The sequence below is a fragment of the Mesorhizobium sp. YR577 genome (assembly GCF_900116595.1).
Lineage (GTDB): Bacteria > Pseudomonadota > Alphaproteobacteria > Rhizobiales > Rhizobiaceae > Mesorhizobium_M.
Genome location: NZ_FPBI01000007.1, coordinates 164,059 through 279,401 on the forward strand (window position 1 = coordinate 164,059; position 115,343 = coordinate 279,401).

Sequence of the window (115,343 nt, forward strand, 5' to 3'; positions counted from 1 at the left end):
TCGATGGGCGGCGATATCCGGCCGTTCGTGCCTAAAGTGGTCGCCACCGCGCTGACTGCAAAATTCGCAAAGTAAAGGGAGTGGAGATGTCCATGCAGCTGAGAAAGCTTGCTTCGTCGTTCGTCGTCATCGCCGGTCTTGTCGGCTCTTCCATCTCCGCCTTCGCGGCCGAGCCGGAAAACACCATGGTCATCAGCCTTAAGGGTGGAGATGTGACCATTGCGCTTCGGCCCGACCTCGCGCCCAAGCATGTTGAGCAGATCAAGGCGCTGGTGCGTGAAGGCGCCTATGACAATGTCGCCTTCCACCGCGTCATCGATGGCTTCATGGCCCAGACCGGCGACGTCGAGTTCGGCAACATGAAATCTGGTTACGATCCGCAGCGCGCCGGCACCGGCGGCTCGAAAAAGCCCGACCTTCCGGCCGAATTCTCCTCGAGCGAACATTTCGTGCGCGGCACGGTCGGCATGGCCCGGGCCCAGAACCCGAACTCGGCGAATTCGCAGTTCTTCATCATGTACGCACCCAATCCCGGCCTCGACGGCGACTACACCATCGTCGGCAATGTCGAGAGCGGCATGGAATTCGTCGATGGCATAAAAAAGGGTGATGCGGCTGCCAACGGGGTTGTCAGCAGTCCCGACCGCATGATCAAGGTGCGCATCGCCGCCGATGGCAAGTAAACTGAAATTACGAAAAAGGAAATTTGTTATGGCCGAAATCAAGGATCGCGAAAACGCGCTCATCATGGAAACCACGAAGGGCAAGGTCGTCATCGAACTTCTGCCCGACCTGGCGCCCGGCCATGTCGGCCGCATCAAGGAACTGGCGCGTGAAGGCGCTTATGACGGTGTGGTCTTCCACCGCGTCATCGACGGCTTCATGGCGCAGACCGGCGACGTGAAGTTCGGCAAGTCCGATGGCCCGAACTTCAATCCGGCGCGCGCCGGCATGGGCGGTTCCGACAAGCCGGACCTGAAGGCCGAATTCTCCAACATGAACCACGCGCGCGGCACCTGCTCGATGGCTCGCGCCCAGAACCCGAATTCGGCGAATTCGCAGTTCTTCATCTGCTTCGAAGACGCCGGCTTCCTCAACCGCCAGTACACGGTTTGGGGCCAGGTCATCGAGGGCATGGACAATGTCGACAAGATCAAGCGCGGCGAGCCGGTTCAGGATCCCGACAAGATCGTGTCGCTGAAGGTCGCGGCAGACGTCGCGGAATAACAGGCAAGGCAGGCCGTTATGGCGGGGGTTCTCTGGTCACTGATCGGCATACTGGCTGGCGCGTTCATCGCCATCCAGGCGCCGATCAATTCCGAGCTCAGCAAAGGGCTCGGACTTCCCGTCGCTGCGGCCGCCTTTTCCTTCCTGTCGGGCGCGATCGTGCTCGGCATCGTTTCCTTCGCCATCACGCGCGCGCAAGGGATTTCGCTTGATTGGCGCGCGCCGGCACCCTGGCTGTTCGTCGCCGGGGGCATGCTTGGCGGTGCCTATGTCACCAGCGCCACCATTCTGACGCCCAAGCTGGGTGCAGCGGCATTGATGGCGTTTCTCGTCACCGGCCAGTTGCTTGCCGGCATGCTCATCGACCGCGTCGGCTTCCTCGGTGTTGCCGTCCGCGAAATCTCGGTGGGGCGCATCGCCGGAGCGCTGCTGCTGCTCGCCGGGGCGCTGATGATCCGCATCTACTGATGCGCGTCGATCTTTTCGATTTTGAACTCCCGGAAGAGCGCATCGCTTTGCGCCCCGCTGAGCCGCGCGATTCCGCACAGATGCTGGTCGTGAGACCCGGGGAAGCTCTGGAAGACAGGCATGTCGGTGACCTGCCGCAGCTGCTCCAGGCAGGCGATCTACTTGTTTTCAACGACACCAAGGTCATTCCGGCGCAGCTGAAAGGCATAAGGCGGCGCGGCGAGGCTGCCGCGCATGTCGATGCCACGCTGCACATGCGCACCGGCCCGGATCGCTGGCTGGCTTTTGTCCGTCCGGGCAAGCGCGTGGCCGCAGGCGACCGCATCCATTTCGGCCATGACGGCAATTCATGCTTTCTCGGCGCGCTCGACGCAACCGTGCTCGAGAAAGGCGAGGGCGGCGAGGTGCTGCTCGGCTTCGATCTCTCCGGCCCGGTACTAGATGAAGCGTTGCATACGGTCGGTCACATCCCCCTGCCGCCTTACATCGCCTCGAAACGTCCCGACGACGCCCGCGATCTGGCCGACTACCAGACCGTCTATGCGCGTGAGGAGGGTGCGGTTGCCGCGCCGACCGCCGGGCTGCATTTCACGCCGGCGCTTTTCGATGCGCTCGACAAGCGCGGCATCGAGCGGCATTTCGTGACGCTGCATGTCGGTGCCGGCACGTTCCTGCCGGTGAAGGTCGATGACACCGCCGATCACAAGATGCATGCCGAAATCGGCCAGGTCTCGGAAGAAACGGCGGATGCGATCAACAAGGCGCGCGCCGAGGGCCGCCGCATTGTCGCGGTGGGCACCACTTCGTTGCGCCTGCTGGAAAGTGCCGCCAGCGAAGACGGGCGCCTGGCGGCATGGTCCGGCCCGACCGACATCTTCATCACGCCGGGCTATCGCTTCCGCGCCGTCGATGTGCTCATGACCAATTTTCACCTCCCGCGTTCGACACTGTTCATGCTTGTCTCGGCCTTCGCAGGAACGGATACGATGCGCGCGGCCTATGCGCATGCCATCGAAAACCGCTACAGATTCTACTCCTACGGGGATTCCAGTCTCCTGTTCAGGATGGAGGAGAGCGATGGACGATGATCTCGATGTAATGGACCGGCCCGCTTTAGTAGCGGAAGTCAGGAAATTGCGGGCAGGCATTCGCCAGCATCGTGATTCCACGGGCCACGACCTCTGCTGGCATCACCCTGGCCTCTGGGCGTTGTTGCCGGAGAAGACCGAACCGGCGATTGCCGTGCCGCCCTGGCCGAAATTCATGCGCGGCTGCATTCGCTATCGCCAGTCGCTTGACGAACAGGCCGCCGGCGCCCCAATTCACGACAGGGAATTTGATGTCTGACACCTTCGGTTTCCGCGTTCTGGCCACCGACGGCAAGGCCCGGCGCGGCGAGATCACCATGCCGCGCGGCACCATCCGCACGCCCGCCTTCATGCCGGTCGGCACCGGCGGCACGGTCAAGACCATGTATATGGACCAGGTGCGCGATCTTGGCGCGGACATCATCCTCGGCAACACCTATCACCTGATGCTGCGGCCGGGTGCGGAGCGCGTCGCGCGCCTTGGCGGCCTGCATGAGTTCGCCCGCTGGCCTTATCCGATCCTGACCGATTCCGGCGGCTTCCAGGTCATGTCGCTGTCGAAGCTGCGCAAGCTGAGCGAAAAGGGCGTGACCTTCCGCTCGCATATCGATGGCGCGGCTTATGAAATGTCGCCCGAGCGCTCGATCGAAATCCAGGGTCTGCTCGATTCCGACATCCAGATGCAGCTGGACGAGTGCGTAGCCCTGCCTGCCAAGGACAAGGATATCGAGAAAGCGATGGAGCTTTCGCTGCGCTGGGCCGAACGCTGCAAGGTGGCCTTTGGCGATCAGCCGGGCAAGGCGATGTTCGGCATCGTGCAGGGCGGCGACAAGCCGGCATTGCGCGTGCGCTCAGCGCAGGCACTGAGCGGGCTCGGGCTGAAAGGCTATGCTGTCGGTGGGCTGGCGGTCGGTGAGCCGCAGGAGGTCATGCTCGACATGCTTGACGTGACCTGCCCGGAACTGCCCACTGAAAAGCCGCGCTACCTGATGGGCGTCGGCACGCCTGACGATATCGTCAAATCCGTTGCGCGCGGCATCGATATGTTCGACTGCGTCATGCCGACCCGCGCCGGGCGTCACGGCCTTGCCTATACGCGGCGCGGCAAGGTCAACCTCCGCAACGCCCGCCATGCCGACGATCATCGCCCGCTCGACGAGGAAAGCGATTGCCCGGCAGCACGCGATTATTCCCGCGCCTACCTCCATCATCTCGTCAAATCGCAGGAAGCGCTGGGCGCCATGCTTTTGACCTGGAACAATCTTTCCTACTATCAGCGCCTGATGCAGGATGTTCGCGCCGCCATAGAGGCTGGAGCCTTTGTCGATCGCACAGCCGAAATTTCGGAAGGCTGGGCAAGGGGCGATATTCCGGCGCTGTGAATGATATTAAGTGCTGAATGAATTCGCCGCCCGCAGACTGACACCGGTGATGCGGAACACACCGTCCGGCTGCAGTTCCAGCGTATAGACCGCCTCATAGTCCTTGCCGTCCGCACCGACGATAATCACCTGCTGGATTATCGAGGTCGGGCTGAGTTCCTGGACCTTGCCGAAGGCATAGCTGCGCGGCTGATGGACGGGCTGATACGCACCCATCACCATGTTCATGAAGTTTTCCAGCGTCGGGAAGATGCGCTTCACATTGGGTGCGGCGAAACTGTAGGCGGCGGCGTTGTCCCCGGCGCGGAACGCCTTGAGTTGACTATCGATGGAGCTTTGGGCTGCTTTGATCTCCGCATCGCCGGCAAAAGCCATCGAGACGTAAAGCGCGGGAATGATCGCTAGAGCTAAGAGGCTTCGGCGCATGAATTCTCTCCCGTCGTATCGAGCGCAATGCCGCAGCTCGGCATCGATGCGCCGGGCTTCAGTCTAACATACGCAAGGCGCGGCCTCCCGGTTTCATCCGGCAACGAGATTCGCTTGCCAGTACCGCTGACGGCCATGCCGACTTTGCCCAAGCGATTTTCAAACCCCGTAGGCAGCATGCCTATATTCTGGGCAAAAGGCGGAAGATGTATCGCGTTGATCATGGAATGTGCGATTGCGCTTGCTTTTCTTCTTCGACCTCATTTCAAATGAGGTTCAGAGGGGAGTGCGCGATTGGCTGCATTCGACGAAATGCTTCCGGAAACTACCGGATTGCGAAAACCATACACGGGCTATGACGACTGGTTCAAAGACCAGGATGCGGCCCGATTGACCGAAAAAATGCGCGATGCCGAGCGCGTTTTCCGCAAGACCGGCATCACCTTTGCCGTCTATGGCGAAGAAGAGGCTGCCGAGCGGCTCATTCCATTCGATATCGTCCCACGCATCATCTCGGGCCAGGAATGGCGCCGGCTAACGCAGGGCATAGAGCAGCGCGTTCAGGCGCTGAACGCCTTTCTCGACGATATCTATCACCGCCAGGAAATCCTGCGGGCAGGGCGCATACCCCGCGAATTGATCGCCAGCAACGTGGCCTTCCTGCCGGAAATGATCGGCGTTCGCCCGCCCGGCGGCGTTTATACCCACATCATCGGCACTGACATCGTGCGCATCAATGAGAACGAATTCTACGTTCTGGAAGACAATGCGCGCACGCCCTCCGGCGTTTCCTACATGCTGGAAAACCGCGAAACGATGATGCAGCTCTTTCCCGAGCTGTTCCAGCGCATCAAGGTACGGCCGGTCGAGAATTATCCGCAGCTTCTGCGTCAGTCCCTGAGCGCTGTGCGCCCGGACGGGGTGAAGGACGCGCCGACGATTGCCGTGCTGACGCCGGGCAGCTTCAACTCGGCCTATTTCGAACATGCCTTCCTCGCCGACCAGATGGGCGTCCAGCTTGTCGAAGGGCAGGATCTGCGCGTCGTCGACGGCCATGTCGCCATGCGCACGACCGAGGGTTACAAGCAGATCGACGTGCTCTATCGCCGCGTCGACGATGCCTTCCTCGATCCGCTGACCTTCCGCCCCGATTCGGCGCTCGGCGTGCCGGGCATCATGGATGTCTACCGCGCCGGCAACATCACCATTGCCAACGCTCCGGGCACCGGCATTTGCGATGACAAGGCGATCTACTCCTACATGCCGGAAATCATCGAGTTCTATACCGGCCGCAAGGCGATGCTGGGCAACATCCCGACCTGGCGCTGCTCGGAGCCGGACAGCCTGAAATATGTGCTGGAACATCTCGATGAGCTCGTGGTGAAGGAAGTTCACGGTTCCGGCGGCTACGGCATGCTGGTCGGGCCGGCGGCGAGCAAGAAGGAATGCGAGGCGTTTTCGCAAAAGCTGAAAGCACGCCCGGCCAACTACATCGCCCAGCCGACGCTTTCGTTGTCGACCTGCCCGATCCTGACCGAAAAGGGCCTCGCCCCGCGCCACGTCGATCTCAGGCCTTTCGTGCTGGTTTCCGATCGCATCCAGATCGTGCCCGGCGGGCTGACGCGGGTGGCGCTAAAAGAAGGCTCGCTGGTGGTGAATTCCTCGCAGGGTGGCGGCACGAAGGATACGTGGGTTCTCGACGATTGAGTTAGTTTTAAAGGGTATCGATGCTTCTCGGACGCACCGCAAACGGCATTTACTGGATGAATCGCTATATCGAGCGGGCCGAGAATATGGCGCGCCTGATCGATGCCGGCATGCGCATGGCGCTGACCCGGACGTCAAGTTCGGCGGACGAATGGACCTCCGTCATTCTGAGCGCCGGGGTGGAAGCGACATTTCGCGAGCGCCATGATGATTTCAGCGCCGAAACGGTCACCGATTTCCTTCTGCGCGACACATCCAATCCGTCGAGCGTGATGTCGGCGATCGAAACGGCCCGCAACAATGGCCGCATGGTGCGCACAGCGCTGACGCGCGAGACCTGGGAAAGCATAAATGAGGCCTGGATGTCGCTGAAGCGCATGCTGGGCAGCCCGGTCGACCAGCGCGACGTGCCGGCGGTGCTGGACGCCATCAAGCGCGAGACCGCGCTGATCCGAGGCGCTTTCCACGGCACGATGCTGCGCAACGAGATCTTCGATTTCTCCCAGATCGGCACCTTCGTCGAGCGGGCCGACAACACGGCGCGCATCCTCGACGTCAAATATTACGTTCTGCTGCCGTCGATTTCCTGGGTCGGGTCGACGCTGGACAACTACCAGTGGGAATCGATCCTGCGCTCGGTGTCGGCGCATCGTTCCTATCGCTGGGTTTATGAAGCCGACTACAGACCGGCCAATATCGCCGACTATCTCATCCTGAATAACCGCATGCCGCGTTCGCTTGCCTATTGCTATCGCAACATCGCCGAGAGCCTGGCCTATCTGGCTGACGATTATGGCGAACTCCACGCCTGTCACAAGACGGCGGGTGAAACCATGGCCAAGCTGGAAGTCGGCAACGTCAAGACCATCTTCGATGCAGGCCTGCATGAATTCCTGTCGTGCTTCATCCGCGACAATTACCGCCTCGGCGACGAAGTAGCCCAGAATTACAGGTTTCATTGATGCGCCTCAAAATCACGCATCGCACCGAATACCACTACGACATGCCTGTTCATTACGGGCTGCAACGGCTGCGGCTGTTGCCGCGAGACGGCAAGACGCAGTCGGTGCTGTCGTGGAACGTTGCGGTCGGCGGTGCGCGCGAGGAGGTGCGGTTTTCCGACCAGTTCGGCAACGACACGCGGCTGGTCAGCATCGAAGGCGATCCGCGCGTGGTCAGCGTCGAGGCCACGGGCGAGGTCGAAACGCACGACACCGCCGGCGTCAGCGGGCCACACAGCGGTTTTGCGCCGCTCTGGCTGTTCAGTCATGCGACACCGCTGACGGAGGCTGGTGAAGGCATTCGTCAACTGGCGTCGTCGGTAGGGCCGGGCGCCGAGATCGATCGCCTGCATCAATTGTTGGGCATGGTGCGGGAGCGTGTCGACTATGTCGTTGGCGCGACCGACGCCGAAACCACGGCGGAAGAGGCGCTGAAACAGGGCCGCGGCGTCTGCCAGGATCATGCCCATGTGTTTTCGTCCGCCGCACGGCTGCTCGGCATGCCGGCGCGCTATGTCAGCGGCTATCTGATGATGGACGGCACCATCGAGCAGGTGGCGAGCCATGCCTGGGCGGAAGCCTTTGTTCCCTCGCTCGGCTGGGTCGCGTTTGACGCCGCCAACGGCATTTCCCCAGACGAACGCTATGTGCGACTTGCGACAGGCCGAGATTATCGCGATGCTATGCCGGTTTCCGGGATTCGCTTGGGACAGGCGTCGGAACAGCTTGCGGTTCACATCACGGTCGAGCAGTAATCCCGGTATTGTTTTAGAATACGGGATTCCATGACTTACTGTGTCGGCCTCAAGTTGGATCGTGGTCTGGTGTTCATGTCGGACACCCGCACGAATGCCGGAATGGACAGCATCTCCACCTTCCGCAAGATGCATGTCTGGGAAAAGCCGGGCGAGCGCGTCATCGTCTTGATGTCCGCCGGCAACCTTGCAACGACGCAGGCTGTGGTCAGCCTGCTCGAGGAGCGCTCCAAGGCGCCGGAGGAACGCTCTTCCGTCGTGCTTGAAACGCCGTCGATGTATCAGACGGCACGGCTGATCGGCGATGTCGTCAAGGAAGTCATCGCTCACGCATCGCCGACAGGTGAGAGCGCCGATTCCTATTTCAACGCCTCCTTCATCCTCGGCGGCCAGATCAAGGGCAGTCCGCCGCGCCTGTTCATGATCTATCCGGAAGGCAACTTCATCGAATCCACGGATGACACGCCGTTCTTCCAGGTCGGTGAAACCAAGTATGGCAAACCGATCATCGTGCGCGCTTACGACCGCACCATGAGCTTCGAGGAAACTGTCAAGCTTTTGATGGTGTCCTTTGATTCCACACTGAAATCCAATCTTTCGGTCGGCCTTCCGCTGGATCTTCTTCTTTATGAAAACGACACACTCGCGGTTAAGCTGAAAAAGCGCATCGCGCTCGACGATCCCTATTACCGGACGATCTCGGACGGCTGGTCGAATGCGCTGAAGCTGGCGTTCAAGAGCCTGCCTGATTTCCCCATCTGATATCGACCGGCGTTTTGCCGGTGGGAGGAAGCACTTGGACGCCAAGGAATTTCGCGATTGGTCGCTGAAGGCGGCCGAATGGGGCGCGGACTATCGCGAGACGTTGCGCGAACGGCCAGTGCGGGCGCAGACCCAGCCCGGCGAAATAGCAGCAGGCATCGCCCTTTCGCCGCCGGAAGCACCCGAAGCGATGGAGGCGATTTTCGCCGACTTCGAGGAGAAGATCCTGCCGGGCATGACGCACTGGCAGCATCCGCGTTTCTTCGCCTATTTCCCGGCCAATGCGGCGCCGGTTTCGGTGGTGGCGGAATATCTGGTCACCGTCATGGCGGCGCAATGCATGCTGTGGCAGACGTCGCCCGCCGCAACCGAACTCGAAACGCGCATCATCGACTGGCTGCGCCAGGCACTGGGCCTGCCGGAAGGGTTTTCCGGCGTGCTGCAGGATTCGGCATCATCCGCGACGCTCGCTGCCGTGCTGACCATGCGCGAGAGGGCGCTCGACTGGCAGGGCAACAAGCAAGGCCTGTCTGGCCAGCCGCGCATCCGCGTCTATTCCTCGGATCAGGTCCATACCTCGATCGACCGGGCGATCTGGGTTGCGGGCATCGGCGAGGAAAATCTTGTCCGCATCCCGACCGCCGGGCGCTGGCGGGCGATGGATGTGGCAGCCCTTGAAGCGGCGATCATTGCCGACAATGCAAGCGGCCTGCTTCCCGCTGGCATCGTCGCCTGTGTCGGCGGCACCAGCACCGGTGGCACCGACGACATCGTCGCGGTCGCGGCAGTGGCGCAGAAATATGGACTTTACCTTCATGTCGACGCTGCCTGGGCCGGCTCGGCGATGATCTGCGAAGAATTCCGGCATTTCTGGGCCGGTGTCGAGCATGCCGATTCGATCGTCTTCAATCCGCACAAATGGCTGGGAGCGCAGTTCGATTGCTCGGCGCAGTTCGTGCGCAATCCCGACGACCTCGTCCGCACGCTGGCGATCAAGCCCGAATATCTGAAGACGCACGGCAAGGATGGCGTCGTCAATTATTCTGAATGGTCGGTGCCGCTTGGCCGCCGTTTTCGTGCGCTGAAGCTGTGGTTCCTGCTGCGCGCCCATGGCCTTTCCGGCCTGCGCACCATGATCCGCAACCATGTCGCCTGGGCGGAAAAACTGGCCGCGCGGATTGCCGCCACGCCGGAGTTCGAACTCGTCACCGAGCCCATGCTGTCGCTATTCTCGTTCCGGCATATACCGGCAGGCGCGACCGACCTCGACGAGCACAATTTGCGCCTTATCAACGCGATCAATGATGACGGCCGCATCTACCTGACGCAGACGCGGGTCGACGGTCATTTTGCCATCCGTTTTCAGGTCGGCCAGTTCGAGGCTACCGAGCAGGATGTGGACACTGCCTATTCAGTGATCACTGAGATTGCGGCTTCGCTTCGGTGAGGGCACCTCCCAATTCGCCAGCTATGTTTTTGCGGCGTTTCGTTTTACCTTGATTATTGCCTCAAACGAAGATCGGAGAAGCAGCGTGTTCCTGTCGACGCGGCATTCGGAAATCATACAACTGGCCAAGGATTCCGGCCGCGTTCTCGTCGACGATCTGGCGGCGCATTTCGGCGTGACGCCGCAGACCATACGCAAGGATCTCAACGATCTCTGCGACCAGCGCCTGTTGAGCCGCATTCATGGCGGGGCGCTTTTTCCCTCGGGCATCGAGAACATGGAATATGAGGCCCGCCGCAAGATTGCGGCGGAGGAGAAAGACGCAATTGGCCGCGCAGCCGCCAAGCTTATCCCGGATAACGCTTCGCTCTTCATCAACATCGGCACGACGACCGAAGCCGTAAGCCAGGCGCTCCTGGATCATTCCGGCCTGATGGTTATTACCAATAACATCAATGTTGCCAACAGGATGCGCGTTTTTCCTGAGATAGAGGTCGTGATCGCCGGTGGCGTCGTGCGCGGCTCGGACGGCGGCGTCGTCGGCGAAGCGGCGGTGGATTTCATAAAGCAGTTCAAGGTTGACTACGCAGTCATCGGAGCGTCGGCAATCGACCACGACGGCGCGCTGCTAGACTTCGATTTCCGCGAGGTGAAGGTGGCGCAGGCAATCATTGCCAACGCACGTCATGTCATCCTCGTCGCCGACGCGACCAAGTTCGAGCGCACGGCGCCGGTGCGGATCGGGCATCTGTCGCAGGTCGATTCCTTCATCACGGATCGCTGCGATATCGAGTCCGTGCGTTCGATTTGCCTGGAGTCGGAAGTCCAACTGATCGAAACTACGCGCTGATGCCGTCGCTATGTCTCCATCCATTTTCGTTGACATTCGTTTATCTTTCGAATTGATAGAAAATAGTTTCGTGCTTTGGAAAAGCGCGGAATGAAGAAGCTTCGGGCCGTCGCTGTTCTCGGAGCCGAGACAAAGAGGGGGAGATGATGGCTGGATTGGTGCTGGCGATCGATCAGGGCACGACGTCGAGCCGTGCGATCGTTTTCGATGCGGCGATGAAGCCGATCGGCACCGGTCAACAGGAATTCACCCAGCATTTCCCGGCTTCGGGCTGGGTCGAGCATGATCCGGACGAGATCTGGCAAAGCGTGGTCAGCACCTGCAAGACGGCGCTCAGGAAGGCAAAATCCACTGCTGCCGATGTTTCGGCCATCGGCATCACCAATCAGCGCGAAACCGTCGTGATATGGGAAAAGGCCACCGGCAAGCCGATCCACAATGCCATCGTCTGGCAGGACCGCCGCACAGCGCCGCTCTGCCAGAAGCTGAAGAAGCAGGGGCTTGAGCCGCTTTTCTCGCGGAAGACGGGTTTGCTGCTCGACCCGTATTTCTCCGGCACCAAGATTGCCTGGATCCTCGACAACGTCAAAGGCGCGCGCCGGCGGGCCGAAAAGGGCGAATTGCTGGCGGGTACGATCGACAGTTTCCTGATCTGGCGGCTGACCGGCGGCAAGGTTCACGCGACGGACGCGACGAATGCCTCGCGCACGCTCGTCTACAACATCCGTTCCAATGAATGGGACGCCGAATTGCTGAAGATCCTGCGCATTCCGGCGGCACTTCTGCCGGAAGTGAAGGACTGCGCCGACGATTTCGGCGTCACCGACAAAAAGCTTTTCGGCGCGGAAATTCCGATTCTCGGCGTTGCCGGTGACCAGCAGGCGGCGACGATCGGCCAGGCCTGTTTCGAGCCCGGCATGATGAAGTCGACCTATGGCACCGGCTGCTTTGCGCTTCTGAACACCGGCGCCGACATGGTGCGTTCCAGGAACCGCCTGCTAACGACGATTGCCTATCGCCTCAATGGTGAGACGACCTATGCGCTTGAAGGCTCGATCTTTGTGGCAGGCGCTGCCGTCCAATGGCTGCGCGACGGCATCGGCGTCATCGGCAAGGCCGAGCATAGCGGCGTTCTGGCAGCCAAGGCCGACGATACGCAGAACGTCTATCTGGTGCCGGCCTTTGTCGGTCTCGGCGCGCCGCATTGGGACGCCGAGGCACGCGGTGCGATCTTTGGCCTGACGCGTAATTCCGGCCCGGCCGAATTCGCGCGCGCCGCACTCGAATCGGTGGCTTACCAGACACGCGATCTGCTCGATGCGATGCGTAAGGATTGGAAAGGCGGTTCGAAACAGACCGTTCTGCGGGTCGACGGCGGCATGGTCGCCTCGGACTGGACCATGCAGCGGTTGGCCGACATCCTGGATGCGCCGGTCGACCGGCCTACCATTCTGGAAACCACCGCGCTGGGCGCCGCATGGCTGGCCGGTTCGCGGGCAGGGGTGTGGCCCAAGGCCAAGGCCTTTGCCAAGTCGTGGGCGCTGGATCGTCGCTTCAAGCCGCAGATGGACGAGACCGTGCGAGCAGCCAAGCTGAAGGGCTGGCGCAATGCGGTGAAGCGGACGTTGTCTCAGGATTGAACGGAATCACATAAAAAGGCCCGCGCGGTTAGCGCGGGCCTGATTTTCGTGAAGGTCGATATTAATAGGGCGAATAGCACTGCTGACGCGGGCCGCCATAGGGCTGGAACGTGTTGTCATAAGCCCGATACGAACGGTAGCGGTTATAGCACCAACGCACATGGGCGTTGCCGCCACCGCGATATTCACGAACCGGCGGCGGTGCTGCTATCGCGCCACCGACGATTGCCCCGGTGATGAATGCGGCAGCCGGGAACCAGTAGCCGTTATATTCGCGGTAGCCGTGGCGATAGTTTCGATAGCCGCGATGCCCGCGATAGTAGCTGTAGTCGCCGCGGCGTTCGAAACGGCGTCCGTCACGGCGCCCATCGCGCCAGCCCCGACGGAAATCGCGCCTGTCGCCACGGAAGTGCCGTGCGGAAGGAATGGCCCGCCGGTAAGGGTCGTATTGTACCTGCTGCACGTCGGACTGCGTTGTCGCCGCCGGCGGCACATAGGCAGGTGCTGCGCTGGCTTCCGGGATGGCCGGCATAATCGCGAAGGACAATGCAAGCGCCGAAGCGCAAAGGCCTGAGAGAAATTTCTTCATGGTGATCTCCTCGCAAAGGGTGAATTTGTCCCTTGTGCCCCAAGCAACGTGCAAACGGCGCGATTGGTTCCAGCCGAATGCAAGTGATTGAAACGCAGTGATTTATGGCGCGCGATCGGGCCCGACGCAAGAATGCCGCAAGCACGAAGTCGCGAGCGCGAACAAAGGCTGCTGGACAATGCTTTTTCCGGTTGACCGGCAGGGGCACTCTCCCTATGTTCCGCCGCAATTTCGAGGCGACTTTTGTGCGCTGCGAAAACACTCGTTGCGGCTTTCTGCCGCCCGCTCTGAAATCGATGCATACGGATAACGTGGGCATTTCCGGCTTGCCGGGGTTCGGAGCATTCGTTCTGACAGGGACACGGGTGATTGGTGAAGGGCTGGTAGCTCAGATGGTAGAGCACGGAACTTTTAATTCTGGGGTCATGGGTTCGAGTCCCATCCAGCCCACCAACACCAATATCAGCTTTTGATTTCGCAGGCTGCGTATCTCAGGAAAGAGCGCATTCCCTCATGGCTTGGGTCGGTGCGCGAGCATCGCACGCGGTCACTGGGTGTCGAGCATTTCGGCCAAACCGTGACGATCGCCGACCTCTACAGGCATTACGGGATTGACGCCGCAGGCATCCTGAACGCTGCCGAGGTGCTCGTGCCCGGCAGGCCCATTCGGCATGCGTTCAATTAAGCTCAGCCCGACATACAAAAATCGAAATTGAAGTAGCTTAGCGTTCGCCTGCTATCCGTAATGCTGCTGCAATCTCCGCAGGTGCAAGGACGGTCAAAAAAGGCGCGACCGCGATGCGGATTTTATTGATCGAGGATGAAAAGGCATTGGCGGAAGCGCTTGCGGGAGCGCTGCGTAAACAGGGCATCGTCATAGATCACACCATGCTGCTCGCAGATGCGATCGAGCTGTCACGCCAATACGTCTATGACGCAATTCTTTTGGACCGCCGCCTGCCTGATGGCGACGGTCTCGGTTTCATCCCGAAGCTGAGACTGGCTGGCATCGATACGCCGATAATTGTTCTTACGGCACGAAACGAGCCCAAAGAGCGCGTTGAGGGTCTCGATGCCGGCGCGGACGACTATCTGGGCAAACCCTTTCTGATCGACGAGTTGATGGCTCGCCTGCGTGCGGTGCTGCGCAGGCCGGCAAGTCTGGCAGAACCAGAAATCACAGTCGGCCGGGTGACCGTCGATCCGCTGCATTTCAACGTGACCGTCAATTCCAGTCCGGTCGATATTCCGCGAAGAGAACTTATGGTCCTTGCCGCGCTGGCAAAGCGGAGCGGAAAAACCGTTCTTCGCTCCACCTTGGAAGCTGCCGTCTACAACTATGAAGACGAGATCCAGTCGAACGCGCTCGACACCCATATTTCGCGCCTGCGCAAGAGGTTGCTCGAGGCCGGCGCCGGAGTGGCCATCCATAGCATAAGAGGCGTCGGATATCTCCTGAAGGAAGAGTGATGTCGGAAGGAAATACGTCGCTCAGGTGGAAGCTAAGCTGGCAGCTCAGCGTTACGTTCGTCGCGATTGTCGCGCTGTTGATTGTCGGCCTGGCGTTCTATGGGGCAACAGTCCTTTCCCCCAATCTGGTCCTTGAGAAGAAAGTCTCTCTGGCCATGGAGGATGCGATCGTACTTGATTCCCAAGGGCGCCTCGAAATACGTGACACGCCGGGTCTTCGGTCCATCAAGAGTCAGACCGAAGGCTTGTGGTACGTCGTTGCGACTGCTCGTGGCGAAATGGTTTCTTATGGCCAGATACCTGCGTCCTATGCGGATCTCGGACCCTTTGTGTACCGGTTTCATGAGGCCGACATCAGGGGAGCTGCCGACACAAGCGAAATCGCCTCGATCGAAACCGTCTATTCGGCTGCCGGCGAGGTAAGAATCATGCTTGGAAAGACCTCCGGAACGGATTGGGTCGTGCCCGTTCTTCTTGTCGAGCTGAAACCCATATACTTGCCTCTGCTCGGTCTTACGCTGCCTGCGATATTCCTGGCCGTACCCCGCATTGTCCAACGTTCGCTCAGTGGTGTGAATGATGTCGCCCGCAGGGCGGCGGCGATCGAACCGCGCAGCCGTGGCGCAAGACTTCCGACCAAAACTGTTCCTCGAGAGGTTGCCCCGCTGATTGTGGCGTTCAACGGAGCACTTGAGCGTCTTGACGCCGAATTCCAGAAGAGACAGCGCTTTCTGGTGGATGCTGCTCATGAGTTGCGCACGCCAATAGCGATCATGCAGATCAGAATCGAAGGCATGGCAGAGGGGCAGGACCGTCAGCGCCTTTTGAAAGATGTCGCGCGGTTGGGGGGAACCGCCGAGCAGCTCCTCGATTTCGAGCGAAACGACCTGAACGAAGACCCCTTCGAAACGATTGACCTGGTCGACATCGCCAGGATGGCGGTTGCCGACCTCGCTCCCCTTGCAATCGCAGCCGGATACGAAATCTCGTTCCACAGCGACGCAGACAGGTTTGAGCGGCAGGGCAGTCCATCTGCAATGACGCGAGCTGTCAGCAATCTGGTTCGCAATGCCATTGATCACGCCGGCAATGCCGGCATGATCTCAATATCTGTCTCTGCGGATGGACACGTCGAAGTCGCGGATCAAGGACCGGGAATACCCTTTGACCAGCGGGAATTGGTGTTCGAGCCCTTTTATAGGGTTACCCCACGATCCACAGGCGCCGGGCTCGGACTGAGCCTTGTCCGGCAGATCGTCACCAACCACGGCGGCCAGGTTCTGCTTGATAGCGGGACTGCCGGAACGAAGCTGACAATCCGAATTTAGCTATTCAGGGAGTGACGGGGCGGTCCGCGCCGTGAGTGTTGTAACCGACTTCTTGCCGGATTTGTCGGTCCAGGTAGGTGGAGCGCCGAACTTGTCCGCCACCATTCCGGCTATCCCAGGGGATCGCCCGAAAGCCTCACAGGCGGCATATTTCGGTTTGCCGCCAAGCATAGATTTCATTTTCTGACCCGAAGGTATTGATATCTGAAATCCGGAGGCGTCCTTGCCCGTGACAAGCATCCTGGAAAAATCATTCCCGAATGTAGTGGCCAGGCTGTAGGCGTCGCCAACTTCAGAAACCCTGGGATTGTTCGTGATGGAATTCGCTCCACGCGACCAGACGATCGCGGCGCGCTGGATACCATTACGATCGAGCGCCTCGGCCTCGACTGCGAGACCTCCCAGGCCCATCGGCAGGCGAGGGATGCTGACCGGCAATACGGCGCCGCTGCCCAGCGTTACGGCTGTCGAAACGCCTGCCATCGTCTTATCAGTCGGCACCAGGTCGGCAACCACTGCTCGCACAGTCAAGTCGGCGGGCTGCCCCGTTGGCACGACCTGATACTTATCGCTCAGAGCAACACACATCGCCCGATCCAGAGCATTCGCCACCAGTGCCCGGTCTTCCCTCTGCTTTACCCGGGCAAAGGCGCCGGGCGAATATGAAGTCGGTGAAATACTGACGGTTTTCACGCCCGCCAAGGCCGGCCCATCCACGAAGGAGCGCGACTTGCCGAGCTTGCCTTTGACAGCACCAAGGCTACCATAGGATGTCAACGTTCCCGCTTCCTTGAGCGGAACTGTGCTGCAGCCCGCCATGACCAGCGTCACGGGCAATGCGATGCATGCAATTTTCAATTGGGACAAGCAGATAGGGCCGATCGCCAGCTTGCGTGGCTCGGATATTGCGGTGCTGCACATATGTATCAGGCTTCCTGTGAACGATGTCTCGGAAGACCCTGTGAGTGCAACATTGCCGCATCATTACGGGCGGATGACCAGCGCCAAACGCTTCTCCAATTGCTGGTGGAGGATAAACATCGACCTCCGGCAGCTTCTCAATAGCGAAGCAGTTTTTCACCAGATGCCGGGGACCAGTCTCCACCGCACTCGACGGGAATAATCGTCGTATCCGGGAAGCTCGACCCGCAACAGGCGGTCTTCCCATGATGTGCGCAAGACAAGGATTGCCGCCGCCAGTGCAGCGGGAATGAGCGCCCAGAACGAACCCAGCGCAAGCGCCATGCCGAAGAACAACAACAACGCGGCGATATAGCCGGGATGACGCATGAAACGGTAGGGACCGGTATCGATCACGCGCTGATGCCGTTCGGACTGGATCCGAACACCCGGTTCGAAGAATGGATTCACCGCCTGCGCCCATGCCGTAACCGCGATGCCCGCCAGCACAGCGACATAGCCCGATAGCACCACCCAGGCCGGGACTGCCGACCAGTGGAACCGCCCGGCATCGAGCGCCGCAACCGGCAGGACCGCCACCATTGCCGGCAGGATGACTGCAAGCAGCGCCTTGTCCCAGCTTTTCGTGCCCGCCTGAAACCGGCTGCGTGCTCGGTAGATTATGGGATTGACGCGGGCGAGTACGAGGGCAGAAGCGCCAAAGCCCAAAATCAGAACTGCAAGGAATATCCATCCAGGCCACCAGGCGAGCGTGCCGGCAGGCAGGAAGATCAGTCCAAGCAGTGCAAGAGGCAGGCCGATTGCATAGGCAACGGCCTTACTGCGCGACATCGCGCTAGGCTCCCGTGGAGTTTCGGTTTGTTCCATGTTGCTCACTCCTTCGCGAAAACTGTTTCCAGCGCAGCTTTGGTCGTCGCGGGAATGCGGATCGGTCGGACCTCAGGATCGCGGCTTCTGCGAGCGCCACTGCTTGAGCGCTGTCTCCATGGCCTGACGTATCGCTAGATAGAACTCGGCCATTTCGCCAAGGCGGTCCTGCGTAGGGCCTGATGCGACGGAAGCGGCGCCGCTCTTCAGGAGATCGGCGAGCGCATTGAGCAAACGGTTCTGCTCGGTCAGCATGCCCTCGTAATTGTCGGACACTGTGTACGAGACGCGTTTGCTTCCGCGCTCGCCATGCCGCCGGGCGAGCATATAAGTTTCCAGCAATCGCGCGGCGACGCTTGCACTGCTCTTGCTGATCTCGAGGTCGGTCGTCATGCGGTCGAGGCCGACCGGCTCGGCGCAAAGCAGCAGATAACCGTAGAGGCGTGCTGCCGTCTGGGGCACACCCCAGGGGATCAGCAGTCGCGCCGCATCCTCGATGAAGCGTTGTTCGGTGGTCGTCAGGCACTTGTTTGATATATTCGGCATATTCCGAATATATCGTATTGGGAGTGTATGTCCACTGAGCGGCGCTTCTGCGACTGAGCTAAGGGGTTTGGGTAACCGGGACCGAAGCCCCGTGGGGAGCGCGCGTAGGCGTTATGCGTACGCCAAAAACCAATTGCGAAATAAAATCAGTCGATCTAGCTTATAACCGATTGCATAACACAATCAGACCGTACGGATGTCCCGTGTAGAGGAGAGATAGTGGTATGGCCAAACTCGTTTTCGGAATGAACCAGTCCCTGGACGGCTACGTCGACCATATGGCGTTTGCGCCAGGCCCCACGCTTTTCCGCCACTTCATCGAGGAGGCTCAGGGGCAGGCGGGCAGTGTCTATGGTCGCCAAATGTATGAGGTCATGCGTTACTGGGACGACGATCATTCAGAATGGGGTCCAGACGAACAAGCCTTTGCGGCGGCGTGGCGGAAACAGCCGAAATGGGTCGTCTCGCGCTCGCTGAAGTCGGTCGGCCCAAATGCCTGGCTTGTCGGGGATGATCTCGAGGGCGCGATCCGCGAGCTGAAAGCCGAGCGCGATGGGGAGATCGAAGTTGCCGGCCCGGATTTGGCGCTCAGCCTTACCGAACTCGGCCTGATCGACGAGTATCGAATCTACCTGCATCCCGTCGTAGTTGGCCACGGCAAACGATATTTCGCCGGACCCCGACCGCCGCTCCGCCTGATGACACATGATCGAATTGGCGAGGATGTGATCAGGTTGACCTACGTTCCTGCCTGATCTCGCGACCCGCCGCATGGAAATGGCCGGTGAAGTCTGCTTTTGGTCGGGCACCCGTAACCACGTCAATCACGTTGCGCTGTTGATCTCCTCAAGCCCGAGGCTCTGGGCGCGTAGGCGGATTGCGTCGCGGGAGGGTGGGGCGCCGAACATGCGGGCATATTCGCGGCTGAACTGCGAGGCGCTCTCATAGCCGACGCTGTAGGCCGTGCGCGTGGTGTCGGCGTTGACCACCATGAGCCGCCGCGCCTCCTGAAGCCGGAGGACCTTCTGGTATTGCAGCGGGCTGATCGCGGTAGCCGCCTTGAAGTGCCGGTGGAAGGACGCGGGGCTCATGCCGGCAATTTCGGCCAGTGCTTCTACGCGTATGGGTTCGTCGAAATGCGCCCGAATCCATGTGATCGCCTGCCTGATCTGCGACAGCCGGCTGTTGTCCTGGGCAATCTGGCGAAGAACGCCGCCCTGCGGACCTTGCAGGAGCCGGTACAGAATCTCGCGCTCGAGCATCGGCGCCAGCACCGGGGCATCCTCGGGCGCCTCCAGCAGGGCCAGAAGCCGGGACCAGGGGGCGAGCAATTGCGGTGTGACCGGGCTGACCCCGAAGCCGGCAGTTCGAGTGAGGCAATGAAATATGAAGCCGGATCGTACCGCAGCAGGCGATCGCCGATCATCACCTGCTTTGCCCCTTGCAGGACAAGACACATCATCGGCTGATAAACGGTCGACGTCGGGCATGTGACCGACCTCGCGACGAAGAGCGAGAGGCGCGGAAGGATTTGCGCTCGCCCAGTGTCGCCGGCGTGACGCTCGGCCAGACTGCACATTTTCATCAGTTGCTGCTGCATGGAACCATAATTGGTCCTTCTTCCCGGCCCAAACAAGCCGGTGCCGCTTTCCTATCGGACGGTTTGATAGAAATAGGCAAGAGATCGATACGATCGGGCGCAGCGCGCACGCGTCGCATTCCCAAATAAGGGCAACCAGACGTGCTGGCCGGCGTTGCGTCGACCGCTTCACGCCAAGGCGCTGTGGGCAAAAAACGAAGACATGGTCGGCGAACGCTTCTGACCATCACCGATCATAATCCACGACAGGAGTTTTTGATGAAAACCACCGGATATGCGGCAACCGACGCCAGCCTGCCCCTCGCACGCTATGAGTTTGCGCGCCGGGACCTGCGCGCAAACGACGTTTCGATAGAAATCCTCTATTGCGGTGTCTGCCACTCCGATCTTCACCAGGCGCGCAACGACTGGGGCGCGACGACCTATCCGATTGTACCCGGACATGAGATCGTCGGCAGGGTGGTCGCGGTCGGCAAGGATGTCACCCGCTACAAGGCGGGCGATACCGTCGCCGTCGGCTGCATCGTCGACAGCTGCGGCAGATGCGACCAGTGCCTCAAGCATGAGGAACAGATGTGCCGCAACGTGGTGACGCAGACCTACAATGACCGCGACCGGATCACCGGAGAGCCCACCTATGGCGGCTATTCCAAGCATATCGTCGTGCGCGAGGAATTCGTGCTGGCGATACCGGAGGGACTGGATATTGCCCGGGCGGCACCGCTGCTCTGCGCCGGCATCACGACCTATTCGCCGCTGCGCACCTGGAATGTCGGGCCGGGCAGCCGGGTCGGCGTCATCGGGCTCGGCGGGCTTGGCCACATGGCGGTCAAGCTGGCCATCGGGCTCGGCGCGGACGTGACAGTCATCAGCCGCACCGAAGCCAAGACCGCGGACGCGCTGGCACTCGGCGCCCATCGCGTGCTCGTCTCAGGGGATGATGCGGCGATGGCGGCGGCTGCCAATGCATTTGACCTGATCATCGACACCATTCCGGTGCGCCACGACCTGTCGCCCTATCTTCCGCTGCTCGATGTCGACGCGACCCTGGTGATCGTCGGTCAGCTCGGGCTGATCGATGAGCACAGCACGCTGCCGCTCCTGATGGGACGCCGCCGCATCTCAGGCTCGCCGATCGGCGGAATCGCGGAAACACAGGAGATGCTCAACTTCTGCGGCAGGATGAACATCCTTCCCGATTGCGAGATGATCGCCATTCAGGACATCAATGCAGCTTTCGAACGGGTGGAGCGTGCTGACGTGCGCTATCGGTTCGTCATCGACATGGCGTCGCTCGAAGCGGCTTGAGGTACCGACCGCCGGTCGGGTCGTCAGCGGTTAGGCCATGTGACCAATGAGCGCGAACAGGGCGCTTGTTGGTCACAAACCCGGTCTTTCCCACTCCGGTCGAGGGATATCGCGGGCTCAGCCGACCTGCGCGACGCAGGCAATATGTTCTTCCGATTTGATCAAGCGTATGGGCACGCCATATGCCCTGGAAAGGGTCGACTCTGTCAGCATTTCCATGGTCTTTCCGATCGATGGCGGATGGTTTGGCGAGAGGATCAGGGTCTGGTCCGCCAGGCCGAATGCCTGGTCGGGCGCGTGGGTGGTGAAGATGACGGCGAGACCGTTTTTCGCCAGCCGCCGCGTCAGCGAGAGAAAGCGGGCCTGATTGGCGAAATCGAGATGCGCGGTCGGCTCGTCGAGAATCATCAGTTTCGGAGCCTGAACCAGTACGCGCGCGATCTGCACCAGTTGCCGCTCTCCACCACTGATTTCGGTGTAGGCAGCATTGGCGAGATGGGCGATGCCGAGCGTCTCCAGGGCGTCGTCCACAAGAGCGTCGACGTCCTTGCCCGGTGTGTCGAACCATCCCAGATGCGGGGCACGGCCCATTTCGACGATGGTGCGCACGGAGAAGGCGAAAACCGTCTCGTCGCTTTGCGGGACCAGTGCCAGCCGTTTGGCGATTTCGGTGCGGGGAAGTGTCGAGATCGGTTCCTCGCCAAGCTTCACCGTCCCGGATGTCGATGGTGTCAGTCCGGCGAGGCAGCGAAGCAATGTCGACTTGCCGACGCCGTTTGGCCCGAGCACGCAGATGATCTCGCCAGCAGAGATTTTCAGGCTGAGATCGCTGAATGTCGGCTTGCTTCTGCCCGGATAGGTGAAGGCGAGGTGTTCAGCGGTAAGGATCATGCCCATCCCAGCCGTCCGCGTCCCAGCAGAAGAATGAACACCGGCGCGCCGATCAATGCGGTGAGTATGCCGAGCGGGACTTCGGCAGCCGTCATGATACGGGCCAGATCGTCGATGATGAGCAGATAACAGGCGCCAAGCGACAAGGTGGCAGGAAGAAGCCGCCGGAAGTCTGGCCCGACGATAATCCGGGCAAGGTGCGGAATGACCAGCCCGACCCAGCCGATGATACCGCTGATGGAGACCGTCGAAGCGGCAATGAGGGTCGAAAAGAGAATGACGACGATCCTCAGGCGATTGGCTTCGACACCCAGGATGCGCGCCTGCTCATCGCCCATGGCAAGAATATTGATGCGCCAGCGCAAGAGCAGAAGCACGATCGCAGACGGCACAACGACCGCGAGGATGGGAACCATGTCCGCCGTCGAGACCGACGACAGCGAGCCCAAGAGCCAGAACTCGATGACCGGGAGTTTCGAATTGGGGTCCGCAACGTATTTGAGGAGGGAGAGGAGGGCGGTGAACAGCGAACCGACGATGATGCCGCCCAGCACCAGGACGATCGTTGAATTCATCCGGTAAAGCCGGCTCATGGCAAAGCAGAACGCAACCGCCAGCATCCCGAAGACGAAAGCTGAGAATTGCGTCGCGTAACGCTGCCCGAAAAGGAGAATGGCGAGGGCCGCGCCGAAACCGGCGCCTGCCGAAACGCCTAGCGTAAACGGCGAAACAAGCGGGTTGCGAAAGACGCCCTGATAGCACGCACCGGAAATTGCCAGCCCGCCGCCGACGACCATGGCGGCCACCACGCGCGGAAGCCTGACATCGAAAACGACGGATTCCACGACGGCCGGCCAGTCCGGCGTTATCGGCAATATCTGGGCCGCGATGACCTTGATCACCATCATTGGCGCAACGGGATAGCGCCCGATGAGAAACGAAAGCAGAAACAGCACCACCGGAAGCAGGATCAGGAAGATCGTCAACAACCGGTTGGCTGGCGCGTGCTCAGCAGGAGGCATCGCCGGAGCCTAGTTCGGGCCGGTATAGGCCTGACCGTAGAATTGCTGGTAATAGGCATCGACCTGCTTCTGCATGTCGATATCGGCGAACCGCTCGGGATAGAGCTTCTTGGCCATCCACAGTTCGCCCAGGGCAAAGGCCTCGGGCAGCGGATAGCCCCAGGGCTTCACATATTCCGGCGTAATGTAGATGCGGTCGTTCTTGACCGCGTCGAGGTGCTGCCAGGCGGCGTTCTTGCGGATTTCGTCAGCCACCGGCGCGTAGCGGTCCTGCACGAAGATCACCTGCGGATTCCAGGCGAGCACGTCTTCCATCGACACCTTGGTCGCGCCGCGCACGCCGGCAGCGACATTGATGCCGCCGGAGCGCTTCATGATGACACCGGTATATTTGCCGGAACCGTACGTGCTCATATCCGGGTTTGCCATATAGAGGCGCACGCGCTCCGTGTCGGGGATCGAAGCCACCCGTTCCTCCACCAGTTTGCGCTGCGCAAAGGCATAGTCGATCAGCCGGTCGGCCCGCTCGCTTTCGCCGACGATGTCGCCGATCAGTTTGATGCCGGTCTTCAGCCCTTCCGAATAGGCATAGTCGTCGTCATCAAAGGTCGGATTGAGCTTTGGCGCTTCGATGCCTTCGCCTTTCGACAGCGAAATGGCGACGACGGGCAGGCCGACCTTCGACAATTGCTCGATCATTTCTGGCGGCGCATAGTTCGTGACGAAGACCACGTCCGGTTTGAGCTGCAGGACCTCTTCGACATTCACCGTCGAAAGATCGCCGGGCATCGGCAGGTTGGCGAGCTGCGGGGCATATTTGTCGAGACCGGGAATGAGGCTCGGCCATTTGCGAAGAACCCCGACGATCTTGTCGGCGGCGCCTAGCTCGACAAGAAGATCGAGCGTCTGATGCTGCAGCACGACGATCCGTTCGACCTTATCCGGAATGGTCACCGTGCGGTTGAGCTGGTCGGTGATGGTGCGGGTTTCCGCCGCCGACGCTTCGCCCGTCGCGATTGGAAGCGACCACAAGGCAAAGGCGGTGACGAGCGCCACAAAATTTCTGCGGTGAAAAGACATTCCCATCCCCATGCTGTGAAATATCGACGAGGAGCCGAGGCGGCTCGATATATTTCTACGCATATAGCGTTGGGTCTTACGCAGCAATGCCGTTCCGCACCAAGGATGCGTCAGACCTGCAACTTTCTATTGCTCCAGGATCAGGCGCCCGCCGGCAAGGCGACCGGCTTGAAACCGAATTCCTGCAACAATTTCTGGCCGGGACCGGACATGATGAAAAGGGCGAAGGACAAGGCTGCCGGGCGGCAGTCATTGATGGCTGTAAGGGCATATTCGGGCACGACGTTAACCGCTGCCGGAATTTGGACAATCTCGACCTCGGGCACTTCTGCGGCGAGCCGCTGCATGCCGGTGAGATAACCGAGAAAGACGTCGGCTGTCCCAGCCGCCAATGCGTCAGCCACGGGGCCATAGGGGCCGGACGTTGCCACTGTTTCCGAGCCGCCGACCAGTTTCAGGGCCTTGGCATCGAGGATGCGGAACGAGCCGGTCGCATGCTCTTCGAACCTACGAAAGATAGCCCAGGCATAATCGCCTGACGGGTCCTTGAGCGGCGTCGACGTTCCGATCTTGAGGGCAGGGTCAAGCAGTCGCTCGATGAAGTTGGCTGTCGTCACGCCGGCATCCCGGCGAACCAAGGCCGACATCGTGTTGCGGGCAAAGACGACCGGCGGCCCGGACAATCCCAGTTGGGCAAGGTGCGATGGATGGCCGAAATCGGCGGACAGAAACAGATCCGGCCGATCGCCGTCCTCGATGCGCTGCCGGAGCAGACCCGCTGGCCCATGCCTGATCTCGACGGGAATACCAGTCATTTCGGAAAAAGCAGAAACGAGCGAAGGCAGGACATAACGGAGGCTGCCCGCCGCATAAACGCGAATGGACGATTGATCGGATGATGTTTGCACGGCAGTCGCTTTCAAACTTTAACGTCACTCTCCGCGCCGCAGAGCTGAGAGGATAGACTGGTGATCGTTACTCGATACCCCCGGTCACGGCAAAGGCGCCGGCCACGCGACCGTCCTGCAGGCGCATAATTGCGGTCACGATCGAGCCGTAGGAACCTCGCCAGACACTATGGACGGCCTTGTGTGTGTCGGATGAAACGAGCGCTCGTCCGCTGAAGCTCGCGCCGATTCGCTGCATTTCGATCGCCTCTCCGTTGACGTGAACCTTCACGCTGGCTTTGTCGGTTTCGATCGCTCCGTCCGAATGCGCGTCGAGCGTGATGATTATCTCATCCTGGTTGCCCACATGGCGTGTCTCAGCGCGAAGCGTGATGACCAGCGGCTGCGTTTCGATGGCATCGAACGTTGCCCGGCTGGGAAAAATGTCGTCGGGGAGTTCCGGCGTCCGCGGTGGACGGGTCCGTCGCGTGGTCGATCGCTCGAAGTCCCCTGCAATCCGAAGCAGCCTCGTGTCGTCATAGGCCTTGCCCGCGAATGTGAGGCCGACCGGCATGCCGATGTCGGCCATCGTGCCCATCGGAACGGTGACGGTGGGAATGCCGAGATGCCGCGGCACGAGGTTTCCGTTGGCGACCCAGGTTCCATTGCGCCAGGCGAGGACCGCGGAAGCCTCGTTCACATCCGCGTCGGCCGGTCCGACGTCGGCTGCGGCAGGAAAAACCACGGCGTCCAGCCCCTGTTCATCGAGCCAGTCCTCGAAATCGATGCGCCGCGTCGCCTCAAGGCCTTTCAGGCCGCGCTCCAGCCCAGGGATGTTCTCGAACGGCGTTACGCCGCGCTTTGCCCGTTCGACATAGTCGGCGAGATCGAAGTCGTCGCCATAGCGGTCCGGCAGCGTGCCGGGCGGCTGCGGAAATATCTTCGCGCCGTCGACAGAGGCCAGGTTCGGGATCGTTGGATCGGCATTTGCCCGCAAGAAATCGTCCCATGCCCAGACGCACAGGTCCCAGATTTCGCGCTCGGCGAATTCTTCGGGAACCAGGCCGCGATCCACCATGGATTTCGCGCCGGGCCGGTCGCGCTCGTAATTGGAGACGACGGGGAAGTCGACTTCCACCACAGTTGCGCCGAGCCGCCTCAAATCCGCTGCCGCCTGTTCCCACAGATCGAGGACGGAGGCGCGTGTTTCGATGGGAGCGTCAGCGTCGCTGTCGCGGCCGATATACATGCGTGGCACGCCGAGCCGCACGCCTTGCAATGATCCGTCCAGCTTGAGATCGCTATAGCGCGGTGGACGTATGGCCGAACTCGACGGCAAGTCGACCCAAGGCTGCGCGCGCCAGAAATCGCCGCTGGTCGTATGGTCGTCCTCGACAATCACGTCGAGCAGCTCAAGCATATCCGGCACGCTTCGCGTGTGCGGAACAACCACATCCATTGTCGGAACGAGCGGCCAGTTGCCGCGCACCGAAATGACGCCTCTCGACGGCGTATAAGCCACCAGCGCGTTGTTGGATGCCGGCGCGCGGCCCGAAGACCATGTTTCCTCGCCTAGCCCGAATGCCGCAAAGCTTGCAGCCGTCGCCGTGCCCGAACCGTTGGAAGACCCGGAAGCGAAGGCTGCCGTCAGGTAGTCGGCATTGTAGGGGCTTTCCGCCCGCCCATAGACGCCGCGCTGCATTCCGCCATTTGCCATCGGCGGCATGTTGGTGAGTCCGATGAGGACTGCTCCGCCCGCCCGCAATCGCTCGATGGTGAAAGCATCCTCGTTGGCGACCAGATGTTCGAATGCAGGCGACCCGGCCGCTACCGTCAGGCCTGCGACCTTGTAGCTGTCCTTCGCGGTGTATGGGATGCCGTCCAGCGGCCCAAGCGTGGTGCCGCCCTTGCGACGCAGATCGGATGCGGCAGCTTCTTCGAACACATCGGGATTGAGGACAGGAACGGCGTTGAGGGCGATGCCATGCCGGTCAAAATAGGCGATCCGCCGCAGATAGGCGCCGACCAGTTCCACACTGGTTACGGTCCCGGCATCGAGCGCCTGCCTGATTTGGTCGATGGTCGCTTCAACGATGTGGAGACCGTTATGCGTCATGGGACTTTTTCCGAAGTTCTGGGGGGAGCCGGTAATCGCCGGGGAAACTCGATCCGATAAATGATTTTGCTCAATCCTGCGGGCGGATATGACGATACTCTGAACATCGAGCGGCGTTTCGTATAGCCACGAACGGGAAAAGCAGTGGCCATTGGCACCGAGGCTTCTGCATTTCACCGTCAAAACGGCACGAGCGCCAAACCACTATCGAGAAAATTGGAGATCGCCATGTCAGCCGATATTCCTACGACCGCTTTGCCTTCCGGCGAGCTGGTTCCAGTGCTCGGGCAGGGCACATGGTTCATGGGCGAGGATCGCCGCAAATCCGGGCAGGAAGCCGATGCGCTGAGGCTTGGCATCGATCTTGGCATGACCTTGATCGACACCGCTGAAATGTACGCAAGCGGCGGCGCCGAAGAGGTTGTCGGCGAAGCTATCGAGGGGCGGCGCGATGAGGTGTTCCTGGTGAGCAAGGTGCTTCCCTCGAACGCTTCGCGGCGGGGAACGATTCTCGCCTGCGAACGCAGCCTCAAGCGGCTTCGCTCTGGGACGATCGATCTTTACCTGCTCCATTGGCGCGGCAGCTACGCTCTCGAAGAGACCATTGCTGCTTTCGACGATCTTATCCGGGCGGGGAAGATCCGAAGCTGGGGCGTCAGCAATTTCGACACCGACGACATGGAGGAAATCGTCGCGCTATCCGGGGGCGACAAGGTCGCCAGCAACCAGATCCTGTACAATCTCGCGCGGCGCGGACCGGAATTCGATCTGATGCCGTGGTGCCGGTCTCGAAACATTCCGCTCATGGCCTATTCGCCGATCGAGCAGGGGCGGTTGCTGCGAAACGCGACACTTGCCGAGGTCGCAAAGGAGTGCGGTGCGACGCCGGCCACCGTGGCGCTTGCCTGGGTGCTGAGCCATGACGGCGTCATCGCAATTCCGAAATCCAGCAATCCTGAACATTTGCGCGACAACAGAAAAGCGGCCGATCTCAAGCTGACGGCAGAACAACTGGCAAGGCTGGACCGGGCTTTCCCTGCGCCGGGACGCAAGACCGCGCTCGAGATGCTGTAGAGTTCGTCAGTCAATCACGGCTCGGCGTGATGGCAGCGGACGTAGGTGGCGTCCAGCAGCTGCGGTTCCGGGGCGGTCGTGCGGCAAAGCTCGGTCGCCAGCATGCAGCGCGGATGGTAGCTGCATCCTGTCGGCGGATCGATGGGGCTCGGCAGGTCGACCACTGCAGGAACGCGGTCGCGGTTCGGTCTTTCAAGGTCCGGCACGGTGTCGAGCAGGAAGCGCGTGTAAGGGTGCTTCGGCCGCTCGAACAGGTCGTCGGTCGCGGCCTCTTCGACAATGCGCCCAAGATACATCACCGCGACGCGGTCCGAGACGTGGCGAACCGCTGCCAGATTGTGACTTATGAACAGATAAGTCAGTCCAAGTTCCCGCTGCAAGTCCTTGAGCAGGTTGAGAATTTGCGCCTGGACGGACACGTCGAGCGCCGAGGTCGGCTCGTCGCAGATGAGAAACTCCGGTTCCGCCGAAAGCGCGCGGGCGATCGAGATGCGCTGGCGTTGTCCGCCGGAGAATTCGTGCGGATAACGTGCAGCGTCCCGCCAGGACAAGCCGACGATCTCCAGCAATTCGCGCACCCTCAGATCGGTCTCGCCACCGGCCCGGCGCAATCCGAGATGGCGGATCGGCTCGGCGATGATATCGCCGACTCGCCAGCGTGGGTTCAGGCTGGCATAGGGGTCCTGAAATATCATCTGCGTGCGCACGCTGCCGTCGCTGCCGCTCCCTGTCGCAAAGGAGAGGCTGCCGCGAGTCGGCTGGTAGAGCCCGACGACCAGACGCGCCAGCGTCGACTTCCCGCAGCCGGACTCGCCGACGATCGAAAAGGTCGTGCCGCGCGGGATGGCGAAGCTCAGGCCGTCGACCGCCTTCAAGGTTCGTTCCGGCTTGCGCATGACGGTTCGGTCAAACCATGACGGCGAGACGTCGAAATGGCAGGCTATGTCTTCCACACGCAGTGTCGGCTGTGCGAGCGCACCCATCACGCGGCCTCCACGGCTTCGGCCACAGCCAGCTTCCAGCAGGCGACCGAGCCTCGTCCATTCGGCAAGAGCCTGGGCAGATCGCTGCGGCAGCGCGCATCCGCGATTTCGCAGCGTGGATTGAACGCGCAACCGGCTGGCATGGAATTGAGGCGCGGCATGGCGCCATCGATCTGGGCCAGACGCTCGTGACGCGCAGCAAGGCTCGGAATCGAGCCGATCAGGCCGCGCGTGTAGGGATGCTGCGGCCGCTTGATTATGTCCTCGACCGGTCCGATTTCGACAATGCGTCCCGCATACATCACCGCCACACGATCGGTGGTTTCGGCGATCACGCCCATGTCATGGGTCACCAGCATGATGGCCGTGCCGCGTTCCCCGCAGATTCGCTTGAGCAGTGCCGTGATCTGCGCCTGGATGGAAACGTCGAGCGCCGTCGTCGGCTCGTCGGCGACGACAAGTTCCGGTTCGGCGGCGAGCGCGAGTGCGATCACCACACGCTGCCGCATCCCGCCCGAGAATTGATGCGGGTACTGGCCGACACGAAGCTCCGGCGAGGGGATGCCGACCTCGTTCAGGAGGTCGATGGCGCGCCTTGCAGCCTCATTCCGCGACAGCGGAAGGTGGCAGCGTATCGTTTCCACAAGCTGATCGCCCACGGTGAGGAGCGGGTTCAGCGATGTGAGCGGGTCTTGAAAGATCGCGCCGATGGTCTTGCCGCGCAGCGCCATCAATTGCCGCCTCGGCAGATTGTCGATGCGTTTGCCACTGACATGGATCTCGCCGCCCGCGATCCTGCCCGGCGGTTCGAGCAGGCCGATCACGGCAGCACCGGTCAGGGATTTTCCTGCTCCGGATTCACCGACGACACCCAGTATCTCGCCGCGCCTGATCGACAGGCTGACACCGCGAATTGCCGTCAACACGCCGCGCCGCGTCGGGAACTCGACGAGCAGATCGCGAATGCTGAGTACCGGCGGGTCGAGCGGGGGCTCATTTGGCGCAAACGCGGCGTTCATGGGGTCACTCCGTCTCGAACAAGGCGGCACCCTCGCGGGCGACGACTTTTCCGCGTTTCATCACCAGCGGACGAGGGCGGCGCGAGACGACCGCCTCGGCCAGTGTCTCGCCTTCGATCAACACAAGATCGGCGGCATCGCCGACAGCAAGGCCGTAATCCTGGCAGCCCATGACGGCAGCACCGCCGGTGGTCACCACCTCGACGGCGCGGCGAATTTCGTCGTCACGGTCGAGATCGTTGCGCATGCCGAGGAAGATCGCGCGCTCCAGCATGTCGGCATTGCCGTAGGGGCTCCAGCAGTCGCGAATCCCGTCCGAGCCGGAGCAGACCGTGATTCCGGCATCCAGGGTGCGGATCAGAGGCGGGCAGGGATAACCGGCCGGTCCCGTGGTCATGATCGCGATGCCTGCGTCAGCCAGTTCGTCGAGCAGATTGCCGATGGCAAGGTAGTCGTTGTGGCCGAGGCAGAAGGCATGGCTGACGGTCACCTTGCCGGCCATCGCGTGAGCGCGCGTACGGTCGATGATAAGGCGCATCGAGAACGCGCCAAGCTCGCCCAATTCATGCAGATGGATGTCGATCGGCTTTCCATGCTTTTCGGCGAGCGCGAAGACCACATCGAGATGGCCTTTCGGATCGAGGTCCATCGAGCAGGGATCGAGCCCGCCGACGACCTCGGCGCCGAGGCTCAACGCCTCGTCCATCAGTTCCTTCGTTCCCTGGCGGATAAGCATGCCGGACTGGGGGAAGGCGACGATTTCGAGGTCGATCACGTCAGCATATTTTTCGCGCGTCGCCATGACACCCAGCACGCCGTTCAGGCCGTGTTCGGTGTCGATGTCGACATGGCTGCGGATGTGCGTGGTGCCGTGTGACACCGAAAGCGCTACCTGCCGCGCCGATTGGCGCGCTGGGTTGAGGCCGAGCCGCGCCTTCGAGTTGCGCTCATTGGTGATCTTGTCGATCAGGGTGGAACCGACATTGTTGTGGTTCCAGGGCATGCCGAACAATGTCTTGTCGAGATGGGTGTGTGCCTCGACAAAACCTGGCAGGACGATCGCCCCCTTTCCGTCGATCGTTTCGACCTCAGAGGTGGTCGAAGTGGCCTGAGCGATGCGTCCATCAGCAATCGTCAGGTCAATTGCGGTTTCGCCCCAAGGCCGCACATTTTTCAGGATCAGTGTTTCGCTCATGGTCAGCCTCTTGGTCAGCGGAGTTTCGGGTTGAGGGCGTCACGCAGCCAGTCGCCGAGAAGGTTGACGGCGAGGATGATCAGGCTGAGTTGCAGCGCCGGGAACAGCACGACCCACCAGCTTCCGGAAAAGAAATACTGGTTGCCGATGCGGATCAGGGTGCCGAGCGAAGGCTGGGTTACCGGCATGCCGACACCGAGAAAGGAAAGGGTGGCTTCCGCCAGGATGGCGAGGCCGAGGTTTAGCGTTGCCGTCACCAGCACGGCGGTCATGACGTTGGGCAAGATGTGCGTGAGCATGATTCGCAGAGGTGGCAACCGCAGGATGCGGGCGGCCAGCACATATTCCTTGCGCGCTTCAACCATGGTCGAGGCGCGCACGATGCGGGCGTACTGAACCCATGAGGTGATGGCGATCGACGTGGTCAGGATGACCGGCGTGAAGGCGTCCCGCATCGAAACGGGCAGGAGTTCGCGGAAGATCGCGCTGACCAGGATGGCGACGAGCAGCGTCGGTATCGAGAGCACGAGATCGCCGATACGCATCAGCAGATTGTCGATCCGGCCGCCGACATAGCCCGAAGTCAGTCCGACCACGATGCCGATCATCACCGACACGATAACGCTGGCAAAGCCGATCATCAGCGAAATGCGCGAGCCGTAGAGAATAGCCGAAAAGATGTCGCGGCCTTGCACGTCGGTGCCGAGCAGGTATGGCGCTTGGCCCTCAGCGGTCCAGATCGGCGGGAGTTCCGCCTTGTCGAGGTAGAGCTGCGTCAGGTCGTAGGGGTCCTGCGGCGAGAGCAGCGGTGCGGCGATGGCGGTCAGCGCAATGACGAGTAGCACGATCGCCGATATGACCGCCGAGGGGGTGCGCAGGAAGCCATAGACCAGATCGCCATCGAGAAAGGCCTTCAGGCGGGCAAGCCGAGGCACGGCCGGCATCTTCGCTGTCTGCTCAACGGACATTGCTGCCTCCCGCCGTCCCCGTCTGCCGCAGGCGCGGATCGACGGCTAGGTAGATGAAATCGACTATGGTGTTGAGCGTGATGAAGATGACCGAGACGATCATCAGATAGGCCGCCATGACGGGGATATCGATGAACATCACCGCCTGCACGAACAGCAATCCCATGCCGGGCCACTGGAATACGGTCTCGGTCACCAGGGCAAAAGCGATGAGGTCGCCGATCAGCATGCCGGTCATCGTCACCACCGGCATCATGCAGTTCCTCAAGGCATGGCGGAAATGCACGATGCGGTCGGGAAGGCCCCGGGCACGCGCGAATTTGACATAGTCGGTTCGCAGCACCTCCAGCATTTCGGCGGTAACCAGGCGCATGATGAAGGAGATCTGGAACAGCGCCAGCGATGTTGCGGGCATTATGAGTGCCAGCCTTCCCGATGGGGTGAGCAGGCCGGTCGACCACGTGCCGAACTGCACGACCTCGCCACGCCCGAAGGCCGGGAGCCAGCCGAGCTGCACCGAAAACACCAGGATCAGCACGATGCCGATGACGAAGGCCGGCACGGAAACGCCGACCATGGAGATCATGCGGGCAACGCGCGCCGCCGGGTTCTTCGGGTTGATCGCAGCAAAGACGCCTAGCGGCACGCCAATCGCCAGCGCCAGCACGGTCGAGACCATGACAAGCTCGAATGTCGCCGGAAAGCGTTCGGCGATGAGCGACATAACTTCACGCTGGTTGCGGAACGAGATGCCGAAATCGCCCTGCACCGCGCGGGTGACGAAGGAGAAGAACTGCATGACGACGGGCTGGTCGAGACCGAGGCGAAGCCGCAGCGCGACGCGTTCTTCCTGGCTTGCCTGTGCGTTGAGCATCAGCTGGACCGGGTCGCCCAGAAACTGGAAGATCATGAAGGCGATGAAGGCGACGACAAGCATGACAAGCGCTGCATTGCCGATGCGTTTGACGATGATGGCGAGCATGTCTGCCGTCTCCTGACGGGTTTCAATGAGGCCTGAACCGGGCTGACGCCCGGCTGATTTCGTCCGGCCCGGAGTGCCCGGGCCGGAGGCGGAAGATCACTTCATCTTGGTCAGCCAGTGGCGTGGCTTGTTGTCGGTCAACTGGACGAGGCTTTCGACTTTCGAGCCGGTCGCCCATGCCATGGGCTGCTGGTGCAGCGGCAGGAAGGCCACGTCGTCCTTGATCTTGGTCAGTGCCTCGCTCTGGAAATCCAGGCGCTTTTCGCGGTCGAGTTCCTTGCCGGCGGCATCGATCAGCGCATCGACCTCCGGATATTTCCATCCGCCCCAGTTGAACACACCAGACGTGCCCGTCTTGGAATGCACGACCTGCACGAGGATCGAGTAGCTGTCGATCATCGGCTCGTTGGCCCAGCCGAGTATGCCGACATCGAACTTGCCGCTCTCGAATTTCGCCGTCTGCAGGCTGGTCGGCGCAACGTCGAGCGTTGCCTTCAGCCCGACGCGGGCCCACATCGAGGAGACCGCCTGGCAGATCTCCTCCTCGTTGACGTAGCCGTCGTTCTCGCAAACGAAGGAGAAGGTGAAGCCGTTGGGATATCCTGCCTCCGCCAGAAGCTTCTTGGCTGCGTCCGGGTCATAGGGCAGGCGCGAATCCAGCGCTTCGACATAACCGGGAATGGCAGGGGCAACCATCGACCCGGTGTTGCGCGACAGGCCGCGCATCACCTTCTTCTGCAAGGCGTCGATATCGATCGACTGGTACATCGCCTGGCGAACCTTGATGTCGTTCATCGGGTTCTTGTCGGTGACGTCGGAGGCGATCGTCTTGTCGGTCCGGTTGAAGACGAAGAACACGGTCCGCAATTCATTGCTTGCCAGCACCTTGATGTCTGACGAAGCCTGCAGGCGGGGAATGTCCTGGAGGGGCGCGGAATTGGTGAAGTCGATCTCGCCCGACAGAAGGGCTGCAACGCGCGTGGCCGCCGAGGTGATCGGGGTGAAGACGATCTTGTCGATGTTGTGCCGCGGCTTGTCCCACCAGGCCTTGTTGACCTCGAAGACCGTCTCGGCATCGGGCTTGCGCGATACGATCTTGAACGGGCCGGTGCCGTTGGCGTGGGCCGTGGCATAGCCTTCGACGCCCTTGCCGACATCCGTCGGAGCCTCAGCCTTGTTGGCGACCAGCCATTCCTTATCGAAGATGACGATGTTGGTGAGATCGTTGAGCAGCAGCGGGTAATTCGGCGTGGTGGTGATCTCGACCGTGAAGTCGTCGATCTTCTTTGCGCTCTGGTAAGCCGGCAGATTGCCTCGCAGAGGCGAGGCCGGGTCACTGACGCGCGTCAGCGAAGCAAGCACGTCGTCGGCGGTGAATGGCGCGCCGTCATGGAAGGTGACGCCCTGACGCAGATGAAAGCGCCAGAGGGTCGGAGACACGACTTCCCACGACGTGGCGAGCGCCGGTGCGATCTGCAGATTGTCGTCGTAGCGCACCAGTCCTTCATAGACATGGTTGAGCACGGCGATGGTGAACGTGTCTCCGTAGGAATACGGGTCGAGCGAGACGACGTCGCGCTGGGCACCCCACTTGAGAACATTTTCGGCGGCTGCCGAGAATGTTGAGAGCGTTAGCGCCGCGATGCAGGCAACGGACGTCTTCAAGAACGATTTCATTGCAGCCTCTCCATTGTTTTTTATCAAATCTGAATTTGCCGTCCAGATAGGCGTTCCCGTGGATTGCACTTAATTTGAGCTTGTTGTGATTATTTTTTATGCAATCTGTATCCACTTGATAAACGATAGTGTATACTGTTTAATGGCGCAAGAGAAAACATTTGGTATCGATCCTGTACGCAGATTGGGAACACGCCATGGTTGACACTGGCACCGGGTATTCGGATAAATCGCTGCACCATGACCTCACAGGAAATCACGCCGACCAAACGCGCGAGCCGCGCCGGCAACCTCGCAGACGGCGTCTATCAGGCGCTGAGACGAGCAATCATCGAACAGGCGATCGCACCGGGCACGAAGCTGCCGGAGGATTCGGTCGGCGAGAGTTTTGGCGTCAGCCGCACGGTCGTGCGCAGCGTGCTTGCCCGCTTGACTGTGGAGGGCCTCGTTTCGCAGCAGCCCAACAAGCGTGCGACGGTGGCCTCACCGAGCCTTGCGGAGGCGCGCGGCGTCTTTCAGGTGCGGCGCAGCCTGGAGCGGACGGTGATCGAGACGCTCGCCGGACGCATGACGCCCGCCATGACGGAAAAATTGCGGTCGCATGTCGCGGCGGAAGAACGGGCACAGGGACGCGACGGACCGGAATCGATACGGCTCGCCGGCGAGTTCCATACGCTGCTTGCGGATATGACGGGCAACGAGCTTCTCATTCGCTATGTCGCGGAAGTTGCATCGCGCTGTTCGCTGATCCTTGCCCTTTACGGCCGGCCGCATTCATCGGAGTGCGCGGTCAACGAGCATCAGATGATCATCGACGCGCTTGTGCGCGGCGACGAGGAAACGGGCATCAGGATCATGGACGAGCATCTGACCGCCGTGGCGACACGAGGTCTCCTCGACCTGAAGCCGGCGCGCGAGCGCGAGCTGAAGGATTTGCTGGCGGATTACCGGCCGCTCGCCGCAAAGAGCTAAGCCAGCGCCTTTCCCCACAAGCTGAAGAGCGGCGCGCAAAAGCCGCCGCTTCTGCCATTCCGTTCTCATTCGACATTCGCACATGCGCTTACCCGCGCGTGGGCGTTGCGATTTTCTTGTCTCAACTTTCCTGAAAGCACGCTCATGACCAACAAGACCAGTTTCGATTTCGAACGAATGTCCGAACGCGAGAAGTACAAGCTTCTGATCGGCGCGGTGGTACCGCGTCCGATCGCGCTGGTGACGACGGTGGATCTGAACGGGCGCGTCAATGCCGCGCCCATAAGCTTTTTCAACTGCCTGTCGGCCGAGCCCGCGATTCTTGCGCTCGGCGTGGAAAATCATGACGATATGTCCTTCAAGGACACCGCCTGGAACGTGCGTACGACCGGCGTCTTCACGGTCAACATCGTCTCAAGCACGATGCTCGACGCCATGAATGTCTGCGCGGTGCCGTTTTCATCGGATATCGATGAACTTGCCGAAGCCGGGCTGACCGCCGTTCCCGGATCGAAGATCGCAGCGCCCCGTATCGCGGAATCGCCCGCCGCCTTCGAATGCCGCAACTATGTGACGCTCGGCGTCGGCAATTCGCGCGAGGTCATCCTCGGCGAGATTGTCGCGGCCCATATCCGCTCCGACATCGTCAATCCCCGGCTGCATGTCGATCCCGTCGGCTTGGACGCGATCGGCCGTATGGGCGGTCATGGCTATGCGCTGTCCCGAGAAACCTTCGACCTTCCGACCATGAGCGTCTCACAATGGGAAGAACGCAAGCGCAAGCCCGCGGCCGAATAGGGAACGATGATGATGAGCGAAGGCAAGCGCACGCTGATGACCGCCGCCTGGGTGGTCGGCCATGAGGACGACCGTCATACGCTGCTGCCCGGCGGAGAGGTCGTCTATCAGGATGGCGAAATCCTCTTTGTCGGTCACGACTTCTCCGGCGAAGTGGATGAACGGATCGACTGCGGGCAGGCTCTGATCGCTCCCGGCTTCATCGATCTCGACGCCTTGTCCGATCTCGATACGACGATCCTGTCTTTCGACAACCATCCAGCGTGGCGCAAGGGCCGCGTCTGGCCGAAATCCTATATGGAGGCCGGGCCTTATGAGATGTATTCACTTGATGAGCTGGTGTTCCAGAAGCGCCATGCCTTCGCACGCCTGATACGCAACGGCGTAACGACCGCTCTGCCGATTGCCTCGCTCTATTATCGCGAATGGGGCGAGACGGTGGAGGAGTTCGAAGGGGCGGCTGAAGCTGCCGCCGATCTTGGCCTGCGCGTCTATCTGGGCCCGGCCTATCGCACCGGCAATCCCGTCGTGGTGGAGGAGGGGAAGTTCGAACTGTTCTTCGACGAGCCGCGTGGACTGAAGGGGTTGGCCGACGCGATTTCCTTTTGTGAGCGGCTGGATGGCCGGCATGGCGGCCTTGTCCGTACCATGCTTGCGCCGGACCGTATCGAGACCTGCACCGCCGAGCTGCTGAGACGCACTGCCGCCGCGGGCAAAGACCTGGGCGTGCCGGTGCGGTTGCACTGCTGCCAGGGCGGTTTCGAGCGCGAGACCGTGCGGCGACTGCATGGCATGACCTCGATCGAATGGCTGGATAGCCTGGATTTCCTCACTGAGAAGACCCTTCTGCCGCACGGCACTTTCGTCAGCCCATCGCGCTTCGTGCCGGAGCCGGGGCGCGATCTCGAGATCATCGCCGAGGCCAGTTCGGTCATCGTACACTGCCCGCTGGTTGCAGCACGCTTCGGTGACGGGCTTGAAAGTTTCAGCAGCTACCGCGAGCGTGGCCTTCGCATCGGGCTTGGCACGGACACCTCTCCACCCGACATGCTGCTCAATCTGCAGATCGGCCTGATGATCTGCCGCTTTGTCGAGGGGAAGGCCGAGGCATGCCGCGCCGAAGACTATTTCGATGCCGCCACCCTTGGCGGAGCAGATGCTCTTGGCAGATCAGATCTCGGCCGGCTCGCACCAGGCTGTCGCGCCGACATGGTGGTCTGGGATCTGGCTAACCCCGATATCGGCCAGGTTATCGACCCGATCCAGACGCTCTTGATCTCGGCATCCGGCCGCGATGCCCGAACCGTCATCATCGACGGTCGAATGGTCATGCGCGACCGGCAGATTCCGGGGATGGATTTCGCTGCCGACGCCATGCGGGCGCAACGCCAGTTCGAAGGGCTGGTCGCAAAATATCCCGACCGAACCTGGGCTCATCCTGCGGCTGAGGAAATCTTTTCGTCGGCTTACCGTATCGTCCGATCAACCGATGCAGCGCAAGGCTGAGCGCAGAAGGGCACTTTCCATGCGTATTCTTGTCGTTAATCCCAACACCACCGAGAGCATGACCGCGACGATCGCCGATGCAGCGCGGGCTATAGCCTCCGGCGGAAGCGAGATCGTTGCGGTCACGTCGCGCATGGGGCCGGTTTCGATCGAGGGATATTACGATGAAGCGCTGGCCGTTCCCGGCATGCTGGCAGAAATCGCCTCGGGAGAACGTAACGGAGCAGACGCCGCCATCATCGCCTGCTTCGACGATACCGGCCTTGATGCCGCGCGAGCCATGGCAAACATGCCGGTGATCGGCATATGCGAAGCAGCACTAGTCACCGCTGCCTTTCTGGCCCCGCGCTTCTCTGTCGTCACCACACTTGAGCGTTCGCGCATTCCGATCGAGCACCTGGTGCAGCGATACGGCATGGCGGGCAGGGTGCGCGTGCGTGCCGCCGACATTCCGGTTCTTTCGCTGGAGGATCCGGCCTCCGGCGCAAAGGCCAAGCTGACGGAGGAAATTCGCCGGGCGCTCGATGAGGACCGCGCCGAAGCTATCGTTCTGGGATGCGCCGGCATGGCGGACCTGGCACGAGCATTCCAGGCCGAGTTCGGCGTCCCTGTGATCGACGGGGTCGGTGCGGCCGTCAAGCAAGCCGAGGCGCTCGTCTCGCTGGGGCTCCAGACCAGCAAGCGCGGGGCCTATGCCCGCCCGGTCATCAAGCCGTATGTCGGCGCCCTGAGTTCGTTTGCGCCACAGGCCCTCTAGTCTGCTAGTTTTCCGATCGATTGGTCTGTCCCACGGCGACGATCTGCCACGCAGTCGTGATTGGAGACGACGCCTTCTGACAGCTATATGCAGCGCAAACGTAATTGTTGCGGGGAATCATGGCGTTGGATGTCAGCTATCTCAGTGCGGTCGGGGCAGGGGCGCTTTCGTTCCTGTCGCCCTGCGTGCTGCCGCTGGTGCCGCCTTACCTCTGCTATATGGCTGGCGTTTCGGTCGATGATTTTCGTGCCGAGGGTGGAAAGGTCGCCAAGTCGGCCACGCGAAACGCGCTTCTGATAACGTCGGTCGCCTTCGTTCTGGGATTTTCCACCGTATTCGTGGCGCTCGGCGCCGGCGCTTCGACGATCGGACGGCTCCTGCGCGTCTGGCAGGAGCCCTTGGCTATGGCGGCCGGCGTCCTCATCATCCTGATGGGGCTAAATTTTCTCGGCATTCTGAAAATCCCGTTGCTGTCGCGCGAGGCGCGCTTCCAGTCGGAAGGCAAGCCCGCCAGTACGGTCGCCGCGTACGCCATGGGACTCGCTTTCGCTTTCGGCTGGACGCCATGCATCGGGCCGGTGCTTGGACCGATCCTGACGCTTGCCGGTGGACGCGAGACGGTCAGCGAAGGGGCGCTGCTGCTGGCGGCCTATTCGCTCGGGCTCGGCATACCTTTCCTGCTGGCGGCGCTGTTTTCAGGGGCCTTCATGCAATTTCTCGGCAAATTTCGCGTGCATCTTGGCCGCGTCGAGAAAGTCATCGGGGCGCTTCTGGTCTTGGCCGGCGTGTTCTTCCTCACCGGCGGGGTCCAGAGCGCTTCCTATTGGCTTCTGGAAACCTTTCCGGCGCTCGGCAAGCTGGGCTGACGCATTGTAACTCTGCCAACGCATCGAATTTCAGCCGCATTGGAGCAGGAAGGAAGCAGTGCTAGAACTGCGACGAATCTTCCTGTTTCTTTCCGGAAATCGCCATGACCGCTAGATCCTGCCTGTCGATCATCCTTGCCGCCGGCGAGGGCACGCGCATGAAAAGCGCCTCGCCCAAGGTGCTTCACAAGATAGCCGGCCTGCCTATGGTCGCCCATGTCGCCAAAGCCGCGAAGGCCGCCGGCGCTGGCGATCTCGCTCTGGTTGTCGGCTTCGGGGCGGAGCAGATGCGGGAGGCCGCAGCCTCCTTCGCGCCTGGCACCGAGACCTTCGTTCAGGAAGAACGGCTCGGCACAGCCCATGCTGTGCTTGCCGCGCGAAAGGCGATCGCGCGCGGCTATGACGATATCCTCGTGCTGTTCGGCGATACGCCGCTGCTGGAGGCGGATTCGCTTTCTGCCGCACGGACGAAACTCGGGGAAGGCGCTGCCGTCGTCGTCATCGGCTTTCGCCCGCCCGATCCTTCCGGCTATGGCCGCCTGATCGAAAAGAACGACAAACTTGTCGCGATCCGGGAAGACAAGGATTGCAGCGACGAAGAGCGCAAGATCGGCTTCTGCAATGCCGGCATCATGGCCATTTCGGGTGCGCACGCGCTGAAACTGCTCGACGCCGTCGGCAACAAGAATGCCAAAGGCGAGTATTACCTCACCGACATCGTCGAAATCGCCGATGCAGCCGGCCTGGCAGTGGTGGCGACCGAAGCAAGCTTCGAAAGCGTGCTCGGCATCAACAATCGCGCCGAGCTCGCCGAGGCAGAAGCCATCTGGCAGAAGCGCAAGCGCCGCGAAATGATGCTTTCCGGCGTGACCATGATTGCGCCCGAGACTGTCTTCTTCTCGCACGATACGGAAATCGGCGCGGAAACCATCATCGAGCCGAGTGTCTTTTTCGGCCCCGGCGTGAAGGTTGCGTCAAACGCCAAGATCCACGCCTTCAGCCACATCGAAGGGGCTCTTATTGGCCCCAGCGCCGATGTCGGACCGTTCGCGCGACTGCGGCCAGGCGCCGATCTCAGGGAAAAGGCCAAGGTCGGCAATTTCTGCGAGGTCAAGAAGGCGACGATCGAGGCCGGCGCGAAGGTCAATCACCTCACCTATATCGGCGATGCCCGCGTCGGGCAGGGCGCCAATATCGGGGCGGGCACCATCACCTGCAATTACGACGGCTACTCGAAATTCTTCACCGATATCGGCCCCGGCGCCTTCATCGGCTCGAACTCCTCGCTCGTCGCGCCGATCACCATCGGCGAGCGCGCCTATGTCGCCTCGGGCAGCGTCATCACCGAGAATGTGCCGGCCGACGCGCTGGCATTCGGGCGGGCGCGGCAGAAGACCTTGCCGGACAAGGCACGCGAATTGCGCGAACGCCGCGCCAATGCAGCGAAAAAGTAACCCGAAGCGGTTATTCGAAGCGCATGCGCTGGACGCTATGGAGGTCATCCTCCATAGCCATAAAGCTGATACCAAAGGATACGGAATGTGACTTCCGCGCGGCCGCCACACTGACTAGATAGCGGCAGGGGAAGTTTGCGGGAACAGGGGCAACCGGACCATGTGCGGAATTGTTGGGATCGTCGGCCGGACAACGGTAGCGCCGCTTATCGTCGACGCATTGAAGCGGCTTGAATATCGCGGCTATGACTCGGCGGGCGTAGCCACCGTCGAAGGCGGCCAGCTTGGCCGCCGTCGCGCCGAGGGAAAGCTCGTCAATCTCGAGCATCGGCTCAAGGCGGAGCCGCTCGACGGCAATATCGGCATTGGTCATACGCGCTGGGCCACCCACGGCGTACCGAACGAGACCAACGCGCATCCGCATTTCTCCAAGGGCGTCGCCGTCGTCCACAACGGCATCATCGAGAATTTCGCCGAATTGCGGAACGAGTTGAAGGCCGACGGCTACGAATTCGTTTCCCAGACGGACACCGAAGTCGTGGCGCATCTGGTGTCGCGCGAGTTGGCGCGGGGCGCTGATTCCATCAAAGCCGCCCATAACGCGCTGAAGCGCCTTGAAGGCGCGTTCGCGCTGGCGATCATGTTCCAGGGCGACGACAACCTGATCGTCGGCGCCCGCAACGGCCCGCCGCTGGCGGTCGGACATGGCGAGGGCGAGATGTATCTCGGCTCCGACGCCATCGCGCTCGCTCCCTTCACCAATTCGATCACCTATCTCGAGGATGGCGACTGGGCGGTCGTACGCCGCAACGAGGTCGGCATCTTCGACATGGACGGCAATGCAGTCGAGCGTCGGCGGCAGCAGTCGCTCAGCACCAGCTTCATGGTCGACAAGGGCAACCGCCGCCATTTCATGGAAAAGGAAATCCATGAGCAGCCGGAAGTCATTTCGCACACGCTGGCCCATTACGTCGATTTCACCGACGGCATTTCGAAGCCCATGGATCTGCCATTCGATTTCGCCAAGCTCGACAGACTGGCGATTTCGGCTTGCGGCACGGCCTATCTCAGTGGGCTGATCGGCAAATACTGGTTCGAGCGTATCGCCCGCCTGCCGGTCGATATCGATGTCGCATCGGAATTCCGCTACCGCGAAATGCCGATCTCGAAGAACAGCGCCGCCTTCTTCATCTCGCAGTCGGGTGAAACCGCCGACACGCTGGCCTCGCTGCGCTACTGCCGCAAGGCCGGCATTCCCATCGGGGCCATCGTCAATGTCCGCGAATCGACCATCGCGCGCGAATCCGACGTGATCCTGCCGACCCTTGCCGGGCCTGAAATCGGCGTTGCCTCGACGAAGGCATTTACGTGCCAGCTTTCGGTTCTGGCATCGCTTGCCGTGCGTGCAGGCGTGGCGCGCGGGACGATCTCGCGCGAGCAGGAAAAGACGCTGGTGCGCGAACTGTCCGAAGCGCCGCGTTTCGCCAACCATGTGCTCAAGCTCGAGGAGCAGATCGAAAAGATCGCGCGGGAACTTTCGCGCTACAAGCATGTGCTCTATCTCGGCCGCGACACCAACTATCCGCTCGCCATGGAAGGCGCGCTGAAGCTCAAGGAAATTTCCTACATCCATGCCGAAGGCTACGCCGCCGGCGAGTTGAAGCACGGGCCGATCGCGTTGATCGACGAGAACATGCCGGTCATCGTCATTGCCCCGCATGACCGCATTTTCGAGAAAACCGTGTCGAACATGCAGGAAGTCGCTGCACGCGGCGGCAAGATCATCCTGATCACCGACCAGAAGGGCGCCGATCAGGCCGCGATGAAGACGATGGAAACGATCATTCTGCCCGATATGCCGGAGATCATCACGCCGATCGTCTATGCACTGCCGATCCAGATGCTCGCCTACTACACGGCTGTCTTCATGGGCACGGATGTCGATCAGCCCCGCAATCTGGCAAAGTCGGTTACCGTCGAATAACGAAAACGCCGCTTCCGGTTGGCGATGTCGATCTTTGCATCTGCAGCATCACTGCTGCTGACAAAACCGTGTCCGGCAAATCGTAAAAACGATTCCCACCACTCGGGGTGATGGTCTAAGACTATCGAGGGGGCGCTGCGGGTATGCAGCGCGACGCTGTCTCAGCTGAAAATCGGAAGCGCTGCATGGGCCGTCTGCGAAACTATTTCCTCACCGGCTTCATCGTGACAGCACCGCTGGCGATCACCGCCTATCTGGCATGGTCGTTCGTTGGCTGGGTCGATTCCTGGGTAAAGCCCTACATTCCCTATCGCTACAATCCCGATCACTATCTGCCGTTCGCCGTGCCGGGCTTTGGGCTCATCGTGGCACTGCTGCTGATTACCCTTGTCGGCTTCCTGACCGCGAATTTCATCGGCCGTTCGATCGTGTCGCTGGGCGAGCGGGTTCTGGGTCGGATGCCGCTTATCCGTAGTATTTACAGTAGTTTGAAGCAGATTTTTGAGACGGTTCTTTCGAACAAGAACGAGATGTTCCGCACCGTTGGAATGGTCGAGTACCCCCGCAAGGACGTGTGGTCGATCGTCTTCGTCGCCGGCGAGAAACGCACCGAGATCAATGACAAGCTCGACCAGAATGACGACCCGCTGATTGCCGTCTTCATGCCATGCACGCCCAATCCCACGACCGGGTTCCTGATGTATGTGCCAAAATCCCAGGTTATCGTCCTCGACATGAGCATCGAGGACGGGGCAAAGCTCATCGTTTCCGCGGGACTGGTGACGCCCGACATGAGCAAGAAAATGGTCAAGATTAAAGGCAAGAAGGTCGTATCGATAGCCAATCCGACCCTTGAGGAAGTCGCTCAGCCAGCTCTCAACAGCCGCACCGCTTCGTCGCGCCCGAACAAATAGAGCAGCATCCGTATCGCCTGGCCGCGCGGAGACTTGAGGTCCGGATCGCGCGTCAGCAGCAGGCGGGCGTCGTCGCGGGCGATTTCGAGCAGGTCGGCATGCGTCTCGATGCGCGCCACCTGAAAGCCCGGCGTGCCGGACTGGCGCGTGCCCAGCAGCTCGCCTTCGCCGCGCAGTTTCAGATCCTCTTCCGATATGCGGAAGCCGTCCTCCGTCTCCCGCATCACCGAAAGACGGCGCTTGGCCGTTTCGCTGAGCGGGTCCTTGTAGAGCAGCACGCAGGTCGAAGCCTTGGCGCCGCGCCCGACACGCCCGCGCAGCTGGTGAAGCTGGGCGAGGCCAAAACGCTCGGCATGTTCGATGACGATGATCGTCGCATCCGGCACGTCGACGCCGACCTCGATTACCGTGGTGGCGATCAGGATGCGCGTCTCGCCCTCCTTGAAGGCGCGCATCGCCCCATCCTTTTCCGCGCCCTTCATGCGGCCATGGACAAGGCCGATCGCATCGCCGAAAACTGGCTTCAGCGAGGCAAAGCGATCTTCCGCCGACATTAGTTTGATCTCTTCGGATTCTTCCACAAGTGGGCAGATCCAATAGACTTTCTGGCCGTCGGCTACCGCATCGCGCATGCGCCCGACCAGTTCGTCCAGCCGCTCCAGCGGCAGTGTGACGGTTCGGATCGGCTGGCGGCCGGCAGGTTTTTCCGTCAGCCGCGACACATCCATGTCACCGAAGGCGGACAGAACCAGCGTGCGCGGTATCGGCGTTGCCGTCATCACCAGCATGTCGGGCGCATCGCCCTTGGCGGTGATTGCCAGCCGCTGGTGGACGCCAAAGCGGTGCTGTTCGTCGACCACGACGAGCGCCAGATCGCGGAACTGCACCGTTTCCTGGAACAGTGCATGGGTGCCGACGACGAGATTGATCGCGCCGCTTTCCAGTCCGGCGAGGATTTCTGCGCGCTCGCGACCCTTTTCTCTCCCCGTGAGCACGGCAACGCGCAGGCCCATCTTTTCGACCAGCGGCGCGATCGTGGCGAAATGCTGGCGCGCGAGGATTTCCGTCGGTGCCATCAGGGCGGCCTGTCCGCCGGCCTCGACGGCGCGCGCCATGGCAAGCAGCGCCACTACCGTCTTGCCGGAGCCGACATCGCCCTGCAGCAGGCGCAACATGCGCTCGGGTTTTTGCAGGTCGGCATCGATCTCGGCCAGCGCCTGCGTCTGCGATTGCGTCAGCGCATAGGGCAGGGCGTTTCGCAACGCCGCGATCAGCCGGCCGTCGCCCGCAAGGGGCCGGCCGGAAAGCCGCCGCACCGTCGCGCGCACCAGCGCCAGCGAAATCTGTCCAGCCAGGAACTCGTCATAGGCAAGCCTGCGCCACGCAGCACTGTCGGGCAAGACATCGATCGGATCGGCCGGGTTGTGGATGCGGTTCAGCGCCTCGCCAAAGGCGGGAAAGCTTTGCCGGCGCATGACATCCGGATCGAGCCATTCGGGTAGCGCCGGCACCCGCTCAAGCGCCTGGCCAATGGCGCGGCGCAGCACTTTTCCGGACAATCCAGCCGTCAGCGGATAGACCGGCTCCACCAGCGGCAGGCTTTCCGTGTCGCCGGCTCGCGCGATATGGTCGGGATGGACCATGCTCGGCCGGCCGTTGAACCATTCCATGCGGCCGCTGACGACGACATCCTCGCCGACCGGCATCGCCTTTTCGAGCCAGCCGGTATTGGCATGGAAGAATGTCAGCGCGATCTCGCCGGTATCGTCGAAGGCGTAGACCCTATACGGCACGGATTTGTTGCCGCGCGGCGGCGGCTGGTGCCGGTCGATGCGCACTTCCAGCGTCACGATCGCGCCGGAGGGCGCCAAAGCGATTCCGGGCCGGTTGCGCCGGTCGATCACCGAATGCGGCAGCGTGAAGATCAGGTCACCGGCGCGGGCATCGCGATCCGAAATATCGGCGGGCACCACCTTCTTGATCAGTTCGGCAACCTTCGGCCCAACACCGGCAAGCGAGGTGATGGATACGAACAGCGGGTCGAGACTATTGGGACGCACGGCTTTACGCTCCCGACGATCGGGAAGGTTGGAGCGCGGGTCCGGAATGGGCGAAATTTGTCAGCATGATTTCCACCAGCCGACTCTTAGGCACTGCGAGAGCGGTTGCAAGGCTGACAGGCAGCGTCATCCACGCTATATGCGCCGCTCGGCAATCAGGAATGCGAAACAATGACAGGCATGAAGCGATCAAGTGACGGGCTCGATGCGCGCCGGCGCAAGCTTCTGTTCCGTTCGTGGCATCGCGGCATGCGCGAGATGGACCTGATTCTCGGCGCTTTCGCCGATACCACCATCCATGCCTTGTCCGATTCCGAACTCGACGCATATGACGCGGTGCTGGAACTGCAGGACGCCGACCTGTTGTCCTGGATCACTGGCGAGCAGACCATTCCGCCGGAACACGACACGGCGATGTTTCGCAAGATCCTGGCATCGCGCCAGGCCATGAGTTTCTGAGAATGAGCCTGATCAAGAAAATCGGCCTGCCCAAGGGCGCTACCGGCCAGTTCATCGTCGATGGCGTCGCCGACGGCTATGAAGCCTTCGCGCTTGCGCAGGCGGTTGCCGAGACCGCACCGGACGCGCCGGTGATCTTCGTTGCCCGCGACGGCCAGCGCCTGCCGGCAATCGTCGAGGCGCTGGCCTTTGCAGCCCCCGAATTGCCGGTGCTGGAATTCCCGGCCTGGGATTGTTTGCCTTACGATCGCGTCTCGCCCGGAGCAGACGCCGCCGCCCGCCGGCTTGATGCCATGGCGGCAATGACCGCGCTGGCGAAGAAGCCGCACCGCGCCGTCATCCTCACCACCGCCAATGCGCTTTTGCAGCGCATTCCGCCGGCTGCCGCGATCGAGGCGCAGACATTCCACGCCAGGTCCGGCAACCAGATCAACATGAACGCGCTGATTTCGCGGCTCGAAAACTCCGGCTTCGACCGTGTTGCGACCGTACGCGATGTCGGCGAATTCGCCGTGCGCGGCGGCATTCTCGATCTCTTCGCGCCGGGCTCGACCGAGGCGTTACGGCTCGATTTCTTCGGCGACACGCTGGAATCGATCCGCGCCTTCGACGTCGCCACCCAGCGCACCACCGGCCAGCGCAAGGCGCTCACGCTTCAGCCGATGAGCGAAGTGGCGCTGACGCCCGAGGCGATCAGCCGTTTCCGCCGCTCCTATATCGAGGCGTTCGGCGCACCGGCGCGTGATGACGGGCTCTACGCTGCCATCAGCGAGGGCCGCCGCTTCGCCGGCATGGAACACTGGCTGCCCTTCTTCTACGAGCGGCTGGAGACGATTTTCGACTATCTGCCGACCGCGCCTTTCGTATTCGACCATCTCGCCCGCGAGGCGCTTGTCGAGCGCCATACGCTGATCGTCGACTATTACGAGTCCCGCAGGCAGCAGGCGGACGGCGCGCTGAAGGATGCCGTGCCCTACAAGCCGGTGCCGCCGGCCCGGATGTATCTCTCGCCCGACGACGTGACGGCAGCGCTGGCAGACCACGCCGCGATCGAATTCACGCCCTTCGATACGCCCGACACCGGCGGTCGCAAGCTGCTCCATGGCGGCTCGAAGGCCGGTCACAGTTTCGAGCTCGAACGCGCCGATCCCAACGCCAATGTCTTCGAGGCGGCGGTCAAATATATCGGCGACGTGCGCGCCGCCAAGCGCCGCGTCGTCATTGCCGGCTGGACGGAAGGTTCTCTCGACCGGCTCGGCCAGATTCTTGCCGAGCACCACCTCGGCAATCTTACGCCTGTCGCCACCCTGGCGGATGTCGAGAAGCTGACAGTGGGGCAGGCGGGTCTTGCCGTGCTGCCGCTCGAATCCGGCTTCGAGACGGACGGGTTCGTCGTCGTCGCCGAACAGGATATTTTGGGCGACCGCCTCGTGCGGCGCTCGAAGAAGCGCAAGCGCGCCTCCGATTTCATCGCCGAAGCCGCCTCGCTCTCGGCCGGCGATATCGTCGTTCATGCCGACCACGGCATTGGCCGCTTCGTCGGCCTGCGCACCATCGAAGCGGTCGGCGCGCCGCATGACTGCCTCGAAATCCACTATGCCGGCGACGACCGGCTGTTCCTGCCGGTCGAAAACATCGAACTGCTGTCGCGCTTCGGCTCGGATTCGGCGGAAGCCCCGCTCGACAAGCTCGGCGGCGGTGCATGGCAGTCGCGCAAGGCTAGGCTCAAGCGCCGGCTGCTCGAAATGGCCGGCCAGCTCATCCAGATCGCAGCCGAGCGCCAGATGCGCTCAGCTCCGGCGCTCAACCCGCCGGACGGGCTCTATGGCGAGTTCGCCGCCCGTTTCCCCTATGAGGAGACCGACGACCAGCAGCGCGCCATCGATTCCGTCATGAACGATCTCGGCGCCGGCCGCCCGATGGACCGGCTGATCTGCGGCGATGTCGGCTTCGGCAAGACCGAAGTGGCGCTGCGCGCCGCCTTCATCGCCGCCATGGAAGGCTTTCAGGTCGCCGTCGTCGTGCCGACGACGCTTCTGTCGCGCCAGCATTTCAAGACGTTCACGCAACGCTTTGCCGGCCTGCCGCTGGTCGTGCGCCAGGCATCGCGGCTGGTTGGCGCCAAGGAACTCGCTGAGACCAAGAAGGGACTCGCCGAAGGCACGGTCGATATCGTCGTCGGCACCCACGCGCTGCTCGGCGCATCGATCTCCTTCAAGAATCTCGGCCTGCTGATCATCGACGAGGAACAGCACTTCGGCGTCAAGCACAAGGAGCGGCTGAAGGAGCTGAAGAGCGACGTGCATGTGCTGACGCTGTCGGCAACACCGATCCCGCGCACGCTGCAACTGGCGCTGACGGGCGTGCGCGAACTGTCGCTGATCGCCACGCCGCCGGTGGACCGCATGGCGGTGCGCACCTTCATCTCGCCCTTCGACCCGCTGGTCATCCGCGAGACGCTGCTGCGCGAACGCTACCGCGGCGGCCAGAGCTTTTATGTCGTGCCGCGCATCTCGGACCTCACTGAAATCAAGCAGTTCCTGCAGGAATCTGTACCGGAACTTAAAGTGGCGACGGCACACGGCCAGATGCCGCCGGGCGAGCTCGACGACATCATGAACGCTTTCTATGACGGCCAGTACGACGTGCTGCTTTCAACGACGATCGTCGAATCCGGCCTCGATATTCCGACGGCCAACACGCTGATCGTGCACCGCGCCGACATGTTCGGCCTGGCCCAGCTCTATCAGCTGCGCGGCCGCGTCGGGCGTTCGAAAGTGCGCGCCTATGCGTTGTTCACGCTGCCGGCCAACCGCAAGCTCACCGACACCGCCGACCGCCGCCTGAAAGTCCTGCAATCGCTGGATACGCTCGGCGCCGGCTTCCAGCTGGCCAGCCACGATCTCGACATTCGCGGCGCCGGCAATCTTTTGGGCGAGGAACAGTCCGGCCACATCAAGGAGGTCGGCTTCGAGCTCTACCAGCAAATGCTGGAGGAGGCGGTCGCAGAAATCCGCGGCACTGGCGAGGTCATCGACGGCGGCTGGTCGCCGCAGATCACGGTCGGCACGGCAGTCATGATCCCGGAAAGCTATGTGCCGGACCTGCAATTGCGCCTGGCGCTCTATCGCCGCCTGGCCGATCTCGATTCGCCCGAAGAAATCGACGGTTTCGCCGCCGAGCTCATCGACCGTTTCGGGCCGCTGCCGGAAGAGGTTCAGCATCTGTTGAAGATCGTCTTCATCAAGGCGCTGTGCCGCAAGGCCAATGTCGAAAAGCTCGACGCCGGACCGAAGGGCGTGGTCATCCACTTCCGCAAGCGCGAGTTTTCCAACCCGGCGGGTCTGGTCAAGTACATCTCGGAGCAGGGGTCGCTCGCCAAGATCAGGCCGGACCAGAGCGTCGTCTTCATCCGCGACTGGCCCAACGCCGAAAAGCGCCTCGCCGGTGCGGCGGTGGTGATGACGCAACTGGCGCGGCTGGTGGAGAAGGCGGCTTAGGCGTTTCGAGGGTGTCGTGAGGGCTGCTTGTCAACGCGGAAGGTTGGCGGTGACCACGAAGTTCGCCATCCCGGAAACCGCAGCGAAGCGCAGGTTATCCGGGACCCATTGCTCGCAGCATCGTCAGGCGCGGCCCCGTCCTGATGTTGACGCGCGTTCAGCACCACCGAAGCTCGTCTCCGTTCCAGCATGGGTCCCGGGTCTCCGCATTCGCTTCGCTCATGCTGCGCCCGGGATGACGAAGAGAGGACAGCACTTCTAACGTCAACCTTGGCGATTGGCGGCGCCAACCATGAAGTCGTCATCCCGGAAACCGTAGCGAAGCGAAGGTTATCCGGGACCCATTGGCCGCAGCATCGTCGAGCGCGGCCCGGTTCTGATGTTGACGCGCATTCTGCACCGCCGAAACTCTTCTCCGTTCCGGCATGGATTCCCGACACTCTCCGCTCGTTCCTCGCTCACGAGGTCGAGAATGACGAATTGCATTTGGGCTTGCCGCTACTCTTCGGCATTCGTGAGTTGCCAACACGGCAGCTAAGAATCGCTGCCGATCTCGGACTATTTGTGGGCGCGTAAACCAACGAGCTCAGCCCATCTCCAACGTCGGCGGCTTGCCGCTGGGCAACCAGCAAGCTCGGCGCCAACGTTGGCGGCTTGCCGCCCGGGCAAACAACAAGCTCGTCATTCTCGACCTCGTGAGCGAGCGTTAGCGAGTGGAGAGTGTCGGGAATCCATGCCGGAATATCGATGACGGCTACAGCGGCGCAGAACTGCCGAAGCTGAAGCTCGCGAACTGGGGGAAAGAATTTCCCCCGATTTCCACCCAACCCATTGTTTCCACTCACCCCACACATTTTTTCACCCCCAATCTTTCCCCACCCCAAGACACCTCCGGCATAATCCCCTCATCGCTCTTGCGGGACCGGGTCTGGAACCGGGATCAAGGGGGAGTGGCGGTGACCTCCCGCCCTGGTGTGGTAGCCAGGGACCCGAGGGCCCGACACAGGCCGGCGTGGAACGAGCACGGCGCAAATGCCACTGCCCAAAACCATGCGGAGAACCCGCGGCGTCTTGTCCATGGAATGTACATGGAGCGGGCGTTGTGACCGGCCGACTTCGGGACAGGTTAGGAACGGTCCGCGCAGCGGACGAAAAGCCAACGATTTGGCTTTTCGAGTGACTAACGAGCGGGGCGCGGAAGTCGCGCCACGTACTAAACATTAGGAAGGCACGGCCAAGCGCCCCGCTTCCCGATCTTTGACAATGGCCAGACGGTGAAACCCGGGCGTGGCGATGAATAGGTGCGTCCTTCGAGGCTCGCTGACGCTCGCACCTCAGGATGAGGGAGGGTGTGCCGACAGAAGTCCTTTTCATGAAGGGTAGGAACGTCTCAGGATCAGGGAGGGTGTGCCGGCAGAGGCGATCCATTCTGAAATGTGCTCGCATCTCAGGAAGAGGACCGCAGTGCGCCATCCCCACGTCCTCGAAGTATCAAGATCGCAAGGCACCCACCTCCCTCATCCTGAGGTGCGATCCTGAGCTTGTCGAAGGGGAGCCTCGAAGGACGCACCGGAGTGCACCCGGGGACAGTTTACGTGTCTGCCCTGGAAAGGCGCGGCGGTTGCGATCTCGCGCAAGGGGCAAAAAGTAAACTGTCCCGGCGCCTCAGCCGGCCGCCGTCTCCAGCTCCCCGCGCGCCTTGGCACCAGCGATCTGGCGGATGGCGTCGGCAAGGGTGTCGCTCTCCTGCGCGCCCATGACGGCATATTTGCCTTCGAGCAGGAAGCACGGCACGCCGGTGATGCCCATGCGCGACGCGGTGGCGGCCTCGTTGGCAACGGCGTCGCGGTCGGTGTCGGTGGCAAGCATTGCTTCAACCACCGGCGCGTCCATGCCGGCCTCGCGTGCGGCTTCGGTCAGAACGGCGTGGTCGCCGATGTTCTGGCCTTCTTCGAAATAGAGCTGGAAAAGCCGCCGCGCGAGCTTGTTCTGCACTTCCGCGCCGGCAGCCGAGGCCCAGCGCATGACGCGGTGAGCGTCGATGGTGTTGGGTGAGACCTTGATGGCGTCGAAATCGAAGTCGATGCCTTCGGCAGCCCCCAGAGGCTCGATATTGGCGTGGATCTGGCGCAGGCGCTCCTCGCTGCCGAACTTCGCCAGCATGTATTGCTTGCGGTCCTTGCCTTCGAGCGGAATGGTCGGGTCGAGCTGGAACGGCCGCCAGCGTATCTGCACGTCCACTTCGGGCACCGCGGCCACAGCCTTGTCGAGCCGCTTCTGGCCGATGAAGCACCAGGGACAGACGGCGTCGGAGACGACATCGATGGTGATGGACTGCTTTTCGTCGCTCATCGGGAAATCCTCCTTTGCCGTCAATTCGGCTTCTGCCACCAGGTCGGAAACTGGTTACCGAATATAGGCGTCTTTGCCGGGTGTTCCAGATTGGCCCAATAGGCGAGGAATTCTTTCTTGTTGTGCTGCATCGGCACCATATAGGCCCCGGAAATCAGCAGGCGGTCGAGCGCGCGCACGGCAGCGACGTAGCTGTCCTTGTCGCGAGCATGCAGCATCGCCTCGATCATCGCATCGACTGCCGGATCGGCGACGCCGGCCAGATTGAACGAGCCGGGGACATTCGCCGACTCGGAACCCCAGCGGAACGTGAGTTCGATGCCTGGTGAGAGCGTGCCGAGGAAACCGGTTGAGCCGAACAGCACGTCGAAGTCGAAACGCTGCTTGCGCATCTGGATCTGGTCGGATTCCAGCGCGCGGATGTTGACGTCGATGCCGAGTTTTTCCAGCGAGCGCTGATAGAGTGCGGCAAGCCGCTCTTCGGTCTGCGATGTGGTCAATATCTCGAAGCTGAACGGCTCACCGTCGGCGCCGACAAGCTTGCCGCCTTCGACGCGGTAGCCCGCACTTTCCAGGAGATCGAGGGCAGCCTTCAGCACCTTGCGGTCGCGGCCGGAGCCATCCGTCACAGGTGGCTGGTAGGTGCCGTCCATGACGTCCGCCGGCACCTTGCCGGGGAAGGGCGCAAGAAGCGCGCGTTCTGCCTCGCTTGCCGGGCGCCCGAGCGCGGAAAGCTCGGAATCCTGCCAGAAGCTCGCCGTGCGCTTATACTGGCCGTCGAACATGTTCTTGTTGGCCCATTCGAAATCGTAGAGCATGCCGAGCGCGCGGCGCACCCTGACATCGGCGAATTTCGGAAGCCGCGTGTTGAACAGGAAGCCATTGACCACCGGCGGCAGGCCGCTCTCGAAGTCTTCGGTGACGACCCTGCCGTCCTTGAGGGCCGGAAAATCAAAGCTGCGCTCGCGCTTGACCGGGTCGGCCTCGGCGAAGGTCGAGCAGATGCCTTTCTTGAAGGCCTCGAACATGGCGTTGGCATTCAGGAAATATTCGAGCGTGACGCGGTCGAAATTGTCGATGCCACGCTTCACCGGCAGGTCTTTGGCCCAATAATCGGGATTGCGCTCGAAGACGATGCGCTGGCCCGGAGCCACCTTGCCAACCCGGTATGGACCGCTGCCGATCACCGGCTTCAGCGTCGTCTGGTCGAAGGTCTCCTTGTTGAAAAAGTGCTTCGGCACGATCGGCGTCATCGCGATGATCAGCGGAAATTCGCGGTCGGCGAGCTCGTTGAAGGTGAAGCGCACGCTGAGATCGCCGGTCTTTTCGAGTTTGGCGATCTTCTTCATGCGGTCGCTGTAAGGTGGGCGGCCTTTTTCCGTGTAGACCTCGTAGGTGAAGATCACGTCGTCGGCAGTCACAGGTTCGCCGTCGGACCACTTTGCCTTCGGGTTGAGGTGGAATTCGACCGATTTGCGATCTTCCGGCATGTCGATCGACTCAGCCAGCAGGCCGTAAAGCGAAAAAGGCTCGTCCATGCTTCGCTGCATCAGCGATTCGAAGACCAGGTTGCCGTAGATCGTGTCGATCATGCCGCGCGCTGTGGTGCGCAGGCTCTTGATGATGAATGGGTTGAGATTGTCGAAGCTGCCGACCACGCAATAGGTGACGCTGCCGCCCTTGGGTGCATCCGGATTGACGTAGGGAAAATTCGAAAAATCTTCAGGCAGGGCCGGCTCTCCCTGCATCGCAACCGCGTGCCTTGGCTCGGCCAGTGCCGCAGCCCCAAGCGCCGGCAACAAGGCCATGGCGGCACAGAGCGATAGAAACATGCGGCGCATTGGTAGTTAGCCCTCACTCGAACATTCTGGATGATTCGAATAAGAATCTATCACGGCGGCACTATTGTGAGGTTAGAGTGGAAATTGCCACCAATAATCGCCGCAACCGGGCTGGATTCGCAACGCGAGGCGGTGTAACACGCCGGCAAAAGCCATGCTGTTGCCTCATTTAGCCAACAGGTAGCGGTTACGAACGGCGCCATGAGCCGGTTCCGGGAACAATTGAGAGGAAATTGATAGATGACGAGCTTGAAAACCGACACTGCCCGTCTTTCGGTCATGGCCGCAGGCGTGGTCGGCATGCTCGCCGCTGGTCTTGTGCCGGCTGCGGCACAACAGCAGCAGCCGCAGATTCCGCAGGGCTGGTTCAAGGCTTGTTCCAAGCAGGAAGACGTGGACATCTGCAATGTGCAGAACATTTCCACCGCCGCTTCGGGCCAGCTCGTCACCGGCATCAGCCTGATCGAGCTCAAGGGCAAGGTGAACCGCAAGGTCTTCCAGGTCACGGTCCCGACCGGCCGTCTCGTGCCTCCCGGCATCGGCCTGCAGATCGATGGCGGCAAGGCGCAGAAGCTCGACTACGTCATCTGCTTCCCGGACCGCTGCGTTGCCGAAGCCCAGCTTTCGGACCAGCTCATCGCTTCCTTCAAGAAGGGTTCGGAGCTGACGCTGACCTCCGTCAACTTCCAGAACCAGCCGAACCCGATCAAGGTTTCCCTGTCCGGCTTCACCGGCGCCTATGATGGCCCGGCGATGCAGCAGTCCGATCTCGAGGATCGCCAGAAGAAACTTCAGGAATTCGTGTCCAAGAACAACGAGGACTTCGCCAAGAAGCTCAAGGAAGAGCAGGACAAGGCGAAGACGGCCAATTGATCGCCGTCACTCTCTGATCAGATGATCGCCGTCACTCTCTGATCAGAAAAAGCGGGGTTTTGCCCCGCTTTTTTATTGCGCCGGATTAGAAACCGATCGGCATCAATGGCGCGCGTGATGTTTCGGCGAATAACGGCCGTCCGCGGTCTTGTCGAAGAGTTCTCGCAGTTGCGGATGCCGAACAGGTTCGCCGGATTCGTCTTCGAGCAGGTTCTGCTCCGACACGTAGGCGATGTATTCGGTTTCCTCGTTCTCGGCGAGCAGATGGTAGAATGGCTGATCCTTGCGCGGACGCACGCCCGCGGGGATGGCCTCATACCATTCCTCGGTGTTGTTGAACTGCGGATCGACGTCGAAAATGACGCCCCTGAACGGGAACAGACGGTGACGCACCACCTGGCCGATCGCAAATTTTGCTGTCTTCATTTCAATCACGCTTTCAACTCTCACACATTATTTGGCGCAGGCTGAGGCGCAATTCAATCCCAAACGGGTTGACGCATTGAGGAACAACGGGTTAGCGCGGGCCTGAGTTTCGGATAAGCAATCATCATGTCGGATGTCGTCGGTCTGGTTCTGCCCTTTTTCGGGCTGATCTTCATGGGGTTTCTGGTGGCGCGGATAACGCGCCAGCCCATCGAAGCGCTCGGCTGGATGAATACCTTCATCATCTATGTCGCGCTGCCGGCGCTGTTCTTCCAGCTTCTAGCCAAGACGCCTGTCGAGAAGCTGACGGAGTGGAGCTATATCTTCGGCTCGGTCTTTTCGACCTATCTCGTTTTCTCCCTGATGTTCGTCGGATCGCTGATCCTTTCGCGTGGAAAGGTCGCGGAGGCGACCATCAAGGGACTGGCCGCTTCTTACGGCAATATCGGCTATATGGGTCCCGGCATCGCGCTACTGGCCTTTGGCGAGGAAGCGGCAGTGCCGGTGGCACTGATCTTCTGCTTCGAAAACACCATCCACTTCGCCGTTGCGCCGATGATGATGGCGCTGGCCGGCAGCGAGAAGGTTCCGCCGGTGCAACTGGCGTTAGGGGTGGTCAAAAAGATCCTGCTGCATCCGTTCATCATCTCGACGATCATCGGCGTGGCGGCCGCTTACGCTGAATTTCGCCCGCCGATGCCGATCGAGCGCTTTCTCGACTATCTGTCGCGCGCGGCAGCACCTTGCGCGCTGTTCGCGATGGGCGTGACGCTGGCATTGAGGCCGCTGAAGCGGGTTCCGACCGAGATAGCGCCGATCACCGCGCTCAAGCTGATCGTGCATCCGTTGATCTGCTACGTCGTTCTGAGCTGGGTCGGGAATTTTTCCGAAGTCTGGCTGTTCTCAGCGGTTCTGCTTGCCGCCTTGCCGACCGCCACCAACGTCTTCGTTATCGCGCAGCAGTACAACACCTGGGTCGAGCGCGCTTCGGCCAGCGTGCTGATTACCACCTGCTTCTCTGTAGGGACGGTGACGGCGCTGCTCTACATGATCAAGACCGGGATGCTACCGCCGGATCTGTTCCCGTAGCGAAGACGCGAGGGACGAAAGACCGCTTCCGGGGCGCAGGCCTTCCCGCATGAACAGCGTGCGAAGGGGGGCGAAGCTTCCGAGAATGCCAAGGCCGGCGCTGCGCAGAAGCTGTGCCGGAATAATATTCGACAGCAGCGACTGGTTGAGCAGGCTGACGGCGCCTGAGCGGGCGAGGATATCCGGCCGACGCTTCGCATCATAGGCCGAGAGTGCATCGGTCGAGCCTGGGTCGGAACGATTAAGCGAAGCGATCTCAATGAGTTGCTGGATATCCCTGATGCCGAGATTGAGGCCCTGCGCGCCGATTGGTGGGAAGACATGCGCAGCCTCACCGACGAGCGCGACGCGATTTTGCGCGAACCGCTTCGGTAGCGTCGCAGATAGCGGATAGATCTGGCGGCCCGGCTCGACCGAAACCCGGCCCAGCATTGACTGCATGCGTTCTTCGACACGGCCAGACAGCGCTTCGTCATCCAGCGCCGCAAGTTGTTCCGCCGTTTCGGGCTCGACGACCCAGACCAGGCTTGACCGGTCGCCGGGCAGGGGAACCTGCGTGAACGGGCCGGTCTCTGTGTGGAACTCGGTCGAGGTGTTGGCATGGCCGCGCGTATGGCCGAAATTGATCACCAGCGCCGCCTGCGGATAGGCTTGTGTCGAGGTGGAAATGCCGGCTGCTTCGCGGGCAGGCGAGGTGCGGCCATCGGCGGCGACAGCCAGTTTTGCCGCGATTTCCGTTCCGTCGGACAGAGTAGCCAGCACACCGTCCGCATCAATCTGCCAGCGCTCGACCAGCGAGCGATGCCAGGCAATGCCCGCATGGCTCGTAACGGCGTGCTCCAGCGCCTCGTTGAGGTTGCGATTGGGAATGTTCAGCCCGAAAAGTGCCTCGCCGATCTCGCTGGCGTGGAAGGTGACGATCGGGCTTCGGATCAGTCGCCGCGTCGCGTCGATGATGCGCATGATGCGCAAGGGCGCGGCCTTCGGCTCGATTGCAGCCGTGATGCCAAGTGTGTCGAGGAATTTCAGGGCCGGCGTCATCAAGGCCGTGGTCCGGCGGTCCTTGCCGCTCACGGCGGGGCCGACGAGGCTTACGGCGAAACCAGCATGGGCAAAGGCCAGTGCTGCAATCAGCCCGGCGGGTCCGGTGCCCGCGACGATGACGTTGACTTGATCAGTTCGGTTCAAGGCTGCGATCCGGCTCAATTACGCGCTGCCGGCAACGTGCCGGACGTTTTCATATAGAGCAGCGCCTCAGGCTTGATCAACGTGGCGATTCAGCCCATCGCTTTGCCATGAGCACCAATCAGGACGGGTTCGACCATCTCGACCGGGCAGGGCGCGCGGCAGCAACCATCGCGAAAAGTCCGCGCTGGGCGGTTTATGCGATGCTTGCGGCCGGCATCGTCCTGTCCTGGCTGGTGATTGCGGCCATGGCCGTTCGCGGCGCTGAAAGCCGCGATCCGGGCAGTGCCGCGCCGGGCGACCGTGTCCTGCGGATGCTGCCCGACATTTCCCTGCCGGACTCTGTCGAGCGGTTTTTCGCGCTGTGCATGACACCTGCGCCGCTGGATGGAGCAGGATTCACCGCCTATGCGGCGCTTACGCTGATGTGGTTCCTGATGGCGCTGGCGATGATGCTGCCCTCGGCGGCACCTATGATCCGGACCTATTGCGAGATTGCCGACACCGCGCGGCAGAAGCGCGAGCCGGTGGTTCATCCGCTGGTGCTGGCCGCCGGTTATCTCACCGTCTGGCTCGCCGCATCGGCATTGTTCGCCGGCCTGACGCTTGCCGTTCAGGCGCTGGCGGCAAGCGCTCAACCTCTGGACCCTGTCCGTGGCATTGCCGGCGCCTTGGCGCTGGGCATCGCCGGGCTTTACCAATTCAGCAGCCTTAAAGAGGCCTGCCTGAAGAAGTGCCGAAACCCTTTTTCGATTCTTTTCGCCCGATGGAGTGCGAAACCGTCCAACATATTCAGGCTCGGCATGGAGCAAGGCGTCTGGTGCCTGGGCTGCTGCTGGGCGCTGATGCTGGTGATGTTTGCCGTTGGCACGATGAATTTGTTCTGGATGGCCTTGATCGCGGTGTTTACCGTGGTTGAAAAACAAGGGACAAAGCGTTTTCCAACGCGCCTCGCGGGTGCGATACTGCTTGTCTGGGCTGTGGCGCTTCTAGTAAGTTCCGCCTGACCGGGAAGGGGACGTTCCATGGCCGACCAAAGCTGGGCAATGAAAGGAGAGCTTGTACTCTCCTGCAATTGCACGGTTTTTTGCCCTTGCGTGCTTTCGCTTGGGGGGCATCCGCCAACGGAAGGCTATTGCCAGACATGGGCCGGCTTTCGCGTCGATGCCGGTCACTATGGCGATGTCGATCTGTCCGGCCTCAACCTCGGGTTGATCATGGAGATTCCCGGCTATATGAGCCGCGGCAACTGGACGGCCGGATTGTTCGTCGACAAGCGCGCTTCCATCTACGCCACAAAGGCCTTCACCAAGATTTTCACCGGCAAGGCCGGCGGCACGACCTCGCTGCTGTCGATCCTCGTCGGAAAGTTTCTCGGGGTCGAGCAGGTGCCGATCAGCTACGAGACGCAGGACAAGACGCGTATCTTCCAGATACCCAAAATCATCGACGGTGCGGTGACGCCTATCCCCGGCAAGAACCGGGATGGCGACACGGTGATCACCAATTCCGAATACTGGATCGCGCCGGAAATCATCGTGGCGAAGTCCGACAAGAGCAAGATGCGCGCCTTTGGCCGAAACTGGAATTTCGCCGGCCGTTCGGCCGAAATCTGCAAATTGGACTGGCGCGGCCCGTGAAACGAAAAAAAGTCACCTGGCCGCAAGCAAAGGCCTTTTCCGTCCATCTCCTCACCGCATCCGGCTCGTTCCTGGCCTTTCTGTCGCTGGTCGCGGCCAGCGAGGGACGTTGGACGGCCATGTTCTGGTGGCTGGGGCTGGCGCTTTTCGTCGATGGTATCGACGGACCGATCGCGCGCAAGCTCGAGGTCAAGGAAGTGCTGCCGACATGGTCAGGCGAGCTTCTCGACAACATCATCGACTACGTCACCTACGTGCTGATACCGGCCTTCGCGCTCTACCAGCGCGGCTTCATGGGCGACAACCTGTCGTTCATCTCAGCGGCCCTGATCGTCGTTTCCAGCGCCATTTACTATGCCGACACGGGCATGAAGACGAAGGAGAACTTCTTCAAGGGTTTCCCCGTGGTCTGGAACATGCTCGTCTTCACGCTGTTCGTCATCGAACCGGGCGAATGGGTGTCGTTCGCGGTGGTGGTGATCGCTGCGATCATGACATTCGTGCCGATGAATTTTCTGCATCCGGTGCGGGTTGAACGCTTGCGCGATCTCAACCTCGCCGTGTTTCTCGGCTGGTGCGCCTTCGGCGCGATCGCACTGGCGCAGACCATGCATGCCAGCGAATGGGTGAAGATCGGCATCGCCGTGACGGGTGCCTATCTGTTCTTCATCGGCGGCGTCATGCAATTCTTTCCCAATCTCGGTGCCAAGAAAGCCTGATCATGTCCAAAGCTATTCGAGTCCATGCCCATGGCGGGCCGGAAGTCCTGACCTATGACGATGCTCCCGCCGGCAAACCGGGTACAGGGCAGGTGTTGATCCGGCATACAGCGATCGGCCTCAATTTCCTCGACACCTATTATCGCAGCGGGCTCTACCCGGCGCCGGCAGGACTGCCGTTGATCCCGGGCGGCGAGGCGGCTGGCGTCGTGCTGGAAACGGGCGACGGGGTCGAAGGCCTTAAGAAAGGCGATCGTATCGCTTACTCGACCCCCTTCGGCGCTTATTGCGAAGAGCGCGTCATCCCGGCGGAAAAGCTGGTCAAAATCCCCGACGGAGTGAGCGACGAGCAAGCCGCCGCCATGATGCTGAAGGGCATGACGGCGGAATATCTGCTGCGCCGCACCTTCCCGGTGAAAGCCGGCGACACGGTGCTTTACCACGCTGCAGCCGGCGGCGTCGGCCTGATCTTCGGCCAATGGGCAAAGCATCTGGGCGCAACCGTCATCGGCACGGCAGGCTCCGCCGACAAGATCGCGCTCGCCAAGGCAAATGGCTTCGACCACGTCATCAACTACCGCGACGACGACTTCGTCGCGAAGGTCAAGGAAATCACCGGCGGCAAGCTTTGCGACGTGGTGTACGATTCGGTCGGCAAGGACACATTTCCTGGCTCGCTCGACTGCCTGCGCCCGCGCGGCATGTTTGTCAGCTTCGGACAATCGTCAGGACCGATCCCGCCTTTCAACATGGCGCTGCTCTCGCAAAAGGGCTCGCTCTATGCAACGCGGCCCACGCTGTTCACCTACATTGCCAAGCGCGAGGATCTCGAAGCGTCCGCCGCAGCCTTGTTCGACGTGGTTTCGAGCGGCGTGGTCGACATCAAGATAAACCAGCGCTACGCGCTGAAGGATGCCGCCAAGGCGCATGCCGATCTGGAAGGTCGGCGCACGACGGGAACGAGCATCCTTATCCCCTGATATCCCCCTGAAATTCTTGAAGCTCTTTCAAGTTCAGCGCCGCTTTGCGTTGTGCGTCGCACGCGCCTACGATACTCGTGGGAACATAAAAGAATAATCATCAATGGGGGCGTTGTGACAGCAACCCTTGAGACGCATGGCGCGAACCTGCTTGAGGTGCGCGGCCTGACCAAGATATTTGGCACGCTGAAAGCGTGTGACGGCATCGACCTGACCGTCGGCAAGGGCGAGATTCATGCTCTGCTGGGTGAGAATGGTGCCGGCAAATCCACGCTCGTGAAGATGCTGTTCGGCTCGCTGGAGCCGAATGCCGGCGAAATCCGCTGGAATGGCGAGCCCGTTCGGATTGCCAATCCGCATGCCGCAAGAAAACTCGGCATCGGCATGGTTTTTCAGCATTTTTCGCTGTTCGATGCGCTGACCGCCGCTGAAAATATTGCCCTGTCTCTGGACGACGACACGCCGATCGCCACCATTGCAGCGAAGGCCAAGGCGCTGTCCTACAGCTATGGCCTGCCGCTCGATCCTTATTCGCTCGTCGGCGATCTTTCCGTTGGCGAACGCCAGCGCATCGAGATCATCCGCTGCCTGCTGCAGACACCCGAACTCATCATCCTGGACGAGCCGACCTCCGTGCTGACGCCGCAGGAGGCGGACAAGCTGTTCGAGACGCTGGAGCGGCTGCGCGCCGAGGGTAAATCGATCCTCTACATTTCGCACCGGCTGGAAGAGGTCAAACGCATGTGCGACCGTGCCACCGTGCTGCGGCACGGCAAGGTGGTCGGCCATTGCGACCCGCGCAAGGAGACCGCATCCTCGCTGGCGCGCATGATGGTCGGCAGCGAGGTGCTGTCGGTCGTCCGCCCGCCGGCCGAGGGCGCTGACAAGGCGGCCACGCTTCTCGAAATTCGCAATCTGACGCGTAAGCCGGCGACGCCGTTCTCCATTCCGCTGCGCGACATCAGCCTCTCCGTAAAAGCCGGCGAAGTGATCGGCATCGCCGGTGTAGCCGGCAACGGGCAGGGCGAGTTTTTCGAGGCCGTATCGGGCGAGGCGACACAGCCGGACGCCGTCACCGTGCGCATTCGCGACAAGGACGCGGGCCATTTGTCGATTACCGGACGCCGGATGCTGGGGGCAGCCTTCGTGCCGGAAGAACGGCTGGGGCATGGTGCTGCGCCGCGCATGAAGCTTTCCGAAAACCTGTTGCTGTCGCGCTATGCCACGGACCGCAAGGCATTCCTGGGCAGTTTTGGGCTGGTGCAGGGCTCAGCGATCGTCAAAGCCGCACAGCGCATCATCGAGGCCATGGATGTCCGCAAGAGCGCGCCCGATCCCGAGGCTGCGGCTCTTTCCGGCGGCAACCTGCAAAAATTCATCATCGGCCGCGAACTCGACCGCCAGCCTGCGGTGATGGTGGTCAACCAGCCGACATGGGGCGTCGATGCGGGTGCTGCCGCACGCATTCGCCAGGCACTGATCGAGCTTGCCCGTAGCGGTTCGGCCGTGCTGGTCATCAGCCAGGATCTCGACGAACTGTTTGAAATCTCCGACTCGATCGCCGTCATGCACAATGGCGAGTTGTCGAAGCCGCTGCCGATAGCCGAGGCAACGCTGGAAAAGATCGGCTTGCTCATGGGCGGTGCCGAGCCCGGCCATGTCGAACCAGTGGCGGAGGTGGCGTGATGCGCATCGAACTCGTCAAGAGGCCGCAGCAATCCGCTCTCTATAGCGCGCTGTCACCGTTCTTCGCGCTGGCGCTGACGCTTATCGCCGGCGCAATCATGTTCTCGCTGCTCGGCAAGAACCCGCTTGATGCGCTGTATTACTATTTCATCGATCCGCTGCGCGAAATGTGGTCGCTGCATGAGCTGGCGGTGAAGGCCGCGCCGCTGATCCTGATTGCTGTCGGGCTCTCTGTTTGCTTCCTGTCCAACAACTGGAACATCGGCGCCGAAGGCCAGTTCATCATCGGCGCGATGGCCGGCTCGATCCTGCCGGTGATGTATCCAGACTTCCAATCATGGATCGTGCTGCCGCTGATGCTGATCATGGGAATGGTCGGGGGTGCTGCCTATGCCGCGATCCCGGCCTTGCTGAAGACCCGCTTCAACACCAATGAAATCCTGACCAGCCTGATGCTGGTCTATGTCGCGCAACTGTTCCTCGACTGGATGGTGCGCGGGCCGTGGCGCAATCCCGCCGGCATGAATTTTCCCGAAACGCGCAATTTCCACGAATATGCCATTCTGCCGGAAATCTGGCCGGACTCCGGCCGGGCGCATTGGGGTTTCGTCTTCGCGCTCGTTGCTGCACTCCTTGTCTGGTTCATGCTGTCGAAAACCCTGCGCGGCTTCGAGGTCAAGGTTTTGGGCCAAAGCCCGCGGGCAGGGCGCTTCGCCGGCTTCTCGGCCTCGAAGATGGTGTTCTTCGCATTCATCGTGTCTGGAGCACTGGCCGGTCTTGCCGGCATTTCCGAAGTCTCCGGGGCAATCGGCCAGCTTCGCCCGACCATTTCGCCGGGCTACGGCTTTGCGGCGATCATCGTCGCCTTCCTCGGCCGGCTCAATCCGCTCGGCATCGTCGCTGCCGGGCTGGTTCTGGCGCTGTCCTATCTCGGCGGCGAGGCGGCGCAGATTTCGATCGGCGTCTCCGACAAGGTCGTGCGCGCCTTCCAGGGCATGCTTTTGTTCTTCGTGCTCGGCTGCGACACACTCATTCACTATCGCATCCGCATCGTTCGTTCGGCGCTGAGCAAGGCGGAGGTTTCCCATGGGAATGCTTGAAGCCATCCTGATCACCATCGCGACGGCTGCAACGCCGCTGCTGATCGCAGCCGTCGGAGAACTGGTCGTCGAGCGCTCCGGCGTGCTCAATCTCGGTGTCGAAGGCATGATGGTGATGGGTGCCGTCACGGGCTTCGGAGCCGCTCTTGCCACCGGCTCGCCGTGGCTCGGATTCCTGTCGGCAATCGTCGTCGGCGCCTTGTTCTCGCTGCTGTTTGCCTTCCTGACGTTGACGCTGGTCACCAACCAGGTCGCGACAGGCCTTGCGCTGACGCTTCTAGGGCTCGGCCTTTCGGGCATGCTTGGCGAGGGCTTTGTCGGCTTTCCGGGCGTGAAGCTCGCCAATATCTACATTCCTGTGCTGACCGACATACCGGTCGTCGGAAAACTGCTGTTCGGCCAGGACCCGATCTTCTACCTGTCGATCCTGCTCACCGCCGGCGTTGCCTATTTTCTCTTCCGCACCCGTGCCGGTCTGACTTTGCGTTCGGTTGGCGACAATCATACATCGGCCCACGCGCTCGGCATCAACGTCGTCCTGATCCGCTATCTGGCGGTAATGTTTGGCGGTGCCTGCGCGGGTCTTGCCGGCGGCTATCTCTCGATCGTCTATACACCGCAATGGGTGGAGAACATGACGGCGGGGCGCGGCTGGATCGCGCTGGCGCTGGTGGTCTTCGCCTCCTGGCGGCCATGGCGGGTGCTGGCGGGCGCCTATCTTTTCGGTGCCGTCACGATCGGCCAACTCCACGCGCAAGCGCTGGGGATAGGCGTGCCTTCACAGCTACTTTCTTCGCTTCCCTATCTGGCAACCATCGTCGTTCTTGTTCTAATCTCACGGAACCGGCGACTGACGATGGTAAACACACCGGCTTCTTTGGGGCGGCCGTTTGTGCCTGATCGCTAACTATAAAAAACGGGGTATTGCCCCAGGCAACCTAAGAGGATGAACTCAATGAAGAAAACCATTCTGTCGATCGCCACGGCAGCCGCAGTGCTGTCGTTCGGCACCCTGGCTGCGGAAGCCAAGGTAAAGGCCTGCTGGATCTATGTCGGGCCGATCGGAGACTTCGGCTATTCCTATCAGCATCATCAGGGCTTGCTGGAGGTGCAGAAGGAACTCGGCGATCAGGTCGAGACCGCCTATCTCGAAAGCGTGCCGGAAGGCGCGGACGCCGAGCGTGCCCTGGAACGCTTCGCCCGTTCCGGCTGCAACATCATCTTTGCGACCTCTTTCGGCTTCATGGACCCGACCAATAAGGTCGCCGGCAAGTTTCCGGACGTGAAATTCGAACACGCCACCGGCTACAAGCGCGAGCATCCGAATGTCGCGACCTACAACTCCAAGTTCCATGAAGGCCGCTACGTGCAGGGCGTGATCGCGGCCAAGATGTCGAAGGCGGGCGTCGCCGGCTACATCGCCTCGTTCCCGATCCCGGAAGTGGTGCTCGGCATCAATGCGTTCATGCTCGGCGCGCAGTCTGTCAACCCGGACTTCAAGGTCAAGGTCGTTTGGGCCAACACCTGGTTCGACGCCGGCAAGGAAGCCGACGCTGCCAAGGCGTTGATCGACCAGGGCGTCGACATCATCACCCAGCACACCGATTCGACGGCACCGATGCAGGTTGCCACCGAACGCGGCATCAAGGCATTCGGCCAGGCCACCGACATGATCAAGTTCGGCCCGCAGACGCAGCTCACCGCGATCGTCGATGACTGGGGTCCGTATTATGTTCAGCGCGTCAAGGCTGTCATCGACGGCACCTGGAAGCAGCAGGACGTTTGGGACGGCATGAAGGAAGGCAACGTCGTCATGGCGCCCTACACCAACATGCCCGACGACGTGAAGAAGCTTGCCGAAGAGACCGAAGCCAAGATCAAGTCCGGCGAATTCAACCCCTACACCGGCCCGATCACCAAGCAGGACGGCACCGAGTGGCTGAAGGCTGGCGAAGTGGCCGACAATGGCACGCTTCTTGGCCTGAACTTCTACGTCAAGGGCGTGGATGACAAGCTGCCGCAATAATGGCGCAAGCCGATATCGGATAAGGGAAGGGCGCCAATTGGCGCCCTTTTCGTTTAAGACTTGAAGCTGATGATGCCTCACACGGCCGAGCCGTAAAGATCATAGGCGTCGGCGCTGTCGATCTTGACGGTGACGATGTCGCCGGCGCGCAGCGGACGGCGCGACTGGATGTGGACCGAGCCGTCGATCTCGGGCGCGTCGTATTTGGTCCGACCTTTGGCCGATGTGCCGTTGGCTTCGTCGATGATGACGGGCAGGCGCTTGCCGACCTTCTTCTGCAACTGCGTGGCCGAAATCTTCTGCTGGCGCTGCATGAAGCGGTGCCAGCGCGCGTCCTTGACCTCGTCCGGCACCTGTTCCAGGCCGAGATCGTTGGAGCGTGCACCCTTGACCGGTTCGTATTTGAAGCAGCCGGCGCGATCGATCTTGGCTTCATCCAGCCAGTCCAGCAGCATCTCGAAATCTTCGTCCGTCTCGCCGGGAAAACCGACGATGAAGGTCGAGCGCACGGCGAGATCAGGACAAACCTCGCGCCAGCCGCGGATGCGGTCGAGCGTCTTTTCGCCATGGGCCGGCCGGCGCATGTTCTTCAGCACCTGCGGCGAGGCGTGCTGGAACGGGATGTCGAGATAAGGCAGGATCTTGCCCTCGGCCATCAGCGGAATGACATCGGCAACATGCGGGTAGGGGTAGACATAGTGCATGCGCACCCAGATGCCCATCTCGCCAAGCTCCTTCGACAGGTCGAGGAATTTGGCGCGGACCTCGCGATCCTGGAACGTGCTGGTCTGGTATTTGATGTCAATGCCATAGGCGCTGGTGTCCTGCGAGATGACGAGGATTTCCTTGACGCCGGCCTTGGCCAGCTTCTCGGCTTCGCGCAGCACGTCGGCGGCCGGCCGTGAGACGAGATCGCCGCGCAGGTCGGGGATGATGCAGAAGGTGCAGCGGTTGTTGCAGCCTTCCGAAATCTTCAGATAGGCATAATGGCGTGGCGTCAGCTTCACGCCTTGCGGCGGCAGCAGGTCGACATAAGGATCGTGCGCCGGCGGCGCTGCCTCATGGACGGCGGCCATGACGCTCTCATAGGCCTGCGGCCCGGTGATGGCGAGCACGTTAGGGTGCGTTTCGCGGATCAGCTCTGGCGTTGCGCCCATGCAGCCGGTGACGATGACCTTGCCGTTTTCCTTCAGCGCGGTGCCGATGGCGTCGAGTGACTCGGTGCGCGCCGAATCGAGGAAGCCGCAGGTATTGACGACGACCAGATCGGCGCCGTCGTGCTTGCGCGAAATCTCATAGCCCTCGGCCCGCAGCCGAGTGAGGATGCGCTCGGAGTCCACAAGGGCTTTGGGACATCCAAGGCTGACAAAACTGACGCGGGGCGCTGACATAGGTAATTTCCGAATTCTGCAGCAGAGCCATCATGGGGCAGGCCCCGCATATGGCAATCGTGCTGAAACGACAAAAGAGCCTGCACCGACCGCCTCCGGCAGCATCAGGCTCACAAGTTGCGGCGCAATATCACAGTTTTTGCCGATTGGATATCGGCGTCGTGCGACGCCGATATCATCTGCGGTCCTTGCTGCCGTTACAGCGGGTCCGGCAGGAGAGGCGACACTTCCATATAGCCGCGATAGATCATGTCCACCGCCACATAGAAAATGATGGCAAGGCCGATATAGGCGATCCAGGGATAGCGATGAAGCACTCTGGCGATAAAGCTGGCGGCAAGGCCCATCAGCGCGATCGAGAGCACCAGGCCGATGATGAGCACGGTGAAATGATCACGCGCGGCACCGGCAACGGCCAGAACATTGTCCAGCGACATGGAAACGTCGGCGATCACGATCTGGATCGCTGCCTGCATCAGCGTCTTGCGCGGCGCACCCTTTGCCACTGTGCCGTCGGCATTCAAATCCGAATTGGACAGCGCTTCGTTGGCTGCGTCCTGTTCCGCATGCGATGTGCGCAGTTCGCGCCACATTTTCCAGCATACCCACAGGAGGAGAATGCCGCCGGCGAGCAGCAACCCAACGATGGCCAGGAGTTTCACCGTGACGGCCGCAAAACCGATGCGCAGCACGGTTGCGGCGATGACGCCGATCAGGATCGCTTTTTTCCGCTGCTCAGCGGGCAATCCTGCAGCCGCAAGGCCAATGACAATGGCGTTGTCGCCGGCAAGCACGAGATCGATGGCAATGACCTGCAACAGCGCAGCAAAACCCGCGGCCGTGAAAATTTCCATCCGTCGGCGCCTTTCGCTTATAAGCTTTGGTGAAGCACGCCCCTAGCGTGTGTAACCCTTATGCGTCAAGGGCTCAACGGGCGTGGCCGCATGAGCTGGCTTGTGGCGGAGGGAGTGGGATTCGAACCCACGGTGAGCTTGCACCCACGCCGGTTTTCAAGACCGGTGCCTTAAACCGCTCGGCCATCCCTCCAAACCGTTGAAACCATTGCAATTTTCTCTATCCCAATTCGCGGGACGGACACTTGCAATCCAGTTTGCAACCATACGGTCAGGCGGGTTTGCTTATAGCCTTCTTTGGCGTGCCGTCAACTTTCCTGTCAGCGTATTTCAGAGGCAGGCCCGGCTCTTCGCGCGGGTTTGCGGGCATCGGCAAAAGTCACGCCGTCAGCCAGATCATTGAGAAAGTCACAGAGGGACGCTGCTTCTTCGGCGTGCAAACCGATCAGCGGCTTGCCGGAAAGGGACATGATCTGCTGTCTCTCGTGGTTCCATATCATCCAGGTATCCAAAGGTTCACGCACGCACTCAAAACGCTCTTTCACCGTCGACATTACCAACCCGATGCTCTGCCCGTCATCAGATTGAAACGCAGGAAAGGGACGCAAAGTTTCACACGCCGAGAGTGAAACTTTGCAGATCACGCCGCCGCGCGTGGCCAGGACACGCAAAGACTGGCGGCGGTTCATCGAGATCAAGCCGGGGGTAGGCCAAGGCAGCCTCTGTTCCCCGGCGAATGTCTATTGCTTGTCTTGCCGCAAATAGACCCTGCCGAGGAAGGCCGGCTCCCCGGAGCGCCGGCCGCTCAATGAGCCCGCTACCAGCACGACAAGCGTCAGCAGATACGGCAACGTCATCATGAGATAGACTGGAACGTCGGCACCTATGGCTTGCAGCCTGGGCACAAGAGCATCCGCACTTCCAAACAGGAGCGCGCCCCAGAGAGCCCGGGCCGCATTCCAGCGCGAGAAGATGACGAGGGCGACCGCGATCCAGCCGCGCGAGGCGACCATTCCCTCCACCCAGACATGGCTTGTGGCGACCGAGAGATAGGCTCCGGCAAGACCGCAGAGCAGGCCGGACGCCAGGACAGCCCCGAACTGCACCAGCTGCACGTCGATACCCGCGACGTCTGCTGCGGCCGGATTTTCCCCGACCGACCGCAGCCTGAGACCATGTCGGCTTTTGGAAAGCCACCACCAGGCCGCTCCAACGAGAATCGGCAGCGCCAGCGTGACCGGGTCCTGCACCGCGAAAATGCGACCCAATGCCGAACTGCGATCTATCCCGAAGATATCGCCGAGGGTGGAAATGCCAGAGAAGGTCTTCTGCACGTAGGGTCGCCCCACGACGCCGGTAATGCCCAGTCCGATCGCGACGACGGCGAGGCCGGCGAGCGTATGATTGGCGCGCAAGGCGACAGTCGATATTCCGAACAGCAGCGCCAGAGCCATCGCCGCCGCTGAACCGGCGGCAAGGCCGAACCAGGAATCAGCCCCGGAAAGTACAGTCACCGCGCCGGTCATGGCGCCGACCGCCATCAGCCCTTCCGCTCCAAGATTGAGAACACCGGCTTTTTCGCAGATGATGAGGCCGAGACTTGCCAGCAGCAACGGCGTCGCATAGCTCGGAATGATGGCGATCCAGCCGATCAGAAAATCCATCCAGCCACCCTTCCTTAGTTCGGCCGCTTGAGCGAGTAGGTGCTGAAGAACTGCGCCATCAAAATCGACATCAGCACCGCGCCCTGCATGAGCACGATCATGGCTTCTGAGATCGAGTAGAAAACCTTCAGCACGTTTCCGGCGGTGAACACCGCGCCGAGCGCGAAAGAGACCACGACCACCCACAACGGCTTCGCGCGGGCCAGATAGGCGATCACGATCGCGCTGAAGAGATAGCCGTTGCCGACGGACTGGTTGAGGCGGTGCTCCGTTCCCGCCACTATCATCATGCCGGCAACGCCTGATAGGGCGCCGGATAGGAGCACGAGCCCCACGGCGGTGCGCAGCACCGGCAGGCCGGCGGCGAGCGCGGCCTTGGTGTTGAAACCTACCGCATCCGCGTAGAAGCCGACCCGGCTGTGTTCCATGATGAACCAGACGCACAGTGCGATGCCGGCGACCAGGAAGATCCCGGTGTGCAACTGCCCCCATCCCAGAACATCAAACCAACTCGCCTCGGGAAAGGTGGCGGTCACCGGAAAGCTGTTGGCGGGATCTCTCCAGACGCCGAACAGAAGATGCTGCACGAGCAGAAACGCCACACTTCCCAGCAGCAGCGTCGAGATGACTTCGTTGACGCCCCACTTGAGCTTCAGGAAAAGCGAAATCGCTATCCAGGCGGCTCCTGCGAGTGCTGCCAGCACGAACATCGTCGGCAACCGCAGCACTTCAGGCCCGATCCCGTTTAGCGCCACCCAGGTCGACGCGATCGCACCGAGCCATAGCTGGCCCTCCACGCCGATGTTCCAGAACCGCACGCGCATGGCAACGGCGGAGGCGAGGCCGACGAGCACCAACGGCAAAGCGGCCGTCGTCGTCTGGGAGAGACCGTCCGAGGTGAGAAACGTGGCAATCAGGAACTCATCGACAAGGGCGCTGACCGGCACGCCAGCATGTACGAGCAGCAGCGCCGAAACCGTCAGTCCAACAAGCAGCCCGCCTGCATAACTGAGACTGGTCAAAAGGAAGCCGGGATTTTGCCTGCGAACAAGGAAAGCTGTATCAAGCATGGCCTGCTAAAAGGCCTCCGATCCATTCAGACGTGACATCGCCGACCTGACGGCAGCCGACGATCCTGCCCCTGTTCATAACGGCCACCCGGTGGGACAAGGACATGACCTCCTGGAGATCCTCGCTGATCAACAGGCAGGCCGCGCCGGCTTCCACAGCGTTGCGGATCGACGATCGAACGAACTCGGTCGCCTTCATGTCCAGCCCGCGGGAAGGGGAGTGCGCGATGAGAACCTTCAGGCCGTGACCCAGTTCCCGCGCCAGCAGCACTTTCTGCGCGTTTCCTCCCGAGAGCAAAGAGGCCGGTCGGTCTGGCGTCGCACCGCGGATATCGAACGCGTCGATGGCCTCGGCCGCCTTCTCGCGCATCGCTCGGCGTCGCAGGAGAAACGGCCCGCCGAAGCTGCCGCCCGGGACGGTCGTGAGCGCTAGATTGTCGGCAATGGAAAGCTCCCGGATCAACCCGCTGTCAAAGCGGTCAGAGGGGATGACGCGCAGGCCGGCCTCGCGGCGCTTGCCTGGCCTGGCGGCGGAAATGTCCTCGCCATCCAGCAGGATCGCGCCGGTATCGGTTCCTTCGAGCCCGAGAAGGCAGGCAACAAGTTCCTCCTGTCCGTTTCCGCCGACGCCGGCAATGCCAAGGATTTCCCCGGCATGCAGCTCGAAGCCGAGATCGTTCAGGTTCTGCCTGTGAGCGATCGCCCGTGCAGAAAGCCCTTCCACGCGCAAACACACATCGCCCGGCCGGGATGACGGCCTGCCGGAAACCGTCAAGGCATCGCCGACCATCAACCGCGCTACCTCGGCTTCGGTGACGTCCGCGACACGCGCTCCGTCAAGCACCGTCTCGCCGTGCCGCATGATCGTGACCCGGTCGCAGAAGGCGGCAACCTCGCGGAATTTGTGCGTGATCAAAACCACGGCGTGACCTTGCCGCGACAACCGTTGGGCAAAGGCGAGGAGCGTGCGCGCTTCCTCGTCGGTCAGCACCGCCGTCGGCTCGTCCATGACCAGAATTCGCGCGCCCAGAAGCATGACTTTGACGATCTCGGCACGCTGGCGTTCGGCGATCGAAAGGTCCGCCACCAGCCTGTGCGGATCAACGGGCAGGCCGATTTCGCGCGACTTGGCGGCAACGATCGCCGCCGCATCGGCCAGCGTTTTCACGGCAGCCTTGCGGCCGAGGCCGAGGAGTACGTTCTCGGCAACGGTAAAACTCTCGACCAGCCGGAAATGCTGATGGACCATGCCGAGACCGGCGGCAGCGGCCTCCAGCGGACTGCGCAAGCTGATTGCCTCACCGTCGATCGACTGATCGCCACCGTCAGCCACATAGACGCCGGCGGCCACGTTCATCAAAGTGGACTTGCCTGCGCCGTTCTCACCGACGATGGCATGCACTTCCCCCCATTCGAGGCAGAAGGACGCATCACGAAGTGCTGCCTTGCCGTCGAACGACTTGCCGATGCCGCGCATTCGCAGAGCCGCCGGTGCACCCGGCGGTCGTTGCGTATGGTCGCCTGCTTGCTGCAAAGCTGTCGTCATTACTTTGCCGGCATGGTTCCGATGACGCCTTCCACGAAATAGTCCATCGACCAGAGTGCTGCATCGTCAACCTTCCCGCCGGCGTCGACGACGGCGGTGCCGTCCTGCTTTTTCAGGGGACCCTGGAACGGATCGAGCTTGCCGGCGATGATCTCCTGCTTTGCAGCCTCGATCTTTGCCTTGGTCTCCTCGGAAACCGTGGGGCCAAAAGGTGCAAGCTCGACCACGCCGGTTTCGAGGCCTTCGAAGGCGCCGAATTCCTCAGGCTTCCAGCTGCCATCGATGATTTCCTTGATCGTCGGCACCAGATATTTTTCCCAGCGGAAGACGACCGAGGTCTGGATCGTCTTGGGCGCAGCATGCGCCATGTCGAGCTGGAAGCCTATCGACGGCACGCCGGCCTTTTCGGCGGCATCGAGTGCGGAAGTCGCGCTCAGATTGGTGGCGAGCACGTCGGCCTTCTGGTCGAGGATCGCCTGGGCGATCTGCCCTTCCTTCACCGGATCCCACCAGGAGTTGGCGAAGACCGCGACTGTTTCGATCGCAGGATCGACGGAACGGGCGCCGAGCGCGAAACTGTTGATATCCCAGTTCACCACGCCGACGGGAAAGCCGGCGAGGATGCCGATCTTCTTCGTTTTCGTAGCCTGACCTGCCGCGATGCCTGCAAGGTACCAGCCCTGGTAGGTGCGGGCATAGAAGCTTTCCATGTTGGGCCCGTTCTCCGTGCCCGAGGCGCTGAGAAACGCCACGTTCGGATAGGCCTTGGCCGCTTCGGCCATCGGGGCGCTATAGCCATAGGTGGTACCGATAATGATGTTGAAGCCGCGCTTGACATAGAGGTCGATCGCCGCACGCAGCTTCGTGGCTTCTTCCGGGATGTTTTCCGTCACCGCGACGGGCACCTTTAGCTGTTCCTCCACGGCCTTGCGGCCGGCCTCGAGGGCTTCGTTCCAGCCGCCGTCTTGCGCCGAACTTGCGTAAATGAACGCGACCTTGGGCGAGCCTTCCAGAGTAAAGGCATAGGCGCCCGAGGCGGCGCAGGAAGCAAGAACTGCGGCCGTCGCGGCGAACAGACGAGCTGAAGCGGACGGCTTCGTTTTGCGCTCTTTCATTTCGTGGTTCCCCTTTGTTTTTATTTGATTTTCTCAGCCGAAAGCATGCCGCGTCCGCGCGGCTTCCCTGCACGGTGACGGTTGCCGCCGGAGCGTCTTTTTTGATTTGGCAAAAGCGAATTGGCTCTTGTGCAGCGCATAACAGCCGATTACGTTCGTTCATGCAACAAAAATAATCATGCCTGTTTTTTGGGCATTTTGTACATAAATGTGAACGATCAAATGAACACCGATGCGCTGGCATCATTTGTCAAAATTGCGGAACTGCGGTCATTGTCCGCCGCGGCGAAGCTGTACGGTTTGCCGAAATCAACACTCAGCCTCCGGCTCAAGCAGCTTGAAGACGATCTGAAAGTCGCTTTGTTCGAACGATCGGGGCGCGTGCTGTTGCTGACTGACGCAGGACAGACCCTTCTCGGGCATGCCCGGCAGATCCTGCAAGGCTGCGATGCGGCGCGTGCTGCCGTAACGGAACTGAGCGACGACGTGACCGGAACCTTGCGGATCGGCGCAACGGGCGAGTTCGGCACGGCCTATTACACGCAGATGCTGATGGCGTTCAGAAAGCTCTATCCCAAGGTGGAGATCGAACTCACCTTCTTTTCGCCGCACGTTCTCTACGCGCCGGAGAGCCTCGACATGCTCGACGCCGTGATTTCATGGGATGAAGGCATCGAAGGGGGCGAAACGCTCTCGACCGCGAAGTTCGCACTCTTCGCCAGCAAGAGCTATGTCGAGCGCGCCGGGATGCCGCGAAAACCTGCCGATCTGGTGGACCACCAGGGCATCGTCTATCGCACCTCTGCGGGCCTGCAGCACTGGCGGCTGCAGAAGGGGACCGCGCAGGAAAGCATCCTGCCGCGCAGCAACCTGATCGCCAACGACTACTGGACGATCAAGTATTTTGCCGTCGCGGGCGAGGGCATCGCCTATCTGCCGCACTTCTTCACCACGATCGAGTGTGAACGCGGGCACCTCATTCCATTGCTCGACACATGGGAGTCGGCGGAAAAGCGCGTCAGCATCCGCATATCGCGCCCGCACGCTCCGTCGCGCAAGATGGCCGCCTTCATGGATGTCTGCGGCCGCTATTTCTCGCCCGGCTTCGTTTTCACGGGGCCGCGCTACTACGTCGAAACAATCTTCGATGCAAACAGCCAAGAAAAGGGAACAGAAAAATGAAGGTACTTGAAACCGGCAACGGCGCGCGTGCAATGAAGGGGGGAGGGCTCGACCCGCAGCGTGTCAGCTTCGACAAGATCCCGATCATCGATCTCGAGCCCATGTTCACAGGCGACGAGGCCGCCCGGCAAAAGCTCGCCCAGGAACTGCGCAAGGCCTGCACGGAAGTCGGCTTCCTCTATATCAAGAACCATCACGTCCCAAAGGACGTCATAGACGCCACGTTTGGGGTGGCGGAGACGTATTTCGCCGAATCCGACGACGTGAAGATGGAGAACCACGTTTCCAAGTCGAAGAACAATCGCGGTTATGCGGCGCTGCTTGAGGAGAATACCGACCCGACCGCGCGCGGCGACCTGCACGAATCCTATGATATTGCGCTCGATGTTCCAGCCGACGATCCGGATGTGAAGGCCGGCAAGGTGCTCTACGGTCCCAACCAGTGGCCAGCGGGCAAGCCGGAATTCCGAAAGGCACTGGAAACCTATCATGCCGAGATGCTGACGCTGAGCGGCCGTCTGCTCCATGCCTTTGCTCTGGCTCTCGATTTGGAGGAGACATATTTCGACCAGCTGGTGGGCAAGCCGCTCGCGACTTTGCGGGTGCTGCACTATCCACCGCAGTTTGGCGAGATCGATGACCGCCAAATCGGCATCGGGGCACATTCGGACTACGAGTGCTTCACGATCCTGGCCCAGAAGGAGGGCATTTCAGCCTTGCAGGTATTGAATGCGTCCGGCGAATGGATCGCGGCCGATCCGATTCCCGGCTGCTTCGTGGTCAATGTGGGGGATCAGATGGCCCGGTGGACCAATGATCTTTTCGCCTCGACCGTCCACCGCGCGGTGAACCGCTCCGGCAAAGAACGCTATTCGATCCCGTTCTTCTTCGGTCCGAACTACGATGCCCTTATTGAGGTGCTTCCCAGCTGTATCGATGAGAACCATCCCGCGAAGTACCCACCGATCACGTCGGGCGAGTACGTCAACGGCCGTTTCATGGCGACATTTGCGCACTATGCCGCGCAAAACGAGGCCAACGCCGATACTGCCGTCTAAAACTAATACTGCTGGTATGCGCGGCCATTCCTATGGCCGCGCATCGAAATCTACCCTTAAAAATAGCGCTCAAGGTTCGCGCGGATGCGATCCAGCACGGTGTGCCCGGAAACGTCCGGAACGAATTTATTGCCTGTGATCGCCTCATAGGCCTGCGTGTAGACCGCCGAGGCCTGCTGAACTATCTCGTCGGGAATCTTCGGGATCGGCTCCTTGTAAGGATCGCACCGCGCCGAGACCCACGACCTGATGAAATCCTTGTCGAAGCTCTCCGGCCGGCTGCCGCTTGACAGGGCCTGTTCGTAGCTCGCCGCGATCCAGTAGCGGCTGCTGTCGGGCGTGTGGATTTCATCGGCCAGGATTATGTTGCCGTTCTTGTCGGAGCCGAATTCATATTTGGTGTCGGCAAGAATGAGGCCGCGTTCGGCGGCGCGCGCCTGGCCCCGGGCGAACAGCTGCAAGGCATAGTTCGACACCGTATCCCACTGTACCCGGGTGAGGAGACCCTGCTCGATGATTTCGGCCTCGGACAGGGGCTCATCATGACCGCCATCAAAAGCCTTGCTCGTCGGCGTGATGATCGCTTCCGGCAGCTTCTCGTTGTCGCGCAACCCGGCCGGCAGGGTGATCCCATACATATCCCGTTCGCCCTTCCTGTATTTGGTCAGGATCGAGGTGCTGGTGGTTCCTGCCAGATAGCCGCGCACGACGATCTCGACCGGCAGTATGTCGAGCCGGGTGCCGACGACAACGTTTGGGTCGGGGTATTCGAGGACATGGTTCGGGCAAATATCAGCAGTTTCCTCGAACCAGTATCGAGCCGTCTGCGTCAGGATTTCTCCCTTGAACGGGATCGAGGTCAGAATGGTGTCGAAGGCGCTGAGACGGTCCGTGGCGATGATGATGCGTCGCCCGTCTGGCAAGTCGTAGTTTTCGCGGACTTTACCCTGATAGCGGCCCGGCAATTCGGGGATGAAAGCATCGGACAGGACGCGCATGTGATTTTCTGCCTTCCGGAAAGCGGGGAACGCCCGTCGCATACACCTTCGGTCGTGATCATATCAATCGGGAAAAGCACCGCGATGAATTTGCGGGGAATGACCAGCCATCCACCACCGGGCAATCTTGCCACGTTCATCCAGGTCGATATGGGAGTAGGTGCGTCTGATAACCCATTGAAATCATTTGCATGTCGCACTTGAAAATAGAATGTACCCGACAATAAGAATAAATCGCATAAGATATGTTATGGAACTGACCTATAGCTGAATAGCTCGTTTTCCGGCTTCCAGATGGTCTTAGCCCGACGTCTGGTCGTCTCAGCTCTCAACGGAAATCGCAGCCAGCGCATCCCTCAGAAGATCGTTGAGTGGCTTCGGCCGGCGCGTCTGCCTGTCGACGTAGACATGGACGAAGAAGCCTTCGGCTGCGGCCAGATCATCATCGTTGCGAAACAGTCCGACTTCGTAGCGCACGGACGACGAGCCGAGCTTTGCCACGCGAATGCCGGCAGTCACCATGTCGGGAAATGCAAGCTCTGAAAAATACCGGCAGCCGGTTTCAACCACCAGGCCGATCTGTTCGCCAGCATGAATGTCGAGCACGCCGGCATCGATCAACCAGCCATTCACCGCCGTGTCGAACAGCGAATAATGCACAACGTTGTTCATGTGGCCGTAGATGTCATTGTCCATCCAGCGCGTGCCGATGGTGCGGAACGCCTTGTACGAGTCGCGCGAAGATGGTGAGGCTCGTTCGCTCATGCTGCTCACCATGCCGCCCGGTAGATCGTCAGCGCGTCGGTCTCGCTGACTTCGCGCGGATTGTTGACCAGAAGCCGCTGCTGCTTCATCGCGTCCGACGCCATCCTGGCAAGATGTTCTTCGCCGATGCCGACATCGCGCAGGCGCGGCTGAAGCCCCAGCTTGCGCGAAAGCGTAGCCAGTTCCTCGATGAAGGCTGCGCAGCGGGTTTGCATGCTTTCCTCGCGCGCCAGACGAGGAAATGCGTCGGCAGCGATCTCGGCATAGAGATGGGCTGCCTCCGGCGCGTTGAAGTGCAGCACGTGCGGCAGCACCAAGGCGTTCGAAAGCCCGTGCGGAACGTGAAACGTGCCGCCGATCGGATAAGCCAGCGCATGAACGGCAGCCACCGGCGAGTTGGCGAATGCCTGTCCGGCAAGCATGGAGCCAAGCAGCATTGCGCCGCGGGCCTCGACATTCCCGCCGTCGAATACCGCTCTTTCGATATTGGCACCGAGCAGCTGAAGTGCCTGTTTCGCCAGCATTTTCGAAAGCGGATTGTTGTTCGCGTTCTTCGACGCGTAGGCCTCGATGGCGTGAACCATCGCATCGATGCCGGTAGCGGCCGTGATTGCCGGCGGCAGGCCGAGTGTCAACTGCGCATCGAGCACGGCGATGTCAGGCAGGATGACCGGACTGGAAACGCCGCGCTTTTCTTCATCACCGACGGTGATGATGGAGACCGGCGTCACTTCCGAGCCGGTGCCGGCCGTGGTCGGCACCAGCACCAGCCGCAGCCTTGGACCCTTGGCACTGCCGACGCCCCAGGCATCGTCGATGTCTTCGCCGGAACCGATCAGCAGCGCAGCAAGCTTGGCGACATCGAGTGATGAACCGCCGCCGAAGCCTACGACGCCGGTAGCACCAACTGAGCGTCCAGCGTCCACGGCCTTCATCACCGTCGCCAGCGACGGATCGGCTTCTACGGCGTCAAAAATGGCAACTGACGCCCCCTCTCCCTGCAACGAAGCGATTGCCGGGTCGCACAGGCCAAGCTTCCGCAGGCCCGGATCGGTCACGAACAGAACGGAGCCGCCCAACTTCCTGCCGACGATCTTTCCCAAACGCGCGGCCGAGCCGGGTTCAAAGACAATGGAGGCCGTCGTGTTGAAAATAAAGGGAGACATTACAATGACCTCGGCTGCATTTCTCACCCTTTACATGCCTGCTTTGCTAGCCCGCCGCAAGGTCGGCAGTGGTTGCGCGTGCAGCAGTCAGTAAGGCCTCTGGTTCGGCGGCGAAGACGGCATCATGCGCTCCGGCTGCTGCCCAGACCTGGCGGAACGACAACAGCGCTCGATCGGCAAATGCCGGGATTGCCGCCTTGTGTCCGATAGGCGAAACGCCGCCGATGGCAAAGCCGGTCTCGTCGCGAATATAGCGTGGATCGGCGCGCTTGAGTGGCTCGGCGGCCAATGCGGCAGCCTTGACGAGGTCAAGCTGGTTGGATCCGGAAAGCAGGAAGAGATAGAGCTGCCCGCTATTCTCGCCCTGGAAAATCAGCGATTTGACGATCTGTGCGACGCTGCAGCCGCATTGTTCGGCGGCTTCTTCCGCCGTGCGCGTGGACGCGCCCATGCGGCGGACTTCGATCTCGAGTCCGGCGGCAGCCGCTGCCTCAGTTACACGTTCGATGCTGCCGGCCATGTCAGGTTTCTCTGCCTTCAGTTTGATTCCAAAGGAATTTCCAGTTTCATGCCGTCATATGCCGGCTCGATGTGAGCCGGTGTTTCGGCATTGACCGTGTCGTAGTCCAGCGGCACATGCATATGCGTCAGCACTGCACGCTTCGGCGCCAGCGTCTCGATCCACTCCAGCGCCTCGGCGAGCGAAAAATGGCTCGGATGCGTGCGGTATTGCAGCGCGTCAATCACCAGCAGATCCAGCCCTGTCAGGCGTTCGGCGGTTGCCGGCGGAAAATGGCTTACATCGGGGCAATAGGCCAGATCGCCTATTCGAAAGCCGAGAGAAATGATGTCGCCATGGATTTGCGGCAACGGCATGAAGGTGAGGGCACCCCCCTCGCCTTCGATCGTCACCGGGTCTGAATGCTCGATCTCATGCGCGCGCAGAATCGGCGGATAGGAACTGCCCGCCGGTGTCTTGAAGCAATAGCCGAAAGCCTCGTAGAGGCGGTCCAGCGTCGGCTGGTCGGCATGGATATCCATGAGTTTCCGTTGCTCAAGGACATAGCCGCGCAGGTCATCGATGCCGTGGATGTGGTCGGCATGGGCGTGGGTGTAGATCACGCCGTCGATGCGCTTCACGCCGGCCATCAGCATCTGTTCGCGAAAATCGGGACCGGTGTCGATCACCACCCGCGTCGTGGCGCCATCCGGCCTGATACGCTCAACCATGGCGGCGGTGCGCATGCGACGATTTTTCGGGTTCTGGGGATCGCAGTTACCCCAGTCTCCGGTGATCCGCGGCGCGCCGGGCGACGAGCCGCAGCCGAGGATCGTCAGGCGAAGCGTATCCGCCATGCGTCAACCGCCCAGCGCGGCTGGCCGCGGCATTTTCGTGAACAGCCGAAAGAAGTTATCGGTGGTGATCACCGCGATTTCTTCGCTATCAACGCCGAGCGTTTCGCCAAGAACCTTCGCCGTATGCGCGACGTAAGCCGGCTCATTGCGCTTGCCGCGAAACGGGATCGGCGCGAGATAGGGCGCGTCGGTTTCCACGAGCAGCCGGTCGTGCGGTACACCGGCCGCGATCGCCCGCAATTCCTCGGATTTCTTGAAGGTCAGAATGCCCGAGAATGAGACGTAGCCACCAAGCTTGACGCCGGTCTCGGCAAGCGCTTGGCCTGACGAAAAGCAATGAAGAATGAAGGGGAAGGCCCCCTTCCCTGTTTCCTCTTCGAGGATCGCCGCCATGTCCGCATCGGCATCACGCGAATGTATGACCAGCGGCAGGCCGGTTTCGCGCGCCGCTGCAATGTGATTGCGAAAGCTCCGCGCCTGGGCGTCGCGCGGCGCCTTGTCATAGAAATAATCGAGACCCGCCTCGCCAATGGCCACCACCTTCGGATGCGCCGACAGCTTGACCAGCTCTTCGGTGGTCACGTCCTGCTCCTCGCCGGCATTGTGCGGATGCGTGCCGACGGAGCAGAAGACAGGCTCAAATTGTTCGGCGATTTCCAGGATCGACGGGAACCGCTTCACGCGGGTCGAGATCGTGACCATGCGCTCGACGCCGGCGGCCTGGGCGCGCGCGATGATGTCCGCGCGCTCCTCGGCGAAGTCCGGAAAGTCGAGATGGCAATGACTGTCGACCAGCATCTCAGAACGGCCTCACGCTGCCGGTGCTTCCGGTTCGACATAGCGCGGAAACACTGGTTCCGGTGCCGGCAAAGACGTGCCTGCGACCAGCGCATATTCGTCCGACACCTTGTCGAAGCCGCGCGCATCCGCCGACACAGCCAGCAGGTCGAGCAGTTTTCCTGCTGATGTCGGGATGTAGGGCTGGCACATCAGGCCGACGCGCCGGATCGTCTCGGCGGTGGTGTGCAGCACCGTTTCCATGCGCGCCGGGTCAGTCTTCTTCAGCGCCCACGGCTCCTGCCCGGCGAAATAGCGGTTGGCCTCGGCGACAACCCCAAAGATCGCGGCAAGGGCGTGGTGAATCCCCTGCTCCGACATCGCCTTGCGCGCCGTCACCAGTGCTGCATCCGCCTGATCGAGGATCGCCTTGTCTGCATCAGTCAAGGCCCCGCGCGTCGGCACGACGCCACCGCAGTTCTTGGCGATCATCGACAGCGAGCGCTGCGCCAGATTGCCGAGATCGTTGGCGAGGTCGGCATTGGTGCGGTTTACGATGGCGTCATGGCTGTAACTGCCATCCTGGCCGAACGGCACTTCGCGCATGAAGAAATAGCGCACCTGATCGAGGCCATAGCGCTCAATCATGGCGAACGGATCGACGACGTTGCCGACCGATTTCGACATCTTCTCGCCGCGGTTGAACAGGAAGCCGTGGGCGAAGACTCGGCGCGGCAATTCGATGCCGGCCGACATCAGGAAGGCGGGCCAGTAGACGGCATGGAAGCGCACGATATCCTTGCCGATAATGTGGGTCGCCGGCCAGTAGTCCCATTTCGGGTTTTCCGTGTCGGGAAAGCCGGCGGCGGTGATGTAGTTGGTGAGGGCATCGACCCAGACATACATGACATGCTTGGGATCGCCCGGCACAGGCACGCCCCAGTTGAACGTCGTGCGCGAGATCGACAGATCGCGCAGGCCGGATTTGACGAAGCTCATCACCTCGTTGCGGCGCTCGGTGGGAGCGACGAAATCCGGACGCTCCTCATAAAGGGCCAGCAGCTTGTGCTGATAGGCCGACAGGCGGAAAAAATATGTTTCTTCCTCGGTCCACTCGACGGGCGAGCCAAGCGGCTCGCGGCGCACACCGTCTTCGCCGACGGTGGTTTCGCCTTCGTCGAAATAAGCCTCCTGACGCACCGAATACCAGCCGCCGTAGCGGTCCAGATAGATATCACCGTTCGCGGCCATGCGCTCCCAGATCGCCTGGCAGGCCTTGTAGTGCCGTTCCTCGGTCGTGCGGATGAACTCGTCATTGGCGCAGCCGAGCGCCTTCAGCATCGACTGGAAAACCGCCGAGTTCTTGTCGGCAAGCGCCTTTGGCGTGATGCCTTCCTTCTCGGCGGTCTGCTGCATCTTCAGGCCGTGCTCGTCGGTGCCGGACAGGAAGAAGACGTCCTTGCCGTCCAGCCGCTGGAACCGGGTCAGCACGTCGCTGGCGATATCCGTATAGGCATGCCCGATATGCGGGTTGCCGTTGGGATAGAAGATGGGCGTGGTCAGATAGAATTTTTCGCGTGACATGAGTGCGCCGTCAAAAATGTGCATATGGAAAGATGTCGCGGTCAGATAACGCATCGGAACGGCGATTGCCATCCCGGCGCGGACAAGCGTCACATTCGCATTGCGGCATTCAAGCGGTCGATCATGGTCAGTGCGTGCTGTTTCTTGTCGAGGTTGTAGGTTTCCGTCTCAGATATAGCCATTAGCGCTTCCTGCCAAGCATCGGAGAGCTTTTTTGCGCGCGCAAGGTCGCCGGCGCGGGCCGCATTGCTTGCGGAATCCGACAGCCTGTCGAGGGCATGTCGGTTGAAGATGTCGAACTGGATCGCCTGATCGCGGCCGGCGACAACGTCGGCAAGCTTGTGCGCCGCGCCGACTTCCAGCCCCGGCGCATCCGCCAGTTTGTCGATCGCCTCGGCTATTTCCAACCCGCCATATTGCGTCAGAAGGATTGCGGCGCGTGCGCTGCCTCCGGCGCGCTCGGCAAGGGCTGCGCGCGCCGGCTCACCCTCCGGCGGCGGCGATTCAGCGCTGGCAAGAACCTCCATCAGGTCTGCCGGCGTCAGCGGCGAAAGCCGGATCGTCTGGCAGCGCGAGCGGATGGTCGGCAGCAGGCTGCCCGGCGAATGCACGATAAGGATGAAGACAGTCCGCGACGGCGGCTCCTCAAGGTTCTTCAGAAGCGCGTTTGCGGCATTGGTGTTCATGTCGTCAGCCGGATCGACGATGACGACGCGGTAGCCGCCATCGTGCGACGTCATCGACAGGAAGCGGTTCACCTTGCGGATTTCATCGACGGTCAGAACCGTCTTGAAGTTCTTCGTCTTGTCGTTGAGCGGCCGCGTCAGGTGCAGGATCGCGGGGTGCGCACCCGTGGCGATCTGCCGAAACAAAGACGATGCCGGATCAGGATTGGCCAGTGCGGACGGAGCCGATTGGCTCGACGGGTACTTCAACAGGTGATGCGCAAGGTGGAAGGCAAGCGTCGCTTTGCCGATGCCTTGCGGGCCGGCGAGTAACAGGGCGTGCGGCAGCTTGCCGGCGCGATAGGCCGAGGCAAGCATATCGGCCACCTCGCTATGTCCGATGAGCTGCGAGTTTTCCGAAGGTTCCGGCACGCCGTCAAGCGTATCGTGCTGTTCGGGTGCGATGCGTTCGAACATCAAGCCTCCTGCGCCCGGTTGCCGGCAGCCGTCGCATGGGCTTCCAGCGCCGCGAAAACGGCAGCCGTAACCACGTCCTCGACGTCATGCGGCTTCTGCGCCGCGTCAATGACGACGCAGCGTTCCGGCTCGTTGCGGGCAATCTCCAGATAGGCCTCGCGGCGTTTGCGATGAATTTCCAGCGTTTCCTTCTCGAAGCGGTCAGCGACTTCATCACCGCGCCGCACCGTCGCGCGTTCCAGTCCCATCGCCGGATCGATGTCGAAGATCAGGGTCAGGTCTGGCATCATGCCGTTGACCGAGACACGTTCGATCGTGGCCATGAATTCCGGTTCGAGATTGCCCGCGCCGCCCTGATAGACCCGCGACGAATCGACGAAACGGTCGCAAAGCACGATGTTGCCACGCTCGATCGCCGGGCGGATCACCTGCTCGATGTGATCGGAGCGCGCGGCCGCAAACAGCAGCGCCTCCATTTTCGGACCAAAGGATTCGGCCGCGCCCGACAGGATGACATGGCGTACCGCTTCGGCGCCGGGTGAGCCGCCGGGCTCGCGCGTCACAGTCAGGCCATAGCCCTTGGCGCGCAATTTGTCGGCCAGCCACTTGATCTGCGTCGACTTGCCTGCCCCCTCGCCGCCTTCGAAAGTTATGAAAAGTCCGCGCGCCAATTCAGTCCATTCCTCGCTCTAGCCGGACGAATTGATCCGAACCGGCCGAACCTGTCTTATGCCGCGCACGCCGAAACGTCTATGTCTGCGGTGCCTTGCGCAGCCAGCCGACGAGCAGTTCGCCGACCGCGTCCAGCGCGCGCTGATGCAGCGAGCCGAGGCCGACGCTTTCGCCCGCATAGAGCGGCGTTTCCTGGCTGAGCGTATCGCCGATCGAGACACGCAAGGTGCCGATCTGCGTGCCCTCCTCCACAGGTGCAACGATCGGACCGTCATAGACGATGCGGGCGTTGAAGCGGTCCTTGTTGGTGATCGGCACGAGGATGGAGACCGGTCCCTTGGCCTTCAGTTCGACACCGGATTTGGCGCCGCCGTAGACGCTCGCCTCGGCAACCACTTCGCCATCGGCGAAAAGTTCGGTCTTCTCGAAGGAACGCATGCCCCAGTCGAGCAGCTTGCGCGCCTCCTCGGCGCGTTCGCGGTCGCTGGTCATGCCGCTGAGAGCGGCAAAGATGCGCCGGCCATCGCGGCTGACCGAGCCGACGATGGCGTAGCCGGATTCTTCGGTGAAGCCGGTCTTCATCCCGTCCGCGCCGATATCCATGGCCAGAAGCGGATTGCGGTTGCGCTGGGTAATCTTGTTCCAGGTGAAATCGCGCTGCGAATAATATTTGTAATATTCCGGGTAGGTCTTCCAGATGTGCATGCCGAGCTGGACGAGTTCGCGCACCGTCACGACCTGCCCTTCGGCCGGCAGTCCGGTCGAATTCACGAACACCGACTTGGTCAAGCCGAGTTCGCGCGCACGGTCGGTCATCAGGGCGGCGAAATTGGCTTCGGAGCCGGCCATGCCCTCCGCGATGATGATGCAGCCATCATTAGCCGACTGCACGACGACGCCCTGAATCAGGTCTTCAAGGCGGATGGTCGATTTCAGCTTGGCGAACATGGTCGAGCCGCCCGAGCTCGCGCCACCCGTGCGCCAGGCATTCTCGCTGACCGCAAAGGTGTCGTCGAGCGTATAGCGCCCTGCCTTGATCGCGTTGAACACGACTTCCATGGTCATCAGCTTGGCCAGCGATGCAGGGGGAATCAGCGCGTCAGCGTCCTTCGAAAACAGGATCGAGCCGGTTTCGGCATCGACCATGAAGGCTTGTCTCGCTTTTGTTTCAAAGAGTTGCGCCTGTGCCTGCACAATCAGCGCAAACACAATTGCGAAGCCGAAAAACGCGGTGCGGAAAGACGGTCGGCTATATTGCATGACGAACCCCGTTGCCCGGAGGATTACAACAGAGGCTAGCAGGGTTCGCACAGGTGGAGCAACCGCAATTGGCGAGCGGACGCCGTGACGCGATCAGTTGCGGATCGTCATCGCATCCGGCGCGCCGTGCGACCATGCCATTTCGAGCATGTCATCCAGCGAGGTGCGCCCGTCGCTGAAAAGGCTGACCGTGTAGAACGTTGCACCATCGGCCGTCGATTTCTCGACTGTCGTCTTGCCGACTGACGAAAGCGTGCGCACCAGGCGGTTTGCCTCGTCCCTGGAATGGAAAGTGCCGACCGCGATATAGGCGGCGGAGGCTTCAGGCTGGGTCAGGCTTGGGTTGAGCCGCTTCCAGGACTGCGCGACGTCGCCCGCCGACATGCGCGTGCCGTCGAGGGCTGCGAAGGCACTGACGGCGCTGTGGATACGCTCGTCGGCATAGGACATGGTGGCAAGGGCAAGCTGCGTCGGCGCGCCCTGCGGACGTTCCGGAACGATCGGGCCGAATTCCGGCAGGACGATATTGCCGAACGCAACGGATTGCGTTGCCGAGCCGGAAGCCACCGCAAATGGCGGGGCGTCGGTCATCACGCCGGGGAACGGCGTTGCCGCAGCGCTGCCGCTTGGCGTTGCACCGTTCATGGCGATCATGACGCCCGTGGGCAGGCCGTCTGAAGGATCGGGCGCGGCATTGCCCGGCCGATAGGAGGCCATCAGGTATTGATCGTCACGCCCCTCGAGCGGCGCGCGGCCGACATATTCCACCTGCACCTTGGCAACGCCGACATGCGAATAATCCAGCATGTCCGCTGCCTGCTTGGACAAGTCGATGATGCGGCCATCCGAATAAGGCCCGCGATCGTTGACACGGACGATGACGGAGCTGCCGTTCTTCAGATTGGTGACGCGGGCATAGCTCGGCAGCGGCATCGTCGGATGCGCTGCCGTCAGGTGCGTCATGTCATAGATTTCGCCGTTCGCAGTCAAACGGCCATGAAAGGCGTCGCCATACCAGGAGGCAGCGCCGACTTTTTTGTAGTTCTTGTCTTCCTTCGGGTAGTACATCTTGCCGCGAACCATATACGGCTGCCCGGTCTGGTCGCGGCCGCCACCGCGCGGCAGGTTGGTGCGCAAATTGGAGACGCGGGGGCTCGCCTTCACGCCATATTCGGATTCGGCGAAGTATTCCTTGGACCGTTTTTTCCCGGCAACGGGCTTCGACGGCGCAGACGCGCAGGCTGCAAGAGCTGCCGCGGAAAGAGCCAGAATGGCAATGGTGGAAGCGCGGCGAAAATGCCCGCGCGCCAGAATAAGCATTACTGATGGTCCCCAGACGTTCTCATGCACCTACGCAGAACATGTAAAGGGACACCTCGAACAACGCCGCACAGCGTCTGGCATCCCTACCCCAACTCTCCTTTTACGCAGGAATTGATTAGCACGCTATTAACCGATTGTGTTCGCAAACGGGCAGGAATGTGGCGCGCGCCGGTCACGATATATTAGCGCGTGTCTTGAAAGCTCTTGCGATACTCGCGCGGTGTGAGGCCTTTCAATGCCTTGAATTGCCTGTTGAAATTGGCAAGCGTTTCATATCCGACCGCGTCGGCGATATGGGCGACAGGTCTTTCCGTGCCCGAGAGCATTGCGCAGGCCTCGCCCACTTTCAGGCGCATGATGTAGTCCGATATGGAAACATGCGCGTGACGCCGAAACAGGCGGTGGAGGCCCGACGGGCTGAGGGCGGCGACCTCGGCCAGTTCGCCAAGCGACAGGCCGGAAGCGTAGTTCAGGTGGATATGGTCGAGCACGCGGTCAAGCCGCGAGCGGTCGACGCCGGCGCGCGCAGGAACGCTCCTGGCGCTGGCAAGAGGCTCGGCGCCGGCATCCTGCGCCAGCATATTGAGCACGCGCATGAGGCTCAGGAGGCGCTCGTCGGCCGGCCGCGAGAACAGGTCTTCGATCAACGGCCGCGCGCGCGCGGCATAGGACTGCGTGAACTTCAGGCCGTTTGCGGCGCGTTCCACCATGGACGCAATGGCGCTGAATTCGACCAGGGTCGCGCTCAGGGTGCTTGCCCAGTCAGGCAGAAACCACATCACAAGCGCGACGTGCGGCGCGCTGTCTTCGATCTTCTCGGTCGAATGCCATGTGTGCGGCAGGTTCGGGCCGATCAGCACGAGATCGCCATCGTCGTAGCTTCCGATGTGATCGCCGATGAAGCGCTGGCCGCGCGAATTGCAGGTCAGCGTCAGTTCAAGCTCGGGATGGTGGTGCCATTGAAACGGAATCCCGTCATCGAGGCGACGATTGAGCATCGCCCAGGACGTACCCGGCTCAGGCCGCAATCTTTCCAGAAACGGCTTCATTCTGGCTCCGTTCAAACTAGAACGCCAAGATAGTATCAGTATGTGCCGTGCGAGTACAACATTGGCACCCTGCAGGCGGTATCCTTCAGCATCATCACGGCATGGATGGAGGAGAAACTCATGGCGCATGCAACGGATTTGAAACAGGACGCCCACCCGACCTCGAAAAAGGTCACGACGCAGCTCAAGGACATCGACAAGAAGCTGCCGCTGCGGGTGTTGAGCGAAGCCGACTGGCAGCACTGGATCACTAGGGGCTATGTGATCGTGCGCAACGCGGTGCCGCAGGAGAATGTGCAGCAGCTCGTCGATCTACTTTGGGAGTTCGACGAGAAGGATCCGAAGGACCCCTCCACCTGGTATGCACCGCAGCGGCGCGACCACCAGATGAAGGAGCTCAACGGCGCCGGCATGGTGGAAATCTACAATCACCAGTATCTGTGGGACAATCGACAGATGCAGCGCGTCTACGACGCCTTCGTCGACATCTGGGACATGGAAGAGCTTTGGGTGGCGATCGACCGCGCCAACCTCAATCCGCCCAAGAAGACCCCCGGCAATGTCAACGGCTTCATCCATTGGGATAGCGACACGTCGCTGCGCCCGCTGCCGATCGGCGTTCAGGGCGTGCTGTCACTGGTCAAGCAGGATGGCGATATCGGTGGCTTCCAGTGCATTCCCGAACTGTTCTCGAATTTCGAGGAATGGGTGAAGACCCAGCCGGAAGACCGCGATCCGCACCACCCGGACCTGGACGGACTGACCATAACCAATATCGAAATGAACCCGGGTGACCTTTTGATTTTCAACACACTTCTGGCACACGGCGTGCGCCCGAACTACTCCAAGGATCGCGTTCGCATGGCGCAGTATATCTCGATGTTCCCGGCCGACGAGGACGATCTTGTCGAGCGCACGGCGCGCGTCACCTCATGGCGCGAACTGGAAGCGCCGCAGCGCGCCTCCTTCCCCGGCGACCCCCGCGACTGGGAGAAGAAGAACGCCAAGACCGCTGAACTGACCGAACTCGGCAAGAAGTTGCTCGGCCTGAAGAACTGGCACTGACCTGAAACAGAAACAGTGGCTTCGCGTCAAGCGAGGCCGCCGTTTGTTCGTTAGCCGTCAGCCCTTTCCGTCGATAAACCGATCGTAGTCCGAGACAAGCAGGCGTAGCGCCGCTTCGTCTTCCTCGATGTTGGAAAAACGGCCGATCGGGTCGGCGAAGATGTTGTCGGTGAGGTCGTCATTGACGGTCGAAACTTCGCCGATCAGCACATCGCCGCCCTCGCCCCAGAATGCGTGCCACACGCCCGGCAGCAGCGTTACGCTCTCGCCCGGATCGAGCTTCAGCAGCCCCCCTGCCGGCAATTTTCTCACCACGCCGTCGGTTGGCACCTCGACTTCCTTGTGGCGATCGATGCCACCGTCTTCGGCCGGCATGAAAAGTTCCAGCACGAGCTTGCCGCCGCCGCGGTTGATGATGTCCTCAGCCTTCACGATATGGCGGTGCATCGGCGAAAGCTGGTCCTTGCGCGAGATCATGATCTTTTCGGCGTAGAGCATGCCGGTCCCGCGCGTAAGATCCTCTGCGCGGCCATTGCGGACGGTGAAGAGGAACAGGCCAAGCTCGTCATACTTGCCTTGCCCATAATCGGTAATGTCCCAACCGAGGCGTGAATCGACGATGCCGGATGGCCGGCGCGTCTTCAGTTCCTCCGGCGACCAATAGGCAAAGGGCGGCATGACATAACCGAAGGAGCGGATGAAGGCGTCGCCCTCGCGGATGATCTCATTGATGCGGGAGCGTTTCATGTCGAAGTTCCTTCATGTGACGAAGCATCCAGTCTGGACGCGGAAATCCTGCAGCGCGTGGTCCACCGCTCGCCGGCGGTAAACGCCCTGCCGAGCGACAGCCAGTCAGGCGCGTGGGAAGCAAAGCGCGTGTCGTCGAAATAGGCGTTCACCGGCTCGATGCCGATACCGCGAAAGCTGTTCGACCAGGGCGGTGCGCTGCGCCCGCGATCGGACATCCAGATCAATGCCGAGGGAAAATCGTCTCGGTTCCAGTCGAGTTGAACGCGATAGCCATCGTCGGGATAGAGAAGCTGCATCCTGCCGGACACACCGTCGATCTGAATGATCTCCTCGGCCAGACCGCTTGGCTGACTGGAAAGATCGGCAAAGCCGCCATCCTCCAGCGGAACGCGTTCGAGCGAGGCAAAGGCAATGCCGGGCGTCAGGCGCGACACGCCCGGTTCGACGGGCTCAGGAAATGTGTAGCCTTGCGAGAAAACACCCGGATCAAGCAGCAGCCGCTTGCCCTGCTCCGGCATCCGAAAAATCGGATGGAGACCGACCGGCAGGAGACAATCCGCCCGCGCTTCAACCGTCAGCGTGATTTCGACGGCTGCATTGCCCGACCCACCGGCAATGCGGCGTTCCGCACGCCTGATCGGATGATCCGGTGGATAATCGATCGCCAGAGCGATCTCGCCCAGCGCTTCGCTCGTGACGTGCCAGGCATTGTCCGTGGCATAGCCGTGGTGGTGCGGGTCGAGCGCCGTCTTGCCGAACGGCACGCAGGCCCATTCTCCGCCAAGCTGGCGCAGGTGAGCGGGAATGTCCGTGTTGGCGGCTATTTCCGGATCATCGATCCACGGCGCCTCGGCAAAGGGCGTCACAGACGAGCCGTCATCCAGAACCAGCGTCAGGTGATGGAGAGACCCGCCGACGGCGAAGATTTCCCCATGGCCGCGATCCCAGGACAGCGCCCAGCGAGAACGCTCCGCAGATCGAGCGGATTCATCGCCTGACAGGGCCTGATCGGTGGGCGCCAACACCGGCTTTCTCCTCAGAGTATCCGTTGGCCGTTGGCGGGGTCGAAGAACACCGCCTTGTCGAGATTGAAGGCCAGTTTCGTCTTCTGCCCTGCAACCACGCTGACGTCGGCGCGCAGTCGCGCGGTTACCTGCTTCTTGCCAAGACGGGTGACGGCAAATGTGTCGGAGCCAGCGGGCTCAACAACCTCGATCAGGCATTCGCTTTCGGCGATGTTTTTCGCGTTGCGGTCGGCGCCATCGCGGTCGGTCAGCGCCTCGGGGCGAATGCCAAAGATCACTTCCTTGCCGTCATGTGCGGCAAGTCCCGCCGGCGCGTTCGGAATGCCGAGCGCCAAGGGCTCCATCTCGTCGCGATTGGTCGAAATCGACACGCCCGAACCGTTCTTCGTAATCGTCACCGGGATCAGGTTCATCGCCGGCGAACCCATGAAATCGGCAACAAACAGATTGGCCGGGTTGTTGTAGATCTCGGCCGGCGTGCCAGATTGCTGCAGCAGCCCGTCTTTCAGCACGGCGATCTTGGTCGCCAGCGTCATCGCCTCGATCTGGTCGTGGGTGACATAGACGATGGTGGTACCCATGCGCTGGTGCAGCCGCTTGATCTCGGTGCGCATGTCGACGCGCAGCTTGGCGTCGAGGTTCGACAGCGGTTCGTCGAACAGGAACACCTGCGGATCGCGTACCAGCGCCCGGCCGATCGCCACGCGCTGGCGCTGGCCGCCGGAAAGCTGGCTCGGCTTGCGGTCGAGCAGATGGCCGATCTGCAGCATGTCGGCAACTTGAGCGATCGCCTTGTCGCGCTCCGGTTTCGGCACGCCGCGGATTTCCATGCCGAAGGCGATGTTCCCGCCAACGGTCATGTTCGGGTAGAGCGCATAGGACTGGAACACCATGGCGATGTCGCGCTGCGACGGATGCAGCCCGTCGATCACCTTGCCGCCGATGCTGATAGTGCCGCCGGTTGTCGTCTCAAGGCCGGCGATGGAATTGAGCAGCGTGGACTTGCCGCAACCCGACGGCCCGACCAGCACGAGGAAGCCGCCTTCCTCGATTTCCAGGTCGATACCCTTCAGCACCTTCACATTGCCGAAGGTTTTTTCGAGATTGCGGATTTCGAGAAACGCCATGCCTTACCCCTTGACCGCGCCGGCCATCAGCCCGCGCACGAAATAGCGTCCCGCGATAATGTAGACGAGCAGCGTTGGAAGGGCTGCGATCATCGCCGCAGCCATGTTGACATTGTATTCGACGACGCCGGTCGAGGTGTTGACGACGTTGTTGAGCGCCACCGTCATCGGCATCGCGTCGCCCGTGCCGGCATAGGCGGAAGCGAACAGGAAGTCGTTCCAGATGTTGGTGAACTGGTAGATCACGGTGACGACGAAGATCGGCAGCGAGTTCGGCAGCATGATGCGCCGGAAAATCTGGAAGAAGCTCGCCCCATCGATCTGCGCGGCCTTGATCAGCTCGGTCGGAAACGCCTCGTAATAATTGCGGAAGAACAGCGTCGTGAAGCCGAGACCGTAGACGACATGCACGAAAACCAGGTTGACGGTCGGATTGCCGAAGCCGAACGAGAAGCCCGTGGCGTTGCGCAGTGTCATGCCGAAGCGGCCGAGGCTCCCCAGTATCGTCGCCATCGGCAAAAGCACCGACTGGAACGGAATGAAGCAGGCAAACAGCATCAGCCCGAACACCAGCGTGTCGCCGCGAAAGCGCCATTTGGTCAGCACATAGCCGTTGAGCGCACCGAGCAGTGTCGAGATCAGCACTGCCGGAACCACCATCTTGATGGAGTTCCAGAAATATCCCTTGATGCCGGCGCAGGTCAGGCCAACGCAGGTCTCGCCCCAGGCTTTCACCCATGGCTCGAAGGTGGGCGATTGCGGCAAAGCGAGCATGTTGCCGCTCTGGATTTCGTCCATGGTCTTGAACGAAGTGACCAGCATGACGAACAGCGGCATCAGATAGACCAGCGCAAAGAACGCCAGCAGGCCATATATGACGATGCGGTTGAGCGTCCGCGAACCGCCCGCGCCGGTTTTCGGCCGTTCGGAAATGGCTGCGGCGCTCATCGCGGCCGCTCCTTCAGTTCGGAATAGAGGTAGGGAACGATGATCGCGGTGAGGGTCATCAGCATGATCACCGCGCTGGCAGAGCCGACCGCCATCTCGTTTCGCTTGAACGTGTATTCATACATGAAGTTGGAGGGCAGCCAGGCCGAGCCGCCGGGCCCGCCGCTGGTCAGCGCCACCACCAGATCGTAGGATTTGATGGCGAGGTGGGCCAGGACAATGAACGCCGAGAGGAAAACCGGCCGCAGCATCGGGATGATGATGCGCCGGTAGAGCTGGAACGACGAGGCGCCGTCGATCTGCGCTGCTTTCATGATCTCGCCGTCGATGCCGCGCAGGCCGGCCAGGAACATCGCCATGACGAAGCCCGAGGCCTGCCAGACACCGGCGATCACCACCGTGTAGATGACGAAATCCTTGTTCTTGATCCAGTCGAAATGGAAGCTCGTCCAGCCCCATTGATGCAGCGTCTGCTCGAGGCCGAGCCCGGGGTCGAGGAACCATTTCCAGGCGACGCCGGTGACGATGAAGGACAGCGCCATCGGGTAGAGGTAGATCGGCCTGAGCACGCCCTCGCCGCGAATCTTCTGGTCGAGCAGGATCGCCAGGAACAGCCCGAGCGCCAGGCAGATGCCGATATAGAGAAAACCGAAAATTCCCATATTGGTGATCGACGTATACCAACTCGACGGCGGATCGTTCTCGAACGTCCAACGCCAGAGGCGCTGATAGGCGCGCGGGCCGGTGAGCGTGTAGGACGGGAATGTCTTGGAATTGGTGAAGGACAGATAGACCGTCCAGAGAATGAAGCCGTAGACGAATACAATCGTGACGGCAAAGCTCGGGGCCAGAACGAGCTTGGGCAGCGCATCCTGCAACCATGCCCGCCCGGACACTCGCGTGCTGTGCACCGGTGTCAGGTCTGTCTCGGTCTTGGCAACCGTGCTCATTGGTCCGTCCCCTCCCAGGGCCGTTTTGATCCGGAGACGGTGCCTCCCCCGCCAGTGGCGGGAGAGGCTTCGTCGTTCAAAGGCTTACTTGGCGTCGTCGATCGCCTTCACGAGCTCTTCGACAGCCTGCTCGGAGGTCGTGATCTGGCCGTGGACGAATTTGGAGACCACGTCCTTGTAGGCGTTGGCCACTGCCGGCGGTGCGCCATAGCCCTGGGCGAGCGAGCCGAACAGCGTGCCGCCGTCATTGGCTTTCTTCAGGTCGGCGATGCCCTTCTTGCCGCAGGCATCGAAGTCGGTATCCGGAACGTCGGTACGGGCCGGAACCGACCCCTTGACGACGTTGAATGCCGACTGGAAGCTCTTCGACAGCGTGGCGGTTGCCAACGCAACCTGGGCTGCCTTGCGGTCGTCCGGAACGTTGAACATGCCGAACATGTCGGAGTTGTAGATCACGCTCCCGTCCGTGCCGGGGAAACGATAGCAGTAGAAGTCGGTGTCCGGGGCTTTCTTGGCGGCAACGAATTCGCCCTTGGCCCAGTCGCCCATGACCTGCACGAGCGCGTCGCCCTTGATGACCATGGCGGTGGCGAGGTTCCAGTCGCGGCCCGAGAAGTTCGGATCGACGTATTCCTTGATCTTGGCAAGGTTGTCGAAGGACTTCTTCATGGTGTCGGACTTCAGCGATTCATCGTCGAGGTCGTTCATCGCCTTCTTGTAGAATTCGGGGCCGCCCGTCGACAGGACGATCGAATCGAACATGGTGGCTTCCTGCCAGTTCTGACCACCGAGCGCGAGCGGAATGACACCAGCAGCCTTGGCCTTGTCGAGCAGCGCGATCAGTTCGTCGAAGGTCTTCGGCTCGGTGCCGCCGATCTTGTCCATCACCGCCTTGTTGATCCACAGCCAGTTGACCGAGTGGACGTTGACCGGAGCCGCCACCCACTTGCCGTCATAGACGGAGAATTTCTGCAGGGCCGCTGGTACCGACTTGTCCCAGCCTTCCTTGACGGCGGTCTCCGTCAGGTCGCCCATCACGCCCGCCTGTGCGTAGTCGAGCACCGTATAGCCGAGCATCTGCGAGGCGGTCGGATAGGTACCAGCTGCGACCATCGCCTTCAGCGCGGTCATGGCAGCGTCGCCGCCACCGCCTGCCACCGGCACGTCTTTCCAGGCGTAACCTTCCTTCGCCAGATCGCCCTTGAGGACATTCAGTGCAGCTGCTTCGCCGCCCGACGTCCACCAATGCAGCATTTCGACTTCCTTGACGTCGGCAGCTTTGGCGCCGCCAAGACTTAAAGCAATCAGCGCCACACCCGCGGCGAGCTTCGTAACCATACGCAGTGACATAGAATCCTCCCAGATGGCTTGGCGATTGATCGCGCCAGCTGCAAATTTATAACGATATAAATCCCATCCCTGTCAAGGCATTCGTTCGATTGAGTTCGAATGTTGGGCCATCACATTGAAAAAACACCGTTTATTCACGATTGTCGAGATATCGAGCACCACTGTTCAGTGTATTGATTTCCATTTATAACGATATAAATTGGCCGGTTTTCGGCGCATCGAAAGGCTGAGACGATGGACGGTGCCGACAGAAGCGGCAAACGCGACGCGGGCGATGCCGGCACGGCCAAGCCGACGCTTCGCACGATCGCCGAGATAACGGGGCTCGCCGTCACCACCGTATCGCGTGCACTCGGCGGCGCGCCGCAGATCGCGCTCGAAACACGTGAGAAGGTGCAGCGGGTTGCCGAGGAGATCGGCTACCTGCCCGATCGCGCCGCCCAGCGGTTGCGCACCGGGCGCACCAACGTCATCTCGCTCGTGCTCGATCCGCACGACGAAATCCTCGGCTTCGGCACGTCGCTGGTCAGCGGCCTGACAGCAGCGCTTCGCGGCACGCCCTACCATCTTGTCATCACGCCGCATTTCGCCAATGTGCCGAGCATCGACCCTATTCGGTACATCCTGCGCAACCGCATGGCGGACGGCATCATCTTCTCCCGCACCGAGCCTTTCGACGAGCGGGTGAAATTGCTTCTCGAACATGGCTTCCCGTTCGTCTGCCACGGCCGCACCGAACTCGGCACCCCTCACCCATATGTCGACTACGACAATTTCAGCTTCGCCTATGAGGCGACCAGACGCCTGATCGAAAAGGGTCGCAAGCGGCTGGCAATCATCCTGCCGCCGCGCCGCTTCACTTTCTTCCAGCACATCCAGTACGGCTTCATGCGGGCTGTGCGTGAAAGCGGCGTCGAATTCGAGATTGCCGAAGGCATCGACCTCGACAGCACGTCCGCCGATATCAAGGCGCAGGTGTTTGCGCGAATGGCACAACCCAACCCGCCAGACGGTTATGTCTGCAGCGGCGAGGTATCGGCTTTGGCAGTCATGGCAGCGCTGAGCGACCGCGGGCTCAGGCCCGGAACGGACGTCGGCATCGTTGCCAAGCAGACTTCCGGCCTGTTCAGCCTGATCCGCCCCCAGGTCGACACCATCTATGAGGATCTTGCCGATGCGGGCCTGCAGATGGGGCGCCTGCTTCTGGATGCCATCGGCGACCGCAATCTGGGCGAACTCCAATTGCTGCAGCAGCCGAAGCTGAATTTCGGCAACGACGCCTGATCTGTGGACAATGCGCGTGGGCATCGCAAGGCCCATGTCGGCAATATCGTCAACGCGCTAGCATCACTCCATGCAGCCATCCAAAGACATTTCGCGCCTCATCGAAATCATGGCAGCGCTTCGCGCGCCGGTAACGGGGTGTCCGTGGGACATCGAGCAGAATTTCGAGACGATCGCCCCATACACGATCGAGGAAGCCTATGAGGTTGCCGACGCGATCGCGAGGGCCGATTTCGACGATCTGCGCCAGGAACTCGGCGACCTGCTGCTGCAGGTTGTTTACCACGCGCAGATGGCCAATGAGGCCGGCGAATTCTCCTTCGGCGACGTCGTGGAGGCCATCACCACCAAGATGATCCGCCGCCACCCGCATGTCTTCGGCGACGACAAGGCGCGCAGTGCCGGCATGGCCAAGGGCATGTGGGAGAAGATCAAGGCCGAGGAAAAGGCCGAGAAGCGCAATGCGCGGCTCGCCCGCGGGCTTGACGCGGAAGATCACGGCAGCGGTTTTCTCGACGGCATCCCCGTCGCCTTCCCGGCGCTCACCCGCGCATTGAAGCTTCAGGAAAAAGCTGCGCGCGTCGGCTTCGACTGGGTTGAAGCCGGGCCGATCCTCGACAAGATCGAGGAGGAAATCGGTGAGCTACGCGAGGCGATGGTCAATGCCGACGAAGCTTCGATCAAGGATGAATTCGGCGACGTGCTATTCGCGCTGGTCAATTTCGGCCGCCACCTGAAGATCGATTCAGAGGCTGCGCTCAGCGGAACCAATGAAAAATTCCGCAGCCGCTTCCATTACGTCGAGACTGCCCTGAACGCATCGGGACGAAGCCTTGAGGCAGCCAGCCTGGAGGAAATGGAAGAGCTCTGGCAGCAGGCGAAGAAAACAAAGTAAGCGCCGTTACCCGTTGTTTTTACGACGCAATCTGCTTTCGATCTCGTCGCGCGCGACAGCGGTGGCTTTCATCGAAATCGACACACTGCCGTCCTCATTGTCCGTCCGCTTGACGATGTCGCCATTGCGGTAAAGCCAATCGACCATGCCGAGCTGGCTCGGCGACAATGTCACATTCACCGGCTCCAGTTCTCCCGACAGCCGCTCTTCGATCAGTGCCGCAAGCGCGTCGATGCCCTCGCCGGTGATGGCGGAAATTGCGACGGGCGGAGCCGGCTTGCCGCTTGCGCTCTCGGCCAGCAGCCGTTCGCGATTGCCCTCGTCCAGCCTGTCGATCTTGTTCCAGACTTCGACGATGCGCTTGCTGTCAGCGGCGTCGACGCCCAGATCGACCAGAATATGCTCGACATCTTCCGCCTGCGCCGCCGTATCCGGATCGGATATGTCGCGCAGGTGGATGATCAGGTCGGCCTCGACCACCTCTTCCAGCGTGGCGCGAAACGCCGCGATCAGATGGGTCGGCAGATCGGAGATGAAGCCGACCGTATCGGACAGGATGATCGGCGTGCCATGTGGCAGTCGCACGCGCCGCAGCGTCGGATCGAGCGTCGCAAACAACATGTCCTCGGCAAGCACGCCTGCTCCGGTCAACCGGTTGAACAGCGTTGACTTGCCGGCATTGGTGTAGCCGACGATGGCGACAACCGGAAACGGCACCTTTTTGCGCTTGGCGCGGTGAAGGTCGCGGGTCCTGCGGACCGTCTCAAGCTCGCGTTTGAGCTTGATGATCTTTTCCTGCAGCGCGCGCCGGTCCGATTCGATCTGCGTTTCGCCGGGACCGCCGAGGAAGCCCGCGCCGCCGCGCTGGCGCTCAAGGTGGGTCCAGCTGCGAACCAGCCGGCCTTTCTGGTAGTTGAGATGGGCAAGCTCGACCTGCAGCGTGCCTTCCTTGGTGCGCGCGCGCCGGCCGAAGATTTCGAGGATCAGCCCGGTGCGGTCGAGCACCTTGGCGTTGGTCTCTTTTTCCAGATTGCGCTGCTGCACCGGCGTCAGCGGATGATCGACAATGACCAGGTCGGCATGGGTTTCGCCAACGATTTCAGCAAGTTCTTCCACCTTGCCGCTGCCCAGCAGCGTTGCCGGGCGCGGATCGTTGACGGTGACGATGGCGGTGTGCACGGGATTTAGATCGATCGCGCGCGCCAGGCCGACCGCTTCCTCCAGCCGCGCCTCGGCAGAGCGCATCAGGCGCGGACGGTTCGAGTCCTCGTCATTGCGCTGCTGGCGTGAAAGCACCGGCACGATGACGACGGCGCTGGTCGGTTTTTCCGCAGTGGAGCGCTCCGAGCCATCGGCCCGTGATCTATGCGCCCCATTGCCGGCGTGTTTTTCTTGAGCCAATCAGGCGCCCTGGTTGCTTTCCTCACCATCGAACATCTGAACCGGCTGGCTCGGCATGATGGTGGAAATCGCATGTTTGTAGACGAGCTGGGAATGCCCGTCGCGGCGCAGCAACACACAGAAATTGTCGAACGACGTCACCACGCCGGTCAGCTTTACGCCGTTGATCAAAAAGATTGTAAGTGGGTTCTTGCTCTTCCGAACCGAGTTCAGGAATAGATCCTGAAGATTTTGCGACCGTTCCGCCATTTTTCTTATCTTTCGCCGATCCCCCGTCGATTTGCGAGCCACTGCGCCAAAATAATTGACCCATGTCAAGCGCGCAAACCACCCCTTGTCGTAAGCCACGACAAGCGGAACGAGACATATTGAAGTAAATTCCTGCTAAGCCGTTATCAGCCTAACCTTTTTTCCGCAACGTCAAAAACACCTGATGCTGCGAAAGCACAGGCCATACCACCGAAGGTTGATCGCTACATTGCAAATTGCAACGATTTCAGAGCGTTTTTGCCGACATTGCCGATCGCCGGCAAACTTCAAAAAAATTCGAGGCTGACGCGAAACATCTGCTCCACATGCCGAACGGCGTCGGCGAGAGCGAAGATAACGACGCGATCCTTCGGCCTGATTCTCATCGCGCCGTTCGGCTTCAGCACCTGTCCATCCCGATAAATGGCGCCGATGCGCATGCCATCCGGCAGGTCGAGATCGCGCAGATAGCCGCCGACGAGCGGCGAGGTTTCGAGCGCTTCGGCTTCGATGATCTCGGCAGCACCGCGCTGGACGCTGTGAACGGCGCGGATACGGCCGCGCCGGACGTGCTGCAGCACGCGGGAGATCGTTATCGAGCCCGGATTGACGTAGGCGTCGATGCCGAGCGATTTGGTAAGATCCTGGTAGGCCGGATTGTTGATCAGAACCAGATTGGCCTTGCAGCCCAGCCGCTTGGCCATGACGCTCGACAGAATATTGACCTGATCGTTGTTGGTCAGCGCGACCATCAGGTCGGCATCCTGGATGTCAGCCTCGAGCAGAAGCTTCTGGTCAAGCGCGCTGCCATTCAGCACAACCGTACGCCGAAGCTGGTCGGCAACGGTGACGGCGCGTTCGCGCGTGGACTCGATGATCTTGATCTTGGTGCGGCTCTGGCGCTGCTCGATAGTCTTGGCGACATACAGGCCGATATTGCCGCCGCCGGCGATAACGATGCGCGTCGCCTCCTCCTCATCATGCCCGAAAAGGCCCAGGGTGCGGCGAACCTGATCCTTTGGCGTGACGACATAGGCGATATCGCCCGGCAAAAGCTGGTCTGCCGAATGCGGTATGAACAGGTTTTGGCCGCGGGTGACGCCAACCACGGTCGAGAGCAGGTCGGGAAACAGCTCGCTCAACTGTGCCAGCGGCGTATGCACGACCGGGCAGTCCTCCAGGCATTCGATCGCCACCATCGCGATCTTGTTCTCGGCAAAGCGCACGACGTCAGTGGCACCCGGCAGCGCGATGCGGCGCAGCACCATTTCGCCGACTTCCATCTCCGGCGAGATGATCACGTCGATCGGCAGATGCTCGCGCGAAAACAGGTCCTGATAATGCGGCTTGAGATAGGATTGCGCGCGAATGCGGGCGATCTTCATCGGCACGTTGAACAATGCGTGAGCCACCTCGCAGGCGACGATGTTGACCTCATCGTGAAGCGTAACCGCGATGATCATGTCGGCGTTCTGCGCGCCGGCAGCTTCAAGCACTTCGGGGTGCGAGCCGTGCCCGACAAAGCCGCGCACGTCCAGCGTATCGCGCACCGCCTGAATGAGTTCCGGCGCGGTATCGATGATCGAAACGTCGTTCTTCTCGGCGGCCAGGCGCTCGGCAATGCCGTAGCCGACCTGACCCGCACCGCAGATGATCACGCGCATTTAGCGCGCCAGCCGGTTTAGTGGATCGAACACGCTTAGACCCCGAGCGATTTGAGTTTTCGGTGAAGTGCCGATCGCTCCATACCAATGAACTCGGCCGTGCGCGAGATGTTGCCGCCGAAACGGTTTATCTGCGCGATCAGATATTCCTTCTCGAACATTTCACGCGCTTCGCGCAGCGGCAGCGCCATGATGTGCTGGTCGGACTGATTGGGCGCCCGCGGCATGACGTCTCCGATCTCCGAAGGCAGGAGGTCGGCCGTAATCGGCGCGTCGACATCGTCGGCGCGAACCAGAATCATCAGGCGTTCGATGTTGTTGCGAAGCTGGCGCACATTGCCCGGCCAGTTGTGCGCCTGCAGCACCGCCATGGCGTCATCGCCGATACGGCGCGGCTTGATGCCGGCCTGCCGCGCGATCTGCTTGATGAAGCCGTCCACCAGATAGGGAATGTCCTCGCGACGCTCGGCGAGACCCGGAACATGGACAGGAACCACGGCCAGACGGTGATAGAGATCCTCGCGGAAACGTCCCTCGGCGATCATGCCTTCAAGGTTCTGGGCGGTAGAGGAGATGATGCGCACGTCGACCTTGACTCGCTTGGTGCCCCCTACCCGCTCGAACTGCTGATCGACAAGCACGCGCAGGATCTTGCTCTGCGTTTCGCGCGGCATGTCGGCCACTTCGTCGAGATACAGGATGCCGCGATGGGCTTCCTCCAGCGCGCCCACCTTGCGCTCACCACCGCCATTCGATTCCGTGCCGAACAGCTCGACCTCCATGCGTTCGGGCGTGATCGTTGCCGAATTCACCGAAACGAAGGGGCCGGTCTTGCGCGCTGAAAGCGCATGGATGGCGCGGGCCGCCTGCTCCTTGCCGGAACCCGAGGGGCCGATGATCATGACGCGGCTGTTGGTGGGAGCGACGCGCTCGATCGTCTGCCGCAACTGGCTCATGGCTGAAGACATGCCGATCAGGTCGAAGGATTCGCCGCTGCGCATCTTCAGTTCGGAAACTTCGCGTTTGAGCTTCGATGTTTCGAGCGCGCGTTCGGCGATCAGGATCAGCCGGTCGGCCTTGAACGGCTTTTCGATGAAGTCATAGGCGCCGCGCCTTATCGCCGACACCGCGGTCTCGATATTGCCATGGCCCGATATCATCACGACCGGGAGGCTTGGGTGCATCACCTTGATCTGATCAAGCAAAGCCAGACCGTCGAGGCGCGAACCCTGCAGCCAGATGTCGAGGAACACCAGCCTCGGCACGCGATCGGCAATAGACGCAAGTGCGCTGTCGGCATCGTGGGCCGTTCGGGTTTCATGACCCTCGTCGCTCAAAATTCCGGCGACAAGTTCGCGGATATCTTCTTCGTCATCGACGATGAGAATGTCAGACGCCATTATCGACCTTTTCAGTTTCTCGTTCGTTTTCAACGTTCCCGCCACCTTGCCCCTTAGCCGAAGCTTCGGTGACGGAAGGAAGCAGAATGCTGATCATCGCGCCGCGCCCGCCGTGGAAATCGGCGGGTGCGTCATGAAGTTCCAATTGCCCGCCATGGTCCTCGATGATCTTCTTGACGATCGCGAGGCCAAGGCCGGTACCTTTTTCACGTGTGGTCATATAGGGCTCAAGAAGCCGTTGGCGATTCTCGCGTGGCAGGCCCTTTCCGTTGTCGATCACGTCGACGCGAATCATCGCGCCCTGGCGCTGCGCCTGTATCCGGATGACCCCCGGTTCATTACCCTCCCGCTCCGTGGATTCGATCGCCTCGGCCGCATTCTTGATGACGTTGCCGAATGCCTGGGACAGAAGGCGGCTGTCGAAAGTGCCCTTCAGCGACTCGCTGCCGAAATCACGCTCGAAAGCGATATCGGAACGGCTGACCTCGACCAGGAAAGAGGCTTCATGCAGCGCTTCGCGCAGGTCAATGTTCCGCATTTCCGGTTTCGGCATGCGCGCGAAGGCGGAGAATTCGTCGACCATTCGGCCGATATCGCCGACCTGCCGGATGATCGTGTCGGTGCACTGATCGAAAACCTCGCGATCCTCGGTGATGACCTTGCCGTAGCGGCGCTTGATGCGCTCGGCAGAGAGCTGGATCGGGGTCAGCGGGTTCTTGATTTCATGGGCGATGCGCCGCGCGACATCGGCCCAGGCAGATGTGCGCTGCGCCTGCATCAAGTCGGTAATGTCATCGACGGTCACGACGTAGGATTTCTCGCCATGCTCGTTGTCGTCTTCTTCGATCGTCACCTGCACATTGAAGGTACGTTCCGCGCCGGCGCGATAGAACGTTACCTGCTCCCGATATGCAGGACGGCCTGAGCTGCGGCAGATTTCGAAGACGCGGCCGACATGCGGCAGAATGGCGGACAGGTTCTGACCCATCGAGGTTTCGGCCGATATCGCCAGCATGGTTTCGGCGGAGCGATTGACGATGGTCACGATGCCGTATGGATCAACGCCGATGACGCCGGCCGTCACGCCGGATAGAACGGCTTCGGAAAAACGCCGCCTCTCGTCCACCAGATCCTTGGCTTGCAGGATTTCGTTACGCTGCGACTTGAGCTGCAGGATCATCTTGTTGAACGTGTCACCCAGCGAGGCAACATCGCCATCGGACTGACGCACTGGCACGGAAACATCGAGATTGCCGGTGGAGACATCGTCGGCAGCACCGATCAATTGCCGGATCGGACGTACGAGGCGATCCGCGACCGCGATACCGGTCCAGATAGCCGACAGAACGACGATCAGCGTGAGCGACAGATAAGGAAGCGCGAGTGCTACCTGCGAGGTGCGGCGGTTTACTTCCAAGCCGCGATACTCGTCGGTGTTGGCGCGCACGATTTCCCGGGCCTTGATGACCTCCGGATCGACGAGGCGGATCGTGTAAAGGTAGACCCCTTCGATCTCCTTCAGCTTTATGATTGCCCCGACGATGTTGCGGGTGCGCGGCTCGATCATCTGCGGCGTTTCATTTGCCTCTGCCGCCGCTCCGGGCGGCGGCTCCGGCATGGGAAAATCGGCGGTCGTCTCCGCCGTCATCACAAACGATCCGTCCGCCTTGATCAGTGCTGCATGTGCCAGCGAACGGCCGGCGGCCTGCTGGCTCATGAAATTGCGAAAGCCTGTCCGGTCGAGGCTGTAGAGCGCTCTTGCATTGTCGAGGTCGTAGGCCATCGACAGCGTCGTGCCCATGAGATTGCGGCCGTTTTCCAGGACATAGGCGTCGGCGATCGAGAGCGAGGAATTGACGATCGTCTTGGTGCGGATTTCGAACCAGCGATCGAGGCCGATGTTCAGCGTGATCGAGGCAATGATGGCCACCGCAAGTGCGGGCACCGCTGCAACCAGCGCGAACATCGTGACAATGCGCACATGAAGGCGTGACGCCGCCTTGCCGGTCCGACGCGCATTGAGAATGCGGTGAACCTCGCGCACCACCAGCGCGGCAAGGAACAGGATGAACGCAGCATTGGCGCCAATGAGAATCAGCGTCGTCGTCGGATTGGGCGTAAGCGGGGTCGCACCGACCAGGATGGCGAACGACACCGCTGCGGTCAGCAGGGCGCCGACCACGGCTATGACGCCGGGCAAAGCCAGAAGCCGCCTGCCGTCTGCGCGCGCTGCCGGGAAGACAGATCGCGAGAATATTGAACTCTGAGTCGTCATGCCGCCGCTTGCAAAGCCTACAATTGCGTTGAATCTATGCAACACATTGTGGCGATTATGCAACAAAAGTGGCGGCAGTGGTAATGTTTGACGCGATTGCGGCGGAAATCCACCGCGAAATCATCCCTGCTTGGAAGCCCGGTAGACGTTGACGCCGAGTTCGCGGATTTTCTTGCGCAGCGTATTGCGGTTCAACCCCAGCAATTCCGCGGCCTTGATCTGATTGCCGCGGGTAGCCGTCATCGATGCCAGCACAAGCGGGAACTCGACCTCGGCAAGAATGCGCTGATAGAGCCCTGGCGGCGGCAATTCGCCACCGAAGGAGGCAAAATACCGCTGCAGGAAATGCTCGACGGCCTGCCCGATCGACAGATCGTCGGGAACGAGAGTACCGCCGCTCATCGTCTGCTGGTCGCCGGATTTCAGTTCGGTCTCGATGATCTCGGGCGAGATTTCGTCCTGCGCGTAAAGTGCGGCCAGCCGGCGAACCAGATTTTCCAGTTCGCGCACATTGCCCGGCCATGGGTAGCGCTTCATCAGTTCGAGACCGCCGCTCGAAATGCGCTTGACCTGCAAGCCTTCGCTTTCGCCCTGCTTGAAGAAGTGCCGGACGAGGTCGGGAATGTCCTCCGAGCGCTCACGCAGCGCCGGAAGCCTTAGTGGCACGACGTTCAAGCGGTAGAAAAGATCTTCACGAAACAACCCTTGATTGATCAGCGTGCGCAGATCCTTGTTGGTCGCGGCGACGATGCGCACATCCGTCTTGATCGGGGTGCGGCCACCGACAGTCGTGTATTCGCCCTGCTGCAGCACGCGCAGCAGCCTCGTCTGCGCCTCCATCGGCATGTCGCCGATCTCATCAAGGAACAGCGTGCCGCCCTCTGCCTGCTCGAAGCGTCCGGTCGAACGGTTCTGCGCGCCGGTGAAGGCGCCTTTCTCGTGCCCGAACAGTTCCGATTCGATCAGGTCGCGCGGGATGGCGGCCATGTTGATGGCCACGAAAGGTCCGTTACGGCGACGGCCATATTCATGCAGCGCCCGCGCCACCAGTTCCTTGCCGGTGCCCGATTCGCCGGAAATCATCACCGTCAGGTCGGTCTGCATCATGCGGGCGAGCATGCGGTAGATGTCCTGCATGGCCGCCGAACGCCCGACCAGCGGCATCGTCTCCGGCTGGTCTTCATGCCGCGGCTCGATCTTCGGCCGCTTGGGCTCCGACAGGGCGCGGTTGACGATGTTGAGGAGTTCGGTGAGGTCGAACGGCTTGGGCAGATATTCGTAAGCGCCGGTCTCCGAGGCGCGGATGGCGGTCATGAAGGTGTTCTGCGCGCTCATGACGATGACCGGCAGTTCTGGCCGCGCCTTCTTGATGCGCGGCAGCATGTCGAAGGCGTTTTCGTCGGGCATCACCACGTCGGTGATAACCAGATCGCCCTCGCCCGCCGCCACCCAGCGCCACAAGGTTGCGGCGTTGGAGGTGACGCGAACTTCATGCCCGAAGCGCGACAGCGCCTGATTGAGCACGGTGCGGATGGCGGCGTCGTCGTCCGCTACGAGAATATTGCCGCGGACCGTCATTTCCGGTGTCCTTCGCTTGCGCCGTCATGGTGCGGCGCCGTTTCCTTCCACGCCGGCATCAGCACACGAAACGTCGTGCCGCGCGGGGTGGATTCGCATTCGATGATGCCGCCATGCTCGCCGACGATCTTGGCGACCAGCGCCAGACCGAGACCCGAGCCGTTCGGCTTGGTTGTGATGAAGGGATCGAACAGGATCGGCAGTATGTCTTCCGATACGCCCGGCCCGTTGTCGTGAACGCAGAACTCCAACGGCAGCGAAACGCGATCCTGCGATCCCGCCACCGAAACGCGCATGCCGGGGCGGAAAGCGGTGGAGAGCGTGATTTCACCGTCCGGCTTCGAGCCTATGGCTTCGGCCGCGTTCTTGATCAGATTAAGGAAGACCTGAATGAGCTGATCCCGATTAGCAAAGACCGAAGGCAGTGAAGGATCATACTCTTCCAATATATTGATCTTGTTTGCAAAACCGTTCTTGGCCAGCGCCTTCACATGGTCGAGGACAATGTGAATATTCACCGGGTAGCGGTCGATCGGGCGCTCGTCGGAAAAGACCTCCATGCGGTCGACCAGCGAAACGATGCGGTCGGTCTCGTCGGTGATCAGCCGCGTCAAGGCGCGATCCTCATCCGATACCGCCGTCTCGAGAAGCTGGGCCGCGCCGCGAATGCCCGACAGCGGGTTCTTGATCTCATGCGCCAGCATCGCCGCCAGCCCGGTCACGGAGCGCGCTGCCCCGCGATGCGTCATCTGCCGGTCGATCTTGTCGGCCATCGAGCGTTCCTGGAACATCACGACGACCGAGCCCGGCAGTTCCGGCACCGGCGCGACATAGATGTCGACCACCTTTTCAATGCCGAGGCGCGGCGAAGACACGTCGACCCTGTACTCGTTGACCGGCGCGCGCCGTTCACGAACCTGCTCGACCAGCGCCAGGATCGGGCTGCCGAAAGGCACGAACCGCGCCAGCGTGTTGCGCGCCAGCACGGTTGCGCTGGAGCGGAAGAAGTCCTCAGCATCGGCGTTGGCGTAGGAGATAAAATCGTCCGGCGCGATCATGACGACCGGTCGGCGGATCGTGTTCAGCACGATCTGTGCCGCATCCGCAGCGCTCACCGGTGTGTCCATTATGCTCATGCAGCGTTCCTCGCAGGCATCTCGGCTTGCGCCGTGAAAGCCTGTCTCAATGTCGCGATTACGATCGCCGGGTCGAAGGATGTCAGGATTTTCGCCCGCAGCTCTGCCACAAGGCCGTCGGCATGGCGATCCAGATACCAGCCAAGATGCTTTCTGGCCTGACGCAGGCCGCTTTCCACGCCGTAATGCGCCAGCATGTCCTCGTAGTGCGCGATCACATAGTCGGCCAGCTGTTCGGATGTTTGCGGCAGCCCCGGCCCGCCAATGTTTGCCGCTGCCGCAGCAATCGCTCCCGCGGCCCACGGCGCGCCATAGCTTCCGCGCCCGACCATTACGGCATCGGCGCCGGATTGCGCCAGAATGCCGGCTGCGTCGGCGGCTGTGCAGACGTCGCCATTGGCGACAACGGGTATGGATACGGCTGCCTTGACGCGCGCAATTGCCCGCCAGTCGGCTTTGCCCTGGTAGAACTGGCAGCGGGTGCGGCCATGGATGGTGACCATTTTCACGCCGGCCTGCTCCGCCCGGCGCGCAAGGATCGGCGCGTTGAGCGCGCTTTCGTCCCAGCCGAGGCGCATCTTCACCGTAACCGGCACATCGACAGCGCCGACGACCGCCTCGATCAGCGTCAGCGCATGGTCGAGATCACGCATCAGTGCCGAGCCGGAATAACCGCCGGTGACCTTCTTGGCCGGGCAGCCCATATTGATATCGACGATATCAGCGCCCTCGCCCGCCGCTATCCGCGCGCCTTCGGCCATGTGCACAGCCTCGCGGCCGGCAAGCTGGACCATGTGTACCGGCAATCCCGAATGCCGTATGCGCCGCGCTGACTCGGCATGGCCTTTAGCCAGTTCGCCGCTGGCTACCATTTCGGAGACGACGAGCCCTGCCCCATGCGCGTAGGCGCGCTCACGGAACGGCAAATCCGTGACACCGGACATCGGCGCGAGAAAAACGCGATTGCGGATTTTGACGCCACCGATTTCGAGCGGTTTGGCAAGGTCCGTGAAATCAGGCATGCACAAATACCAAGCAATCCTTCTTGTTGCACATTCTCTAGCCAGTTTTGGCTGCGCATGCAACGCTGAAGTGGTTCAACAATGTGGCGGTTTCGGGAAATCGCTGGCCTTCGGGCCGGGCTGCGACTATGCGTCTCGCATGGCTATAGAGCAACCTGAATCAACCGGAAAGCGGTCCATCGCGGCGATCATTCTTGCCGCCGGGCGTGGCGAGCGTGCCGGGCAAACCGACGGGCCCAAGCAATATCGCAGGATCGGCGGACGAGCCGTCATCGCCTGGACGCTGGATGCTTTCATCGATCACCCTGGCATTGGACCTATCGTCGTTGCAATACATCCCGATGACGATGCGCTTTTCCACGAAGCGGCAGGCACGCTCCCCAACCGGGTGGTGACGGTGAAAGGCGGCAGGACGCGCCAGGAATCGACCTGGCTTGCCCTGCAGGCGCTTGGCGGCCACCACCCGAAAGCCGTGCTCATTCATGATGGTGTGCGCCCATTCGTCGATGCCGCAACGATGGACCGCGTGATTGCCGCGATCGATGAAAAACATGGCGCGCTGCCCGCTTTGCCCGTTTCCGACACGCTGAAGCGCGAGGCCGCGGACGGCACGATCGAAGAAACCGTCCCTCGGGCCGGCCTGCATGCGGCGCAGACGCCGCAGGGTTTTCCGTTCGAACTCATCCGCGAAACGCATCGCCGCGCATTCGAGGCCCGGCGTATCGACTTCACCGACGACGCAGCCATTGCCGAATGGGCCGATATCCCGGTGCGGATCGTTCTCGGCTCGCCCGACAATGTCAAACTCACCTGGGCAAGGGATATTTTCATGGCAGATCAACGCCTTGGCGGACGCAGCTCGAGCTTTCCCGATGTCCGCACCGGCAATGGCTACGATGTGCATTCCTTCGAAACAGGCGATCACGTCACGCTATGCGGCGTCGCCATCCCGCATAACAAGCGGCTTTCCGGCCATTCAGACGCCGATGTCGGGCTCCATGCCCTGACCGATGCGCTGCTGGCGACCTGCGGTGCCGGCGATATCGGCACGCATTTCCCACCCTCCGATCCACAATGGAAGGGCGCGGCATCGCACATCTTCGTGGAGCATGCCGCAAAGATCGTTCGCTCGAACGGCGGGCGGATCGCCAATGCCGACATCACGCTCATTTGCGAAGCGCCGCGCGTCGGCCCGCATCGCGAGGCGATGACGGAGGCGCTGTCGAAAATGCTCGGAATCACCAAAAATCGCATTTCCATCAAGGCGACCACCAATGAAAAACTCGGGTTCGTCGGCCGCGAGGAAGGCATAGCGGCAATCGCGACCGCCAGCGTGGTCTATCCAGGGGAACTGCCCGAATGAGCGATCTTCAGCAACTAGCGATCGCCTTTCTCAAGGCATGCCGCGACCACGGCATCATGGCCGCCACGGCGGAATCCTGCACCGGTGGTATGATCGCCGCAGCTTTGACCGACATAGCGGGATCGTCCTCGGTGGTCGATCGCGGCTTTGTCACCTACTCCAATGAAGCCAAGATGGAGATGCTCGGCGTTTCCGCCGCCACGCTCGACGCTTATGGCGCAGTTTCGCGCGAGACCGCATATGAGATGGCAGCGGGAGCGCTTGCGCGTTCCAGGGCAGGCATCGCCATGGCGGTTACGGGCGTCGCCGGACCGGACGGCGGTTCGCCGGAGAAGCCGGTCGGCCTCGTCTGGTTCGGCCTTGCAATAAAGGATTGGCCCATCATCACGGAAAGCCACGTCTTCGAGAACAACGGCCGGGACTTCATTCGCCGTGAAACCGTGCGGACCGCACTGGAAATGAGCCTGAGGGAACTTGGCTGAGGCTAGCCGCCTACAGCTGCAAAGCCATGCCTATCGAGGCAGGCGCCGTGGGCTCAAAGCCGAACTTTTCATACAGATGCCGCGCCGGGCCGTCCGCTATAAGGCTGACATAGGCAGTCTCGGGAGCCGTGGCGCGCAGATAGCCGACCAGCGCCTCCATGATTTTCTTGCCCAGGCCCTTGCCCTGATGATCCGGATCAACGGCAATGTCGGTGATTTGATAGAAGCACCCGCCATCCCCGATAATCCGCCCCATGCCGACCGTCTCGCCGTTCCATATCAGCGTGACCGCATAGATCGTATTGGGCAAACCGAGAGCGGCGGCTTCTAGTGTCTTTTCGCTTAGCCCCGAGATGCTGCGCAGCCGTCTGTAGGTTTTGATATCGGGCGTACCGACAACCAGCAGATAGTCGTCGGCTTCAGGATTGTTGTTATCCAACTGCTTTGACCGATTCTGGCTTGCCATAGATTACTTCCGCGCGCTTTTCGAACGCCTCCACGAACATGCGGAAGGCGCGGTCGAACATCGCGCCCATCAGCGCGCCGAGAATGCGGCTCTTGAATTCGTAGTCGATGAAGAAATGGATGTCGGTGCCTGCCCCGCTCTCGGCAGCATCGAAGCGCCAGATGTTGCTTAGGTAGCGGAATGGGCCGTCGAGATATTTCACGTCGATGGCATTCTCGTCCGGTTTCAGATGAACCTGGCTGGTGAAGGTTTCGCGGATCGCCTTGTATCCGACCGTCATGTCGGCAACCAGCAGCGTTCGTCCGTCGCGCTCCTTGCGGGAGCGGACGCTCAGCGCTTCGCACAGCGGCAGGAACTGCGGATATTGTTCTACATCCGCAACGAGCGCAAACATCTGGTCGGGCGTGTGGCCGACGTGGCGGATGGTCTCGAATTTCGGCATAGTCTAGGCGGAAGCCTTGGCCGACTTCTTGAGATGCTCTTCACGCGCCGCCCGGAGCTTGGCGAAATCGTCGCCGGCATGGTGCGACGAGCGCGTCAGCGGGCTGGAGGCAACGAGCAGAAAGCCCTTGGTCATGCCGACCGTCTCATAGGACTTGAACTCGTCCGGCGTCACGAACTTCTTGACCGCGTGGTGCTTCTTCGACGGCTGCAGATACTGGCCGATGGTCATGAAGTCGACATCGGCGCTGCGCAGATCGTCCATGAGCTGAAGCACTTCGTTACGCTCCTCGCCCAGCCCGACCATGATGCCGGATTTGGTGAAGATCGACGGATCGAGTTCCTTGACCCGCTGCAACAGGCGGATCGAGTGGAAATAACGCGCGCCCGGCCGCACCGTCAGATAGTTCGACGGCACCGTTTCGAGGTTGTGGTTGAAGACATCGGGCTTGGCCGCGACCACGATCTCCAGCGCGCCTTCCTTGCGCAGGAAGTCCGGCGTCAGGATTTCAATGGTGGTCGCAGGCGTCGCCGCGCGGATGGCACGGATCACGTCGGCGAAATGCTGTGCGCCGCCATCGTCGAGATCGTCGCGGTCGACCGAAGTGATCACGACATGGGTGAGCCCCATCTGCTTGACGGCCTTGGCCACGCTCTCCGGCTCATTCGGGTCGAGCGGCAGCGGGCGACCGGTCGCCACATTGCAGAAGGCGCAGGCGCGAGTGCAAATCTCGCCCATGATCATGAAAGTGGCGTGCTTCTTCTCCCAGCACTCGCCGATATTGGGGCAGCCGGCCTCCTCGCACACCGTCACCAGCTTGTGCGATCGCACGATCTCGCGCGTTTCGGCATAGCCCTTGGAGACAGGCGCCTTGACGCGAATCCAGTCGGGCTTGCGCAGAACCTCCTGATCAGGCCGATGGGCCTTTTCGGGATGCCGCACGCGCGGCGTGGTCGAAACCAGATCGAGGACGGTAACCATTTATCTTCCTAGCTCGCACGCTGCGTGCGGCCGAATATCCAGAGAATGACGATCGCGCCGACGATGGCGACGAGCAGATTGCCGAAAAAGCCGTAGTAATTGACGTTCAGCAGTCCAGCCAGCGTGCCACCGACGAAGGAGCCGGCTATGCCGACCAGGATGTTGGTGAAAAAGCCGTGGTCGCGGTTCATCGTCTTTTCGGCGACATAGCCGGCAAGAAAGCCGATGATCAACATGCCGAAAAAGCCGGTTCCCGGCATTCCCATAATTCCGTAACTCGGTTCCATCACCGCCTCCTCGCGACCCTTGGTTCACCCCATATAAGTCAGAACGTCGCGCTGCAACAGACCCGCCAGAGACCAGCTGTCATGCGTTCAGCGCGCGGCCGTAAGCGTCGAGCACACTTTCCTTCATCATTTCCGACAGCGTCGGATGCGGGAAGATCGTGTGCATCAATTCTTCCTCGGTGGTTTCGAGGTTCATGGCCACCACAAAACCCTGGATCAGCTCGGTCACTTCCGCGCCGACCATATGCGCGCCCAGCAGCTGTCCGGTCTTCTTGTCGAAAATGGTCTTCACCATGCCCTGGTCCTCGCCAAGTGCTATCGCCTTGCCATTGGCAACGAAGGGGAAGCGGCCGACACGGATGTCCTTGCCCTGCTCCTTGGCCTTGGCTTCGGTGAGACCGACAGAAGCAACCTGCGGATTGCAATAGGTGCATCCGGGGATCTTCAGCTTGTCCATCGGGTGCACGTTGGGCAGTCCGGCAATTTTTTCGACGCAGACGACAGCCTCATGCTCGGCCTTATGCGCCAGCATCGGCGGGCCGGCGACATCGCCGATGGCATAGATGCCCGGCACATTGGTCTTGCCATAGCCATCGATGACGATGGTGCCGCGCTCCACCTTCACGCCAAGCGCTTCCAGCCCGATATTCTCGACATTGCCCTGCACGCCGACGGCCGAAATCAGCCGGTCGGCGGTGATCTTCTCGACCTTGCCGTCCTTCATCTCGACATGGGCAGTGACCGAGTTCGCGCCCTTCTCGACCTTGGTCACTTTCGCCTCGAGGATGATCTTCATCCCCTGCTTCTCGAACTGCTTCTTGGCAAATGTCGAGATTTCGGCGTCCTCCACCGGCATAACCTGCGGCAGCAGCTCGACCACCGTTACCTCGACGCCCATGGTGCGATAGAAGCTGGCGAATTCGATGCCGATCGCGCCCGAGCCCATCACCAGCAGCGACTTCGGCATTTCCGGCGGCACCATCGCCTCGAAATAGGTCCAGATCAGCTTGCCGTCCGGCTCGATGCCGGGCAGCGCGCGCGGGCGGGCGCCGGTGGCGACGATGATGTGCTTGGCGGTGTAGGTGCCCTCGCCCTTGGTGTTCTTCGGCAATGGCGCCTGCGGCTGCATCGGCTTCTTGGCGGTCTTGGAAACCACGATCTCGCCGGGCTTGGAAAGCTTTGCCTCACCCCAGATCACATCGACCTTGTTCTTCTTCATCAGGAAGCCGACGCCGCCATTCATGCGCTCGGCAATGCCGCGCGAGCGGGCGACGACCGCCTTCAGGTCGGCCTCGATCTTGCCGTCGATCTTCAGGCCGTAGCTCTTGGCGTGTTCGGCATAGTGGAAAATCTCGGCCGAGCGCAGCAGCGCCTTGGTTGGGATACAACCCCAGTTTGAACAGATGCCGGCTAAGTGTTCGCGTTCGACGATTGCCGTTTTCAGGCCAAGCTGCGCCGCGCGGATCGCCGCGATGTAGCCGCCGGGACCCGAACCGATGATGATGACGTCATAGTTTTCGGCCATGTGTTTCCTGCCTTCTTCTATGCCACGTTTCGGGTGAGCAGCACCCATTCGTGTCTCTTGCTGTTTTCGGACAACGGCACCGCCTCGATGCGCTCGGCTTCGGCGAAGCCGTTCATGCGATATAGGTTCTGGGCCGTTTCATTGTGGCTTTCGGTAATCAGGCTGACCGGTCCATCGGCCATGTCGATTTCGCGTTCAAGCAGTGCGCGGCCGATGCCCTTGCCGCGATGATGCTTGTAGACGCCGAGACTGTCGATGAACCGGTTACCGACCACCTTGCGCTGGAGCGCCAACAGCGGCTCGATCACCGGGTGCGGCGCGACGATCTCATGCACGCTGTCGTCCAGATCGTAGGCGATGGATGTTCCGGCAACCTCACCGTCCCATTCGGCAAGGACGGCACTGCGCCATGCGCCCGGCTCGTCTTCCCGCATCTTGGCGCGCCCGCGCTCCAGTGCCGTATCCGTTGTTCCGTTGATGACGGCGCCATACCAGAGCCAACTGGCAAAGCCGTGCGAAGCAACATCGACCAGAACCGCGAGCTCGGCAGCATCGCGCCGTTCGGCGGGCCGAATGGCAAGACGCGCGCTCATTTAAGCTCCAGCATGACCCGCGCCACCGGCGCGATCGCCTCGCCGACCCTTCGCGTGTTTTCCGCGTCGAGATGCACGCCGTCGAGCGGCGTGGTTTCGGCAACGGAGCCGGCATCGAAAAAGCCGCAGCCGAGTTCGTCGGCGAGTGCTTCATATTGCGCCGCAAGTTCACGCGAGGCCTTGTCGCCGCCAGCAAACATTCCGGCAAATTCGGCGTCTTCCGTGCGGCTGACGGATGGTGGCGAAACCAGCAGGATTTCCGGCGCTTCGGCTTCAAGCGGGTATGGATGGCCCTGTACGATCCTGACAAGGCGCGCCATGCCCTGCTTGGCCGCGATCGGATTGCCGTGGATCCACGGCTTCATGTCGTTGGAGCCGAGCATGATGATGATCAGGTCGAGCGGCGCGTGCGTGCCGAGCAGCGTCGGCAGGACACGCGCCCCGTTGCGATCCTCGCCGGCGAGATGATCGTCGAACGCCGTCGTGCGGCCGTTCAGCCCTTCAGCGATGACCTTCACGCCGTCGCCGAGTGCTGCCTGCAGAACGCTCGGCCAGCGATCCTCATAGGCATGACGCGAAGGACCCTCGGCGTTGTAGCCCCAGGTCAGTGAATCGCCGAAGCAGAGGACGGTTTTCATAATGCCGTGCTC

The 115,343-nt window shown here is 61.3% G+C and carries 109 protein-coding genes and 2 tRNA genes (2 of these 111 only partly in view); 47 read left to right on the forward strand and 64 right to left on the reverse strand.

Annotation, left to right across the window (positions count from 1 at the left end):
* The 7 genes in view from coaD to tgt are tightly spaced (at most 28 nt apart) and all read left to right on the forward strand, a layout consistent with a single transcriptional unit that may run on beyond the window.
* Positions 1-75 carry the final stretch of a pantetheine-phosphate adenylyltransferase gene (coaD, locus tag BM413_RS12275; protein WP_091913612.1) on the forward strand. It extends 426 nt beyond the left edge of the window, so only the last 75 of its 501 coding nucleotides appear in the window; its start codon lies beyond the left edge, outside the window; its stop codon occupies positions 73-75.
* An 11-nt stretch (positions 76-86) separates the two neighbouring features.
* Positions 87-683: a peptidylprolyl isomerase gene (locus BM413_RS12280; protein ID WP_175544311.1), complete on the forward strand. Its 597-nt coding sequence runs from the start codon at positions 87-89 to the stop codon at positions 681-683.
* Between the two features lie 28 nt (positions 684-711).
* On the forward strand, positions 712-1,227 hold the full coding sequence (locus BM413_RS12285; protein ID WP_091913614.1) for a peptidylprolyl isomerase: 516 nt from the start codon (positions 712-714) through the stop codon (positions 1,225-1,227).
* 18 nt (positions 1,228-1,245) lie between these two features.
* Positions 1,246-1,695 (forward strand): DMT family transporter, encoded by a 450-nt coding sequence (locus BM413_RS12290; protein WP_091913615.1) that lies wholly within the window; start codon positions 1,246-1,248, stop codon positions 1,693-1,695.
* A complete protein-coding gene (gene queA / locus BM413_RS12295) occupies positions 1,695-2,783 on the forward strand; it encodes a tRNA preQ1(34) S-adenosylmethionine ribosyltransferase-isomerase QueA (RefSeq protein WP_091913616.1) in 1,089 nt (362 codons plus the stop codon). The genes BM413_RS12290 and queA overlap by 1 nt, the downstream gene beginning before the upstream one ends.
* A complete protein-coding gene (locus tag BM413_RS12300) occupies positions 2,773-3,042 on the forward strand; it encodes a hypothetical protein (RefSeq protein ID WP_091913617.1) in 270 nt (89 codons plus the stop codon). Before queA ends, BM413_RS12300 begins: the two co-directional genes overlap by 11 nt.
* Entirely contained in the window at positions 3,035-4,165 is a 1,131-nt protein-coding gene (gene tgt, locus BM413_RS12305; RefSeq protein ID WP_091913618.1) for a tRNA guanosine(34) transglycosylase Tgt, read from the forward strand. The genes BM413_RS12300 and tgt overlap by 8 nt, the downstream gene beginning before the upstream one ends.
* Positions 4,166-4,171: 6 nt before the next feature.
* Here the strand turns inward: tgt and BM413_RS12310 are convergent, their stop codons facing one another.
* The gene (locus BM413_RS12310; protein ID WP_091913619.1) at positions 4,172-4,591 is read right to left on the reverse strand and encodes a DUF4864 domain-containing protein; all 420 of its coding nucleotides are present in this window, start codon (positions 4,589-4,591) and stop codon (positions 4,172-4,174) included.
* A gap of 294 nt (positions 4,592-4,885) precedes the next feature.
* On the opposite strand from BM413_RS12310, the gene BM413_RS12320 reads away from it, so the two are divergent.
* The 7 genes from BM413_RS12320 to glpK all read left to right on the forward strand — a co-directional run bounded on the left by BM413_RS12320 (position 4,886) and on the right by glpK (position 12,753).
* Positions 4,886-6,298 (forward strand): circularly permuted type 2 ATP-grasp protein, encoded by a 1,413-nt coding sequence (locus BM413_RS12320; protein WP_162931620.1) that lies wholly within the window; start codon positions 4,886-4,888, stop codon positions 6,296-6,298.
* A 20-nt stretch (positions 6,299-6,318) separates the two neighbouring features.
* Positions 6,319-7,260, forward strand: coding sequence for an alpha-E domain-containing protein (locus tag BM413_RS12325; protein WP_091913621.1), 942 nt, complete (start codon positions 6,319-6,321; stop codon positions 7,258-7,260).
* Positions 7,260-8,054, forward strand: coding sequence for a transglutaminase family protein (locus tag BM413_RS12330; RefSeq protein ID WP_091913622.1), 795 nt, complete (start codon positions 7,260-7,262; stop codon positions 8,052-8,054). The genes BM413_RS12325 and BM413_RS12330 overlap by 1 nt, the downstream gene beginning before the upstream one ends.
* A gap of 30 nt (positions 8,055-8,084) precedes the next feature.
* On the forward strand, positions 8,085-8,816 hold the full coding sequence (locus BM413_RS12335) for a proteasome-type protease (RefSeq protein ID WP_091913623.1): 732 nt from the start codon (positions 8,085-8,087) through the stop codon (positions 8,814-8,816).
* 34 nt (positions 8,817-8,850) lie between these two features.
* Positions 8,851-10,263 (forward strand): pyridoxal phosphate-dependent decarboxylase family protein, encoded by a 1,413-nt coding sequence (locus BM413_RS12340; RefSeq protein ID WP_091913624.1) that lies wholly within the window; start codon positions 8,851-8,853, stop codon positions 10,261-10,263.
* 85 nt (positions 10,264-10,348) lie between these two features.
* Positions 10,349-11,113, forward strand: a complete 765-nt coding sequence (locus BM413_RS12345) for a DeoR/GlpR family DNA-binding transcription regulator (protein ID WP_091913625.1) — start codon at positions 10,349-10,351, stop codon at positions 11,111-11,113.
* 146 nt (positions 11,114-11,259) lie between these two features.
* The gene (gene glpK / locus BM413_RS12350) at positions 11,260-12,753 is read left to right on the forward strand and encodes a glycerol kinase GlpK (protein ID WP_091913626.1); all 1,494 of its coding nucleotides are present in this window, start codon (positions 11,260-11,262) and stop codon (positions 12,751-12,753) included.
* A gap of 61 nt (positions 12,754-12,814) precedes the next feature.
* Here the strand turns inward: glpK and BM413_RS12355 are convergent, their stop codons facing one another.
* Entirely contained in the window at positions 12,815-13,342 is a 528-nt protein-coding gene (locus BM413_RS12355; protein ID WP_091913627.1) for a BA14K family protein, read from the reverse strand.
* 377 nt (positions 13,343-13,719) lie between these two features.
* On the opposite strand from BM413_RS12355, the gene BM413_RS12360 reads away from it, so the two are divergent.
* The 3 genes from BM413_RS12360 (at position 13,720) to BM413_RS12375 (ending at position 16,140) form a co-directional block, all read left to right on the forward strand.
* A tRNA-Lys gene (locus BM413_RS12360) sits at positions 13,720-13,795 on the forward strand.
* A gap of 345 nt (positions 13,796-14,140) precedes the next feature.
* Complete coding sequence (locus BM413_RS12370) at positions 14,141-14,812, forward strand: response regulator transcription factor (RefSeq protein WP_091913629.1); 672 nt, start codon at positions 14,141-14,143, stop codon at positions 14,810-14,812.
* The gene (locus BM413_RS12375) at positions 14,812-16,140 is read left to right on the forward strand and encodes a sensor histidine kinase (RefSeq protein ID WP_091913630.1); all 1,329 of its coding nucleotides are present in this window, start codon (positions 14,812-14,814) and stop codon (positions 16,138-16,140) included. The genes BM413_RS12370 and BM413_RS12375 overlap by 1 nt, the downstream gene beginning before the upstream one ends.
* On the opposite strand, the gene BM413_RS12380 is transcribed toward BM413_RS12375, so the two are convergent.
* The 3 genes from BM413_RS12380 to BM413_RS12390 form a co-directional block, all read right to left on the reverse strand.
* A complete protein-coding gene (locus BM413_RS12380; protein WP_244537854.1) occupies positions 16,141-16,959 on the reverse strand; it encodes a DUF3313 domain-containing protein in 819 nt (272 codons plus the stop codon). It lies immediately after the preceding gene.
* Positions 16,960-17,217: 258 nt separating this feature from the next.
* Entirely contained in the window at positions 17,218-17,892 is a 675-nt protein-coding gene (locus BM413_RS12385) for a methyltransferase family protein (RefSeq protein ID WP_091913632.1), read from the reverse strand.
* A 108-nt stretch (positions 17,893-18,000) separates the two neighbouring features.
* Positions 18,001-18,474, reverse strand: a complete 474-nt coding sequence (locus BM413_RS12390; protein WP_091913633.1) for a GbsR/MarR family transcriptional regulator — start codon at positions 18,472-18,474, stop codon at positions 18,001-18,003.
* Positions 18,475-18,698: 224 nt separating this feature from the next.
* On the opposite strand from BM413_RS12390, the gene BM413_RS12395 reads away from it, so the two are divergent.
* Positions 18,699-19,229, forward strand: a complete 531-nt coding sequence (locus tag BM413_RS12395; protein ID WP_091913634.1) for a dihydrofolate reductase family protein — start codon at positions 18,699-18,701, stop codon at positions 19,227-19,229.
* A gap of 69 nt (positions 19,230-19,298) precedes the next feature.
* Here BM413_RS12395 and BM413_RS12400 read toward each other — a convergent pair whose 3' ends face one another.
* Positions 19,299-19,805, reverse strand: coding sequence for an AraC family transcriptional regulator (locus BM413_RS12400; RefSeq protein WP_348272902.1), 507 nt, complete (start codon positions 19,803-19,805; stop codon positions 19,299-19,301).
* 527 nt (positions 19,806-20,332) lie between these two features.
* Here BM413_RS12400 and BM413_RS12405 point away from each other — a divergent pair.
* Positions 20,333-21,382 (forward strand): NAD(P)-dependent alcohol dehydrogenase, encoded by a 1,050-nt coding sequence (locus BM413_RS12405; RefSeq protein WP_091913635.1) that lies wholly within the window; start codon positions 20,333-20,335, stop codon positions 21,380-21,382.
* Positions 21,383-21,499: 117 nt separating this feature from the next.
* Here the strand turns inward: BM413_RS12405 and BM413_RS12410 are convergent, their stop codons facing one another.
* The 5 genes from BM413_RS12410 to BM413_RS12430 all read right to left on the reverse strand — a co-directional run bounded on the left by BM413_RS12410 (position 21,500) and on the right by BM413_RS12430 (position 27,378).
* Entirely contained in the window at positions 21,500-22,273 is a 774-nt protein-coding gene (locus tag BM413_RS12410; protein ID WP_175544312.1) for an ABC transporter ATP-binding protein, read from the reverse strand.
* On the reverse strand, positions 22,270-23,295 hold the full coding sequence (locus BM413_RS12415; RefSeq protein WP_091913637.1) for a FecCD family ABC transporter permease: 1,026 nt from the start codon (positions 23,293-23,295) through the stop codon (positions 22,270-22,272). Before BM413_RS12415 ends, BM413_RS12410 begins: the two co-directional genes overlap by 4 nt.
* Positions 23,296-23,304: 9 nt before the next feature.
* Positions 23,305-24,375, reverse strand: a complete 1,071-nt coding sequence (locus BM413_RS12420; RefSeq protein WP_091913638.1) for an ABC transporter substrate-binding protein — start codon at positions 24,373-24,375, stop codon at positions 23,305-23,307.
* 140 nt (positions 24,376-24,515) lie between these two features.
* Positions 24,516-25,283, reverse strand: a complete 768-nt coding sequence (locus BM413_RS12425; protein WP_175544313.1) for an extracellular solute-binding protein — start codon at positions 25,281-25,283, stop codon at positions 24,516-24,518.
* 67 nt (positions 25,284-25,350) lie between these two features.
* Entirely contained in the window at positions 25,351-27,378 is a 2,028-nt protein-coding gene (locus BM413_RS12430; protein WP_091913640.1) for an amidase, read from the reverse strand.
* Between the two features lie 228 nt (positions 27,379-27,606).
* On the opposite strand from BM413_RS12430, the gene BM413_RS12435 reads away from it, so the two are divergent.
* Positions 27,607-28,452: an aldo/keto reductase gene (locus BM413_RS12435; RefSeq protein ID WP_091913641.1), complete on the forward strand. Its 846-nt coding sequence runs from the start codon at positions 27,607-27,609 to the stop codon at positions 28,450-28,452.
* Between the two features lie 14 nt (positions 28,453-28,466).
* On the opposite strand, the gene BM413_RS12440 is transcribed toward BM413_RS12435, so the two are convergent.
* From BM413_RS12440 to BM413_RS12465, 6 genes are all read right to left on the reverse strand, one after another.
* Positions 28,467-29,435, reverse strand: a complete 969-nt coding sequence (locus BM413_RS12440) for an ABC transporter ATP-binding protein (RefSeq protein ID WP_091913642.1) — start codon at positions 29,433-29,435, stop codon at positions 28,467-28,469.
* Positions 29,435-30,454 carry an ABC transporter ATP-binding protein gene (locus tag BM413_RS12445; protein WP_091913643.1) on the reverse strand — a complete coding sequence of 340 codons (1,020 nt, stop codon included), beginning with the start codon at positions 30,452-30,454 and terminating at the stop codon, positions 29,435-29,437. The genes BM413_RS12440 and BM413_RS12445 overlap by 1 nt, the downstream gene beginning before the upstream one ends.
* A gap of 4 nt (positions 30,455-30,458) precedes the next feature.
* Positions 30,459-31,649, reverse strand: coding sequence for an amidohydrolase family protein (locus BM413_RS12450; protein WP_091913644.1), 1,191 nt, complete (start codon positions 31,647-31,649; stop codon positions 30,459-30,461).
* 14 nt (positions 31,650-31,663) lie between these two features.
* Positions 31,664-32,617, reverse strand: coding sequence for an ABC transporter permease (locus BM413_RS12455; protein ID WP_091913645.1), 954 nt, complete (start codon positions 32,615-32,617; stop codon positions 31,664-31,666).
* Positions 32,607-33,599: an ABC transporter permease gene (locus BM413_RS12460; protein ID WP_091913646.1), complete on the reverse strand. Its 993-nt coding sequence runs from the start codon at positions 33,597-33,599 to the stop codon at positions 32,607-32,609. The genes BM413_RS12455 and BM413_RS12460 overlap by 11 nt, the downstream gene beginning before the upstream one ends.
* 96 nt (positions 33,600-33,695) lie before the next feature.
* Positions 33,696-35,276: an ABC transporter substrate-binding protein gene (locus BM413_RS12465; protein ID WP_091913647.1), complete on the reverse strand. Its 1,581-nt coding sequence runs from the start codon at positions 35,274-35,276 to the stop codon at positions 33,696-33,698.
* A gap of 240 nt (positions 35,277-35,516) precedes the next feature.
* On the opposite strand from BM413_RS12465, the gene BM413_RS12470 reads away from it, so the two are divergent.
* The 8 genes from BM413_RS12470 (at position 35,517) to BM413_RS12505 (ending at position 44,527) form a co-directional block, all read left to right on the forward strand.
* A complete protein-coding gene (locus BM413_RS12470) occupies positions 35,517-36,248 on the forward strand; it encodes a GntR family transcriptional regulator (protein ID WP_091913648.1) in 732 nt (243 codons plus the stop codon).
* 144 nt (positions 36,249-36,392) lie between these two features.
* The gene (locus tag BM413_RS12475) at positions 36,393-37,046 is read left to right on the forward strand and encodes a flavin reductase family protein (protein WP_091913649.1); all 654 of its coding nucleotides are present in this window, start codon (positions 36,393-36,395) and stop codon (positions 37,044-37,046) included.
* A 12-nt stretch (positions 37,047-37,058) separates the two neighbouring features.
* Entirely contained in the window at positions 37,059-38,552 is a 1,494-nt protein-coding gene (locus BM413_RS12480) for an amidohydrolase family protein (RefSeq protein ID WP_244537850.1), read from the forward strand.
* A 19-nt stretch (positions 38,553-38,571) separates the two neighbouring features.
* Positions 38,572-39,309, forward strand: a complete 738-nt coding sequence (locus BM413_RS12485) for an aspartate/glutamate racemase family protein (protein ID WP_091913651.1) — start codon at positions 38,572-38,574, stop codon at positions 39,307-39,309.
* A gap of 119 nt (positions 39,310-39,428) precedes the next feature.
* A complete protein-coding gene (locus BM413_RS12490) occupies positions 39,429-40,175 on the forward strand; it encodes a cytochrome c biogenesis CcdA family protein (RefSeq protein WP_091913652.1) in 747 nt (248 codons plus the stop codon).
* Positions 40,176-40,279: 104 nt separating this feature from the next.
* The gene (glmU, locus tag BM413_RS12495; protein ID WP_091913653.1) at positions 40,280-41,629 is read left to right on the forward strand and encodes a bifunctional UDP-N-acetylglucosamine diphosphorylase/glucosamine-1-phosphate N-acetyltransferase GlmU; all 1,350 of its coding nucleotides are present in this window, start codon (positions 40,280-40,282) and stop codon (positions 41,627-41,629) included.
* Between the two features lie 160 nt (positions 41,630-41,789).
* On the forward strand, positions 41,790-43,613 hold the full coding sequence (gene glmS / locus BM413_RS12500; RefSeq protein ID WP_091913654.1) for a glutamine--fructose-6-phosphate transaminase (isomerizing): 1,824 nt from the start codon (positions 41,790-41,792) through the stop codon (positions 43,611-43,613).
* A 185-nt stretch (positions 43,614-43,798) separates the two neighbouring features.
* A complete protein-coding gene (locus BM413_RS12505) occupies positions 43,799-44,527 on the forward strand; it encodes a DUF502 domain-containing protein (RefSeq protein ID WP_091913655.1) in 729 nt (242 codons plus the stop codon).
* On the opposite strand, the gene recG is transcribed toward BM413_RS12505, so the two are convergent.
* Positions 44,479-46,587, reverse strand: a complete 2,109-nt coding sequence (recG, locus tag BM413_RS12510) for an ATP-dependent DNA helicase RecG (protein WP_091913656.1) — start codon at positions 46,585-46,587, stop codon at positions 44,479-44,481. The genes BM413_RS12505 and recG overlap by 49 nt on opposite strands.
* Positions 46,588-46,758: 171 nt before the next feature.
* Between recG and BM413_RS12515 the strand changes: the two genes are divergently transcribed.
* Together BM413_RS12515 and mfd are read left to right on the forward strand one after the other, a co-directional pair.
* The gene (locus BM413_RS12515) at positions 46,759-47,046 is read left to right on the forward strand and encodes an FAD assembly factor SdhE (protein ID WP_091913657.1); all 288 of its coding nucleotides are present in this window, start codon (positions 46,759-46,761) and stop codon (positions 47,044-47,046) included.
* 2 nt (positions 47,047-47,048) lie between these two features.
* Positions 47,049-50,546, forward strand: coding sequence for a transcription-repair coupling factor (mfd, locus tag BM413_RS12520; RefSeq protein ID WP_091913658.1), 3,498 nt, complete (start codon positions 47,049-47,051; stop codon positions 50,544-50,546).
* Between the two features lie 1,665 nt (positions 50,547-52,211).
* On the opposite strand, the gene BM413_RS12525 is transcribed toward mfd, so the two are convergent.
* Complete coding sequence (locus BM413_RS12525) at positions 52,212-52,898, reverse strand: DsbA family oxidoreductase (RefSeq protein WP_091913735.1); 687 nt, start codon at positions 52,896-52,898, stop codon at positions 52,212-52,214.
* A 20-nt stretch (positions 52,899-52,918) separates the two neighbouring features.
* On the reverse strand, positions 52,919-54,739 hold the full coding sequence (locus tag BM413_RS12530) for an extracellular solute-binding protein (RefSeq protein WP_091913659.1): 1,821 nt from the start codon (positions 54,737-54,739) through the stop codon (positions 52,919-52,921).
* A gap of 240 nt (positions 54,740-54,979) precedes the next feature.
* Here BM413_RS12530 and BM413_RS12535 point away from each other — a divergent pair, with 240 nt between their 5' ends.
* Positions 54,980-55,612, forward strand: coding sequence for an invasion associated locus B family protein (locus BM413_RS12535; RefSeq protein ID WP_091913660.1), 633 nt, complete (start codon positions 54,980-54,982; stop codon positions 55,610-55,612).
* A 102-nt stretch (positions 55,613-55,714) separates the two neighbouring features.
* Here BM413_RS12535 and hspQ read toward each other — a convergent pair whose 3' ends face one another.
* A complete protein-coding gene (gene hspQ, locus BM413_RS12540) occupies positions 55,715-56,038 on the reverse strand; it encodes a heat shock protein HspQ (protein ID WP_091913661.1) in 324 nt (107 codons plus the stop codon).
* Between the two features lie 126 nt (positions 56,039-56,164).
* On the opposite strand from hspQ, the gene BM413_RS12545 reads away from it, so the two are divergent.
* The gene (locus BM413_RS12545; RefSeq protein WP_091913662.1) at positions 56,165-57,127 is read left to right on the forward strand and encodes an AEC family transporter; all 963 of its coding nucleotides are present in this window, start codon (positions 56,165-56,167) and stop codon (positions 57,125-57,127) included.
* Here BM413_RS12545 and BM413_RS12550 read toward each other — a convergent pair.
* On the reverse strand, positions 57,104-58,315 hold the full coding sequence (locus BM413_RS12550) for a UbiH/UbiF family hydroxylase (protein ID WP_091913736.1): 1,212 nt from the start codon (positions 58,313-58,315) through the stop codon (positions 57,104-57,106). The two genes, BM413_RS12545 and BM413_RS12550, sit on opposite strands and share 24 nt — an antisense overlap.
* 107 nt (positions 58,316-58,422) lie before the next feature.
* On the opposite strand from BM413_RS12550, the gene BM413_RS12555 reads away from it, so the two are divergent.
* From BM413_RS12555 to BM413_RS12590, 8 genes are all read left to right on the forward strand, one after another.
* Positions 58,423-59,319 (forward strand): DUF2182 domain-containing protein, encoded by an 897-nt coding sequence (locus BM413_RS12555; RefSeq protein WP_091913663.1) that lies wholly within the window; start codon positions 58,423-58,425, stop codon positions 59,317-59,319.
* Between the two features lie 18 nt (positions 59,320-59,337).
* The gene (locus BM413_RS12560) at positions 59,338-59,952 is read left to right on the forward strand and encodes a DUF1326 domain-containing protein (RefSeq protein ID WP_091913664.1); all 615 of its coding nucleotides are present in this window, start codon (positions 59,338-59,340) and stop codon (positions 59,950-59,952) included.
* Entirely contained in the window at positions 59,949-60,671 is a 723-nt protein-coding gene (gene pcsA / locus BM413_RS12565) for a phosphatidylcholine synthase (RefSeq protein ID WP_280141834.1), read from the forward strand. Before BM413_RS12560 ends, pcsA begins: the two co-directional genes overlap by 4 nt.
* Before the next feature lie 2 nt (positions 60,672-60,673).
* Positions 60,674-61,651, forward strand: coding sequence for a quinone oxidoreductase family protein (locus tag BM413_RS12570; RefSeq protein ID WP_091913665.1), 978 nt, complete (start codon positions 60,674-60,676; stop codon positions 61,649-61,651).
* 114 nt (positions 61,652-61,765) lie between these two features.
* Positions 61,766-63,337, forward strand: coding sequence for an ABC transporter ATP-binding protein (locus tag BM413_RS12575; protein ID WP_091913666.1), 1,572 nt, complete (start codon positions 61,766-61,768; stop codon positions 63,335-63,337).
* Positions 63,337-64,437, forward strand: coding sequence for an ABC transporter permease (locus BM413_RS12580; RefSeq protein ID WP_091913667.1), 1,101 nt, complete (start codon positions 63,337-63,339; stop codon positions 64,435-64,437). Before BM413_RS12575 ends, BM413_RS12580 begins: the two co-directional genes overlap by 1 nt.
* On the forward strand, positions 64,424-65,344 hold the full coding sequence (locus BM413_RS12585; RefSeq protein ID WP_175544314.1) for an ABC transporter permease: 921 nt from the start codon (positions 64,424-64,426) through the stop codon (positions 65,342-65,344). Before BM413_RS12580 ends, BM413_RS12585 begins: the two co-directional genes overlap by 14 nt.
* 48 nt (positions 65,345-65,392) lie before the next feature.
* The gene (locus tag BM413_RS12590) at positions 65,393-66,463 is read left to right on the forward strand and encodes a BMP family ABC transporter substrate-binding protein (RefSeq protein WP_091913668.1); all 1,071 of its coding nucleotides are present in this window, start codon (positions 65,393-65,395) and stop codon (positions 66,461-66,463) included.
* 77 nt (positions 66,464-66,540) lie between these two features.
* On the opposite strand, the gene rimO is transcribed toward BM413_RS12590, so the two are convergent.
* From rimO to BM413_RS12630, 8 genes are all read right to left on the reverse strand, one after another.
* Positions 66,541-67,854: a 30S ribosomal protein S12 methylthiotransferase RimO gene (gene rimO, locus BM413_RS12595; RefSeq protein ID WP_091913669.1), complete on the reverse strand. Its 1,314-nt coding sequence runs from the start codon at positions 67,852-67,854 to the stop codon at positions 66,541-66,543.
* Between the two features lie 197 nt (positions 67,855-68,051).
* Positions 68,052-68,708, reverse strand: coding sequence for a TerC family protein (locus tag BM413_RS12600; protein WP_091913670.1), 657 nt, complete (start codon positions 68,706-68,708; stop codon positions 68,052-68,054).
* A gap of 103 nt (positions 68,709-68,811) precedes the next feature.
* Positions 68,812-68,901: transfer RNA gene (locus tag BM413_RS12605), tRNA-Ser, on the reverse strand.
* 127 nt (positions 68,902-69,028) lie between these two features.
* On the reverse strand, positions 69,029-69,397 hold the full coding sequence (locus tag BM413_RS12610) for a hypothetical protein (RefSeq protein ID WP_091913671.1): 369 nt from the start codon (positions 69,395-69,397) through the stop codon (positions 69,029-69,031).
* 51 nt (positions 69,398-69,448) lie between these two features.
* Complete coding sequence (locus BM413_RS12615; RefSeq protein WP_091913672.1) at positions 69,449-70,372, reverse strand: ABC transporter permease; 924 nt, start codon at positions 70,370-70,372, stop codon at positions 69,449-69,451.
* Positions 70,373-70,386: 14 nt separating this feature from the next.
* A complete protein-coding gene (locus tag BM413_RS12620; protein ID WP_091913673.1) occupies positions 70,387-71,442 on the reverse strand; it encodes an ABC transporter permease in 1,056 nt (351 codons plus the stop codon).
* Positions 71,435-72,988 (reverse strand): ABC transporter ATP-binding protein, encoded by a 1,554-nt coding sequence (locus BM413_RS12625; RefSeq protein ID WP_091913674.1) that lies wholly within the window; start codon positions 72,986-72,988, stop codon positions 71,435-71,437. The genes BM413_RS12620 and BM413_RS12625 overlap by 8 nt, the downstream gene beginning before the upstream one ends.
* Positions 72,988-74,103, reverse strand: coding sequence for a BMP family ABC transporter substrate-binding protein (locus BM413_RS12630; protein WP_119817967.1), 1,116 nt, complete (start codon positions 74,101-74,103; stop codon positions 72,988-72,990). The genes BM413_RS12625 and BM413_RS12630 overlap by 1 nt, the downstream gene beginning before the upstream one ends.
* Before the next feature lie 222 nt (positions 74,104-74,325).
* Between BM413_RS12630 and BM413_RS12635 the strand changes: the two genes are divergently transcribed.
* The gene (locus BM413_RS12635) at positions 74,326-75,285 is read left to right on the forward strand and encodes a LysR family transcriptional regulator (protein ID WP_091913675.1); all 960 of its coding nucleotides are present in this window, start codon (positions 74,326-74,328) and stop codon (positions 75,283-75,285) included.
* On the forward strand, positions 75,282-76,343 hold the full coding sequence (locus tag BM413_RS12640) for an isopenicillin N synthase family dioxygenase (RefSeq protein WP_244537851.1): 1,062 nt from the start codon (positions 75,282-75,284) through the stop codon (positions 76,341-76,343). The genes BM413_RS12635 and BM413_RS12640 overlap by 4 nt, the downstream gene beginning before the upstream one ends.
* A gap of 56 nt (positions 76,344-76,399) precedes the next feature.
* On the opposite strand, the gene BM413_RS12645 is transcribed toward BM413_RS12640, so the two are convergent.
* The 12 genes from BM413_RS12645 to BM413_RS12700 form a co-directional block, all read right to left on the reverse strand.
* Positions 76,400-77,341 (reverse strand): phosphoribosylaminoimidazolesuccinocarboxamide synthase, encoded by a 942-nt coding sequence (locus BM413_RS12645; protein WP_091913676.1) that lies wholly within the window; start codon positions 77,339-77,341, stop codon positions 76,400-76,402.
* 321 nt (positions 77,342-77,662) lie between these two features.
* Positions 77,663-78,106: an acyl-CoA thioesterase gene (locus BM413_RS12650; RefSeq protein WP_091913740.1), complete on the reverse strand. Its 444-nt coding sequence runs from the start codon at positions 78,104-78,106 to the stop codon at positions 77,663-77,665.
* Positions 78,107-78,111: 5 nt separating this feature from the next.
* Positions 78,112-79,272 carry an iron-containing alcohol dehydrogenase gene (locus BM413_RS12655; protein WP_091913677.1) on the reverse strand — a complete coding sequence of 387 codons (1,161 nt, stop codon included), beginning with the start codon at positions 79,270-79,272 and terminating at the stop codon, positions 78,112-78,114.
* A gap of 46 nt (positions 79,273-79,318) precedes the next feature.
* A complete protein-coding gene (locus tag BM413_RS12660; RefSeq protein WP_091913678.1) occupies positions 79,319-79,792 on the reverse strand; it encodes a YbaK/EbsC family protein in 474 nt (157 codons plus the stop codon).
* A 17-nt stretch (positions 79,793-79,809) separates the two neighbouring features.
* Positions 79,810-80,628: an MBL fold metallo-hydrolase gene (locus BM413_RS12665; RefSeq protein ID WP_091913679.1), complete on the reverse strand. Its 819-nt coding sequence runs from the start codon at positions 80,626-80,628 to the stop codon at positions 79,810-79,812.
* 3 nt (positions 80,629-80,631) lie between these two features.
* Positions 80,632-81,426: a TatD family hydrolase gene (locus BM413_RS12670; RefSeq protein ID WP_091913680.1), complete on the reverse strand. Its 795-nt coding sequence runs from the start codon at positions 81,424-81,426 to the stop codon at positions 80,632-80,634.
* Between the two features lie 12 nt (positions 81,427-81,438).
* Positions 81,439-82,989, reverse strand: a complete 1,551-nt coding sequence (metG, locus tag BM413_RS12675; RefSeq protein ID WP_091913741.1) for a methionine--tRNA ligase — start codon at positions 82,987-82,989, stop codon at positions 81,439-81,441.
* A gap of 89 nt (positions 82,990-83,078) precedes the next feature.
* Positions 83,079-84,134 (reverse strand): DNA polymerase III subunit delta', encoded by a 1,056-nt coding sequence (locus BM413_RS12680; protein ID WP_091913681.1) that lies wholly within the window; start codon positions 84,132-84,134, stop codon positions 83,079-83,081.
* The gene (gene tmk / locus BM413_RS12685) at positions 84,131-84,802 is read right to left on the reverse strand and encodes a dTMP kinase (RefSeq protein WP_091913682.1); all 672 of its coding nucleotides are present in this window, start codon (positions 84,800-84,802) and stop codon (positions 84,131-84,133) included. The genes BM413_RS12680 and tmk overlap by 4 nt, the downstream gene beginning before the upstream one ends.
* 79 nt (positions 84,803-84,881) lie before the next feature.
* On the reverse strand, positions 84,882-86,063 hold the full coding sequence (locus tag BM413_RS12690) for a D-alanyl-D-alanine carboxypeptidase family protein (protein ID WP_091913683.1): 1,182 nt from the start codon (positions 86,061-86,063) through the stop codon (positions 84,882-84,884).
* Positions 86,064-86,156: 93 nt separating this feature from the next.
* Entirely contained in the window at positions 86,157-87,383 is a 1,227-nt protein-coding gene (locus BM413_RS12695) for a septal ring lytic transglycosylase RlpA family protein (protein WP_091913684.1), read from the reverse strand.
* Positions 87,384-87,568: 185 nt separating this feature from the next.
* Complete coding sequence (locus tag BM413_RS12700) at positions 87,569-88,435, reverse strand: helix-turn-helix domain-containing protein (protein ID WP_091913685.1); 867 nt, start codon at positions 88,433-88,435, stop codon at positions 87,569-87,571.
* 120 nt (positions 88,436-88,555) lie between these two features.
* Between BM413_RS12700 and BM413_RS12705 the strand changes: the two genes are divergently transcribed.
* The gene (locus tag BM413_RS12705) at positions 88,556-89,500 is read left to right on the forward strand and encodes a phytanoyl-CoA dioxygenase family protein (protein ID WP_091913686.1); all 945 of its coding nucleotides are present in this window, start codon (positions 88,556-88,558) and stop codon (positions 89,498-89,500) included.
* A 57-nt stretch (positions 89,501-89,557) separates the two neighbouring features.
* Here BM413_RS12705 and BM413_RS12710 read toward each other — a convergent pair whose 3' ends face one another.
* From BM413_RS12710 to BM413_RS12735, 6 genes are all read right to left on the reverse strand, one after another.
* Positions 89,558-90,247 (reverse strand): D-lyxose/D-mannose family sugar isomerase, encoded by a 690-nt coding sequence (locus BM413_RS12710; RefSeq protein ID WP_091913687.1) that lies wholly within the window; start codon positions 90,245-90,247, stop codon positions 89,558-89,560.
* Positions 90,244-91,275, reverse strand: a complete 1,032-nt coding sequence (locus tag BM413_RS12715) for an aldose epimerase family protein (RefSeq protein ID WP_139238581.1) — start codon at positions 91,273-91,275, stop codon at positions 90,244-90,246. Before BM413_RS12715 ends, BM413_RS12710 begins: the two co-directional genes overlap by 4 nt.
* A gap of 11 nt (positions 91,276-91,286) precedes the next feature.
* Positions 91,287-92,402 (reverse strand): ABC transporter ATP-binding protein, encoded by a 1,116-nt coding sequence (gene ugpC, locus BM413_RS12720; RefSeq protein ID WP_091913689.1) that lies wholly within the window; start codon positions 92,400-92,402, stop codon positions 91,287-91,289.
* Positions 92,403-92,405: 3 nt separating this feature from the next.
* The gene (locus tag BM413_RS12725; protein ID WP_091913690.1) at positions 92,406-93,350 is read right to left on the reverse strand and encodes a carbohydrate ABC transporter permease; all 945 of its coding nucleotides are present in this window, start codon (positions 93,348-93,350) and stop codon (positions 92,406-92,408) included.
* Positions 93,347-94,300, reverse strand: coding sequence for a carbohydrate ABC transporter permease (locus BM413_RS12730; RefSeq protein ID WP_091913691.1), 954 nt, complete (start codon positions 94,298-94,300; stop codon positions 93,347-93,349). Before BM413_RS12730 ends, BM413_RS12725 begins: the two co-directional genes overlap by 4 nt.
* A gap of 84 nt (positions 94,301-94,384) precedes the next feature.
* Positions 94,385-95,638 (reverse strand): ABC transporter substrate-binding protein, encoded by a 1,254-nt coding sequence (locus tag BM413_RS12735; protein ID WP_091913742.1) that lies wholly within the window; start codon positions 95,636-95,638, stop codon positions 94,385-94,387.
* A 246-nt stretch (positions 95,639-95,884) separates the two neighbouring features.
* On the opposite strand from BM413_RS12735, the gene BM413_RS12740 reads away from it, so the two are divergent.
* A complete protein-coding gene (locus tag BM413_RS12740) occupies positions 95,885-96,934 on the forward strand; it encodes a LacI family transcriptional regulator (protein ID WP_091913692.1) in 1,050 nt (349 codons plus the stop codon).
* A gap of 70 nt (positions 96,935-97,004) precedes the next feature.
* Positions 97,005-97,829: a nucleoside triphosphate pyrophosphohydrolase gene (gene mazG / locus BM413_RS12745; protein ID WP_091913693.1), complete on the forward strand. Its 825-nt coding sequence runs from the start codon at positions 97,005-97,007 to the stop codon at positions 97,827-97,829.
* A 6-nt stretch (positions 97,830-97,835) separates the two neighbouring features.
* Here mazG and hflX read toward each other — a convergent pair whose 3' ends face one another.
* From hflX to dusB, 8 genes are all read right to left on the reverse strand, one after another.
* Positions 97,836-99,134, reverse strand: coding sequence for a GTPase HflX (gene hflX, locus BM413_RS12750; RefSeq protein ID WP_244537855.1), 1,299 nt, complete (start codon positions 99,132-99,134; stop codon positions 97,836-97,838).
* Positions 99,135-99,230: 96 nt separating this feature from the next.
* The gene (gene hfq, locus BM413_RS12755) at positions 99,231-99,479 is read right to left on the reverse strand and encodes an RNA chaperone Hfq (RefSeq protein ID WP_091913695.1); all 249 of its coding nucleotides are present in this window, start codon (positions 99,477-99,479) and stop codon (positions 99,231-99,233) included.
* Between the two features lie 287 nt (positions 99,480-99,766).
* On the reverse strand, positions 99,767-101,143 hold the full coding sequence (trkA, locus tag BM413_RS12760; RefSeq protein ID WP_091913696.1) for a Trk system potassium transporter TrkA: 1,377 nt from the start codon (positions 101,141-101,143) through the stop codon (positions 99,767-99,769).
* A 35-nt stretch (positions 101,144-101,178) separates the two neighbouring features.
* Positions 101,179-102,543, reverse strand: a complete 1,365-nt coding sequence (locus BM413_RS12765; protein ID WP_091913697.1) for a nitrogen assimilation response regulator NtrX — start codon at positions 102,541-102,543, stop codon at positions 101,179-101,181.
* A complete protein-coding gene (locus BM413_RS12770; RefSeq protein WP_091913698.1) occupies positions 102,533-104,818 on the reverse strand; it encodes a sensor histidine kinase NtrY-like in 2,286 nt (761 codons plus the stop codon). Before BM413_RS12770 ends, BM413_RS12765 begins: the two co-directional genes overlap by 11 nt.
* A 120-nt stretch (positions 104,819-104,938) precedes the next feature.
* Entirely contained in the window at positions 104,939-106,396 is a 1,458-nt protein-coding gene (ntrC, locus tag BM413_RS12775; RefSeq protein ID WP_091913699.1) for a nitrogen regulation protein NR(I), read from the reverse strand.
* A complete protein-coding gene (locus BM413_RS12780; RefSeq protein ID WP_091913700.1) occupies positions 106,393-107,532 on the reverse strand; it encodes a two-component system sensor histidine kinase NtrB in 1,140 nt (379 codons plus the stop codon). Before BM413_RS12780 ends, ntrC begins: the two co-directional genes overlap by 4 nt.
* Positions 107,529-108,554: a tRNA dihydrouridine synthase DusB gene (dusB, locus tag BM413_RS12785; RefSeq protein WP_091913701.1), complete on the reverse strand. Its 1,026-nt coding sequence runs from the start codon at positions 108,552-108,554 to the stop codon at positions 107,529-107,531. The genes BM413_RS12780 and dusB overlap by 4 nt, the downstream gene beginning before the upstream one ends.
* A gap of 139 nt (positions 108,555-108,693) precedes the next feature.
* Between dusB and BM413_RS12790 the strand changes: the two genes are divergently transcribed.
* Positions 108,694-109,917, forward strand: a complete 1,224-nt coding sequence (locus BM413_RS12790; RefSeq protein WP_091913743.1) for a bifunctional 2-C-methyl-D-erythritol 4-phosphate cytidylyltransferase/2-C-methyl-D-erythritol 2,4-cyclodiphosphate synthase — start codon at positions 108,694-108,696, stop codon at positions 109,915-109,917.
* Positions 109,914-110,399, forward strand: coding sequence for a CinA family protein (locus BM413_RS12795; protein WP_091913702.1), 486 nt, complete (start codon positions 109,914-109,916; stop codon positions 110,397-110,399). The genes BM413_RS12790 and BM413_RS12795 overlap by 4 nt, the downstream gene beginning before the upstream one ends.
* 10 nt (positions 110,400-110,409) lie before the next feature.
* Here BM413_RS12795 and BM413_RS12800 read toward each other — a convergent pair whose 3' ends face one another.
* The 8 genes from BM413_RS12800 to BM413_RS12835 form a co-directional block, all read right to left on the reverse strand.
* Positions 110,410-110,865: a GNAT family N-acetyltransferase gene (locus BM413_RS12800; protein ID WP_091913703.1), complete on the reverse strand. Its 456-nt coding sequence runs from the start codon at positions 110,863-110,865 to the stop codon at positions 110,410-110,412.
* A complete protein-coding gene (locus BM413_RS12805) occupies positions 110,831-111,307 on the reverse strand; it encodes a type II toxin-antitoxin system RatA family toxin (protein WP_091913704.1) in 477 nt (158 codons plus the stop codon). Before BM413_RS12805 ends, BM413_RS12800 begins: the two co-directional genes overlap by 35 nt.
* Before the next feature lie 3 nt (positions 111,308-111,310).
* A complete protein-coding gene (gene lipA / locus BM413_RS12810; RefSeq protein WP_091913705.1) occupies positions 111,311-112,288 on the reverse strand; it encodes a lipoyl synthase in 978 nt (325 codons plus the stop codon).
* A gap of 8 nt (positions 112,289-112,296) precedes the next feature.
* Positions 112,297-112,575, reverse strand: coding sequence for a GlsB/YeaQ/YmgE family stress response membrane protein (locus BM413_RS12815; RefSeq protein WP_091913706.1), 279 nt, complete (start codon positions 112,573-112,575; stop codon positions 112,297-112,299).
* 79 nt (positions 112,576-112,654) lie between these two features.
* Complete coding sequence (lpdA, locus tag BM413_RS12820; RefSeq protein WP_091913707.1) at positions 112,655-114,100, reverse strand: dihydrolipoyl dehydrogenase; 1,446 nt, start codon at positions 114,098-114,100, stop codon at positions 112,655-112,657.
* 17 nt (positions 114,101-114,117) lie between these two features.
* A complete protein-coding gene (locus BM413_RS12825; protein WP_091913708.1) occupies positions 114,118-114,693 on the reverse strand; it encodes a GNAT family N-acetyltransferase in 576 nt (191 codons plus the stop codon).
* A complete protein-coding gene (locus BM413_RS12830) occupies positions 114,690-115,331 on the reverse strand; it encodes an SGNH/GDSL hydrolase family protein (protein WP_091913709.1) in 642 nt (213 codons plus the stop codon). Before BM413_RS12830 ends, BM413_RS12825 begins: the two co-directional genes overlap by 4 nt.
* On the reverse strand, positions 115,328-115,343 hold the 3' portion of the coding sequence (locus BM413_RS12835; RefSeq protein ID WP_210188931.1) for an endonuclease domain-containing protein. The gene runs 341 nt beyond the window's last position; the window shows 16 of its 357 coding nt (coding positions 342-357); the start codon falls outside the window, past its right edge; the stop codon is at positions 115,328-115,330. The genes BM413_RS12830 and BM413_RS12835 overlap by 4 nt, the downstream gene beginning before the upstream one ends.

Coding starts and splice junctions, on each gene's coding strand:
- BM413_RS12280 (WP_175544311.1), top strand. CDS start 87: ATGTCCATGCAGCTGAGAAAGCTTGCTTCGTCGTTCGTCGTCATCGCC.
- BM413_RS12285 (WP_091913614.1), top strand. CDS start 712: ATGGCCGAAATCAAGGATCGCGAAAACGCGCTCATCATGGAAACCACG.
- BM413_RS12290 (WP_091913615.1), top strand. CDS start 1,246: ATGGCGGGGGTTCTCTGGTCACTGATCGGCATACTGGCTGGCGCGTTC.
- queA (WP_091913616.1), top strand. CDS start 1,695: ATGCGCGTCGATCTTTTCGATTTTGAACTCCCGGAAGAGCGCATCGCT.
- BM413_RS12300 (WP_091913617.1), top strand. CDS start 2,773: ATGGACGATGATCTCGATGTAATGGACCGGCCCGCTTTAGTAGCGGAA.
- tgt (WP_091913618.1), top strand. CDS start 3,035: ATGTCTGACACCTTCGGTTTCCGCGTTCTGGCCACCGACGGCAAGGCC.
- BM413_RS12310 (WP_091913619.1), bottom strand. CDS start 4,591: ATGCGCCGAAGCCTCTTAGCTCTAGCGATCATTCCCGCGCTTTACGTC.
- BM413_RS12325 (WP_091913621.1), top strand. CDS start 6,319: ATGCTTCTCGGACGCACCGCAAACGGCATTTACTGGATGAATCGCTAT.
- BM413_RS12330 (WP_091913622.1), top strand. CDS start 7,260: ATGCGCCTCAAAATCACGCATCGCACCGAATACCACTACGACATGCCT.
- BM413_RS12335 (WP_091913623.1), top strand. CDS start 8,085: ATGACTTACTGTGTCGGCCTCAAGTTGGATCGTGGTCTGGTGTTCATG.
- glpK (WP_091913626.1), top strand. CDS start 11,260: ATGGCTGGATTGGTGCTGGCGATCGATCAGGGCACGACGTCGAGCCGT.
- BM413_RS12355 (WP_091913627.1), bottom strand. CDS start 13,342: ATGAAGAAATTTCTCTCAGGCCTTTGCGCTTCGGCGCTTGCATTGTCC.
- BM413_RS12370 (WP_091913629.1), top strand. CDS start 14,141: ATGCGGATTTTATTGATCGAGGATGAAAAGGCATTGGCGGAAGCGCTT.
- BM413_RS12375 (WP_091913630.1), top strand. CDS start 14,812: ATGTCGGAAGGAAATACGTCGCTCAGGTGGAAGCTAAGCTGGCAGCTC.
- BM413_RS12380 (WP_244537854.1), bottom strand. CDS start 16,959: ATGGCGGGCTGCAGCACAGTTCCGCTCAAGGAAGCGGGAACGTTGACA.
- BM413_RS12385 (WP_091913632.1), bottom strand. CDS start 17,892: ATGTCGCGCAGTAAGGCCGTTGCCTATGCAATCGGCCTGCCTCTTGCA.
- BM413_RS12390 (WP_091913633.1), bottom strand. CDS start 18,474: ATGCCGAATATATCAAACAAGTGCCTGACGACCACCGAACAACGCTTC.
- BM413_RS12395 (WP_091913634.1), top strand. CDS start 18,699: ATGGCCAAACTCGTTTTCGGAATGAACCAGTCCCTGGACGGCTACGTC.
- BM413_RS12405 (WP_091913635.1), top strand. CDS start 20,333: ATGAAAACCACCGGATATGCGGCAACCGACGCCAGCCTGCCCCTCGCA.
- BM413_RS12410 (WP_175544312.1), bottom strand. CDS start 22,273: ATGATCCTTACCGCTGAACACCTCGCCTTCACCTATCCGGGCAGAAGC.
- BM413_RS12415 (WP_091913637.1), bottom strand. CDS start 23,295: ATGCCTCCTGCTGAGCACGCGCCAGCCAACCGGTTGTTGACGATCTTC.
- BM413_RS12420 (WP_091913638.1), bottom strand. CDS start 24,375: ATGTCTTTTCACCGCAGAAATTTTGTGGCGCTCGTCACCGCCTTTGCC.
- BM413_RS12430 (WP_091913640.1), bottom strand. CDS start 27,378: ATGACGCATAACGGTCTCCACATCGTTGAAGCGACCATCGACCAAATC.
- BM413_RS12435 (WP_091913641.1), top strand. CDS start 27,607: ATGTCAGCCGATATTCCTACGACCGCTTTGCCTTCCGGCGAGCTGGTT.
- BM413_RS12440 (WP_091913642.1), bottom strand. CDS start 29,435: ATGGGTGCGCTCGCACAGCCGACACTGCGTGTGGAAGACATAGCCTGC.
- BM413_RS12445 (WP_091913643.1), bottom strand. CDS start 30,454: ATGAACGCCGCGTTTGCGCCAAATGAGCCCCCGCTCGACCCGCCGGTA.
- BM413_RS12450 (WP_091913644.1), bottom strand. CDS start 31,649: ATGAGCGAAACACTGATCCTGAAAAATGTGCGGCCTTGGGGCGAAACC.
- BM413_RS12455 (WP_091913645.1), bottom strand. CDS start 32,617: ATGTCCGTTGAGCAGACAGCGAAGATGCCGGCCGTGCCTCGGCTTGCC.
- BM413_RS12460 (WP_091913646.1), bottom strand. CDS start 33,599: ATGCTCGCCATCATCGTCAAACGCATCGGCAATGCAGCGCTTGTCATG.
- BM413_RS12465 (WP_091913647.1), bottom strand. CDS start 35,276: ATGAAATCGTTCTTGAAGACGTCCGTTGCCTGCATCGCGGCGCTAACG.
- BM413_RS12470 (WP_091913648.1), top strand. CDS start 35,517: ATGACCTCACAGGAAATCACGCCGACCAAACGCGCGAGCCGCGCCGGC.
- BM413_RS12475 (WP_091913649.1), top strand. CDS start 36,393: ATGACCAACAAGACCAGTTTCGATTTCGAACGAATGTCCGAACGCGAG.
- BM413_RS12480 (WP_244537850.1), top strand. CDS start 37,059: ATGAGCGAAGGCAAGCGCACGCTGATGACCGCCGCCTGGGTGGTCGGC.
- BM413_RS12485 (WP_091913651.1), top strand. CDS start 38,572: ATGCGTATTCTTGTCGTTAATCCCAACACCACCGAGAGCATGACCGCG.
- BM413_RS12490 (WP_091913652.1), top strand. CDS start 39,429: ATGGCGTTGGATGTCAGCTATCTCAGTGCGGTCGGGGCAGGGGCGCTT.
- glmU (WP_091913653.1), top strand. CDS start 40,280: ATGACCGCTAGATCCTGCCTGTCGATCATCCTTGCCGCCGGCGAGGGC.
- glmS (WP_091913654.1), top strand. CDS start 41,790: ATGTGCGGAATTGTTGGGATCGTCGGCCGGACAACGGTAGCGCCGCTT.
- BM413_RS12505 (WP_091913655.1), top strand. CDS start 43,799: ATGGGCCGTCTGCGAAACTATTTCCTCACCGGCTTCATCGTGACAGCA.
- BM413_RS12515 (WP_091913657.1), top strand. CDS start 46,759: ATGACAGGCATGAAGCGATCAAGTGACGGGCTCGATGCGCGCCGGCGC.
- mfd (WP_091913658.1), top strand. CDS start 47,049: ATGAGCCTGATCAAGAAAATCGGCCTGCCCAAGGGCGCTACCGGCCAG.
- BM413_RS12525 (WP_091913735.1), bottom strand. CDS start 52,898: ATGAGCGACGAAAAGCAGTCCATCACCATCGATGTCGTCTCCGACGCC.
- BM413_RS12530 (WP_091913659.1), bottom strand. CDS start 54,739: ATGCGCCGCATGTTTCTATCGCTCTGTGCCGCCATGGCCTTGTTGCCG.
- BM413_RS12535 (WP_091913660.1), top strand. CDS start 54,980: ATGACGAGCTTGAAAACCGACACTGCCCGTCTTTCGGTCATGGCCGCA.
- hspQ (WP_091913661.1), bottom strand. CDS start 56,038: ATGAAGACAGCAAAATTTGCGATCGGCCAGGTGGTGCGTCACCGTCTG.
- BM413_RS12545 (WP_091913662.1), top strand. CDS start 56,165: ATGTCGGATGTCGTCGGTCTGGTTCTGCCCTTTTTCGGGCTGATCTTC.
- BM413_RS12555 (WP_091913663.1), top strand. CDS start 58,423: ATGAGCACCAATCAGGACGGGTTCGACCATCTCGACCGGGCAGGGCGC.
- BM413_RS12560 (WP_091913664.1), top strand. CDS start 59,338: ATGGCCGACCAAAGCTGGGCAATGAAAGGAGAGCTTGTACTCTCCTGC.
- BM413_RS12570 (WP_091913665.1), top strand. CDS start 60,674: ATGTCCAAAGCTATTCGAGTCCATGCCCATGGCGGGCCGGAAGTCCTG.
- BM413_RS12580 (WP_091913667.1), top strand. CDS start 63,337: ATGCGCATCGAACTCGTCAAGAGGCCGCAGCAATCCGCTCTCTATAGC.
- BM413_RS12585 (WP_175544314.1), top strand. CDS start 64,424: ATGGGAATGCTTGAAGCCATCCTGATCACCATCGCGACGGCTGCAACG.
- BM413_RS12590 (WP_091913668.1), top strand. CDS start 65,393: ATGAAGAAAACCATTCTGTCGATCGCCACGGCAGCCGCAGTGCTGTCG.
- rimO (WP_091913669.1), bottom strand. CDS start 67,854: ATGTCAGCGCCCCGCGTCAGTTTTGTCAGCCTTGGATGTCCCAAAGCC.
- BM413_RS12600 (WP_091913670.1), bottom strand. CDS start 68,708: ATGGAAATTTTCACGGCCGCGGGTTTTGCTGCGCTGTTGCAGGTCATT.
- BM413_RS12610 (WP_091913671.1), bottom strand. CDS start 69,397: ATGAACCGCCGCCAGTCTTTGCGTGTCCTGGCCACGCGCGGCGGCGTG.
- BM413_RS12615 (WP_091913672.1), bottom strand. CDS start 70,372: ATGGATTTTCTGATCGGCTGGATCGCCATCATTCCGAGCTATGCGACG.
- BM413_RS12620 (WP_091913673.1), bottom strand. CDS start 71,442: ATGCTTGATACAGCTTTCCTTGTTCGCAGGCAAAATCCCGGCTTCCTT.
- BM413_RS12625 (WP_091913674.1), bottom strand. CDS start 72,988: ATGACGACAGCTTTGCAGCAAGCAGGCGACCATACGCAACGACCGCCG.
- BM413_RS12630 (WP_119817967.1), bottom strand. CDS start 74,103: ATGAAAGAGCGCAAAACGAAGCCGTCCGCTTCAGCTCGTCTGTTCGCC.
- BM413_RS12635 (WP_091913675.1), top strand. CDS start 74,326: ATGAACACCGATGCGCTGGCATCATTTGTCAAAATTGCGGAACTGCGG.
- BM413_RS12640 (WP_244537851.1), top strand. CDS start 75,282: ATGAAGGTACTTGAAACCGGCAACGGCGCGCGTGCAATGAAGGGGGGA.
- BM413_RS12645 (WP_091913676.1), bottom strand. CDS start 77,341: ATGCGCGTCCTGTCCGATGCTTTCATCCCCGAATTGCCGGGCCGCTAT.
- BM413_RS12650 (WP_091913740.1), bottom strand. CDS start 78,106: ATGAGCGAACGAGCCTCACCATCTTCGCGCGACTCGTACAAGGCGTTC.
- BM413_RS12655 (WP_091913677.1), bottom strand. CDS start 79,272: ATGTCTCCCTTTATTTTCAACACGACGGCCTCCATTGTCTTTGAACCC.
- BM413_RS12660 (WP_091913678.1), bottom strand. CDS start 79,792: ATGGCCGGCAGCATCGAACGTGTAACTGAGGCAGCGGCTGCCGCCGGA.
- BM413_RS12665 (WP_091913679.1), bottom strand. CDS start 80,628: ATGGCGGATACGCTTCGCCTGACGATCCTCGGCTGCGGCTCGTCGCCC.
- BM413_RS12670 (WP_091913680.1), bottom strand. CDS start 81,426: ATGCTGGTCGACAGTCATTGCCATCTCGACTTTCCGGACTTCGCCGAG.
- metG (WP_091913741.1), bottom strand. CDS start 82,989: ATGTCACGCGAAAAATTCTATCTGACCACGCCCATCTTCTATCCCAAC.
- BM413_RS12690 (WP_091913683.1), bottom strand. CDS start 86,063: ATGCAATATAGCCGACCGTCTTTCCGCACCGCGTTTTTCGGCTTCGCA.
- BM413_RS12695 (WP_091913684.1), bottom strand. CDS start 87,383: ATGCTTATTCTGGCGCGCGGGCATTTTCGCCGCGCTTCCACCATTGCC.
- BM413_RS12700 (WP_091913685.1), bottom strand. CDS start 88,435: ATGAAGCCGTTTCTGGAAAGATTGCGGCCTGAGCCGGGTACGTCCTGG.
- BM413_RS12705 (WP_091913686.1), top strand. CDS start 88,556: ATGGCGCATGCAACGGATTTGAAACAGGACGCCCACCCGACCTCGAAA.
- BM413_RS12710 (WP_091913687.1), bottom strand. CDS start 90,247: ATGAAACGCTCCCGCATCAATGAGATCATCCGCGAGGGCGACGCCTTC.
- ugpC (WP_091913689.1), bottom strand. CDS start 92,402: ATGGCGTTTCTCGAAATCCGCAATCTCGAAAAAACCTTCGGCAATGTG.
- BM413_RS12725 (WP_091913690.1), bottom strand. CDS start 93,350: ATGAGCGCCGCAGCCATTTCCGAACGGCCGAAAACCGGCGCGGGCGGT.
- BM413_RS12730 (WP_091913691.1), bottom strand. CDS start 94,300: ATGAGCACGGTTGCCAAGACCGAGACAGACCTGACACCGGTGCACAGC.
- BM413_RS12735 (WP_091913742.1), bottom strand. CDS start 95,638: ATGGTTACGAAGCTCGCCGCGGGTGTGGCGCTGATTGCTTTAAGTCTT.
- BM413_RS12740 (WP_091913692.1), top strand. CDS start 95,885: ATGGACGGTGCCGACAGAAGCGGCAAACGCGACGCGGGCGATGCCGGC.
- mazG (WP_091913693.1), top strand. CDS start 97,005: ATGCAGCCATCCAAAGACATTTCGCGCCTCATCGAAATCATGGCAGCG.
- hfq (WP_091913695.1), bottom strand. CDS start 99,479: ATGGCGGAACGGTCGCAAAATCTTCAGGATCTATTCCTGAACTCGGTT.
- trkA (WP_091913696.1), bottom strand. CDS start 101,143: ATGCGCGTGATCATCTGCGGTGCGGGTCAGGTCGGCTACGGCATTGCC.
- BM413_RS12765 (WP_091913697.1), bottom strand. CDS start 102,543: ATGGCGTCTGACATTCTCATCGTCGATGACGAAGAAGATATCCGCGAA.
- BM413_RS12770 (WP_091913698.1), bottom strand. CDS start 104,818: ATGACGACTCAGAGTTCAATATTCTCGCGATCTGTCTTCCCGGCAGCG.
- ntrC (WP_091913699.1), bottom strand. CDS start 106,396: ATGACGGTCCGCGGCAATATTCTCGTAGCGGACGACGACGCCGCCATC.
- BM413_RS12780 (WP_091913700.1), bottom strand. CDS start 107,532: ATGAGCATAATGGACACACCGGTGAGCGCTGCGGATGCGGCACAGATC.
- dusB (WP_091913701.1), bottom strand. CDS start 108,554: ATGCCTGATTTCACGGACCTTGCCAAACCGCTCGAAATCGGTGGCGTC.
- BM413_RS12790 (WP_091913743.1), top strand. CDS start 108,694: ATGGCTATAGAGCAACCTGAATCAACCGGAAAGCGGTCCATCGCGGCG.
- BM413_RS12795 (WP_091913702.1), top strand. CDS start 109,914: ATGAGCGATCTTCAGCAACTAGCGATCGCCTTTCTCAAGGCATGCCGC.
- BM413_RS12800 (WP_091913703.1), bottom strand. CDS start 110,865: ATGGCAAGCCAGAATCGGTCAAAGCAGTTGGATAACAACAATCCTGAA.
- BM413_RS12805 (WP_091913704.1), bottom strand. CDS start 111,307: ATGCCGAAATTCGAGACCATCCGCCACGTCGGCCACACGCCCGACCAG.
- lipA (WP_091913705.1), bottom strand. CDS start 112,288: ATGGTTACCGTCCTCGATCTGGTTTCGACCACGCCGCGCGTGCGGCAT.
- BM413_RS12815 (WP_091913706.1), bottom strand. CDS start 112,575: ATGGAACCGAGTTACGGAATTATGGGAATGCCGGGAACCGGCTTTTTC.
- lpdA (WP_091913707.1), bottom strand. CDS start 114,100: ATGGCCGAAAACTATGACGTCATCATCATCGGTTCGGGTCCCGGCGGC.
- BM413_RS12825 (WP_091913708.1), bottom strand. CDS start 114,693: ATGAGCGCGCGTCTTGCCATTCGGCCCGCCGAACGGCGCGATGCTGCC.
- BM413_RS12830 (WP_091913709.1), bottom strand. CDS start 115,331: ATGAAAACCGTCCTCTGCTTCGGCGATTCACTGACCTGGGGCTACAAC.